Origin of the sequence: Marinobacterium lutimaris (assembly GCF_900108065.1) — a bacterium.
GTDB classification, from domain to species: domain Bacteria; phylum Pseudomonadota; class Gammaproteobacteria; order Pseudomonadales; family Balneatricaceae; genus Marinobacterium_D; species Marinobacterium_D lutimaris.
Window position 1 is genome coordinate 1,708,665 of the sequence record NZ_FNVQ01000001.1, and the last position, 110,034, is coordinate 1,818,698.

Genomic DNA, 110,034 nt, shown 5'->3' on the forward strand with positions numbered 1-110,034 from the left:
GCCGTCACTGACAGATGCCATGCGCTACGCGGGTGGCCTGTTTCTGCTGTACATGGCATTCAAGATCGCCACGGCCCCGGTGAATGACTCAGACCTTGAAGAGAAAAGCCCGGCAGCAGGCCTTGTCAGCGGTGCGCTGATCCAGATTCTGAACCCCAAGGCGTGGATCGTTTCGCTCTCCGGTGTCAGCCTCTATGTGACCAGCCAGCCACAGCTGGGCTATTATCTAAGCCTGTTTGTCGCCGTCTCGTTTATCTGTTGCTTCGCCGGTGTCAGCTGCTGGGCGCTGGCGGGTCACCTGATCGGCCAGCGACTCAGCCGTCCCCGCCTTCAGCGCCAGTTCAATCGCTTGATGGCGCTGCTGCTGGCGGCTGCCGTGATACTGATGCTGGTTGAGTAAGCGTGCTTTCAACGATGGTCTCAACGACGGCTTCAACAATGACTTCAAAGATAGCTTCAACGATGGCTTTACCGAAAATGAGATCACCCGAAAACCTCAGCCTGAAAAGCAGCCTGGTCTTGCCGGCGGTAGAGATGCGCCTGGCGGCGAACTCCTCGGCCTGTTACCGGGCGCACTCCCATGATGAGTTCTCTTTCGGCCTGATCGACCAGGGTGCTGCCCTGTATCAGAACAGGGAGCATCTCAACCGTATTGGCCGCGGCTCACTGGTGACCATCAACCCGGCCGACCTGCACGCCTGTAACCCGGATAAGGGACGCTGGTCCTACCGGATGCTGTTTGTGGATACCGAATGGATGGGCGGACTGCAGCGGGAACTCTCGCCCTGCTCGGCCGATTATCAGCCCTTTGCTGAGGTACTCGCCACCCGCCCTGAGATCGGCCGCGATTTTGACCGGCTCTACAAGCTGCTGGACGGAGCGGGCACGGCCCTAGAAACGGAAACCGAGCTGATAGGTTTTCTCGCCCCCTTCTTCTCCGGGCAGGACAGGGATACAACCCCAGCCAGCGAACCGCCAAAATCCCTGCATCGCGTCTGCGAACTACTGGCCGACAACCTCTCTGCCAACCTCTCTCTGGACGATCTCTGCCAGGAAGCGGCCTTGAACCGCTATCAGCTGATCAGGCTGTTCCGCAAGCATTACGGCCAGCCGCCACACGCCTATCAGATCGATCAGCGCATAAAAAAAGCGCGCGCCCTGCTCAGAGACAGGAACGCGCGCCTTGACGATGTCGCCTTGCAGCTGGGCTTTGCCGACCAGTCCCACTTTCACCGCCACTTCAAGCAACGGCTGGCGATGACGCCGGGGACTTACCAGTCGTTCTGGAACTGAGTCGGCCAGCCCGGCTGTAAAAGACTTAGCCTTCGCTCAGTTCGCCGCGCAAGGAGGCCTGCATCGACTGCCGCAGTTCCTCGCCCTCGATACCCAGGCCCAGCAGGTAGTGCAGCTTGGTGAACGCCGCTTCCAGCGTCATATCCGCGCCCGGCACCACGCCGATACGGTTCAGGGTGGCGCCGGTGGCGTAGGCACCCTGGCTCACCGCGCCCTGCTGACACTGGGTCAGGTTCAGGATGCAGACGCCACGCTTCGCCGCCACTTCCAGCGCACCGATCAATGCCGAGTCTGCATCCGGCGGGTTACCCACGCCGTAGGTCTGCAGCACCAGCGCCTTCACCGCAGAACTGTCTACCGCCGCCTCGATCAGGCTGGCCGGCATACCGGGGAACACGGTCAGCACGGTGACCGCCGCAGGATCGAACTCCGGGATCTGGAAACAGGGCCGACCCGGCGGCAACAGCAGATCCGGACGCAGATCGATGTTGATGCCCGCCTGCCCCAGCCAGGGCGCGTTGGGCGAATCAAACGCATCGAAACCGCTGGAGCGCACCTTCAGCGAGCGGTTGCCGCGCAGCAGACGACCGTTGAAGTAGACGCACACCTCGAAGATCTCGCGGCTGGCTGCCAGCATCAGCGAGGTCACCAGGTTGTCCAGCGCATCGTTGCGCAGCTGCGCCAGCGGGATCTGCGAACCGGTCAGGATCACCGGCTTATTGGTGCCTTCCAGCATGAACGACAGTGCCGAGGCGGTGTACGCGAGGGTGTCGGTGCCGTGCAGTACCACGAAGCCGTCGTAGGTTTTCCAGTTCTGCTCGATGGCCAGCGCGATCTCGCGCCAGTCGTTCGGTACCAGGTTGGCGCTGTCGATGAGCCGATCCAGTTCGATCAGGTCGTATTCCGGCAGTGCCGCCTCGCCCAGGCTTTCCAGCTGCGCCTGCACCCGGTCATGAAAACCGGGCTCGGGCACATACCCCTGCTCCGAGGGCACCATACCGATGGTGCCGCCGGTGTAGATCACAAGAACCCGTGCGTTCATGAGGCTACCGCCACCGGCGCCAGCATGGCACGCGGACTCAGCAGACGATCCAGCTCAGCCTCATCAAGCAGCCCTTCCGCCAGTACCAGTTCGCGCACGGTGGAGCCGGTGGTCAGCGCCTGGGTCGCGATACGGGTGGAGTTGGAGTAACCGATATGCGGCACCAACGCGGTGATGATACCGATGCTGTTGTCCACGTGGCGCGCGCACTGCTCCTCGTTGGCCTTGATGCCGCGGATGCAGCGGGAGTCCAGCATGGTGCAGGCGGAACCCAGCATCTTCATGGAGTTGAGGATGTTGTAAACGATCATCGGCTCCATGGCGTTGAGCTGCAGCTGGCCCGCTTCGGCCGCCAGGGTCACAGCGAGATCGCTGGCGATCACCTGGTAGGCGGTCTGGTTGACCGCTTCCGGGATCACCGGGTTGACCTTGCCCGGCATGATCGAGGAGCCCGGCTGCATCGGCGGCAGCAGGATTTCGGCAAAGCCGGTACGCGGACCGCTGGAGAGCAGGCGCAGGTCGTTGCACATCTTGCCGAGTTTCACGGCAAAGCGCTTAAGAATGCCGGAGAAGAGCACAAACGCGCCCATGTCCGAGGTCGCTTCCACCAGGTTGGTGGCGGACACGATCGGCCTGCCGGAGATCTCCGCCAGGTAGCCCACCGCCAGTGCCTGGTAGCGCGGGTGGGTGTTGATACCGGTACCGATGGCGGTACCGCCCAGATTGACCTCGCACAGCAGGCGGCTGGCCTCGTGCAGACGGTCGATATCTTCACCCAGGTTTACCGCAAAGGCTTCGAACTCCTGGCCGAGGGTCATCGGCACGGCGTCCTGCAGCTGGGTACGGCCCATCTTGACGATATCAGCGAATTCACGGCCCTTGGCTTCAAGCTGTCCTTTCAACTGGATGATCGCCTGCTCCAGCGGCTCGCAAGCAAACTGGATCGCCAGGCAGACCGCCGTCGGGTAAGCATCGTTGGTGGACTGGGAGCGGTTCACGTCGTCGTTCGGATGCAGATACTGGTACTCGCCCTTCTGATAGCCGAGCTTTTCCAGCGCCAGGTTGGCGATCACCTCGTTGGCGTTCATGTTGGTGGAGGTACCCGCCCCACCCTGAATCAGATCGACGACGAACTGATCGTGCAGCTTGCCGGCGATAATATCGTCGCAGGCAGCAATGATCGCATCCGCCTTGTGCGGCGCCAGCGAACCCAGGTCACGGTTGGCGCGGGCAGCGGCGGATTTCACCATCGCCAGTGCGCGGACGAACTGTGGGAAGTGGCTGATCGGCACACCGGTGATGGAGAAGTTGTCCAGAGCCCGCTGGGTCTGGATGCCGTACCAGGCGTCGGCCGGAACCGGCAGATCGCCGAGAAGATCATGCTCAATACGCGTTTTCATAAGCTTTATTTACCTGCGCAATAACACGTAGAAAAAGAGAGGCCCGGAACAGTCCGGGCCCTTGGAAGCTACGATGAGTTAGGTAGCCGTCCCGATCAGTTTGAAGCCAGACTCTCGCGGCCGGTCGCCTTCGCATTGCGCTGGCGCAGCTGCTCCAGGTCTTCCAGCTCGATCTCCCAGGCTTTCGCATCCAGGTCCATGTCGCTGAATTTATTGGCATCGAACACCGGCTGCTCGATCCCTTCCGCGATCTGCTGGTCAAAGTCGCGCAGCACACGCAAACCCGGCTTGAACAGACAGATCAGGGCAATCAGGTTGACCAGCGCCAGCAGACCCATGGTCACATCGGCAAAAGCGAACACGGTGCCCAGGTCAGTGGTCGCACCCCAGCACACCAGACCGATGATCGCGACCCGGAAGGCGTTGAACAGGTTCTGATTCTCGGTGCTAAAGAAGTTGATGCTGTTCTCGCCGAGGTAATAGTTGTAGAGCACGGTGCTAAAGCCGAACAGCACCAGCGCCACGCTGACAAAACTACGGCCCCAGTCGCCCACATGATCCGCCAGCGCAGACTGGGTCAGCGCCACGCCGCCCACATCGCTCACGGAAGCCGGGTCATAGATGCTGCTCAGCAGAATGATGAACGCAGTAGACGAGCAGATGATCAGCGTATCGATAAACACGGAGAACGCCTGCACCACACCCTGGTTGGCCGGGTGCGGTACGTAAGCCACAGCCGCCACGTTCGGCGCACTGCCAAGGCCCGCTTCGTTGGAGAACAGACCGCGCTTCACACCCATCATGATCGCCGCACCGATACCGCCGCCCACAGCCTGTTCCAGGCCGAACGCGCTTTTCACGATCAGGGTGATCACGTCAGGGATACGGTCGATATGCATGCCCAGCACGACAAAGGCGATCGCCAGGTAACCCACCGCCATCACCGGCACCAGAACCTCGGCGACACGGGCGATACGCTTGACGCCACCGAAGATGATCAGACCGACGATCATCGCCAGCGCGATACCGCTGTAGAACACCGGCACGCCGAAGGCATCGCCAACGGAAGTAGCCACCGCGTACGACTGCAGCGCGGTAAAGCCGAAACCAAAGGTAACCAACAGAAGAATGGAGTAGAGACCGCCCAGCCACTTGAACTTGCTGCCCATGCCACGGGTGATGTAGTGCGCCGGGCCGCCGCGATAGGTGCCGTCCGGCTCAGCCTGCTTGTAGGTCTGCGCCAGGGTGCATTCCAGGAAGCTGGTCGCCATGCCCATCATGCCGACAACCCACATCCAGAACACCGCACCGGGTCCGCCCAGGGTGATCGCCACAGCGACACCGGCAATATTACCGCCACCGACACGGCCGGCCACGGACAGGATCAGCGCCTGGAAAGAGCTCAGGTGACCGTGCTTGTCTTTCTTGAATGCCTGGCTGGCACCGAGGATGCGGAACATACGTCCGAAGTAGCGAAACTGCACAAAGCGGGATGCCAGCGTAAAACCGATGCCGACGATAATCAGCAGTGCGATAAGCACCTTGCCCCATAGAATGTCGTTGAGAAAATCCAACATGACAAAACTCCGTTATCTCTTGTTATGTCTGAAGCGCCTTGAGCCGGCCAGGACGCTCCGCGGGTTTGTTTCACAGCGGGTGATTTAAACAGCGGTGCGCCACTGATAGAATTTGACACTCTGGCTACACACTGACGCAGTTTGGCGCTAACGCAGCATCAAGTAGCACTATCGCAGTTCGATGCACTTCTTAAATAAACGCACCGCCCGTGCAGGTTGAATAATGACCAAGCCCGCCATGCATGAAGATCTGGCCCAGAACATCCGCCTGCTCTGCAGCTACTACAAATCGATTGCGGAAGTGTGCCGACGGCTGGATATCAACCGGCCTCAGTTCAACCGCTACCTGAGCGGCCAGTACAAACCTTCAGCCAATACCCTGCGTCGTCTGTGTGAGTTTTTTGGTGTCGAAACCCACGAGATACTGCTGCCGCACACACAGTTTGAAAGGCTGGTACAGCTGCGCCCGCAGGCTACCCTGGCGGAACCGGTAGTGAACGGCAGCGTCGCTGCGCATATGGAGCAGCTCTCGCGCTGTTCCAACCCGGATATCCAGCGCTACCTCGGCTATTACTTCGAGTACTACCTGTCGATGTCGACACCAGGAAAGCTGCTGCGCAACCTGGTTTGCCTGGAGGAACAGGACGGCCAGATAGTCTTCCAGCGCACCGAGCGGATGCGCACCAACGCCAATGAAGCACCCTGCCACAACCGCTACCAGGGCATAGTGCACCTGCTCACTGACCGGCTTTTTTTGGTGGATTACGAGACCCTGAACTGCCATGAAGTCACTCAGACCATCCTCTTTCCCAGCTTTCGCAATCGGGTGTCCAAGCTGACCGGGCTGAAGATGGGGGTGTCGGACAACAGCGAACGCATGCCCTGCTGCGCCAGGGTTGTGTACGAATATCTCGGCAAGGACATCAGACTGCGAAAGGCGCTGGCGATGTGCGGTCTATATGAAGCCGACTCAGCAGAGATCGACGGCTCGATACGCGAGGCCGTAAGAAACGAGATGGCGCCGGGCGAAACCTTGTTCAGAGCACGGCACTGATCGGCTCACAGCCTGTCCAACGCTGCTGAATTTCCATCCCGCGGGTCTGCCAGCAATGAGAATCAATGAATCATTGGCTTGCAGATGGCATAATCTTGCCCAGATTCTGAACTGAGCCCGAGGAAAAACAGGCTCCAGAGAACACCGCAACCGTCACAAGGAGTGTGATCCGATGCGCTACCCTTTTCGACTTTTTCTGAGCGCAGTGCTGCTTACAGGGCTGACTGGCTGCTCTCAGGAAGAGGAACTCACCAGTCTTAATGTCTCCGCTGCCGACTACGCCGGCCAGGGTATACGCGGCTATTCCGTAGTTGATCCCAATGATCCCAAGAACCGCGGCGGTGGCGAATCCCTTACCCCCTATTCCGCCGGCGGTATCACCTGCTGTTACCAGATTCCCAAGCAATGGCATGAAGGCCTGCAGGTGGATGTGGTCGTCACTTATCCACTGGAAGGCGACACAACCGATGAACGCTCAGAATCCCTGGCTAAACGGCAAGCGGAAGGCACCATGCAGCAGACTATCCGCGTCGATGTCCCAGAATACGAGACACCAGCCAAAGGCACTCTATGGGTCCAGTTCCTGCCCGATGAGAAGGCCAATGTGGTGGTCAGCAATTTTGATCCACCCCACGAGGATTTCCCTGGCGAGGTGAAGGGCTGGCCGGTGCCTTCAGATGAGTATCGCAGAAAACTAGTCGACCGGGAGCTAGCAGACATCGAGTCTCGCCTCGAAAGAAACCAAAAGAACCTAGCTGAGTTTAAGGACAGTCCAGGAAAGAGCCTAGAAAAATTCTGGGGAGTATTCACCAGAACAAGGTCAGAGAGAATTGAGGGCCTTTCCGGCCCGCAAGACCCAAAATTCAAGCCGCTTTTAGAGGAATATCTAACTAACTTCATCAAGCATGATCGGCAGCGAATCGAATTGCTTAGGGAGGTACGACCATGAGTTCAACACTAGCCTCGCCTCTTCAGCAACGTCACGCTAACCCGTCGGCAAAGAACGATTTCTTTTTACCCTCAGAAATAAGCGACTTGGACAGTTTTGAGGAGAGCAGAGAAATCAACTCTACACCGCTCTCCCCCTGCGATACCAATCTCTTCTTCGGTTTCTTTTTCGACGGCACCGGCAACAACTACGAAGACAGCATTAATCAAGGCGACCATAGCCAGAGTAATGTTGCCCGCCTTTATAGCGCCTACCCGGGACTCAGCGTACCGGGCATACTGCCGCCCCAAACAGATTGGCAAACCAACCTGTCTGACTACGATAACTTCTTCCGAATTTACATCCCTGGGGTCGGCACCCGCTTCACGCAGCTGGGAGACACGGGCGAAGGGTTCTGGGATGAAACGCTGGGCGGCGGCATGGCCCGCTGGGGCCAGGTGAGAATCCTCTGGGCATTGGCCCAGGCGATCAACGCGGTCAGCCGTTACTTTCTCAAGCAATCGGTCATCGACCACGAGACCGTTCGCAGGGCCAGTCTGGCTGGTGAGATGAACGCTCGGGCTTTGAAAGGCGATCCTTTCGTCCCCTTAACTGCGGCTAACTCGGCTGAGCAAATCTCCCTGTCCATCCCCAAAACTCTGGTTCGTTGGCTCAGAACCCTGCATACCGCTATAGCGCCTCATATGGCCGGCAGCGAGGGTGGCCTGCCACAAAATAAAGACCCCGGTATCGTCAAACGTATCTATATGTCGGCCTTTGGTTTCTCGAGGGGCGCTACCGAAGCCCGCGCCTTTGCCAACTGGCTGATCAAGCTCTGTGAGATCGATGCTCAGCTCACCGGCAGGAGCGGCGCCGGCCTGACACTGGCGGGCTTTCCGGTCACCTTCGATTACCTCGGGCTGTTCGACACGGTCGCATCGGTGGGTATCGCTAACCTGATTCCGATCGCCGATGGCCATGCTGCCTGGGGCGATGCAGAAACCTCGTTGGCGATTCCAGCCAACGTCTCACGTTGTCTGCATCTGGTGTCTGCTCATGAGAACCGCCGCTCCTTTCCACTCGATTCCATCTACAACGATCGCTCCATGCCCGGTAATGGTGAAGAGATCGTTTTCCCCGGCGTTCACTCCGATATCGGCGGCGGATATCGCCCCGGCTCTCAGGGGAAGGGTACCGACAATATCGGTCGGGATATGCTGTCCAAGATCCCACTGGCCGTCATGTACAGGGACGCCCGGTTGTCAGGCGTCCCTTTGAAGCTCGAGCTTGCACTGCCCGATGATCAGGATGCTTTCAAAATTTCGACACGAACAATTTCTGACTTCAATGCCTACCTGGATACCTGCCACCTCAAATCGGGGGATACGGGCACGCTAATGCGCGAGCACTGGCGCAAAGGTATAGAGTGGCGCCTGAACAACCACCGCAACGGCGGCGTTTCGATCCTGAGCAGCTATCAGCGCGCGCCGCAATACCAAAAAAACAACCTCGCCAGCTCCTACAACCAGTTCCGCGATGAACTGGAGCGCTTTGAAAACTGGCAGGCTCTGAAGCGTGCAGGCTTTTTCGAAAGAGCTGCCCTGCTCCTCAAGGACTACATGGTCATGGGGCCTGGATGGATCGTGAACCGCATCAATCAGTCACCATCCTTGTTGGACCCATCGGTAGTGGACGACTGGGAGCGCATCGAAGAGTTTTCCGACGAGCTGAGCACGCCTCCCGCTGCCGTTGAAACGATGATGGATGAGTATGTACACGACTCCATCGCAGGCTTCTTGATCAAGTGGCTGACGAGGGATGAGGTGATCACCTATCTCAATACCCTGGTAGCCAAAAAGACCATCATCGACAACAGCAGGTTTTGGCAGAGCCGCAACGGCGTCTATCTAAGCCCTGAAGAACGCGAGTTTGCGGAATACTATGAACGCACCGGACGCATTCCACCGATGGGCGAACTCGGTGGACGCGAGTCCTATCTCCTGGGTGGCGGTTATCTGCGCTTCCGCCGAGTATATGCGGGTGCCGACGATCAGATCCTTGCCCTGCTCTCGCCTGATGCTCACCGTGAAGACATACGGCTGGCTTTGATCCGATCAGCAGAAAGCGAGCTAAAAGCGGGCTAACGCTGCCAAACAAAAAGCCGGCGCAAAGAGCACTCAAGGCTCTCTGCGTCGGCTTTTCAGGTCCCGCTTTTGATCTCAGGAACGAATCAGAAAAAGATCGCGTAGATGATCAGCGCGTAGAGCGCATACTGAATCAGGTAGTACAGCGGTTTGTTATACGCTTTGATCCTTTTACCCAGGCTGCGCACCTTGTAGATACCGGCAAAAGCACGGTTCAGGCCACCGACCTTGTCGCCATCCACGTTTTTGGTGGCCGAGGCAGACATGACCAGGTTGGAAAAACCGGTGTTGATCCACTGCACCGGTGCAAAACTCACCGGGCGCACCACATCCAGAAACAGCACAATGCGGTTCTTGTCCGTGGTGTTCTCGGCATGGTGAATATAGGTTTCATCAAACATCACCGCTTCGCCGTTACGCCAGCTGTAGCGCTCGCCGTCCACCTCGATATAGCAACCATCCGATTCCGGTGTTTCCAGGCCCAGGTGGTAGCGTAGCGACCCGGCGTAGGGATCGCGGTGTTTTACCAGCCGCGCACCGGGCGGCAGCATCGCAAACATTGCGCCTTTCACCGAGGGGATCTGGTTCAGCAGTTCCAGGGTTTTCGGGCAGCTCTGGCGAGCAGAGTTCAGGTCTGAGCCGTACCATTTAAGGTAGTAGCGCTTCCAGCCGGTTTTAAAGAAGGAGTTGAAGCCGATATCGTCTAGATCGTCCGACGCCTTGATACTCGAGGCACTGTTCAGCGCCAGCGCCTCATCACGAATCATCTCCCAGTTGCTGGTGACCTTATCCAGCTCGGGAAACTCCCGCGGATCGATATAGGGCGTGTTGCGAATCTTGGAGAAAACATAAAACAGGCAGTTCAGCGGCGCCAGCAGGTTGGCGTGATCGGTGAGCTTGCGCTTGAACTGGGCGTGTTTTACCCGCCCACGGTTCTGCACGTAGATGGCACAGACAACAAAAATCAGGAAAACGTAAATACCCAAGAGTCGGGCCTCTTCAATGCAGCTTTATGTGAAGGCGCTAATTTACTGCATCTTGTGATCACGACCAACCCGAAGATCCACTCTCGACGGCCCGATTAGCCGTCAAGCTGCGCAACTTGTCGTTCCCCCTCTCGTCCCCCCAGGCATCCATCGATACCGCTCATAAGCGCTTTGAGGAAACTGACATGAATACCCAACAAAACAACGGTTACCATAAAACCCTATGGGACGCGAATGCCCCGGTTTAACGGAAAGCCACCAAGTAACAGGGAGAAGTGACAATGCCACACGTAGAGATCAAATATTTTCCCAGACACCTGAGCGACGAGGAGAAACAGGCGATCGCCGACGATATCTGCGCCCTGCTCAACAAACACCTGCAGGCATCCGATGACTCGATCTCGATCAACCTGGAGGAGGTGATGTCGGGGCGGTGGAAAATCGACGTCTACGAACCTCTCATCAAACCCAAGTGGGACAGCCTGGTGAAAAAGCCCTGCTATGAATACTGAGCCGATGCGCTGATCAGCCAGGTGCTCCGCAGCCATCGACACCAACAGCCTGGTTGCGTCCGCCGGCCTTGGCCCGGTAAAGACACTCGTCCGCTTTAACGATCAGTTCAGTGGAGGCGCTGTCATTGCCAGGGATGCAAACCGCGAAGCCCAGGCTGATCGTCAGGCGGCCGGAAACCTCTGAGCTCGCATGAGGGATATTCAGCTGTTCAATCGCCAGCCGAAGCGACTCCGCATACTGCGCAGCCTGATCAAAGTCGGTATTGGGCAGCAGGCAGATAAACTCCTCACCACCAAAGCGGGCCACAAAATCGCTACCACGGGCCGAGTATTGCTGCAGTTGCTGGGCGACCGATTGCAGACATTGATCGCCAATGACGTGACCATAGTGGTCGTTGAATGCCTTGAAATAATCGATATCGATCATAACAACAGCGAGTGGCAGAGTTTCACGCCGGCACCTTCTCCACTCGAGTTCAAAGCGCTCATCAAAGCTCCTGCGGTTAGCCACCCCGGTCAATGCATCATGCATCGCCAGTTTCCTTAGCTCTTCGTTCAGCGCATTTAACTGTTCATTCTGCTGCTGAATCAACGCGGCACTGGCTCGCTTTGCTTTCTCTGTCCGACGCTTGGAACGCTGCACTCGGTACATCAGGAAACAGGAAACCAGGCTGATAAGGATAAAGAAGATAAGACGCGTCAGGGCAAAGCGCTTCCAGTCTTTGTAGACCGCATCCAGATCCCGCCCTACCGCCAGAATAAGCGGCTCATCCAGGTAAAGGCCCGATGGCCGAATCGTACGCAGCGCCATAACCCTCTTCTCCCCCGTAGCGTAAACCGTTCCTGTCAGGAGATTGGTGTCGCGACCACTTTCAATATGACGGGTAAAAAACGAACCCGGCTGCGCCAGATTTTTGCCCCTTTGCCCCTCCTGCTCGGGGATCATAAGGAGCTGTTTGCCCTTTGAATGGGCCAGGGCAGACCACATGTCATCTGCATAATTGACCGATGCCAGCGTGGTACGGAAGCGGAGCGGGTCCACCGATGCCAGCACTACCCCATCGAACTCGCCGTTCTCATCAACGATACGTTTGGTCACCATAAATACATAGAGCCCGGTGACAGCCAACATCGGTTCACCGATATGCAGAGTGTCTGGCGATGGATCGTTTAGCGTGGTTTGAAAGTAGGCCCTGTGCTGATAGTTTTTATGCAGTAATTCGGGTTGGCTGGAGGCGATAACGGTGCCGTTACGGTCATAGACCGAGAGGTTACGAACATCGGTCAGCGCCTTGAGATACTCCTCCATCTCGTGGTTGGCATGAGCCATGGAGTCGTTGGCAGCGCGCCAGTCGGGAATGTTGTTTCGGACAATGTTGAGCACCCGGCTGATCGCGGCAAGCTGATCATTCAGATAGTTATCTACGATCTGGGTCTGGGCGGTCAGACGCTTGTATTCCTGTGCCTCAACGGATAATCGCCGCTCCACCACAGACCAGGACAAATAGCTGCCCAACACAACCAGACCGAGGAGTAGCTTCAGCCACTCAAGTCGGTAACGCTTTGAGGCCATCAAACTGCAGCGCCTATACATTCTGCTTTTATTTATAAGCAGATTCTAATTCCAGATATTGAAGATGAATAGGACTCACACTGTCTACAAAGATGAACAGTTTTCTCTCACTTCTAGAGCAGCGACAGAAACACTCATATTGCGGGGATTAAAGTGCTGCCGGGGCTGCAACAGTGCAATGTTGCCACGAGTATAAGAAAGCACGAATGTGGCAGGCGTTGAGTCGACGACAGGGCCGCTGCAATCAGGACACCATTGGCTAACGTTGGGGCAATCCCTTCGCACCTCCGTTATCTGGGCACGTTTGCCTGCTGGCAAGATAAGGTAGCTATGACCAATAAGGCCCCGCCTTCACCAACGCATGAGAAGGACCTGGCCTCGATTAGACGATCACCAAAGGCGATGGCTTAAGAGTGACAAAAAAGAGCAGCCGATTGGCTGCTCTATATATAGGAAACCCGGCGCTTATAAACCGGGATTGATCACTGCAGTGCGGCGGGCGCTCTTGGCCCTGGCACTCTTACTCCTGGTAATCGGGATCCAAACGCTCACCTTCCGCCGGGGTACCCAGTACCTTTTTCCAACCCAGCTTTTTCTCAATAGAGGCGATCATCATGCCGGCAATATCCTTCGCGGTAGCGGCTTCGATCCCTTCCAGACCCGGTGAGGAGTTAACCTCCAGCAACAGCGGTCCGTTTTTGGAACGGATAATATCCACGCCGGCGATATCCAGCCCCAACGCCTTGGCCGCGGTGATGGAGAGTTTACGCTCCTCCTTGGTGATCTTGACGATACTGGCGGTGCCACCCTGGTGGATATTGGCGCGGAACTCACCCGGTGCAGCGGTTCGCTGGATCGATGCCACCACCTTGCCGTCGATCACGAAGCAACGGATATCCTTGCCGTCGGCTTCCTTGATGAACTCCTGCACCAGCAGGTTTGCGCGCAGCGCCTTAAAGGCGTTGATCACACTCTCTGCAGCTTTCTTGGTTTCGGCCAGGACCACGCCACGTCCCTGGGTACCTTCCAACAGCTTCACGATCAGCGGCGCGCCACCGACCATCTCAATCAGGTCGTTGGTATCCATCGGCGAGTTGGCAAAGCCGGTGGTCGGGATATTGATGCCGCACTTGAGCATCAGCTGCAGCGAGAACAGCTTGTCACGGCTCTTGATCACCGAGTCAGAGGTGTTGGTGGTCAACACGCCCATGCTCTCGAACTGGCGCGCCAGCGCACAGCCGTAGAAGGTCACACTCGGCCGGATCCGCGTCACTACGGCGTCCAGATCGGTTAACACCCGGCCACCCCGGTAATGCGCTTCCGGGTTCTTGGCGTCGAGTTTCATGTAGCACTGCTTAATGTCGAGGAAGACCATCTCATGGCCACGCTCTTCACCGGCTTCAAGAATTCGCTGGTTGCTGTAGAGATCCGGGTTACTGGCCATCAGTGCGATCTTGAGGCCACTGCGCACGGTTTCACCCCGCGCATACAGCTTGTGCAGATCGTCACTGCTGCGCTCACCCATGCAGAAGCTGTTGGCCGGATCGATCAGGAAACGACCGTGCATCGCCTCACGACCCAGCAACATGCGATAACCCATGGAGTCACGGTTTGCCAGGGTCAGCTCGATCTCCCAACGCTGGTCGCCCAGCTCCATCGGTGTGGAGATGACGTAGCGGGTTTCGGATATACCGCTGGAGCTTTTTACCGAGCGCTTATCCACCACCGGGCGTTCGCAGCGGATCGAGGTCCGGCGGTTGTTCTGCAGCGGGTGCACCTCAAAGCTGACCCACAGCTCACCGTTGCGTCGGAAAGTCTGAATGTTAAATGCGTGGATAGAAGAGGTTTTCGCACCCGAGTCTATCCGCGCCTTGACCGCGGGCAGACCCAACTCAGAAAAAGAACACCACTCTTCACTACCGATAATTGCTTTCACGCTTACAAATCCTGCCAAGAATAATGCCCGGGTGCCGGGCTCAGAATGTCGCGCAGTCTATCCGGGAACTGCCGCCGCGAACATAGTTTTCAAGCAATGTTTTCGCCGCCGCAATTCCGGCCCTGCGAGGTCAGAGCCAAAGGCTGTAAAAGCGCTTAAATATCATTAATTTGTGACAGATTTTTGCGCGCCCTGAAAAAGCCTGACTCACACTCCACAGCTCAAGGGTAGAACGAAACAGGGCCGGAGCCGCACCCGCCTTCTTTTCGCGGACACAAACTCCGGCCCTGTCTTCAGGATGAATCCCCGAAATCGGCTATCAGAACCTTCTACCGATCAGTCGTCCCGGCGGTCCGACAGGACATTGCCGGTCATCGGGTCGACCCGCAGCTCTCGCTCCTCATTGTTTTTGTAGGCTTCAACTTCCCAGACACCATCGTCCATGGAGATCTCGGTGATCGGTGCGTAACCCTGAGACTCAATAGTGGTCACGATCTCTGCCAGGGGCAGCGAATCCGCAGGCGGCTTCTCGCTGGCTACCGCCGCCGAAACACCAAACAGAGATGCTGCGACCGCTGCAGTGGCAATCGTTAGATGACGAGTCTTCATGTGGCTCTCCTTTTCTCGCGGATGAAACAGATTTCTTTGCTGTTGTCCGCTGTGACAGCTTTACAGAACTCAGGTTTCATCACGCTGCACACGGAAGAGTTAACGATGTGCAAACCAGTCAAAGCTATTACTCGTAAGTAACACCCTCGTGCCTGAGCCAGCCACCGACATGACGTCCGCCCGGGTCATGATGGGTCCAGTGTACTACCCCGCCCTTATCGTTCCATTCGTACTCGCCGTAGAACCTGACCTGGTCCCCTTCCTTCAGGCCAGGGATGCGCGGCGCCAGATCGATATTGTGCGCGATCAGGATCGTCTGTCCCGTTGCCAGCTGCAGAATAAAGCGCTGATGCTGACTGCCCTTGGTATCATCCGGCAGCACCTTGATCACCCGACCTTCGCCCTCAACCTGGTAGTCGCTGAGCTGCTGTTCGAAGGCGCGGGTGAGTTGATCATCGCCGCCACTGGTTTGTTGGGTATAGGATTCAAACAGCCCCGGATTGCGGTCGAGATAACCGTAGGCCAGCGCACCGAACAGCAGAACGATCAGCAGTTTTTTCATGACACTTTATCTCCCTGTGCTTGCGAGACTGCTTATAAACGGATCAGGCGATACTGATCGGTTTGCCCTGCGATGCCAAGCACAAGATCCAACATGCTGCGCTATCTCCAGGCCAAGCTAATGCACCAGGCCCTTGAGTCTTAACTGCGCTTAGCCGACCATAGCGCCAGTCTTAACAGACCCGCACGCCACTGACTCAACCGGAAACCGCCTTTGACCATCAACCTGTCCTCAGACACCGGCAACGACAACAGCAGCGCGTCGCCGCATCCCTACCGGATGTCGACGCGTTACCTCTGGCTGTCGCTGGTGGCCGCACTGGTACCGCTGCTCTCGTTTGCGGCGCTGTATGACGGGTACTTTTCCCAGCTGGTCACTCGCATCACCGATGAGCGTCTTGCCACCCGCATGGCCGCGACAGAGAACGAGTTCAGCGTTTATCTGAAAGAGCGCCAGTATGAACTGGCGACCCTGGCGGATCAGTTCGACGATCCGCGCATTTTTACCCAGGGCGGTGCGGCCTATCTGCCGCGGGAACTACGCGATCTGCTGACGCTGCAGGCGGAGCATCAGACGCTCTACGGTATCGCCTTTTTCGATGCGCAACAGAACCTGGTCTGGACCTTCCCTGAAGATGCGCTCACCAACGAGCGCTACACCCGGATGCGCGATATGCCGGTGAGCCGGTTCGACAATGTGGAACTGATCGGCCCGGAACCACACAGCTGGAGCCGCCCGCCGGCGCTGCTGATGCGTGGTGACGTACAGACATCCACGCTGGAACAGGAGACGCGTTCGCCCTCGATTGCGCTGATCCTGCGCTTTAACACGCTGACAGCGATCCCGCGCACGCTGCAGGTCGGTGGCGTATTCAAGCCGCTGATCAGTGTACCTGACGGGCGCACCTACGATATCGTCGGCCAGCCGGTGGACAGCACCCAGAAGATCATCACCCGCTACCAGATGGCGCCGGGCTGGACCCTGCAACTGGTTCAGAACCAGGAGCTGGTAGAACCACCCAGTGCGCAGATGCGTTATTGGCTGATCCTGCTGGTGATCGGCACCGCTGCCGCGCTGCTGATCATCCATCTGGCGATCTCCCGTCGGCTCAAGCGTCAGGTCGATACGCTGGTGCACAGTGTTGAACAGGTCGCCGCCGGCGATCTGGAAAGCCCCATCGCCCAGGTTTCCAGCGACGAGATGAGCCGCCTGACCCAATCCATCGAGCGGATGCGCCATCAGCTCAAACAGGTGATCCGCTCAACGCTGGAGATCGAGCGTCAGGCATCCCTCGGCCAGGTCGCAGCTGGCCTCGCCCACGATATCCGCAACCCGCTGACCACCATGCATACCACGCTGCAGGCGCTGGTAAGGCGCGAGCCAAACCCGGAGCATCGGGAGATGCTGCTGATGCTCGATGAGGAGATCGACCGGGTGAACGATGTAATCGGCAACTTGCTCAACTTTGCCCGCCCCCGTGACCCTCAGAGGGAGTTGGTAGCCCTGCCGGAACTGTTCGACAGCCTGACTGCCCTGGTCAACGCCTCGGCACGGCGGCAGAATGTTTTCATCGATATCGACTGCCCCGAAGCTCTCAGCGTTTATGCGGATACCGGTCAGCTACGCCAGATCCTGATGAACCTGACCCTGAACGCTCTGCAGGCGATGCACGGTGGCGGCAGAATTACCTACTCCGCCCGGCAAACCGAAAACGAAACAACACTGTGCGTCAGGGATAACGGCCCCGGTATGCCCGAAGAGATACTCAGCCGCGCCACCGAGCCGTTCTTCACCACCAAAGAGACCGGAACCGGCCTGGGGCTGGCGATCTGCCAGACACTGGCAGTGCGCAACGGCGCGCAGCTGAGCATCGAAACCGCCATGGCAAACAGCGATAGCAGCAAAGAGATAACAGCCGGAACACGGGTGACCCTCAGATTCCCGCACTCTGATAATCAACCAACAATGACTGCAGATACCCCAACGCGTTCTGCCTCTAGGCTTTCAAACTCAAAGCACTCTACCCCAAAGCTCTTTACCTCCAATAATAAGGAACCACAGGCATGAGTACTGTCAGTGTGCTGGTGATCGACGACGAGCATAACCTGGTGCGCAGCATCCGTTTTGCCTTGCACGACCAGCAGATGACCGTGGTCGGCGCCCATACCGGCGCTGAGGGTTTGGCGATGGCCGAGACCACCCAGCCCGATGTGATTCTGCTCGATCTGGGACTGCCGGATATTTCCGGCCTGGAAGTGCTGACACAGCTGAAAGCGGCCCATCCGGAAGTGCCGGTGATCATGATCTCCGCCCACGGCGATACCCGCGCCGCGGTGAAAGCGGTGAAGGATGGCGCCATCGACTACCTTACCAAACCGTTCGATTGGGACGAGCTGGTACTGCAGATCCGTCGCTCCAGCGAGCACTCCCGCATGGCGCGCGAGCTCGCCTTTCTGCGCCGTCAGCAGAGCCATACCCGCAGGCTCGTCGGCTACAGCCAGCCCATGCAGCGACTGCACCAGATGATCGAACAGGTGGGCGGCAGCAGCGCCAAAACCTTGCTGATCACAGGCCCTTCCGGCACCGGCAAGGCGTTGATCGCCCGCAGCCTGCACGATATCCGCTTTAAGGACGGCCCCTTTATCGAGGTTAACTGTGCCGCCCTGCCGGAGCAGCTGATCGAGGCCGAGCTGTTCGGTGCTGAACGTGGCGCCTACACCGGCGCCAACCAGCGCCGCACCGGCCTTATTGGTTTGGCAGACGGCGGCACCCTGTTCCTGGATGAGATCGGTGAACTGCCGCTGCCGCTGCAGGCCAAACTGCTCAGTTTTCTGGAAAACCGCAGCTACCGCCCCATCGGCGGCTGTCGCGAACTTCAGGCCGAAGTGCTGGTGATCGCCGCCACCAACCGCGACCTTAAGGCCGAGGTCGATGCCGGCAGCTTCCGCTCTGATCTCTTCTTCCGCCTCAATGTGCTGCCGATTCAGGCGCCGCCACTGCACGAGCGCCGCGAGGATGTGGAGCTGCTGATCAAGTATTTCAGCGAGCTGTTCGCCACCCAGGAGGGCTGCGCCCAGCCGATCTGGAGCCCCGGCGTGATCAAGCGTCTGCAATTCTACGACTGGCCGGGCAACGTGCGTGAGCTGCGTAACCTGGTGGAGCGAATGACGATCCTTTACCCCGGTGAGGAGATTCAGCCGCACCTGCTGCCCGATGACTATCTCGGCACCGTGGAGCCGGAACAGCCGCCGGTGGATGATTACACCGACGCCGTTGAAGCCCGCGAACGGGAGCTGATTCTGGAAGCCCTGCGTGAAACCGGTGGACGCAAGGGCCAGGCCGCCGAGCGTCTCGGAATCTCGCGTCACGCACTGAAGCGCCGTATCCAGCGGCTTGGACTTGAGGGATAAGCCTTGAGGAATAAGCCTGCCGTGTTGCGTCGCTCTCTGATGACCTTGTCCATAGTGCTGGCACTGAGCGCCGTCACCGGCGTACGCCAGGCGCAGGCGGAACTGGCCATCGGCGCATCTGCAGAAGAAGCCGAAGTCACCGTGGGCTGCCTGTTTCCGCTCAACGGTCGCGGCGGGCTGTACGGCAAGGACAGTGCCGTAGGAATCAGACTGGCGTTTGAGTGGCTGGCTCAGCAGGAAAGCGACTACCCCAAGATGCGGGTGCTGATCGAGGACAGCCGCTCCAAGCCCTCCCGCGCCACCCGCCTGGTACGCGATTTTGTTCATAACGAAGGCGCTCGCTTTATCTGCGGCGTGGTGAACTCCTCCATCGCCTGGCAGGTATCCCAGGTTGCTCAGGCAGAGAAAGCGTTCTTTATCGGCACCGATCACGGCTCTTCCCGCCTCACCGACGGTGAGGTATCGCCCTACTATTTCCGCCTGAATAACAACAGCCGCCAGTCGATGGAAGCGGCTGCCGCCTATATCCGTGACCGCTTCAGCAACTCTCAGCGCCGCACACTGCGCATCTCCTACCTGGGGCCGGATTACGACTACGGTTACAGCATGCTCGCCGATCTGCGCCGTTCGCTCACCGATGTGGGCGTCCGCTATGAACTGGTCACCACGCTCTGGCCCAGACTTTACGAGCCCGATTACACCCCGCATATCCAGGCATTGATCGAGCAGCCCACGGACCTGATCGTCAACTCGCTCTGGGGCGGTGATCTGGTCGCCTTTATCCAGCAGGCCAATAAAACCGAGCTGTTTGATCACGCCCCCTTTGCCAACTTTGATACCGGCGGCAACTACGAGGTGCTCTCGGCGTTGGGCCAGGATATGCCCAATGGCCTGATCCTGGCGGCACGCCACCACAACAACTGGCCGGATACACCCTACAACCGCTGGTTCACGCGGCGCTTTTTCGAGCTGAGCGGGCGCTACCCCTCCTATGCGGCCGAAGGTGCCTACGCCGGCATTCTCGCCATTGCCGAAACCGCCCGCCAGGCAGGGCCGGATGCCAGCGACGAGATGATCCGCCAGACACTTGAACAGCTGAAGCTGAAGCTGCCGGAAGATCCAACGGGGTTCACTTCCTACATGGATGCCGAGACTCACCAGATCCAGCAGGTGATCTCCATCGGCGTCAGCGCCCCGGATACCAGCCTGCCTCCGGCAACCCACCTGCTGACCGACTGGAAATCCTACGCGCCTGACGCACTGAAGCAGCCCCGCTAGACAACCCCTGGCTGCTGCAGTGCGCTGTTCAGAGCCACCGCTCCAAACGTAAAAACCGAGCGGTATCCGCTCATCGCCCTCGCCCATTCCGAGCGGATACCGCTCACCGCTCCGCTCAAAAAAATTCGCCCCGCACTTAAGCCAATTTAAAACAATGACTTAGAACAATAACAAAACTTGGCATCCCGGTTGCTACAGAAGAGGAGCACGAAACCAAGCTGCGCGGTTAAACAGTTCATTAAAGAAATTGCGCGTAGCCACTAGCTAAGCACGACCCCAAAGGCCAAGAGCCCGAGTACGTACCCCAGTACCTACTACAAGAACAATGAGGCGACCCCAAATGCTTACACGTACATCAGCTACCTCAGCACCTCTACCCGGCGATGCCAGGCCATCCGGCAATCAGCCGCATTCTGAATTCCTTTCCCTGTTGATGACGGCCCAATCAGCGCGCCGCTCGACAGGTCGATCACCCAGCATCTAGCCCGAAGCCAAAGCTTCAAGCTGACATTCAGCCCCCAGGTGTTCGCACGCTGTTAGCCGGGGCGAACTCTGTTTGTGCGCCTTACATTGCGCACGACATGTAAACCTATACGACCGAACTGGAGTTGGTTATGACCACACTGAAAGACCCCTCTTTGCTGAAAAACCGCTGCCTGATCAATGGTGAGTGGGTTGAAGCCGCATCCAAGGAAACACTGCAGGTCACTAACCCTGCCAATGGCAGCGTTGTAGGCGAGATCCCCAAGCTGTCTCCTGAAGAGATCCCGGCGGTCATCGAGGCGTCCAAGGTTGCTCAGAAAGCCTGGGCTGCGCGCCCGGCCAAGGAGCGCTCTGCCCTGCTGCGCCGCTGGTTTGAGCTGCTCAACGAAAACGCTGATGACCTGGCGCTGATCATGACCTCCGAGCAGGGCAAGCCGCTGACCGAAGCCAAGGGTGAAATCGGTTACGCCGCCTCCTTCGTGGAGTGGTTCGCGGAAGAAGCCAAGCGCGTTTACGGCGACACCATCCCGGCGCCGCGTGCCGACCAGCGCCTCACCGTGCTGCGCCAGCCGATCGGCGTGACCGCTGCGATCACTCCGTGGAACTTCCCGGCGGCGATGATCACCCGTAAGGCCGCGCCTGCCCTGGCCGCCGGCTGCTCCATGATCGTCCGCCCCGCTGACCTGACTCCGCTGACCGCACTGGCACTGGGCGAACTGGCCCAGCGTGCCGGCATCCCGGCGGGCGTACTGCAGATCATTACCGGTTCTGCCAGCAAGCTCGGCAAGGTGCTGACCGACAGCGACGACGTCACCAAGCTCTCTTTCACCGGTTCCACCGAAGTGGGCCGCCTGCTGATGGCCCAGTGCGCACCGACCATCAAGAAGCTGTCGCTGGAACTGGGCGGCAACGCGCCGTTCATCGTGTTTGACGACGCCGACCTGGATAAGGCCGTTGAAGGCGCTATGGCGTCCAAATACCGCAACGCCGGCCAGACCTGCGTCTGCGCCAACCGCATCCTGGTTCAGCGCGGTGTTTACGATCAGTTTGCCGAAAAGCTGGCGGCACGCGTCAGCGCTCTGAAGATCGGCGACGGCACCGAAGAGGGCGTCGAAATCGGGCCGATGATCGAAGAGAAAGCGATCACCAAGGTTGAAGAGCATATCGAAGACGCCGTCTCCAAGGGCGCCACCCTGATCCAGGGCGGCGAGCGCCTCGGCGGCCTGTTCCTGAAGCCTGCGATCCTCACCGGTGTGACCACCGAAATGAAGGTTGCCCAGGAAGAGACCTTCGGCCCGCTGGCACCGCTTTTCGCCTTCGATACCGAAGAGGAAGCGCTGGCCATGGCCAACGACACCATCTTTGGCCTCGCCGCTTACTTCTACACCAATGACCACGGCCGCATGATCCGCGTCTCCGAAGGCCTGGACTACGGCATGGTCGGCCACAACACCGGCCTGATCTCCAACGAGGTCGCACCTTTCGGTGGCGTGAAGCAGTCCGGCCTCGGCCGCGAAGGCTCCAAGTACGGCATCGAGGAATACCTGGAACTCAAATACGTCTGCAGCGCGCTGTAAGGCAACAACCGATGGGCGCTACCCCGGCGCCCACACCTATTCTGCAGGAGGAAAACAAGATGACTGAAGGTATCAAGCCTTTCACTTTCGACACCCCGGGATCGATGCACATGGAATGGGGCAGTGCCCGTCGCCTTGGCGAACTGCTGGCGTCCCGTTTCGAACAGCGCAATCTGCTGATCGTTACCGACAAGTTTCTGCACGAAAACGGTCTCCTTGACCCGGCCAAGGAATCTCTGAAAGCCCAGGGTTTCACCGTCTCTGTCTTCGATGATGTGGTGGCCGATCCGCCCGAAGCGGTGCTGATGCAGTGTGTCGATCGCGCCAAGAGCGCCGGTGCGGATATCGTGCTGGGCCTGGGCGGCGGCTCATCCATGGATGTGGCCAAGCTGGTCGCCGTGATGCTGAAGTCCGAGCAGCCGCTGTCCGAGCTGTACGGTATCGGCAACGTCAAAGGCGAGCGCGCGCCGCTGATCCAGGTGCCGACCACCTCCGGTACCGGTTCAGAAGTCACCAACATCACCATCCTGACCACCGGCGAAACCACCAAGATGGGTGTGGTTGCGCAGCAGCTTTACGCTGACCTGGTGCTGCTGGATGGCGAACTGACCGTGGGTCTGCCGGCCGGCGCCACCGCCGCCACCGGTATCGATGCCATGGTTCACGCCATCGAGTCATACACCTCTGCGCACAAGAAAAACCCGCTGTCCGATGCGCTGGCCAAAGAAGCCCTGACGCTGCTGACCAACAACCTGATCACCGCCTGCACCGATGGCAGCAACCGCGCTGCCCGAGAAGCGATGCTGCTGGGTTCCAACCTGGCCGGTCAGGCGTTCTCCAACTCTCCGGTTGCAGCCGTTCACGCCCTGGCTTACCCGCTGGGCGGCCACTACCACCTGCCGCACGGCCTGACCAACGCGCTGATGCTGGGCCCTGTGCTGCGCTTCAACATGGCTGCAGCCGCACCGCTGTACGCGGAACTTGCCGATCACCTGCTGGGTAAATCCGATGCCGATGTAGCCACCCGCTCTGCCGCCTTCGTTGAACACATGCAGGACCTGATGAACCGCTCCGGCGCGCCGCAGCGTCTGCGTGACGTGGAAGTCACCGAAGAGAGCCTGCCGACTCTGGCCAAGGACGCCATGCTGCAGACCCGTCTGCTGCAGAACAACCCGGTGGAAGTCACCGAGGCCGACGCGCTCGCGCTGTACAAGGAAGCGTTCTAACAGCGTGTCGCAACGAGATCCGGCCCTCGGGGCCGGATCTCTTAAAACCAACCCTTACAACCCCTAACCTAATAATCAGAGACACAAACAATGCATAAACAACGTGTGGATGGCCAGGAAACCCCCTACTGGGGTGCCGGACCTTTTAAGATCCGTCTACCCTTTGTTCACTACCGCATCGAATGGCCAGATTACTTCCAGGGTCTGCTGATGTGCGCCGTCGATCTCGCGGCGATTCCGCTGATGACCGAACTGCTGGGCATGCCGTTTGAGGTAGCGCTGGCCGTGGTCATGATGAACGGTCTGCTGTACCTGACTCACCACCTGCTGGGCGACCCGGTTGTCCCCGGCTGGATTACGCCTGCGATTCCTCTGCTGATGGCCTACTGCGCCACCTTCCCGGAGGGCGAAGAGCGGATTTATGCGTTGATATCCTTCCAGCTATTACTCGGACTCTTCTCCATAGGGATAGGCGCCTCGGGTATGGCGCACCGCGTGGTTAGCGCCATACCCCAGGCGATCAAGTCCGGGGTTATCATCGGAGCCGGTATCGCCGCCGTTATCGCGGTGTTCAAGGTGGATGGTCGTTTCGACACCTACCCGATCACTATCTCCGTAGCTGTGGGCATTGCCTTCTACGTGATCTTTTCGCGCCACTTCGCGCGGATCAAGCACAGCAACCCGGTGCTCAGCCTGATCGGCAAACTGGGCGTGTTCCCGATCGTCGTACTGGCGATCATCATCGCACCGACCGTGGGCGAAACCTCCTGGCCGCAGATCGAGTGGGGTCTGTCATCACCGGACTTCATCACCCTGTGGAACGAATACACCGTATTCGGCCTCGGCTTCCCGCCGTTGGAGATGTTCCTGACTGCAATCCCGACCGTACTGGCGGCGTACATCGTACTGTTCGGTGACGTACTGCAGAGCCGCGCAATCCTCGAAGAAGCGGATCACGAACGCCCGGACGAGAAAGTGGATTACAGCCCGGACCGTGCTCACATGATCTTCGGTGCGCGTAACTCCATCATGTCCATCCTTGGCCCGGACGTAGTGATGTGCGGCCCGCTCTGGTCTGCGATGCACGTGGTTATCGTGGAGCGTTTTGCCCAGGGCAAGCGTGCCATGTACTCCATCATCGGCGGTGCCGGTTCTTTCCGCTGGGGTACCAACACCGGTCTGCTGTTCATGCCGATCGTTACCCTGGTGCAGCCGATCCTCGGCGTGGCGCTGGCTCTGACCCTGCTGATCCAGGGCTACGTATCCGTACGTATAGGCGTTATGGAAGCACGCTCCCAGCGTGACCTGGGTATCGCCGGTGTTGTTGCTGCCGTTCTGGCAACCCGTGGCGCCACCTGGGCCTTCGCCGTTGGCGTGGTGCTCTGCCTGCTGGTTTACGGCCGTGATTTCTTCAAGGGCGAAACCGACAAAACCTTCGTTAAGGATCAGAAGCAAGACACTCTCGTGAAGGATCAGGAAGCCGCCTGATCGCTTGCGCGCCGGCTTACCCTCTTGGTCGGCGCGCTTTTTTCCCCTGCCCCAGCGCTCACGCAGCGCCAGCTCCATAACAACCCACCCGGATTCTATGTAATCACCGGTAAAGGCCTGCCCCCTCTGCCCTGGCTACCACACCAGACAGCAGCCACTCTCTGCGCGCTCTCAAACGCCGCCAGCAACCGAACCTGTGCAGGCGCAGCGGAAGATCTGTCAGTCATGATGGAAAAATGTCAGTCTCTCCCTTGGCCCTATTCATTTGTCGGTGATTAGACAAAGCCAGACAGGATTCTGAGATCCTGATCCATACAGCCCGCAGACAGACCACAGACTGACCACAGAGAAAGTAAGGAGACAACCGTGAGCCGATTGAACGAGTTTGGCCAGCCCATCGGCGATGCGTTGCCGGACGGCTGGACACCGCCGCCGCTGCCATCGCGCATGACACTTGCAGGGCGTGTGGTAAAAATAGTGCCGATGGATGCCGAGGCCCACGGAGCGGCGCTTTACGAAGCATTCAAGCTGGATGAAACCGATGCGGGCTGGACCTATATGGCGAACGGACCCTACAGCTGCCTGGCGGATTTCATGACCTGGTTAAAGACAGCGGCTGTAGCAACGGATCCGATGCTGTTTAGCTTTCTCAATGCGCAAAGCGGACAGCCTGTCGGCTACGGCGCACTGATGCGGATAGACGCCAGGATGGCCTGCATCGAAGTGGGGAACCTGCGCATGTCGCCGCTGCAGCAGCGCACGCCAATGTCGACCGAGGCGATCCATCTGCTGGCCGACTACGCATTTAAGCTTGGTTACCGCCGCTTTGAATGGAAATGTGACTCGCTGAACGCCCCTTCCAGAACCGCGGCAGAGCGTCTGGGCTTCACCTATGAGGGCACCTTCCGCAACGCGATGCACTACAAGGGACGCTCCCGCGATACCGCCTGGTTCTCGATCACAGAAGATGAATGGCCCGCTATCCGCGAGGCCCAGCAAGCCTGGCTGGCCCCAGATAACTTCGATCAGAACGGCATTCAGAAGCAGCGCCTGGCCGAACTAATTCAACAGGCGCGTGGCTGAATTCTGAGCGATCTATAGCCGGCCCCTGCCTGAACCTGAAGGGCATACCGGCTTTAGAGGCGCCCCATGCCGTGGAACATGCCGCCAAACAGCATCGACAGCGCGCTAAAGATCAGGCTGAGAATGATAAAGGCGGGGATCGAAGCGATGGCGAACTTCACCATAAAGATCACCATGGAGATAAACGGCATCTTGATATCGACGACGGTGACTTCGCGGTTATCGTTGGACATAGGCTGTATCCTTTAGTGATGGGCAGAGTGAAGGGCAGAGTGAAGGGCAGAGTGATGGGCGATCGATAGCGTGTAACTGTCTTAAGCCTAACCAATCTCCGGCGTTCCCGCCTGACACCAAACCGCAAACTCCAGATAAAAGAAAACCCGACAGGCTCTCGCCTGTCAGGCTAAAACTGGCCAAGGCCAGTGCAAGCCCCCGGTGCTCACGCTGGGATAGCGAACCGGCTATTGTCGCAACCCGGGGGACCTCTACCCTTTCAATCCTGCCCCGCCTTTTTCCTGGCGGAGCCATTGACGCTCATTTACTCGGCGATCGCGCTCAAAATCTGCGACGTGTTGAAGTTCATCAGCTCGATGTAGGTCGGCGCCACACCGTCTGCCGCGGAAAGCGCTTCGGGATAAAGCTCCCCACCTGACTTGGCGCCAGTGGCATTGGCGATCTGCTCAACCAGGCGACCATCGTTGGAGCTTTCGATAAAGTAGACTTTAACGCCCTCTTCCTTGATCTGATCGATCAGGCGCGCCACCTCCCCTGCCGAGGCCTCTGTTTCGGTGGAAACACCCAGCGGTGACATAAACTGCACGCCGTATTCCGCTGTGTAGTAACCGAAGGCGTCATGGCTGGTCAGTACCTTACGCTCCTCTTGCGGCACGGCGTCGATTTTCGCCTTGATATCGGCATCCAGCGCCTGGATTTTCTGGCGGTAGGCATCCGCACTCTGATGGATCGCGGCTGCATCTTCCGGTGCGGCGGCAACCAGCGCCTGCTCGATATTATCGATCCATACCAGCACGTTGGCGGCACTGTTCCAGACATGGGGATCGATAATGGTTTCACCGTCCTCCTCGAAAGTATGGGTTGCGATACCGTCCGAGACGATCACCGGCGCCTGGGTGTTGCCGCTCGCCTCGGCCAGGCGCTCAAACCAGATCTCCAGATTCTCACCACTGAGGAAGGTCACATCCGCCTGCTTGAGAGCGCGGGCATTTTCCGGAGAGGGCTCGAAGTCATGCGGATCGCCATTGGCGGGCACCAGCGAGGTGACATTAACCTGATCGCCGCCCACGTTCTTCACCACATCCGCCAGCACCGTGAAGCTCGCCACAACATCCAGGGTATCGGCCTGAACCGGCATCGCGGCAGACAGGGTAAAAGCGGCGGGAACGGCAAGCGCCAGAAAACGATTTTTCATTACTTCAAACTCCACAGGGTTAGCCCGTCAGATGCGAGCGTTTTACAAAATGCCAAAGCGCGCCACAGGGGCTGAAAATCAGTGACAATGCATAAATGAGGCTGGCGGTCAGAATGATCGACGGACCGGAGGCGGTGCTCAGATGATAAGAGGCCAGCAGGCCGATCAGGCCCGAGAGCGAGGCGCAACCGGCCGCCACCGCGAACATACCCGGCAACGTGCGCGCCCAGAGCTGCGCAATCGCCGCCGGCAGCATCATCAACCCCACCGCCATTAGCGTGCCCAGCGCCTGAAAGCCGGCCACCAGGTTCAGTACCACCAACAGCAGGAAGATGATGTGATAAAAAGACCCCATACCTCCGACGGCACGCAGGAAACCAGGGTCAAAACACTCGGCGACCAGAGGCCGGTAGACCAGCGCCAGCATCAACAGCGAAAAGCATGAGATACCAGCCACCAGGTACACCGCCTGCGCGTTCACCGCGAGAATGGTGCCAAACAGTATATGCAGCAGATCCAGGTTGGAGCCGTGCAGCGAGACGATCAAAACACCCAGCGCCAGCGAGGTTAGATAAAAGCTGGCAAAACTGGCGTCCTCTTTCAGCTTGGTGGTGCGACTGACCAACCCAGCCAGCAGCGCCACACTGAGCCCGGCCACCAGCCCGCCGATGCCCATCGCCAGCAGCGATAATCCACCGGCCACCAGGAAACCGATCGCCGCACCGGGTAGCACCGCATGGCTCATGGCATCGCCCACCAATGACATACGCCTTAGCATCAACAGCACACCCACCGGGCCAGACCCCAGCCCCAGCGCCATGGACGCCACCAGCGCCCGGCGCATAAAGCCGTACTCCACAAAGGGCTCGACGACCGCCGTGTACAGCATCATTGGACCGCCTCCGGACGAGTACAAATATGAGCGGATTCATCCCAGGATTCCGCCATCGCCCGCGCGCGAACCAGATTAGTCTCGGTCAGCGTATGCGCCGTTGGCCCCCAGCCGATCAGCTCCCGCGCCAGTAGCAATGTATTGGGAAAGTAGGCCCGCACCTGATCAAAATCGTGCAGCACTGCGATCACCGTGCGCCCCTCACCGTGCCAGCGCACCACGATCTCCAGCAGATCCCGGGTGGTGCGCGCATCGATGGCGGTAAACGGCTCATCCAGCACAATCACCCGCGCATCCTGTAGCAGCAGGCGTGCAAACAGCACCCGCTGAAACTGGCCCGCCGAAAGCGCACCCACGGCACGACGTTCGAATCCTTCGAGTCCCACGGCGGCCAGCGCCTGCTGTGCCCGTTTGGCGATATCGCGCTTAACGCCACCGAAGGGGCCGATCTGACGCCAGGCCCCCAGGATCACCGCGTCCGCTACAGTGATCGGGAATTGCCGGTCGATCTCCGCGGCCTGAGGCAGATAACCCAGCTCCCGCACCGACAAACCACAGCGGCTTATCTGCCCCTCTACTGGCGTAAGCTCACCCATCAACGCCTTCAGCAGTGTCGATTTGCCGGCACCGTTAGGCCCGGTAATTGCCGTCAGACTACCAGGTTCAAAGGCGCCGGAAAGGTGATGCACCGCCGGATGACGGTCATAGGTCAGGGTGACGTTATCGAATTGTATGGGTGCGACGCTCATGGCATGGGCTCGAAAAGGTAGCTCTTAAAACTGGCTGGTAAAGTTGGCTGGTAAAGCTGTCCGGTAAAGAAAGTTTTCAAGCCAGAGAGACGGCCCAGCCGACAGCGATCCAGAGCACGGCGAGCAACAGCGTAATGCCGGCAAAGCGATGGATAACCGGCAAGGCAAACAATGAGGAGCTAAACGGATCGCGAGGTTTCAAGGAGAAAGGTTTCATTGAGGGATGTTCCAGGCAACGGCTCGATTTCTATAAATGTTACATTATAACGTTTCATAAAATAAAGAGAGCCAGGCGAAAGAATTTGAAAACCCTAAGCCAGCCGCGCGACCGAGAGATCTCAAAGCGAAACGGGATAAGGCGAAAGGAAGCCGCAAGCCCGGCATTTAACGCAGCACTCGGGGCCTGCCAAAGGGCCAGGCGGCATTGGAGCTAATAGGGTTTAGGACTAAGGGGCTTAGACCTCATTAAGCTTAGAGGTAAGAGCTTGGAGGTAAGAGTTTGGAGGGAAGAGGTCAGAGCAAGGCTCCCCATTTAGCGGAAAGCCCTGCCGCCAGGATCACTCAACGGCGAGACTCGCCTGCCGGGCTGGCTTTTCCGCTCCGATAAAGCGGTAAATACTTGCGCCCAGTATCGCTCCCACAATCGGGGCAAGCCAGAACAACCACAGCTGCGCCAGGGCCCAATCACCCACGTAGATCGCCACGCCGGTACTGCGCGCAGGATTGACCGAGGTATTGGTGACTGGGATCGATATCAGATGAATAAGTGTCAGACAAAGGCCGATAGCGATGGGGGCAAACCCGGCCGGCGCGCGGGCGTCGGTGGCGCCCATGATCACGATCAGGAACATCAGGGTCATCACCACTTCGCACACCAGGGCCGCCATCAGGCTGTACCCGCCCGGAGAGTGATCACCATAACCGTTGGAGGCGAAGCCCGAAGACAGCTCAAACCCCGGCTGCCCACTGGCGATAATATAAAGCACCGCACCCGCTACTATGCCGCCAAAAACCTGGGCAAGGATATAGGGCAACAATTCGCTGGCCGGAAAACGCCCACCGGCCCACAGCCCAATTGAGACAGCCGGATTAAGGTGACAACCGGAGATGTGGCCAATGGCGAACGCCATGGTCAGAACGGTCAAGCCAAAGGCCAGGGAAACTCCCAGCAGTCCAATGCCCATACCGGGAAAAGCCGAGGCCAGCACGGCACTGCCGCAACCGCCCAGAACCAGCCAGAAAGTGCCAAAAAACTCAGCGCCATACTTGTTCATGTCAACACTCCATTGTTGAGTCGCGGCGTCATTGCCTACACATGAAACACCCAATGCAGCATAGATCAGTTTTGTCTAAATGAAGGGGAAATCGTCTGCAGAGAAACCTGGCTCAATCAACGGTTTCTCCTTACCACCTTTTGAGAGCCCCCAAACAGAGACAGAAGCTTAGCCGTGCCAAGGCAAGCTTTATCGGCTGTATCATTATCGATACATCTGTATCAAAATCGAAACAGCTGACTTTCACGAAAAATATTTAAATATCATATACTTAGATAAAAATTACCCAGCGTATTCCTACGCGATCGTATCGCCCGCTTAACACTTAATCTCACGCCCTCCCTCGCTGAATCAAAAAACCTCACCAATTCAAAAGCCTGCGGGTACCGGCTTGCAAATTGCCTGTCGAACCGCGAACGGACTCGCCAACCCCTAATTGCCCGTTGTGCCTCGCAGCCAAGGATAGCGCCGCCAAACACAGGCCCAGCATTTGATCCCCGACACTGAAGTGCTTCTGGCGTTGTATTCGGTGCAGTGCTTCATAAGGAGTCCACATGAGACTGCTGAAAACGACCCTGATCGTCTCGGCGATACTCGCCACCCAGCAAAGCTACTCCGCCGTGCCCATTGATACAGAATCCTATCGCGATGCCGTAAGCCCGGCGGGTATTCTTGACCATATGTTGGAGCTCCAGACTATTGCCGATGCCAACGGCGGAACCCGAGAAGCATCTAGCCCTGGCTACCAGGCATCCCTGCTGTACGTGCAAGATCTGCTGGAGGGTGCCGGCTACGAGGTATGGATACAGGAGTTCGATTACCCTTACTTCGAAGAGCAGCAAGCTGCGGTACTGGAGCAGCTCTCACCTGATCCGTTCATCTACCCCTATTTTGGCTTAGACGGCTTTGCCACCATGAGCTACTCCGGCAGCGGAGACGTGACGGCTATAGCCGAAGCTGTCGATCTGCTTCTGCCGCCGGGCAGCGACGCCAACAGCTCAACCAGCGGCTGTGAACCCGAAGACTTCGCAGGTTTCTCCCCCGGCAATATCGCTGTTATCCAGCGCGGCAGCTGCAGCTTTCTGATCAAAGCACAAAACGCCACGGCGGCTGGCGCGACCGGCGTGATTATCTTTAACGAGGGCCAACCGGGACGAACCGATAACTTCCTTGGCACCCTCCAGGAACCCAGCATCGCAATACCGGTGGTGGGCGCTGCCTTCGATGCCGGTGTTGAACTTGCAGCGGGCGGTGTGGAAAGCCGCATCTTCGTCGATGCGATTTCCGAGAACCGGACCACTGCCAACCTGCTGGCGGATACCCCAGCCGGCCGCGATGATCGCCTGGTTGTGGCCGGTGCACACTTGGATTCGGTTTCCGAAGGCCCGGGTATAAACGACAACGGCAGCGGCTCCGGCATGATTCTGGAACTGGCGCTACAACTGGCCGCCATGGGTGAACCGGTCAACAAGGTGCGTTTCGCCTGGTGGGGCGCGGAAGAAGCGGGACTCCTGGGTGCCGAGCATTACGTCGCCAATCTGACCAAGCGCGAGATCAAGAATACCGCGCTGAATCTCAACTTCGATATGGTGGCATCACCCAACTTCGTCCGTTTTATCTATGATGGCGACGGCTCGGCCACCGGGATATCTGGCCCCAATGGCTCGGCCAATATCGAAAGAGTCTTCAAGGACTATTTCGACAGTCAGAGCTTAGCGAGCGAACCCACCGCCTTTGACGGTCGCTCCGACTACGGCCCCTTTATCGAGGTGGGCATCCCGGCCGGAGGTCTGTTCACCGGAGCGGAGGAACTGAAAACAGAGGAGCAGGAAGCGATCTATGGCGGCACCGCCGGCGAACAGCTGGACCCCTGCTACCACCTGGCCTGCGACACCTTCGACAACTATAGCTTTGAAGCGCTGGACCAGATGTCCGATGCGGCGGCGCACACGCTGTACACCTTCGCCATGACCACCTCTTCGGTCAACGGTACCGACAAGGCATCAGATAAAGCCACGAAGAAAACTATTGAGCTGGAATACCAGGGCAACAAGCTGAAACGCTAATCGCTAAAACTCAATAAAGATCAGGGGCGTCGCCGCTGGCGCCCCTGACTGCAGCGCTGTCCCTAAGCGATTAGCTTTCGGAGAGGCCAGCGTGGATAAGCGCAAGTTACTCAGACAGACTGTTCTGGAACTTCAACGCGCATTCACGGCAAACACACGCCTTGCCTCTTTTCTCGGCGGGGATCTGCGACAGCAGCTCTTGCGGGAATTTGATATCCGGATCGTTGCACCAGCAGGTGCGGGCGATATCTTTCTCACCCAGATTGACGCAGGCATTAGCAGTGCCGCACAGGGGGCAAACCAGTGGATCAGGTGTTTCGGTGATCATATCTACCCTCGGAATACCTGCGACTGCCTGCTACCGATCCCCGGTTCAATGATCGATTGCTTAGCAGCCCTTAAACAAAAAAGGAGGCGCCTTGGCACCTCCCTCTAGGATCCCATCCTGGAACCCTGTCTAACCCACAATCAGCCGCGATTACATCTCGACGTTGTGGTAGACCTGCTGCACGTCGTCCAGATCGTTCAGGATCGCCATAAACTTCTCGAACAGCGCCACATCATCGCCTTCCAGCGTGGTGTAGCTCATCGGGATAAACTGGATCTCATCGACGTCGAAGTCGATCTCACCGAAGCGCTCGATCAGCGCGGTCTTGGCCTTGAAGTATTCGGTGTTCGGCGCGAAAACGGTAATTTTGCCATCTTCGTTTTCGATATCGGTAACGTCCACGTCCCCTTCCATCAGCGCTTCAAGCACCGCTTCTTCATCATCGCCGGAGAAGACGAAAATGGCGCAGTGATCGAACATGTGGCTGACGCTGCCCTGAGTACCGATCTTACTCTTGGTCTTGGTAAACGCCTGGCGCACGTCGCCAAAAGTACGGTTAGGGTTATCGGTCAGACACTCGATGATCGCCATGCTGCCACCGGGGCCGTAACCTTCGTAACGCGCCGGAGAGTAATCTTCACCGCCACCACCCTTGGCCTTGTCGAGCGCCTTTTCGATAACGTGCGCAGGAACCTGCTCCTTCTTCGCACGATCGATCAGGCCGCGCAGCGCCAGGTTACCATCGGGGTCAGTACCGCCCGACTTGGCCGTGACATAGATTTCGCGCCCGTAACGGCTATAGAGCTTGGCCTTCATGTCCGAGGTTTTGGCCATCGACTCTTTGCGGTTCTGATACGCTCTGCCCATGCGGTGAATTCTCCGAAAATGATCTTAAAGGTGGCGATTCTACTGCGATCTGCACGATCTGAACACTGCGTATTTCAGTGGCGCAGCCACTTCCCTGCGGGAGGTCATGTTGGGCTTATGGCGGGAACCTGATGTGGCCTCTGACGCGATACAATTTTTACTGGCAGAAGGTTTTAATATAAAGCGCTTCAACCTTTTCTCGCGCCCAGGGCGTTCTGCGTAAAAACTTCAAAGAGGATTTGATGGAAGGATCGTTATAAAAGCAGTTGATCCGAATCTCTTCATCCAATCCTTCCCACCCGTAGTGCTCCTGCAAGCGCGCCAGGATCTTCTCCAGGGTCAGACCGTGCAAAGGGTTATTCGGTTGTTCTTGGCTCATGGATGCGTGTTCCTGCGGGCATTAATTCAAAGACATAGTTTACCAGAGAAGATGGTGACAAAGCCCCTGCACCGAATGACCCAGGCACTGCTTCCCCCCACAGCAAAGCCAGCGGATCGGTCTCCGTCATACCTCGGTGTAACGGCGTTCATTTTCTGTCAAGTATTGGCCAAAAGCACAACGCTGATACCAAAAGTCGCCTGAAACGAAAGCGCCATACAGACTGCACTCAAAATCACATACTGGGGCACCCTGTTCTTCAGGATGTACCAACCGATTGAGATCTGTGCAGCAGCCTGCAGCGCCGCCATCCCGATGAAGTGACGCAGCTCCCAAAGGCCGAACTCCCCATCAGGCTTATGGGATATATAGACCATATAGAAAGGAAATAAGCTAAAGGCGATAAACATGACAAGTATGCCCTTCTTACGCCATGAGGCCATTTCGGTAGAGAGAAATTCTTGCTTAATATTTTTCACCTATTAATTTTATAAGAATACAAAAAAATATAATTTAACACCATAATCGATTCTAAAAATATTACAAAAACCCCAAAAAACCATTAAATAATATCAAAATATCTTAATAAAAATAAATCAATAATTCTCAATGATTATTCAATTAGGTAATTGATATGAAACATTGCTATTACTAACTCTGATATACTTCCTCTGCTCGAGATTTTTTACTATCGCATCCAATTGCTTTTCTGATAATTTTTCAGTGAATAATGAATTAATCGTATTTGAGAGTGTTTTAATTTTTCGCGGTCTTGAAGATCCTCGCCCTGCGAGGTTCTTTACGATAGCACTAACCATATCATCCGCAGAAGTAGCCGTAGACATCCTCACGACCGGGATTTCCGCAAGATCATTCTCCCGTTGAATTTTTACGCCCTTCGACTTTAGATGTTTGATCAGCGTATCAAAGCCAGTGTCGCGAGAGATGATATGGAAATAAGCATTTTTGTCTTTAGCAGACAACTCTCCAACATAATAGGCAATATGAAAGTCGAGTGAATTTTTTCCAGTACCACCGATCTTAATGTACTTCCCTGCGTGACCTAACTCTTGCATCGCAGTAACCAAGTCGAATGGAATTTTCGTTTGGTTAGCACCGACAAAAACTAACACTTTAAAAGGGTGCTGTTTCAATATATCTAAATTAGATGGCTGAATATTTTCGAAATCAATTAAAATATAATTAGTGAGCAATTTAACGTTCCTTGTCATAGAAATAAAAATAAAACGTATTATTAAAAATAATTAATGACAATGAACTTTGCCTGTACTAGTTTGCATATGGCAGCACTTTCCTGGAGGAGAACTTTTACGACAACCTCCACCATGAGCCATCACCGTGCTACTCGCGAACAACAAAGTTAACATAAGAATTAAAATTTTCATTATTTTTAACCAGCCTATGTTTTATTGAATTCTATACAGTAACGCCCCAAAACCAACATCATTTTATTGATTAAATGTTTGTTACCGTTTTTACGACATAATCCAGATTTTCTTCGCCACTCACCTCGAGTAAGCAATAATCCTGTTGCTCTATCGAGTCAATATAGACCAATTCTAGATAGGGGCTCCAGACTCATCACTGAGTCTTTGGTATTAAATACCTCGATCCTATGCGACATCGATTACTGCAAACCTGAATTATCTGTCCGTCAAGGCTCGTTACCCCCCTGCCCATACCTCTCCCCTATCTCCTGCGCTGCGCTCTGCAGCGCGGCCAGATGACGCTCTGCAAACCGTGCCTCAGTCATGTAGTCACGTACACAGATCAGGCTGATACAACCGAGCAGTTGCGAGCCGTTAAGGACCGGTACGGCGATCACGCTGAGGCCATCGTCCGGTTTGGTTTCACCGGTGTAACCGGGTTGGCGGGTACCGTAGCCCTGCTGGCGGATCTGTTCGATCATGCGGTCGATCCCCTCGTCGGTGATATCGCAGGGCTGTTCCTTGCGGATCGTCTCAATCAGCTCTCGCCGTTCCGCTTCAGGACAATAAGCCAGATAGGTGCGTCCGCCTGCCGAATAGAGCATTTTCACCTTGATATTGAGGCGGCTTGGATAAAGGGAGATCGGGGTACTGGTGCGGGTGCTTTCGATATAACGCATACCTATCCCTTCACGCACGAACAGATCCGAAGGCCAGCGCACTTCGTCTACCAAACGCAGCATCACCGGCGTGGCCACATCGCATAGCCGCCAGACGTGAGGCGGGAGCTGGTAGTCTTTTTCCAGCGGCAGGAAGATATTGCAGCGGTAGAGGCCATCGGCGAGGCTTTTGCGGATCAGGCGCTGGTCCAGCAGCGTCAGCAGCAGACGCCGTACCGTGGATTTTGGCAGATCCGCCTCGCGGGCAAGCTGGCTCAGAGTCACTCCTCCCAGCCGATTGATCAGTTTAAGCAGCAGGATGCCGCGTTCCAGCGATCGGTTGGTTGATGAATCGGCCAAGGTTCAGTCACTCCAATAAAACGTTCAAGCTTATTACGGCGTAAAACGAATCCATGCTCTTCGCATGCTTTCGATCAAGTAAACACCGCTCTCATTATACTGCCGTCCAGGATATCAGCGTCGGCTATCTCGCCGTTGGTGCTGCTCCATGGAAATATCCAGAGCTCAGAGGTCATTAAATTGCTGATTTAGCAGTCGCACAGGTATAGCTCTGACGAGTTTTCTTGCCACATTGGAAACTGTCCCATGAGTGTATGCGCGACTGCTTCGAGATCTATGTGGCTGCTCATCAGCCATTAGATTTACGAGTGAGGATCGTATGCTTCACCATTGATGAAGCATAATCTTATGAATTATAAGAGTTTAATTTATCAATTGTGTGTGTTTCATATCCATAAAAGGTCTACATTGACGGGATGCTTCAGCAACTACAGGCGGGAGAGACTGTGAATCGATTTGAATCAACCGTTGGCGATGGGATGAAGCTTTCGGAACTGATCGCGGCGCTCAGCCATGCACTGGACATGACCGAGGGGCAACCTGCAGGACACTGTATGCGTTGCTGCTGGATCGGGATGCGCATCGCAGAGCAGATCTGCATGCCCGTTGAGCAGCGCTGGGAGCTCTACTACACCCTGCTGCTAAAGGATCTGGGTTGCAGCAGCAACGCTGCGCGTATCTGCGAGCTTTACCGAACCGACGATCTCACGTTCAAGCACGATTTCAAGCGTGTCGATGGCAGCTTGTCACAGGTGGTGCGTTTCGTACTGGGCCATACCGGACTGACAGCGGGAGTGGCGGAGCGCTTCCGCACGATTCTCACGATTATGCGCGATGGCGAGGAGCTCGCTAACGAGCTGATCCAGACCCGCTGCGAGCGTGGCGCAAGCATCGCACGCCAACTGCGCTTTCCGGAGGCGGTCGCCCAGGGTATCCACGCGCTGGACGAGCACTGGGACGGTAAGGGCAAACCTGAGCACCTTGCCGGTGAGCAGATCCCCCTCTATGCGCGGATTGCGCTGCTGGTGCAGGTGGTGGATGTCTTTCAGGTCGCCGATGGCGCTCAGGCCGCAATTGACGAAGTGAGTGCGCGCAAAGGGAGCTGGTTTGACCCGGAACTGGTTAAGGCGCTGCAGTCGTTTGCCGATGACGAGACGTTTTGGGCGGCATTGAGCAGCGAGGATCTGGCCCAGCGAGTATTGGCTCTTGAGCCAGCGCATGACGAGATATCCCTCGATGACGACTATATGGATCAGATCGCTGCGGCCTTTGGTCAGGTGGTGGACTCCAAGAGCCCCTATACCGCTGGCCACAGTGAACGCGTGGGACTCTACACCGACCTGATCAGTGAAGCGCTGGATATCGACCCGGTCCGTCGCCGCTGGCTCAAGCGCGGCGCTTTACTGCACGATATCGGCAAGCTTGGGGTCAGCAACTCGATTCTGGATAAGCCGGGTAAGCTGAATGATGAAGAGTGGGTGGCGATGCGCGACCACGCCCGTTTCACCGAGGAGATACTGTCGCGAATCAGCGCATTTTCAGAGCTGGCACGAGTATCGGCGGCACACCATGAACGGCTTGATGGAAAGGGCTATCCCAGGGGTGTCAGCGGTGATGAGATTAAGATGGAGACGCGCATTATAACCACCGCCGATATCTTCGATGCCATCACCGCGGACCGTCCCTATCGCGCTCCGATCCCGGTGCCCAGGGCGCTTGATATCATGCGAGCCGAGATCGGTACCGCGATAGACAGGCGCTGTTTCGAAGCGTTGGAGAGCGCGCTAAAACGGTTAAAAATGGACCAGGAGCTGCCAGTCGCTGCCAGTTGACCGGGGACCTATCGACGATCGACGGCTATTGCTCCGAAACCCAGTGCGCCAGCGGTATCCATCATCAGCAATGGCCATGTTTACGTTGTAATCCATCTAAAAAACCGCGTTTATTGCCAGGCGTAGTTATAAATTAGCTAGATAGGCGTCCGAGACTGAGGAAGTTCCATCAACCGCATAACGCGGCTACGGAAGGTACTCACGTATGCTCTCCGCACAGACAACAGAAAGGCGGCGGTTTAGCAAAGCTGTGAGCGATGCTCCCAAAGCTCTGAGTGCAGGGGGCGCCAAACTCATGCGCTCCCCTGCCTAATTATTTATCGAAGCTTTTAAAACGCGCCAAAGTCTGCAGCAGCAGTTTGAGTTTTAGCGCCAGCTTTTGAAGGTCGGCGGTGAAATCGTCGCTGTCCTGGAGCGCCAGCAGATCCTGCCCCAGCTCCTCAACATAAGGCTGGAAGCGCACCGCATCAGAGCTAAACCCGCTGCCGGGTTTCAGTACGGATTCAAACTGCGCCAGGTTTTCCTTGGCCAGCGCATCGAGCTGAGCATCTGCATCCAGGGCCTGCTGATAGGCGGCCTTAATGCTGTCACGCAGATGGTTGATAAGGTTTTGGCGATCAGAGTGGTTCATAGCTGTACATCCAGTAGATTTTGCCAGGCTTACCCGCTCCTTTCCGGGCCAGTCTCCATTAGGGATACCGCATAACCAGGCGTTGAGGCGGCGCATGATAACGCGGGTCTGCTTTCGCTACTACGCACGGTTTTGGATGTTGCTATTTTGCGGACATAAAAAGCCGCCGGCTCACGCTAAGTTTTGACGGCATACAAAGTAGGTCACGTGAGCGGCGGGGGTACAAAAACTCAGATGGGTAAAGGGGAATGCGGTGACTCCCCTTCAGCTGCAAAAGCAGTTACTGCATCAGAACTTGTAGTTCAGATGGATGCGGGTGTAGAGCAGATCGTCGTTATCGACGGCATCGCGGTCGAAATCCATGTAAGAGGTACGGAAGCGGCCACTCAGCCCTTCAACTCCCTGAAACTGGTACTCCACATCAAAGCCGGCCTCATAACCGCCATCCAGATCCTTACGGCTGTTGATTCTGCCCTCTTCGCTCTGCTTCCAGCCGGAGTAGATCAGCTTGGTTTTAAGACCCGGCACACCGAAACCGTAACCGACACTCAGGGAGGTGGTATCTAGGCCAGCGAAGATCTCGTCGATAAAGCCGGATTTATAGCTGCGGAACATCGGCACATGGCCCAATGAGCCCGGGAAGTTGGCCTCATCATCCACCGAGGTGTAACCCAGTTGCAGCTCGACTCCGCCAACGGTGGTCTTGGCGTTTACACCCCAGTAACCGGTATCCGGCAGGTTTTCATAGTCGGCGGTAAGCACCTTGGCACCGAGCACCCAGCTGGAGTTAGGCACCTTGTAGGTCAGGCCGAGGAAACCGGTGTCGTAGGGATCCGCGGTTACAACCGCAGCGGGGGGATCACCCGCCGGTGTGTCGTTCTCGTTGGAGAGCCACTGGGCTTCGATATTCAGACCAGCGAGGCTGCTGTTGTTCAGGTAGAACGAGTAGATAGCATCGTCATAGTCCTTATCTTCCTCGGTTACCGCGCCGTTGGAATCGTCGCCATAGCGCATGTTCCAGCGATCCACGTAGATCGCCTTCAATACGGTATCCGGCAGGTCGCGATTTTCGACCACCAGTGCATCGAAGGAGTCCTGCATGGCGAACTCGCCGCTGTTCATCAGTAGCGGGCTGACGATCTTCTGGCGGCCGATACGCAGGCTGGTTGCAGTTAATTCCTTGTCGAAAGCATATTCCAGATAGGCCAGTCGCAGATCGGTGGAGTCGATGGAGACACGGCTGTCATCCTCACCACCGGCCACGGTCAGCCCCTTGTCTTCATCATGGATGTTCCAGTCCCAGCCGGACTGCAGCCCTACTACCGCCTTAAAGCCGTGAAAGCTGCCGGTGGCGTAATTCAGGTTAAGTGCGGAACCGAGGGTATGGGAGTTATTCAGTGCCCCCGCTTCGCCCCGGGCATCGGAAGCAGAGCCCTCGACATAGACGTTGCGGATTTCACCGCTGACCTTACCGCCGGTAAGCGCTTCGCGGAAGGAATCCGCCTGTACGTTGGTACCCATGGCTGCCAGCACAGCGCTGGTCGCCAGGAGATCACGGCCAAGTTTCATACCGAGTTTCATAGTTAGGACCTTTTTAAATCTTATTGTTATTGAGAGCGTCGACTCTCTGCTTTGGCATTTAAAACCGCTGAGAAGCTAACCGGCAGGTAAAACCTCGATATCTGCCGGCGCTGAACCCGATGTGCGGATCAGCAGAATCAATAGATATCCAGATCTTCAGCCAGTACGACTTCGCCGTCGTACAGCGCCTTCACTTCTGTGAGTGTGTTTTCGCGCGGTGCGCTGTAGCTCAGCACATGGGTCAGCACCAGCAGTCCCGGCTTGGCTTCGTTGGCAACGCGGGCCAGCATGTCGGTTTTGGTGTGGGCAGCGGCGTGGTACTTCTGCCAGTTCTCCGGCAGTTTTTCCCAACCCTCTTCACAGATCACTTCATGCACCAGGATATCGGCGCCCTTGGCCATCTCGACCAGCTTTTCGCTGTAGCTGGTATCACCGGAGATCACGATGGTTTTGTCCGGGGTGGTGATGCGATAGCCAAAGGCCGGGGTGATATCGCCATGGGGTACTTCAAAGGCTTCGACGGTGACGTCGCCATCTTTTACGGTCCAGCCGCCCTGGTCGTATTCATGGGTTTTGTACTGGTAACCGGTGGGATCCTTGACCGGGTTGAGACCGGTGGTGCGCAACTCGATATCGCGCTTGGTCATCAGGTAGTAGCCATCGGTCATCTCGTTCAGGCCAGTGGGGCCCCAGACGCTGATGTTGCCCTCGGTGCGACGCCACCAGTAGGTAGAAGCCAGTTCCGGGTAGTCTAGAATATGATCGCTATGCAAGTGGGTGATAAACAGGCGCTTGATCTTAGTGGGGTAAAGGGCGTCGATCCCCTTTTTCTGTGCAGCGGTAATCGCGCTGCGGACCATTCCCGGACCCACGTCGAAAACATAGGCTTCGCCGTTATAGATCACGGCGGTGGAGGGGCCGGAGTGGTCGGCATCCGGTACCGGTGTGCCGGTGCCCAGCATCACCACCTGGGTTTCTGCCTGTGCAGAGACAGCAGAAAGACCGAACAGGCCGGCAAAGGCCAGACCCGCGAACAACTTCTTGGGGTTCATCATCATCGTATCTCCAGATAATTATTTTTTTAAGGAGCAGCGAACTTCAAAACGCTTTCAGTAACGCTCTTCATCAGGCAAGCGCAAAGGCGCTAACCACAGCCTGAATGCTCAGGCAGAGCAGAAGAAAAGAAAGAGTCGGAAACTCAAAATCCGCGGTATGAGCGAGGGGCAAAGCGGCTGTGTGCTGGGTAGGGTTCATTGTGAAGCTCGCTGATTATTATTGTTTTGCTGCATCGATGAGTGCGTCATCTGATGGTTAAAAGTTAAGCGAGATCAGCACCTGGGAAAACTGGTTTTCGGTGTGTGTGCCACCTGTTGGCACAGCCTTAAAATAAGAGCCGGTGGGTCGTGACACCACGTCCACAAAAAAGGCAGAGACGCGCTTTTATCAGCTCGTTCTCTGCCTTTTCGGTTGTGTTTGGCGGTGCTGAAAAGCCGGTCCTCAGGCCGCCGGCGTCGGATTCAGCAGACGTACCTCGCGCTGCGGGAACGGAATCTCGATCCCTTCCGCTTTCAGCGCATTAAACAGCGACAGGTTCACCTTGTAGAGCAGTTCGTAGTAACGCTCGGTGGGAATCCAGGCGCGGATGCCGATGGTGATACCGCTGTCGGCGAACTTCTCGATACCTACCTGGGGCGTCGGGTCCTGACAGAGCTCTTCGCTGTACTCAGCCAGCGCCCGGTTCAGTGCCGCTATAGCACGCTCAGGCTTGGCGCTGTAGGCGATATCGATGCTCAGCTCCGCCAGCATATGCTGGTGGGAGTTCTGGATGATCTCACCGATGATGTGCTTGTTGGGGATGGAGATCTCGACGCCATCCTCGTTGGTCACCATCGTATGCGACAGGTGCACCTCTTTCACGAGGCCAGTAACGCCCTGTACGCTGATGGTATCGCCGACCACAAAGGGCCGTGTCAGCACAATGGTCAGACCCGCGCTGTAGTTGGAGAGCAGCCCCTGCACCGCCAAACCGGCGCCGAGACCGACGGCACCGATCATGGCCACCAGCGGTGTCACACTGATCCCCAGTTTGCCCAGCGCGACGATCGCCACCATCGCCACCAGGATCACCTTGACGCAGCTGGCGATAAACCGGCTAAGGGTGATATCCAGGTTGTGGCGCTGGGTCAGCGCGAACACCATGCCAGAGATCTTGCCCGCCACCCAAAGGCCGACGAGCATGATCAGAATCGCGCCGACGATGTGGAAACTGTAGTTAACGAAAAATTCCACGACGATGCCGTAGATCTCCTGGAACTGTGCCAGTTCTTGGGTCACCTGCTCTTCCATTGTCTCTTTCCTAGTGGGTTCGGCCCGGTTGCGGCGTATCGGCGCCCGCTGCGCGACGCAGTCGGCGGGATACGGCATCAACCAGTATATTCAGTAGTGCAGTAGCGAGTATCAACAGGAACGCCCGATCATAACGTATCTCTTCGAATGCCGAGTCAATATAGAAACCCAGGGTGGCGATACCGAGAATCCCCATAATGGCGCTTTCTCTCAGGATCACCTCCCAGCGATAGAAAAGAAAGGCCAGCATCGCCGGAAAGCGGCGCGGGGTTTCCAGGTAGGCGTAACGTTTAAGGCCGCGGGGATCATCGGGCCGCCCCAGGCGGCTGCGACATTCCGCATCGCTGGCGTTGGCCACCAGAAATGCGATCAGGCCGCCGTTGTGCAGCGCCAGCGCCAACACCGCCGGCAGTCCGGAAGGGCCGAACAGCAGCAGAAACACAAAGGCGAGAATCATCTCCGGCATCGAGCGTAGCACCAGCAGCAGGAAACGCCCGGGCCAGCGTATCACCGGCCCGGCCAGTGCCTGGCTGGCAAAGGGATAGGTGAACAGCACGACGATAGCGGTCAACACCAGCGCCAACTGGGTCAGCAGTAGTGTCTGCACGATACCGGGCCAGACCTGGCTACTGAACATGCCGGCATACCAGTCAGCCGCCTCGCTCCACTGCCCCGCCAGTAACGCGGTGGGCCAGATATCCTGGCTGATAAATTGCCAGAGGTAACCGCCGTTACTGAAACCGATGGTCTCCGGCAGCAGCCAGATAGCGGCCAGAATATAGAGCGGTATCAACCTGGGCCGCAGCCAGAAACGGATCGTCGCGATCAGCAGGATAAACGCCCAGAGCAGCGCCCCCGCTTCCGAATAGTCGCCCTGCTTGAACGCGGTTTCCAGATGAAAACCGAGCGTCGGCAGACCGATAAAACCGAGGATCGCGCTGGAGCGCAGCGCGCACTCGAAGCGGTAACGGGTATAACTGGTCAGCGCCGGCCAGGACTGGGGAATCAGTGTGTAGGCATAACGCTTGATGCCCCGTGCACCGGATCCCAGGGTCGCTGCGGGCGCTCGGTCCTGCTGCTCAAAGATCTCGGTAAACACCTTGGCGAACACGCCGGTAAAGGGCACCAGGATCGCCAGCAAGCCGGTGGTAGCACTAAGCCCGTAGACCTGCATAAAAATCAGGCCCCAGAACAGCTCATGCACCGAACGGATCGAGGCGCAGAAGATCCGCACCGCACGCCAGTGGAACAGCATCGCCAGGGCCAGCCCCAGCGGCACCGCCATCGCCACGGCCAGCAGCGCAAAGGCGATGGTCTGCCCTACTGCCTGCAACAGGATCTGCCAGCCGTCCCAATACGGCATCACCAAGCCACGGCCGATACGGCCCAGCTCCATCCAGGGATCCACCGAGTAAACTTCGATATCGGCCCAGGGCAGCGCCAGCAACGCCAGCACAATCAACAGCCCGCAGACGGCGTTCAGCGCCCGTGCAGAAGAGTTGCCTCTGGGTTTAAACAGTTGAGAGATCATGAACCGGAGATCGCCCACTCGCCGGCGGGGGCCGGTTCCGCCGGAGGTTCGGGCGTTGGATCCTGCTGATAGAAGCTGTCGAGTTTGGCCTCGTTCAGGCTCGCAGCCGGCGCATCACAAACGATGCGACCGTCCACAACGATGACCAGACGGTCGAAGTGCTCAAGCGCCAGCTGACGGTTGTGCAGGCTAACCACGGCGGTCTCATGTTGATCGAGTAGATGTTCCAGCAGCAGTTTTGCCTGTAGCGGATCCACCGCGGAGACCGGTTCGTCACCGAGGAAAATCGACTGCCTGCGGTACAACGCCCGACCGATGGCGACGCGCTGACGTTGACCGCCGGAAAGCCGGTCGACCGATTGCCAGAGTTTATCGCTAAGGCCCAAGGTTTCGGCCAGCTTTTCAATCTCGGCACGGTGTTGTGCCAACGGACGCACCAGGTTCCAGAGCGCCGGCAGAGTGGCGACCCGGTCCAGCGCACCCATAAAAATGTTCTGGTAGGTCGACAGCAGATCCACCAGACCGGTCTGCTGCGGCTGCAGCGCGACCTGGCCCGGCTGCTGCTGATACAGCAGGTTCAACAGGCTGGTCTTGCCGGCGCCGGACGGGCCGATCAAGGCGATCTTCTCACCCGAGCGGACCTCCAGATCGATACCATGCAGTATGGGGTTCCGACCCAGCGTCAGCGACTCGTTCGCCAGCCGAAACACCATTTTGCCTTCGGTTTTACTCTTGGTTTGGAACGCGCTCATCGTCAGTCCAGCAGGCCGATCGCCTTGGCGGTTTCCTCGATGGGCACGTAGTCGTCGTTGGATGCCGGCACAAAGCTTTCGCGCGGGAAGCTGGCCAGCAGATCGGGATCGTCCATGCCCAACAGCGCCTCACGTACCTTGTCCTTGAAGCCATCACCAAAGCGCTCGTTCACATCACCGCGGATAGTCCACTGGTAATCGGGGTAGGTCGGCGTGGTCCAGATCACCTTAACCTTGTCGGCGTCGATGGTGCCGTTCTCGGTTTCACTTTCCCAGACCGCGAAGTTCACGGCACCGATCTCGTAGGCACCGGACTGCACCTGGGCGATGGTACGGCTGTGATCGCCGGAGAAGCCTACGCGGGAGAAGATCTCTTCGGGCGCTGCACCAAACTGCTCTCGCAGGTAGAACTCAGGCATCAAACGGCCAGAGGTAGATCCCTTGGAACCGAAGGTAAAGGTCTTGCCCTTGATCTCGTCGCTCAGCTCATCACCGGCTTCCAGGCCGGTGGAGGTGTTGGCAATGATGTAGGACTTGAAGAACTGGTCCTCGTAACCCTGAGCCAGCGCTTCGGAACCGGGCACCAGTTTGCGCGCCTGCACACCCGACAGACCGCCAAACCAGGCCAGCTGCACCTGATCGTTACGGAAGGCGGTAATCGCCGCGGCGTAGGATTTAACCGGGATGTACTGAACATCCACGTCCAGCTGCTCGGACAGGTAATCCGCGACCTTGCCGAAACGCTCCTGCAAGCGGGACTCGTCCTCATCGGGGATGGCGGTAAACACGAAGGTATCTGCCTGGGCCAGTGCCGGTAGCAGAGCGATTGCAACGGAAAGTTTGCGAAGCAGTGACTTAGCTTTAGACATGGTTATTCCTTGTCAGTCCTTAAAAACTCAAGATTCCCTGGCAGCAAGGTATTCACGTACCTCTTTGCGGCTGCCCATAAATTCGATACGCCCCTTACGATTACGCAGCTGGTAGTCATACATAGGATCGTAGTAATCCACCAGCAGCGCCAGGATCCAGTCCCAGTGCATTTCGGGATCGCCCTGACGGTGCCTGACCAGCGCACGCTGCATCAGCTCAGCAGCCTCACTGTAACGTACGCCACCCAGACGTTTGCGCACCCGGTAGAGTGACTGGGTCAGATCTTCAGCAAAGGCTTCAAAACCCGCCTCTTCACCCAATACCCGCTGCCACTGCGCCAGTTTATCGAGGATGTAGTTATGAAAACTGTGCTCGACACGCTCTTCCAGTGACACTTCCATAACGATCAGCGGGCTGGTTTCCATGGCATGCTGCAAGATTGGCGGCAGTGCGCAGCGCCCTACCAGACGCCCCTCGTCTTCCAGCAGGATCGGTGCGCCGCCCTGCACTGCAGCGCTATGCCTGGTCTTGAGCAGAGCGATTGCCAGGGCGTTTTCGAAATTCAGCTGGGTCGGCTGACCGCCTGGCAGGCGTCCAAAGCTGGAACCGCGGTGATGGGCCAGCCCTTCCAGATCCACGCCAAAGGTGAAGGCGTTGACCATATCGGTCTTGTTGCAGCCGGTTTTACCCGCCAGCAGCAGTTTCGGCTGATGCTCACAGATCTGCTCGAACTCGCGCAGCAGGTACTGGCGCATCGCCTTGTAGCCGCCGCTGATGCGCGGGTAATCGGTGCCCGCTTCATGCATCCACTGCTGGCAGGTCTGGCTGCGCAGCCCGCCGCGCCAGCAGTAGAGATAGCCTTGGGGATTACGCTCGGCGAAATCGACCCAGGCGGATACACGCTCATCTTTAACCTCGCCACAGACCAGGCTATGGCCGAGTTCGATCGCCGCCTGCTGACCATGATGCTTGTAACAGGTGCCGACCTGGGCGCGCTCATCGTTGGTCATCAGCGGCAGACTGACGCTGGTCGGGAAGGCACCCTTCTCGAACTCTACCGGCGCACGGGTATCGATCAGCGGGATATCGTTGAGGAAGATCTCAAGGAACTCTCCGGTGTCCGGGCGATGGCTCACACGCATACCTCTTTATCGACAATCGCGCCTTCGACAAAGACGCGCTGGGCACCTGAGGCGGGCCGTAACTCGCCGATGCAGGTGTTATATACCCCCTGCTCCGCCAGCAGCGCTTCCAGCGCCTCGGTGTTGGCAGGATCGACGGCGATCAGCAGGCCACCGCTAGTCTGCGGATCACACAACAGATGCCGCGCAGCCTCAGCCATATCGGCAAGTTTATGGCCGTAGCTGTCCAGGTTACGTAGCGTGCCGCCCGGGATGCAGCCCTGGGCCAGGTAATCCAGCGCTTCGGGAATCACCGGCACCGCTTGCGCATCGATACGCGCATCAACACCGCTGCCCTCGCACACCTCAACCAGGTGGCCCATCAGACCAAAGCCGGTGACATCGGTGATAGCGTTGACGCCTTCCAGGCGGGAAACCTCGGCGCCGATACGGTTCATCTGACACATGATATCCCGCGCCAGGAAGGCGTGTTCATCGCGAAGCTTCTTCTGCTTCTGCGCTGTGGTCAGGATACCGATCCCCAGCGGCTTGGTGAGATAGAGCTTATCGCCGGGCTTGGCGGAGTCATTCTGCTTAAGATGCTCACGGGTGGTAAGTCCGGTGACCGCAAGACCGAAGATCGGCTCCGGCGCATCAATGCTGTGCCCGCCCGCCAGCGGGATTCCCGCATCGGCACAGGCCTGACGGCCACCGTCGACCACCTGCTGCGCCACTTCAGGTCCCAGCTTATCAATCGGCCAGCCAAGAATCGCAATCGCCATCAGCGGTCTGCCGCCCATGGCGTAGATATCGCTGATAGCATTGGTCGCCGCAATACGGCCGAAATCGAACGGATCGTCGACGATCGGCATAAAGAAGTCCGTCGTACTCAACACCACCTGACCATCCCCCAGATCGTAGGCCGCCGCGTCGTCCTTGCTGGAGTTGCCTACCAGCAGGTTGGGCGAATCCGGCAGCGATAGCTGAGACTCAAGAATACGGTCCAGAACCTTGGGAGAGATCTTGCAGCCGCAGCCAGCACCGTGGCTGTATTCAGTGAGGCGGACGGGTGTGTCAGACATGCTTGGACTCCGGGATAAATCGGGAGGTGAATAATACGAACTAGCGCCGCATTTGTCAGTGTAAACCCATGAGGTAAAGAGGTTAAACGTCGATAACTCTCAATCTAACTCTCAATCCGATCGCTTTAACTGTTACGTAAAGGCAGGGGTGTAAACAAAGAGTTCTGTTTCTGCGCAGAACCCGGCGCTGTTTATAGCGACTAAACTGAACCCGATTGTTCAACTCTACCCGCTGAAGGAGAACACCTTGGCTATCAAAATCGTCACCATCTGCGGCAGCGTACGCCCCGGCAACTACACCGCCAAAGCCCTGGCCGTTGCGCTGGATGAACTGAAGAAATATCCGGAGGTCGAGGTAAGCGCGATCCACCTCGAAGAGCTCGACCTGCCGTTGCCCGGCATGGAAGCGCGCAAACCGGAAGCGATCGAAGAGTTTCAGGCCACCGTCAAAGGCGCCACCGGTGTTATTCTCGCCTCACCCGAATACCACGGCGGCATCAGCAGCCCAATGAAGCTGGCCATCGACAACCTGGGCTTTCCCAGCGTTTTGGCCGACAAACCGGTCTCGATCCTCGGCGTCGCCGCCGGCGTGATCGGCGCGATCAAGTCCACCGAACAGCTGCGCGGCATCTGCTCCCACGTGGGCGCCCTGCCACTGCCGATGGTGGTATCGGTCGCCAAGGTACAGCAGGTGTTCGATGAGGACGGCAACTGCCTGGATGAGAACATGGAAAACCTGATCCGCAGCTCCGCCCGCAACCTGATCGAGTTTCTCAAGGATACGGTCTGTGCCAAGGTCAGCCTTGAAGAGATCCTGCGTGAGCAGGGAGAGGCGCACTGATCATTCAGCTCCCGTTGCAGTGAGCGCGCTGAACAGCTCTGCATAAAGAGGTTTAAGCGCGCTCCAACTGAACCCCGCTACAGACGGCGCCTCCAGTGCGCCGTTTTTCAGTGCCTCGGCCTGCCGCTCAATCAGGTCTGCCGCCAACCCTGCCTCTCGTTCTATATCGTCGCCACAGTCCGGATACAGGTATTCCTCACTGAACAGCTCCGGGTAGGCCTGGCGTGCCGGTAACGCCGGTATACAGCCCTGAGCCAGCGCCTCAAGCACCGACAGGCCCTGGAACTCATGGGTTGCTGTTGAGAGGAAGATATCGCCGCCACTGAGCCAGCTCAGATAAGCTTCACGGCTCTCGGCATAGCCGCACTGGTCAAGCCGGTGGCTGAACTCCCGGGCGATGGTATCGAACTCTTTTGGGCTGTTACGAAAACGCTCGCCGAGGATACAGAGACGGAAATCGGTACCCCTGGATTCCAGCGCACGCAAAATCGCTAGCAGCCGATCCGGCCCCTTATCGAACTCCCATCTCGCGGCCCAGACTATCCGGATCGGATCATCCTGCGCTGGGCATCCGCTCCTCTGTGGCCAGGTCTCGTTCTCTATGGCCCGTTTATCAAAGGCGCTGTCCGGCAAAGGTACAGGCACCACGCTGGAGCGAGCCTCGATCTGCTCGATCAGCCCCGGCGGTACCTGGTCCGGGAGTTTAGCAAGTAGTTTCCGAGCGCCTTCCAACAGGGTGTCGCGGTTGAACCGGGAGTTAAATACCAGCCGATCCCCACATAGAGCGTTATAGATATTCAGCAGTTGAGGTTCGACACTGCGGAATTCGCGCCCGGACTCGGGATAGGCGAACTGGTTCTCGTGGAAGTATACGAGTGTGGGTATCTGCCCCAACGATGGCACGAAGCCGCGCAGGCTGCTCAGGTCCACCATGGAGGTGGCCACCACCAGATCGTAGGGCTGGCTCAATACTTCTCGCTCTGAAAACGCCCAACTCAGGCTGTTACCGCGTATACGCCAGCTGAAATAGCGTGCCGGCAGCGCCAGCTCGGTCCATTGGTGTTCGGGGAAACAGGCCACAAGCCCCTTGCGCCAGGCGCGGTGGCTGGCGGCATCATAGGCGGATAAAACAAGAATACGCATTGATAAAGCTAAAGCCGTTGAGAGGGTTAAACACCCAAAGGTTAAACACCAAAGCTGACAAGGCTGACACGGGCGCCGATAAATTCCACCCCTTCAGCCTCAAGTGCTTCGCGCTGACGCTGGTAGGCGGGGCTATCTTTCGGGAAAGAGAGCTCGCCCCTGGCATTGAGCACCCGAAACCAGGGCAGCGTGCTGCCTGCGGGCAGGCGTTTGAGCACGGTGCCGACATAGCGCGCATGACGCGGCGCGCCCGCCAGCGCCGCCACCTGGCCGTAGGTGGCTACCTTCCCTTTCGGAATAGCGGCAACCACCTGCCAGATACGTTCATTAAGATTATCCTGCTCCATCAATTAACAAACCGCCTGCTCAGCCGCCATTACGAAAACTGCCGCCGTTAGCCAGGCAGGCCTGTTTTACGGCACTGGGCTCGGTCATGTTATGCACGTAGGTAGTCTGGCTGCCCACGGAGCTGGTCATCGAACAGCTCGGCGCATTGCGATCGCAGGATTCGATCACCCTGTTTCCACCCTGCTGGCACTGCTGCCGCATCTGCTGAAAACGGCTCGAGCTGTTGATGTTGTATTCGATACAGATGAAATTGCCCGGATCATAGCAGGCAAAGAAATTTCCGCTGCCGGAGCCACCGTCGCTGGAGCCTGAGGAGGCAGACGAGCGGCTAGCGGTTTGTGCCACAGGTTGAGCACTAGACTGGGCTGCGGATTGAGCAGCCTGTTGCTGACTTGCCTGGGGAGGCGGAGCAGTTCCCGTTTCCGCCGCATTGACCAGTTCCAGTGCGCGCACATAATGGGTCGCGCCCGTCCCCTGTTCGCTGATGTACTCGTAGAGTTTTCTCTGCGCTGCTTCGGATTGCCCGGTCTGCAGCAGCGCCTCGCCATAGAAAAACTTCAGCGAAGGATCGGACTGAACCGGCAAGGCCTCCAGTTTGGGAAAGATGTCCAGCGCCTTGGGGTAATCCTGCTGCTTCAGGTACTGCGACAGCTGCACCATGTATTTGTCGCGGCGCACGCTGGCAGGCAGCGCCTGCTCCATGGCGATCAGCTGCTGCCGGCGCGCTTCTTCCGCCTGTGCAGCGGCGACATTCTGTTCAAGCTGACGAATATGGGCTGCAAGCTCTGGAGACACAGCCTCCGCCGGAAGGTCCTTCACCAGCGCTTTGCAGAGCGCCAGTTGATTTTGGTTAAGGCACTCCTGCCTCTGTTGCTTGACTGACTCGGTCAGCGCTGTAATCAGCGGCATCGGCTGCTCAGTCTCGATCAGCTCGAACGTATCGAGGCGTCCGAGCGTCTCTTCCAGCGTCAGGCGCTTCACATCGATAACGGTGGTGTCGCCGCCAATGCTTTCATCATCGGAGAGGTCAAACGCTTTAAACTCGCCAATATCCGGCGTCATTATCTTTATAAACCGCTTCATAAAGAGATCGCGGTTCTCGTCCCAGTCTTCACCCATGCGCAACAGGTACACCTGGTTAGGTAGCAGTTCCAGCCGAACCCCCTTTTCAACCGGAATGCGGGCGATGGTTTTGCCGTCGAGCTCCAACCTGACCCGGGCAGCTCGACCATTAATCGCCACCGCTAAGCCCCCGGCGCGGGTCAGGTCGGGTACGAAATAGTAGGTAGAAACGAGATTCGGATTACTCGGTGCCAGTTTTTCAATCTGGGCCTGAGTCTGCGGCACCGACGGCGTAGACGCCATCTGCTGCGTCATATCCATATTGTTGGTCAGGCAGCCAGATAGCGCCGCGACAGAAAGTAAAACCACTCCCAGCTTTCGCATGAGCATCCCTGTATATATGAGCTGATATTAGGTCGCGCTCTCTACCGGGGGACTTCTCGCCCTGATGGCTCCCGACAGCAGTTAGTCGCAAATCACGATCATAAGTAGATTAAGGGCTCAGCGCAAAACCAGGGTGAACACGGCTTGAAAACGAAAATACGCCATCCGTTTGGTGATTCGGATGGCGTATTCAGCGGGAGTATGCGGCGTTATTTCAGGCTACGCAGCCAATCATTGGAGGGAACAAAGAACGCCGCACCAGAGACTGCGCGGGTGAACTCGAGAATACGGTCGGCACGGCCCTCTTCGTCACCCTGAACCATGCTTTTCAGCATCAGCTCAAAGTGCTCAGGCGTACGGCAGGTGCTGATAAATACCAGTCCCTTACGCGTTGAATCACCGTAAGGCATGCTGTGACGCAGGATCTCCATAGATTTGCCTTCGGCATCTTTTAGAGAGGTGCGTTTGGTATGGGCATGGGGTGACTTCTTGTCGCCGGGATACTCGACGTTCTCTTCCTTGGTACGGCCGTATGCATCCTCCTGCTCTTTAACTGGAATCTGGTTCCAGGCGTCCAGGTTATGCTCGTATACCTGCACGTGCAGATAGGTGCCGCCGGCAAACTCCGGGTCTTCGTCTCCGACCAGCGCCACCTCAAGACGATCATCGCCTTCGGGGTTTTCGGTGCCATCGACAAAGCCGGTCATATCACGCGCGTCCTTGTAACGGAAACCGTGGATCTCGCGCTCCAGCTTGGCAAGGCCGGCAAGCTTGTCGCCTATGCGGGAGGCCAGCTCAAGGCAGGCATCATAAGCTGCGGCACGCACGATAAACATAAGATCGACGGGGGTAGACGGAGCCACGCGCTGGCCGTTTTCCAACGCCGGGAACTGACGTAGCAGTTGTGGCCGCGCATGGGGGCTCACCTGATCCCAATAGGCAGAGCCGATACCCGCAACCAGGTGCAGCTCCTTGTCCGGCATCTCCGCGCGTACCTCTTCCAGCATTTGCGGCAGCTGGGCCAGCACCTGGCGGATCTTCTGCTCGTTACCCGGACTCTGGATAGCGTTGAAGCTCAGAAACAGAGCATCTCGACTGGCTTCAGCGATGACGCCCGTTTGATAATCCCGATTCATCTATGCCTTCCTTAAACAGATACTGTCGAACTGGTGATTGAGTCTCACCAGCCGTTTATCAAGTGCTAAGGAGTATAACAGCAAGAAAAGTACGGCGAACCCGAAAGGCCCGCCGAACACTGCTTAGATCAAACCAGGCTGGATCCAAGAGGGTTAGATCCCCGGAGGTTAGATCCAGAGATGCTAGATCAAAGGATGACTGCAGCGATCCAGCCAAAGATCAGCAGAGGCAGGTTGTAGTGCAGAAAAGTCGGCACCACGGTATCCCAGATATGGTTGTGCTGACCATCCACGTTGAGGCCAGCGGTCGGGCCCAGGGTGGAATCCGACGCGGGTGAACCCGCATCTCCCAGCGCACCGGCGGTCCCCACCAGCGCGACCACCGCCATCGGCGAGAAACCAAGCTGAATCGCCAGCGGCACAAAGATCACGGCAATAATCGGCACGGTGGAAAAGGAGGAACCGATGCCCATGGTGATCAGCAGACCAACAATCAACATCGCCAACGCGGCCAGCGCCCGGCTACCATCAACCAGAGCCGCTGCGGTCTTAACCAGCGAATTGATATCGCCACTATCACGCAAGACCTGGGCGAAACCGGCTGCAGCGATCATGATAAAGCCCACCATCGCCATCATCTTCATCCCTTCGACAAAGGCATCGTCGCCCTCCTCCCACTTCAGCACGCCAGAGAGGGAGAAGATCAGAAAACCGATCATGCCGCCAAAGACCATGGACTCGGTCAGCAGTTGCACGACAAATGCCGCCGCCAGCGCGATCACCGCTACGATCAACGTTTTCGCGGAATAGCCCGCGCCGGTGCTTTCGGTGCGCTCGATGCGGCTCAGATCATAGTCGCGCTTACCGCGATAGCTGATAAACACCGCCACCAGCAGCCCCAGGACCATACCGATGGCTGGGATCGCCATCGCAGACAACGGGCTGATGCCGTCGGTTTCCATGCCACTGCGCTGGATGCTGCTGAGCAGAATTTCATTCAGGTAGATCGAGCCAAAACCTACCGGCAGCAACATGTAGGGGGTCACCAGGCCGAAGGTCAGCACACAGGCGATCAGGCGGCGGTCCATCTGCAAACGCGCCATTACAAACAGCAGCGGCGGCACCAGCAGCGGAATGAAAGCGATATGGATAGGTACGATATTCTGTGAACAGATCGCCGCAATCAGCAACACCGCGGTCACGCCATAACGCACCAGCCCCAGGTGACACGGATCTTCATCCTTACCAACAGCCGCAGCAAGCTTATCCGCCAGCATATGCGGAATACCCGACTTGGAGATTGCCACCGCAAACGCCCCCAGCATGGCGTAACTCAACGCGATCTGAGCGCCGCCACCGATACCGGTGTTGAACGAGTCGATCGTCTCTTTGATGCTGTGGTCGCTGATAGAACCGGCAAGCAGAGCCGAGGTGATCAGGGAGATCACTACGTTAACCCGCATCAGGCTCAACGTGATCATCACCAGCACACTCACCAGCACAGCGTTGAGCCTCAGACTGTCTGGTATCAGCGTGGAGTAAACTAGGAAGGCGGCAATGGCCGTAAAAATAGCGACGACACTCCAGGAGACGCCAGAATTGGCGGCGTCGCCGGAAGGCAGTGGGTGATTCATGGGTAACCTCAACAATTCAGAGGGCGCGTATTCTATAGACAACGGCCGCCCACTTCACCCGCCCTGAGAGTTAACCTGGATAAGATCCCCGCTGATCGCGCCAGTCCGCCATCGTCATCCGATAGACGCGCACGGGACGTTCGTGAAATACAGCGCGGGTGTAGTGTTCGAGTCCGGCTTTCTCCGCCACTCTCACGGACGCGAGATGCTCGGGTTCGATGATAACCACCACCGACGCGACCTGTTTTTCACTGAACGCATAAGCCAGCACGCCTTCGGCTGCTTCGGTAGCGTAACCCTGATGCCAGTATCTTTGCGCCAGCCGATAGCCGAGGCTTATCTCCTCGATACCGGCCACCTCTTCAGGCCCTATGCCACAGAAGCCGATCAGATCACCCGAGTGCTTATCCACCAGCCCCCAGGGCCCCAGTCCGTTAGTTGCGTAGCACTGCAGACACCAATCGATAAACTGTCGAGTGGCCGCTTCATCACAGACACCGCGAACCGAATACTGCATCACTTCGGGGTCACCCAGCATCTCGGTAAGGACTGGACAATCGTGCTGCGTCAGCGGCCTGACGCTCAGTCTTGCTGTTGCAAATAGTTCCACCTAACCATCCTTATTAACTTTACCGAATAAATGTCCCTAATAAATATCCCTATTAAATAGTCCTGTTAAATATCCAGAAAACCACCAGCGCCAGACCCGTATTTGAGCTCTGGCAAGGATGATAGAGTATGCGCGATTCGAGTGCATACAGACCGAAAAAAAAGCGGCGCCCTTTCGGAACGCCGCTTTACTCTCCTTACACAACACTAAGCCGTATAGAGTGTTGTTTTTCGCTTGCTGTTAATCCTTGGGGATCAACAGCTGAACACCCACTGCGGTGTTCGAAATCGGCGATACGTAGTTACGCATGCGCTCTTCGACTTCGCCTTCGATACAGCCGCGCATCGCCAGCCACATGGCGATCTCGACCATCTGGGCGCCGCCCTTTTCGACCAGCTCGACGTTGCTGTACTGGCAGATCGCTTCCGGATCGGAGACGATCTTGTCCATGCACCAGTTATCGAACTCTGCATTCAGGATACCGGCACGCGGGCCATCCAGCTGATGTGACAGACCGCCGGTACCCAACAGCACAACCTTGGAGTCCTTATCCCAGCAGCGGATCGCATCACCTATCGCCTTGCCAAACGCCAGGCTGCGTGAAGGTTTCGGCATCGGGTGACGTTCGCAGTTGATGGAAATCGGGATGACCTTGATGCCCTTGTAGGTGAAGTTCGGCCACAACAGAGTGAGCGGCACGGTAGCACCGTGGTCAACCTTGATATCCTGGCAAACAGTCGGATCAAAATCGTTTTCGATCAGGTGGTTGACGATGTGCCAGCTCAGTTCGGTTTCACCGGTTACCGGCGGAATCGGCTTGATACCCCAGCCTTCATCGGCGTTTTCATATTCCGGCGCGCAACCAATCGCGAAGGTCGGCTTCTTGTCGAGGAACATCTCCAGACCGTGGTCGTTGTAAAACAGCACGGCAATATCCGGCTTTTCTTCTTCCAGCCACTCGCGAATAGGCGGGTAGATGGCGAACAGGTCGCGGTAATACGGCTCGTTTTCGAGCCCTTTATCCATGGCAACGCCGATGGCCGGGATGTGTGCAGTGGTGATACCACCGATAATTTTAGCCATTGTTCTTCCCCCTGCCCTGGCTGTCGAGATACGCCTGGAACTCTTCTGTTGTGCGACCGGACATCATTCCGCCGATCACCTGCATGTTCCAGCCGAAGATGCCTGCGAACTTGGCCAGGTAGTAGATGCTGCCACCGAGTTCGAGCATGCGGTTGATATCCTGGTCACGGACCGCCTGCTTCTGCTCTTCGCTCAACTTGTATTTTGTCATGTAGGCTTCCGGATCATCACGGAACGCCTGACGGTTCTCCTCATGGTTGAAGGAGTAACACATCTTGTTGAAGTAGAAGCCTTTGGTGGCCATTTCGCCATCGAAGTGCACGGTGCCTTCGATGTCCTTCATCTTATAGTTAGTCATTGTCGAACCCTCGTGTCGTCACGGGTGCATCGGCAAAACGCGCCGACAACCGAAAGCGATGTTGGGGTGCTTCGGTTGTCGGCGCGGTTACGCCCGGATGCGCGATGGCCTTAAGACCAGTAGAGCTTCATCGGGTTATCGATCAGCAGTTTCTGCTGCAGCTCTTCGGTAACGGCGATCTGCGGAATAACATCCACCAGTTTGCCGTCATCCGGTGTGTGGGATTTCATGTTCGGGTGCGGCCAGTCGGTACCCCAGAGGCAGCGGTCCGGGAACTGCTCGACCAGGGTCTTCATGAACGGCACCACGTCACTGTAATCCGGCGGAGTCTGAGTCAGACGCTCAGGGCAGGTGGTTTTCACCCATACCTTGTCGTTGCTCTTCATGAAGTCGACAAAACGCTGGAAGTCCGGGTGATCGACACCCTTGGTCACGTCTGGACGGCCCATGTGGTCAACCACGATAGTGGTGTCGAGCTCGTTCAGGAACGGGATCAGATCTTCCAGGTCCGGCGCTTCGAAGTAGACAACGATGTGCCAGCCCAGCGGCTTGATCTTCTCGGCGATCGACAGGAACACCTCTTTCGGGGTGGTGTCGACCAGGCGCTTGACGAAGTTGAAACGCACGGCGCGAACGCCGGCCTTATCCATCGCTTCCAGCTCTTCCACGGTGATCGCCGGATCAACCACGGCCACGCCGCGCGCCAGTTCACCGGCGGTTTCCAGGGCATCAACCAGCGCCGCGTTATCGGTGCCGTGGCAGGAAGCCTGCACGATCACATTGCGGGAGAAGCCCAGGTAGTCACGCAGGCCGAACAGCTGCTCTTTGGATGCGTCACAGGGGGTGTACTTACGCTTCGGGTGGTACGGAAACTTGTCCGCCGGGCCGAAGACGTGGCAGTGAGCATCAACCGCACCGGCAGGCGCCTTGAACTCAGGCTTGCTCGGATTGGCGTGGAACGGGAGGTAATCAGGATCCATCATCTTGCAGCACCTGCTATCAATTCTGTTGTGTAAAGACTTCGCCATCGAACAGCTTGCGCGCTGTTCTCAGGATAGCCGCTTGCGCGACCTCCCCGGCGTCGTCCATATCGAGTATCACGGTCATTTCGCCGATCGGGTGTTCCACGGACAACGTCTTGCGGTGGCCTTCGGGAATCACGGCGATATCCGCTGCCGGGGCACCTTTGAGCACGGCGGCCGTCGCCACGCTGACCGCGCCGAGCACACCGATAGAGGCATGGCAGCGATGCGGAATAAAGGTACGGGTAGACAGGGCGCCGCCCTCGGTTGCCTTGCTGACCATGGTCATCTTCGGCACCGACTTCTCTTTGACGTCACCCAGGTTCATCAGCGGACCCGCCTGCAGACGAATCGACTCAAGTTTGGCACGCAGCTCTTCGTTCGCTTCCAGCGCTTCACGGCTTTCAGTGCCAGTAATACCCATATCTTCGGCGCGCATCACGACTACCGGCATGCCGTTGTCGATCATCGTCACCTCAACGCCGTCGATCACATCGACCGCATTACCGGTGGGCAGCAGCGCTCCGCAGCTTGAGCCTGCGGTATCTTCGAAGGTGATAGGCACCGGCGCCGATGAGCCAGGTACGCCATCAATTTTGGCGTCGCCTTCGTAGCTCACCTTGCCGCCGGGCGTGCTGACTCGCGCGGTGGCAATCTGGCCGGTGTTTTCCATGAAGATGCGCACTTCGGTCTCACCATCCTGAGCCTCAACCAACCCACGCTCGATAGCGAAGGGGCCGACACCGGCGAGGATGTTGCCGCAGTTCTGCGCATCGGTAACGATCGGCTGATCGACGAACACCTGCAGGAACAGGTAGCTCACATCGGCGTCGTCACGCTCGGAGGGTTTGACTACCGCGACCTTGGAGGTCAGCGGATCGGCACCGCCGAGGCCATCGATCTGGCGCGGGTCGGGCGAACCCATGACCCGCAGCAGGAAGGCGTCGCGCTCGGCCGTATCGGTCGGCATGTCGGATGCCAGGAAGTACCCCCCTTTAGAGGTACCGCCACGCATCCACATGCAGCGTACGCCATCAGACATACTTCAGGCCCTTCTCTTTCAGGCGCGGGCGCATGTCGTAGATATCCAGGCCCAGTTCGCCGTTGGCCAGACGCACGCGCTTGGCTTCTTCGAGTTCCATGCGCTTGCGTGCTTTTTCGAGCACTTCAGCTGCGTGTTCGCGGCGTACGACAACAACACCATCATCGTCAGCGACAACAACGTCACCGGCGTTGACCAGCTCGTCGGCGCAGACCAGCGGTACGTTCACGGAACCCACGGTTTCCTTGATGGTACCTTCAGCGAAGACCGCCTTGGACCATACCGGGAAGTTCATCTGGCGCAGGTCCTTGGTGTCACGCACGCCGCCATCGATCACCAGGCCGACAACGCCACGTGCCTGGGCGGAGGTCGCCAGCAGGTCACCAAAGAAACCGTGCACTGACGGAGAGGTCGGTGCGAATACCAGCATGTCCCCTTTCTGGCACTGCTCGATCGCCACGTGCATCATCCAGTTGTCGCCGGCAGCGCCGGAGATGGTGATGGCAGAACCGGCAACCGCCACGTCCTGCTGGATCGGACGCATGTAGTGCGCCAGCAGACCAACACGGCCCTGGGCTTCATGGATGGTGGCAACGCCACACTCGGCCAGGCCATCGATCACTGCCTGATCCGCACGTTCAATCTTCTGAACTACAACTGTCTCTTTCATGGGAACTCCTAGATTCGATACCGGGATCAGACTTTCAGACGGCTGAAGACACGACGAGTGTTGTGCTCGAAGATGTCCGCCTTCTGCTCAGCGCTCAGGACGGTGTTGCCATCGATGTAGCGCTTGGTGTCATCAAAGTAGTGACCGGTTTCCGGATCGATACCGCGTACAGCGCCGATCATTTCGGAGGCGAACAGGATGTTCTTGGTCGGGATGATATCGAGCAGCAGATCGATACCGCGCTGGTGGTAAACACAGGTGTCGAAGTAAACATTATTCAGTACGCGCTCAGCCAGATCGAAGCCCTGATCCTGAGCCAGACCACGGAAACGACCCCAGTGGTAAGGAACAGCGCCACCGCCGTGCGGGATGATGATCTTCAGTTCCGGGAAGTCCTTGAATACGTCGGACATCATCAGCTGCTGGAAGCCGGTGGTATCAGCACCCAGGTAGTGAGAACCGGTGGTGTGGAAGCAGTCATTGCAGGAAGCGCTGACGTGAACCATAGCCGGGATATCGTACTCGACCATTTTTTCGTAGATCGGGTAGAAGGAACGATCAGCCAGGGAAGAACCGTTCCAGTGACCGCCACTCGGGTCCGGGTTCAGGTTGATGCCGATGAAGCCCATCTGCTCGACGGTACGGATGATTTCCGGAACAGATTTGGCCGGATCAACGCCCGGAGACTGCGGCAACTGAGCTACAGGTACGAAGTTGTTCGGGAACAGGTCGCAAACGCGACGGATCAGGTCATTCTGGTGCTCGGTCCAGAACTGGCTGGTGTGCTCGTTACCGACGTGGTGGCCCATCCAGCTGGCACGGGGAGAGAAGATAGTCAGATCGGTACCGCGCTCCTGCTGCAGCTTGAGCTGGTTGTTCACGATCGATTCGCGGATCTCGTCATCGCTGATAACGATGCTTCCCTTCTCGCCGACGAAAGAGGGGTCTTTGGCAACCGCTTCCTTCTGTTTCTCGCGATACTCACCCACCTGTGGCGGTGTTGTTGTGTAGTGGCCATGGCAGTCGATTATCATGTCAAAACTCTCTTGTTCTGCTCACGCGCAAATCACGCGGAAAGTTTGTTTTCGCAGTTATCGACGCCAACCCACCCTGCTAAAAACCGCTCTAGAGCAGCTGTCAGAGCGACAAAACGCCCGGCGCCGACATTACACATGCGACCAGTATTGATGCCCGAGATACAAACTGGCTATTTCATTTTGGCCGAATAGCTATTAGATTTTGATATAGCACTAACAAAAACAGGTATTCTGGAAGCTGTTATGGACCTGACTATCCCCAACCTCAGACACCTTCGCGTGTTTCTCGAAGTCGCCGCCTGCAAGAGCATCAGCCAGGCAGCACCGAGGGTCTTTCTATCTCAGCCCGCAATCACCCAGGCTATCGCCAAACTGGAACAGCTGCTGCAGGCAGAGCTGTTCGAGCGCCACTCCGACGGCATGTACCCCACCGCCGCCGGCAGCGTCTGGCATAACCGTATCCGTCGCTGTCTCGACTATATCGAACAGGGCGCCATGGAAGCGCTGAAGAACCGTTCCAGCCGCAGCCATAGCGCTCAGACCAGCCTGCTGCCGATGCTGACGACCACCCAGCTAAAAGCGCTGGTTGCCGTCAGCGAGGCTGAGAACTTCAGTATAGCCAGTCGCAATCTGGGCGTGTCCCAATCATCGCTGCACCGCGCCGCCCGCGAGCTGGAGCAGCTGCTTGAGGTGCCGCTATTCGAGAAAACCAGCACCGGCATCAACACCACCAAGGCGGCCAAGGCGCTGGCAAGGGCCACCAAACTGGGGTTCTCGGAGATCAATCAGGGCTACTACGAGATCAGCGCCCTGCAGTCGCGAGAGGTCGGCAAGATCGTGCTCGGCAGTATGCCGCTGGCACGTACCTCCATCCTGCCAACGGTGATAACCGACTTCGCCAAGGAGCACCCGCACGTCGGCATCAATATAGTCGATGCCCCCTATACCGACCTGCTCAACCACCTGCGTCATGGCGACCTGGACTTCCTGATCGGAGCCCTGCGTTTTCCGCCGCCCACCGACGACATTATCCAGGAGGAACTGATCGCTCCACCGCTGGCGGTAGTGGGCCGACGTGGCCATCCACTGGAGTATGCGCGCACGCTGGACCTGGAAACCCTGGCCACCTATCCCTGGGTTGTTCCCCGCGCCGGCGCACCCACTCGCGTTTTCTTTGATACGTTGTTTACCGACCACGGAATTCCGACGCCCAAGGGTTTGGTGGAGACCAGTTCGCAAATACTTATCCGCGAACTGCTGCTTGGCAGCGATCGACTGACCCTCATCTCCAGCCATCAGATCGAACATGAACGCGCCCTCGGACTGCTCCGCGTGATCCCCTTTGCGCTGAGCCATACGCGCCGCCCCATCGGCATTACCATGCGCCGTAACTGGCAGGCCACCCCCACCCAGAAAGCCTTCCTCGACATGTTGCGCAATGCTGCACAGCAATATGACGACCTATAAGGGTTGCGCATCCCAAATTGCTTTTTTTGAATACCATTTATACTTATTCAATTATCCAATATCCCTGCGACGGTGCTACATTGAATTCACCAAAGCGAATAGGTCTGTACTCTGGGCTAAGCTATTAACGCAGAAAAATCAGCCAGATTATCAGGCTGAAGCCCGTAAGACCTTGAATTGCAGGGTGTCTGGAGAAAGCAACTCCGCCATCCCCTATAAGTATTAGAGAATGAACCCGCTTAGGAGATAATCAGATGAGACTTTGTGTCGCAGGCGCTTCCGGCGCGTTCGGTATGAAACACATGGATGCCATCGCCGCTATCGAAGGCGCTGAAGTGACTTCAGTTGTTGGCACCAAAGAAGACGTGATCCGTGCATTCGCTGAAGAGCGCGGCGTTGGCCACTACTGCACAGACCTGGCTGAAGCCCTGGCCCGCGACGACGTCGACGGCGTTATCCTGGCGACTCCGACCCAGATGCACGCCTCCCAGGCGATCCAGTGCCTGGAAGCCGGCAAGCACGTCATGGTTGAGATCCCGATGGCGGACAACATCGAAGACGCTCGCAAGCTGGTTGAAGTGCAGCAGCGCACCGGTCTGGTTGCGATGGCTGGCCACACCCGCCGCTTCAACCCGAGCCACCAGTGGATCCACAACAAGATCATGGCTGGCGAGCTGAAAGTTCAGCAGATGGACGTTCAGACCTACTTCTTCCGCCGTACCAACACCAACGCCAAGGGTCAGGCCCGCTCCTGGACCGACCACCTGCTGTGGCACCACGCTTGCCACACCGTTGACCTGTTCCAGTACCAGACCGGTGAAACCGCTGAGAAAGTCCAGGCTCTGGAAGGCCCGCATCACCCGGACCTGGGTATCGCCATGGATATGAGCATCGGCATGAAAGTACCGGGCGGCGCGATCTGCACCCTGTCCCTGTCCTTCAACAACGATGGTCCTTTCGGCACCTTCTTCCGTTACATCTGTGACAAGGGCACCTACATCGCCCGTTACGATGACCTGGTAGACGGTAACGAAAACCCGGTTGATCTGACTGGCGTTGCAGTTTCCAACAACGGTATCGAGCTGCAGGACCGCGAATTTATCGCGGCGGTAACCGAAGGCCGTGAACCGAATTCCAGCGTAGCTCAGTGCCTGCCAGCAATGGAAACACTGAACCGCCTGGAACAGTGCCTGGCCGAAGGCTAAGCACGTTCTTTGACCGGCTCCTCCCCCCGGGGCCGGTTAATTCCCGTTACACCCTGCAGCAAATGAGGTCCGCACTGATGACTACGACTCTGGATCAGAAGTTCTCCAACCCCGGCATCGGCCTGGGCTGCATGAACCTCTCCCACGCCTACGGCACGCCGGTGGCGGAAGACGAAGCGATCAATGCGCTGCATGCCGCGTTCGATATGGGCTACCGCCATTTCGATACCGCCACCCTGTACGGCGGCGGCAAGAACGAAACCCTGGTGGGCAAGGCACTGAAACAGAAGCGCCAGTCATTTTTCCTGGCCAGCAAGTGCGGCATGGAAATCAGCCAGGAAACCGGCAAGAAAGAGATCAACGGACGCCCGGAAACCATCAAGCGCCAGTGTGAAGCCAGTCTGCGTCGTCTGCAGACTGAAACCATCGACCTCTACTACCTTCACCGCCTCGACCCCAATGTGGCCATTGAAGAGAGCGTAGGCGCACTGTCCGATCTGGTACGCGAAGGCAAGATCGGCGCTATCGGCCTGTCCGAAGTGTCCGCCGCTACACTCGCACGCGCGCAGCAGGAACACCCCATCGCCGCGCTGCAAACCGAATACTCACTCTGGTCCCGCAACCCTGAGATTGCGGTACTTGAGCACTGCCGTAAGACCGGCACCGCATTTGTCGCTTTCAGCCCGCTGGCACGCGGCTTTTTGACCAACACCCTGCGTGACGTCAGCACGCTGGAAGCCAAGGATATCCGCAACAACATGCCGCGTTTCAATGCGGACAACTATGCGGAAAACCTGAAATTGCTCGACGAATACACCCAGATCGCCGAAGCCACAGGCTGCACCCCGGCCCAGCTGGCACTGGCCTGGGTTCAGGCACAGGGCGATTTCATCGTACCGATTCCCGGCACCCGCTTCGCTTCCCACATGGAAGAGAACCTGGCCGCCGACGAGGTTTCGCTGGACCCCAGAACGCTGGAGCGTCTTAACGCGCTGATCAACCAGAGCACCGTTCACGGCCCGCGTTACAGCGAAGCCCAGCAGAAAGAGATCGATACGGAACAGTTTTAATGAAAAGCCAAAGGGTCTGTAACCAGGCCCTCGCTGTACCCCAACAACATCCTAACTAAACGATAACAACCATAATAATAACAATAACTTGGAAAGGCATAACAAGACACGAGGCGAAACCTATGAAAACAATTATGAAGACGGCCGCGCTCTCCGCTGCAATTGCAGCCTCCAGCTTTGGAACCACCCAGGCGATGGCTGCCGATTACACTCTGCGTTTTGCACACTTTTTCCCGGCCGTTGCTGATGTCAGCAAGGACGTGTTCCAGGAGTGGGCGAAAACCGTAGAAGAAGAGTCCAATGGCCGTATCGCCGTAGAGATGTATCCTTCCTCCACCCTGGCCAAGCCGCCGGCGCTGTATGACTCCACTGTCAACGGCATCGCTGACATGGCTGCAACCGTGCAGGGCTACACCGCCAACCGTTTCCCGCTGACCCAGATCGTCGAACTGCCGGGTGTTGTTAAAACCGCAGAGCAAGGCTCATGCGTCATCCAGAGCCTGTTCGACGAAGGCCTGATCGCCGACGAATACAAGGACACCAAGCCGCTGTTCCTGTTCACCCACGGCCAGGGCCACTTCCACCTCAAGGACACCGTGGTTGAGAAGCCGTCTGACCTGGCCGGCAAGCGCATCCGCCGCCCGACCTCCGTGGTCGCTAACCTGCTTGAAGAACTGGAAGCTCAGCCGGTCGGCATGCCTGCGCCCGAGTCTTACCAGTCCATGCAGCGCGGTGTTATCGATGGCGTCGCCCTGCCCTGGGAAGGCATGAAGTCCTTCCGCCTGAACGAACTGGCCAACACCCACACCGAAATCGGTGGTCTGTACAGCCTTTCCTTCGTGGTGACCATGAACACCCGTGTCTACAACTCTATGCCGGATGACCTGAAAAAGGTGATCGACGACAACTCCGGCATGAAGTGGGCAGAGAAGACCGGCCTGGTATTCGACGCACTGGACGAAGCTGGACGTAAAGACGCCGTAGACGCAGGTCACACCATCGTCACCATCGAAGGCGGCGGTGAGAACCCGGACTGGAAACCGGTGCTTGATGCAGCGACCGAGTCCTACCTGAGTGAGCTGGAAGAAAAGGGACTGCCCGCTCGTGACGTGTACGCACGGACCATGGAACTGGCAACTAGCTGCCAGTAACACGAACGGAGTAACCCATGAAACAGATTACGCGCCTGGTCGACGCTGTTGCATTCTGGATGCAACAGCTTAGCGGAGTGCTAATCGTTGCGATGATGGTGACGGTCCTTCTGGACGTCACCACACGCTTCGTCTTCAAAGTGACCGACGGTGGTATCGATCTCACCTTTATCGGCGGTATCGAGATCATCAAGTACGGCCTGCTGTTTACCATTCTGTTCGCGCTGCCTTACTGCGTGGACCGCTCCCAGGTGGTTGTCGACCTGTTCACCGAGCGTCTGAGTGACCGTAAAAAGTCGTTCCTTGAGGGGATCTACTTTCTCGGCTACACCCTGCTCGGCGCCGGTATGACAATCCGCTTCTATGAAGCTGTGCACGGGGCGGTCATGAGTGGTACCACCACCCAGGACCTGCTGATCCCGATGAATTACATCTACGCACTTACGATGTTTGCTACTGGCATGCTGGCGATTCGCGCCCTGCTGGTCGCCAAGCAACGTCTTTGTACAGCAATGGGGTTTAGCGCATGAGTTCTGCCACTATCGGTTTGATCTGCATCTGTCTGATGCTGGTCATGATGGCGCTGCGGGCACCTATTGCCTTGTCCATGGCAGCCATCGGTTTCGTCGGTTTCTCCTGGATCATCGCGTTTGATCCGGCGATGGCCATTCTTGAGAACGGCCCGTTTGAAACCCTCTCCAACTACAGCTTCAGCCCCATCCCGATGTTTATCATGATGGGTGTGTTCGCCTCACGAGCGAAGATGTCTGACCAGCTATTCTCCGGGGCCAGGGCGCTGTTCGGCGCCTGGCGCGGCGGTATTTCGCTGGCGGCGATTCTCTCCTGCGGCATCTTCTCAGCGATCTCCGGATCCTCCGTCGCGACTGCGGCGAGCATGTCTCGCGTGGCACTGCCGGAGATGAAGAAGCACGGCTATGCCGACTCCCTGGCCACCGGCACCCTGGCTGCCGGCGGTACGCTCGGCATCATGATTCCGCCGTCTATCGCACTGCTGCTGTACGCCCTGATCACCGAGCAGTCAGTGGGCGATATGTTCATCGCCGGTATGATTCCGGGTATTCTCGGCCTGGTACTTTACTGTGTAACCATCAGCGTCCTGGTCAAGTTCAAACCGGAACTGGCGACACCGGGTGAAGCGACTACCCTGCGCGAAAAGCTGATTGGTCTTAAGGGTCTGATCCCGTTCACTGCCGTGTTCGCAATCATCATCGGCGGTATCTACACCGGCCTGTTTACACCGACCGAAGCGGCCGCCATCGGCGCCTTCGCTACCCTGGTCGTTGCCGTCTGGCGCGGCATGAACTTCGAAGAGTTCCGCGAATCTCTGCAGGAAACCATGATCACATCGGCAATGATCTTCTTCATGATCATCGGTGCCGAGGTGTTCGGTTACTTCCTCAGCGTGTCGCGCATCTCCTTCGAGCTGGTAAGCTTCGTCGACAGCCTGAACCTGACACCGTTCATGATCCTGATCTGCGTACTGATCCTGTTCATGCTGCTTGGCTGTGTCATGGACAGTATCGCCATGCTGCTGCTGACCGTACCGGTGGTTTACCCGCTGGTTGAAGCAGCCGGTTTTGATCCGATCTGGTTCGGTATCGTTGCAGTTATCACCGTGGAACTTGGCCTGATAACGCCCCCGGTGGGGATGAACGTGTTCGTGATAAAAGCGTTCGCGCCCGATATCTCTATCGGTTCGATCTACAAGGGTGTTATGCCCTTCGTAATCTCCGATATCGTGCGCCTGGCGCTGATCATCGCCTTCCCGGCACTGGCGCTCGGTCTGCTATAACGTAGATCAGACCCAGCTGACCCAAGGCCGGGAGGCCTCCCCTCCTCCCGGCCTTCTTATCTGGAGAGGCATATGAAAGCAGAGTCTCTCGGCAAAGCCGTATCCGGCAGCATCTCCAACTTCGCGCTCTACAGCGAAGCCCAGTCTGCGGACGATCCGGAATTTATCCATATCGAGGATATTCCCAGCCGCGCCCGCCTGTTTGACTGGACCATCAATATTCACACCCATCCGCGCATGTACCAGCTGGTCTATGTTCGTACCGGCCAGGTTCGCATCCATATCGACGGCGAAGAGCGTAAAGAACCGGCCCCCTGCATCATCACCATTCCGCCCTCAGTGGTGCATGGCTTTGAGTTTGGCCGTGAAACCACCAACGGCGCCGTCATTACCGTCTCGCAACTGGTGATCATGGATGAGCAGTTCCAGCGCGATTTCCCGTTTGTCGAAGAGATGCTGCGCACACCGCAGATCGTGCCTCTAGGCCAGCACCCCGGTGATACCGAGTTTATCGGCCAACTGATCACACAGATGGAAGAGGAGTACCACGAGCGCCGTACCGGCAAAAAGCAGATGTTCGAATGGCTGCTCTACTCACTGATGCTCAAGGTTGGACGCCGCATCCAGGCCAGCCGCCGTGCCCGCGACGAAGGCCACTACGAGCGCCTGTACAGACTGCTGACCCAGCTCGTCGAGCACCACTACCGCGAGCACAAACCGGCCACCTTCTACTCCGAGGAACTGCATACCACCACCACCTCGCTAAACCGGGCCTGTACCGCCGTGGCCGGCAAATGCCTCACCGAACTGCTGCACGACCGCCTGACCCTGGAGGCACAACGGATGCTGATCTACTCCTCAGTGCCGGTCTCATTGATCGCCTATGACCTGGGCTTCAACGATCCGGCGTATTTCTCCCGCTTCTTCAAGCGACGCACAGGCATGGCGCCGATAACCTTCAGAGAGATGCGGGACAGAGACGAATAACCGACAGCAGCGCCAGATAGCGTTTTTCACTGAGTTCGTTATGATAGCGGCACACTCGCCGGTATCGATTTAACACCATGAAAAACATACGCTTTTATCTTTTCCTGATGGCAATGCCACTCATTACCACCGCTGCGATTTACTGGCTGAGCCAAACCACCAGGGTCGATAACGGCGCCACATTCCTGCTCACTTCTCTGCCCTATTTCTTCTTTATCTACTTTTACGGCCTGTTCGACTGGAGCCCGTTCGCCTGGGCCGAGCGTATCCGAGAGAAGCACGGAAAATCCGCCTGCGAATTTTTCAAAAAGGCCGGCTTCGCCTCCATAGGCGTCAGCGCATTTCTCTACCTGGGGTCCGATCAGATATTCCAGAGCCTGGGCTTCACCCGTGTCGATGTAGACCGCACCAGCCACACCCAGACGCCCTACTACTATCAGCGCGACCCATCGGAAAAGGCCAAAGCTGAACAAGAGGAAAAAGAGCGCAAAATGTGGGAAGAACTCAATGCAGCGCTGGAGAAGCGCTTTGCCGAAGAGGATGCCGAACAGGCAAAAGAATCCGGCCTCTCTGAAGAACAGTAGGCATCCACTTTACTGCCAGCCTAACTAGAAGCGTTTTGGAAAGTTGTGAAGGCACAAACAAAAACAGCGGGTCGCTTTCGCTAACCCGCTGTCTTTGTAAAGAATTTGGTAGGACTAAGCAGACTCGAACTGCTGACCCCCACCATGTCAAGACCGTGGAATATCAGCACTAAGCTATTGATAGCATTGAAGAATAACGCTTATTCACGGGTGTAAAAATGCGCCATTTCCGCTCGTTATAGATCAAATACTTAGCTGCGCCAGCAATACTGTATATTGCTAACGAATCTTCCGGTCGAGCACCTCATTACGAGTGAGGCGCTCGATTCGCCATTCCGCTTTGCTGATCAGCGACTTGCGGAAGCGATGCGTCCTAAATCTTTTCTGATGGTTGGCTGCAAGCGCCTGATATGGCTAGATAGCAGGTGGCCTTTTAGGACACTATTTTATTAATTATCGAGGCAGGTCATGCGCCCACCTATATATTCAGCAACACCAACGACATGGGTCGATGCCCAAATGGCGATTCATCCGTCAGATGCCGTGAACAGTGCCCTCTTTCTTGGCGCGATGCTCAAGATAGCTGCCGACTGGCCAGACAAGTCGGTAGTGGAGAATCTGATGATGAATCAACTCAATCTGTACTTCGTCGCCAATACTATGGATCTTGGCGGAATCCCTGTAGAAAACGACCTGGTTGAGGCTATGCTCAGCGCCATCTCATGAGCAAATGCCCACACCTAGATGAACCACGATTCATAGCCCTGGTCGATAAAATGGTCGAGCGGTACGAACAGAAGCGTGCTGCGGGTGAGGATCGGATCGAAATGAGACTTCAGGCAGGCGCCGGCGAGGCTTACAGCAGCTGGCCGGCGATGTATCTGGAGGAGATTTTAACGGCGAAGGGATATCGGGTGAATGTCCGGAGCTGGACCGGCGCTGGGTTTACTTCTGAGATTGAGGTCGAGACGGAGTAGGTGCCCTACTCTTGAGGATCGATCGGCAGGTAGTTTGCAAACTCAATGGCGTTGATCTGGTCGATCGCGTCCACAGCCGCCAGATCTACATCGGCCAGGGCGCGCATGGCGGCCTGTTTGGCGGCAAAACGGATGCGGTATTCAGCCCCCACGGCAGCCGCCACCGCTTTGCCTTCGGCCAGGGTTAGGGTGTGCGGGTCGTTGTTGATATCGAACAGGGTCACTGTTGTTGCGCCGTCGAACTCCTGCAGCTGGACCTCGCCATTGATCGCCATGGCGGAGTCAAAACCTCCATTCCAGATAGTACCATCAGCCAGCGTGACCGGTTCGCGGTAGCTGATTTCAGCATCATATCGAACAGTTGATTGCTGACGAGATAGAACCCGCTCAGGCGTCAGTGCAACAGGATCTGGAGCAACTTGAGTCCACGGTCCGTCAGGCCAGTTTTCAGGATGCGCCTTCGGTATTGATGCACCAAGGTGTTTTGTAATTTCTCTGTGTGTACCGGCAAACGTGCCGTTTGTGTATTTCATTCAATGTTCTCGTTATTCATTTGGGAAAGTAGATGTTGGCAACGTAAAGGAATCCGTATAACGAGCAACGCCAATAGTCAGCCTGAAATCGTCTACCCAGCCTGAATAAAAACTAGTAGGGCCACTCGTTGGCGTATCTATTGATCCTATAGAAAATTGAGCCGATACGTCATTTAGTGTGGAGTTTGCCCCTCCTTGAACCCCGTCTAATGTGCCATTAATAAAGCAACGGAGTACTCCAGACTCTCGTGTAACAGCGACATGTTGAAAAGCTGTTGTTGACAGCGTACCTGATGAGGATACTGTATAGATGGTAGTAGTACCTCCGCGCAAAACAGCCTCAAGCTGTCCTACTGTATTTATGCGCAGCTGTAACGCAATTGCCGAAGATGAAGAGTCACTCTGTCTTGAAGCTATTACCCTATATGTTCCGATCACGGCACTGGGCTTAATCCAGCACTCAATAGTAAAATCACTAGTGCCGATATTATAAGCACTTGATGCGCTACTAAGGACATTAGAAGCTCCATCGAAGTACCCAGAAGCTCCTCCGAATTTACTTTCATCGGTGTCTATCTGCGCGGAGCCAATCGCCACCCACGATCCGCCGATTTCATCGGCGAACATAGTGCTTGTATTAGCCCCATCCATATGAAGAAGCGCAGCAACGTTCGCAAAGTATGGATCCCCGCTACCATCACCGCCACCGCCAGCTAAACCTGCCGCTGCCCGTGCCATGTTATGAAACATTAACTCCAGCCCCCGCAGTCGAACCCAACGACCTCGTCGCCGTCGTGTGTGAACTCCAGATAGTGCGTCGCCTTCAGCTCAGGGGTGGTGCCGTTTGACCAGTGCCCAAGCCCCGTGTAACCCAATGCGTAGGTGTCGCCACCGATGACCTTGTACGACACAGATTGCCCAGCGCCCAAATCAGTAAGGTCCAGCGTCGTGTTCGCCGCTAGCGTTAGTTTCTGTTTCCCGCCTGTACCTCGGTCAAGAGTCGCACCTGAAGCAGCATTAATGGTCTCCGCGAACTCAGTGATAGTGCCATCGACCAGCGTTCCTCCAGATGTTGTCATTAGCCCTGACACATCGGGAATGCTGTCCAGCGTCGAAGCGGTGACAACAAGCCTCATGATGTCGCCCACTTCCCAATCAAGCGCGATCGTTCCGTCGACGCCCCGGGTGACCGTGCCATCATAGGCCCAGTCGATAAGCTCAGCTCTAGTCATCACGACTTTGCCGTTAACCGTTTCTTCACGGCACACAAGAAAACGATAAAAATCACCAGAGGCAAGCGCATCTGGTGCCGTGCCGACAGAGATGGCTGAATCTGCTGCCAGCACGGGCGCCGTTATAAGCGTCGAATAAAAATCCATTCCATACTTACGCGCCATTTACATAACCCCCTGTTGAGCCTGCCGGCAAAATTTCAGTGCGAATACCGTTCTCGTCATATTTACCACCCGCGTTAATTCCAGTCGGGTCGTAAATGATGTACCCCTTATCCGCTGTCGCGCACATCGTTCTTTCTTCACCTGAGTTGTTGCAGATGGTGATGCACTCGTTGCAGGCTTTTGCTGCGGCAGATGCATCTGTGTCGCAGGAGCTGGCGGTAATACAGCCATTCATCACGGTGTATTCGGTGAGGTCATCAGCCTCCCAAGCGTCACCGATAGTAGTGGGCGCTTCGACCACCTGGCAGTAATCCTCGGTCGATGCGCCGCACGCAATCTTTGATACATTTCGCGCCTGGTCAACCGGAGTTCCGTTTACTAACTGGTGCACGATTATTCCTACATCTCCAGCGCCTTCAGGAATTCCACTGGTAATGGTGTAGCCGTTATATGTAAAAGTATTGCTGCCAACGGTGTACGGGTACGCATCCGCCGCCGTCAGTTCGATGGTTTCATGCAGGGTCGCGGCCGGTACTGAGGGCGCATACACCAGGTTTGCGGAGAAGTAATAACCCTGTTCCCACGTCTCATCGACATACTCGTTTTTACACGTCTCGATCTGGGTAAACCCCGCCGGGCTGAAGTTAATCGCCGCACCGTTCGGATCACTGCAAAGATGCCACTCCTCATCCGCACACAGTCCGCCGCCCATGTCCGTTGGAGCATCGCCTTCGATGCTCTGGCATTCCTTTTCGAAAGGGGATTCGGTGCCGTCGAGGTCGCCTGAGCAGCAGTCCTTATACTGCTCTTCGTCGGCTGCACCACCGATCTGCAGGTACAGGCCGTCAATGCCGCCGCGGTTACGAATCAGGCGAAGTAGGCCGCGGATCTCTGGGTCGTCTTTTGCCATGCGCTGGATAGCTTTTTTGATGCGCGCGTCAGCGAGTGCCATTTAAAATCCGTTCACCAGGGTGATGTTGTTGATTTCCAGCGGGAGATCACAGGAGGTCGTAGCGATCGCCGGCATCAGTTCGTCGGTATAGTCGGGCGGTATCTCAGCGACGTTGATATCGAACGCCCTGACCTCGCTGTCTGGGTTGTATTCGGCTGTGCTGATCAGTTCGATATTGGCCTCGGGGTACCCGGGTGCCACCGGCGCTGCCCAGTTTTCAGCAGGGGCTGCCACGCCGGTATCCATGTAGCTGATCGCCATCCTGATATTCGTGCGGCGGATGCCGTCGCCGATGGTGTATTCAACCCCGGTGCACTGGCCGGTCGAGTCGACGATGCGGTTGTCGTGCCGGATGATGTTGCCGAGGTCCACGGGGATAATGCTGTGCACCGTGGCGCCGACTTCGCTCTGCCGGTGCGCCTCGATCAGCTGTTTTTTGCCGATCCGGTAGGCAGCCTCGAAAGCCCTGGCGAGATCGGTGCGGCGGTTATCGGCTGCAGACTGGTAGGCGGCCTGGCTGGCGGCGGCGTCGAATTTGCCGAGCTCTCTGTACTCATCTTCCCAGAGCGCTTGATCGTACTCGGTATCGATGGAGTAGTTGGCCTCGCTGCCGTCGATTACCTTGCCGTAGGCATCCACCGACTGAGGCGCGGTGATGATGATCTTATAAGACTCGGTCACCGGCTGAGCCACGCGGCGCACGATGCTGGACTTGAAGCCCTGGCACCAGGTATCGGCAGAGGTCATCAGGTTGTCGAAGACAAACCCACCATTGCCCGCGCGCTCCAGCGGATAGATAGAGAAGCTGACCGTCTCCCACGGGTCGAACGACTGGGCCTTGTCTATCATCAGATCGCGGCGGAATGCCTTGTAGTCGATGATGTCACGGGGGCCAAACTGGGTAGAGAATTGCCCGGTCACCAGGTTGCGCTCTTTGTAGACGTCAACCTCGCTGGAGAAGGTGCGCAGCAGTGAGTAGCGATAATCCAGGTTGATCGTAACGCGGTTGATGACGGTGCTGCGGGTCTGGAATTCCGTTGTTGGGTCTTCGTAGGCCACCTCAGCGTTTGTCAGGGTGAGGTCTACCGGCTTGCCAGCAACCCCCCAGGTGTAGAACCGAAGATTGCCGGCACGGTCGTAGCCGATGGAACCGGGCACGGTCTTCATCACTTCGGTGACGTACTCGCGGCCGGTGGCGTCTTCGACTTGGGTGGCCGGGCTGTAGATGCCTCCGGTCAGCGCCAGGATCTGGCCGCCATCTTCGTCGCCCAGCTGCTCGTCACGCAGATTGGTGCAGGTGAAATCTATGCCGCGCTTGGTGCGGTTGTGGCGGGCAGTCTCAATCCAGCCGGTGAATAGCGGGAACACCTCTGAGGCGGCATCGCGCGGATCGGCGTGCGTCGTGATGAGGATCTTTTTGCCATGGAACGCCGGGATATTGATTATCGATTCGATCTCACGAAAAACGAAAATTCGCGCCGTGGCGTTCTGATCCTCGTTATATGACGCGGAGACGTTCATCTCGGTATCGCTGGAGTAGTCGATACCGTTGATCCAGACGTAGGCGGCGGGCGGTTTCGGCGGCTGTTGGCCAGCAGTCACCACGCGCTGCTGGAATGTGATCAGATCGGCGGCGGGCTCGATCTCGCCTACCGACTGTTCGAACACGATCAGATCTTCGGCGGGCTCCACTTCACGGAACTTCACGTTCTGGTTGAACTGGATCAGGTCGGCTTCTGGGCTGATAATTCCCAGCTCGCCAGCAACAGCGCCGACGCCGATTACGCCTGAGCCGATCATGCCGCAAGCGCCACTGCTTCAGGCTTACGCAGACGCAGCTCGACCGATACGCCGGCAGACGTTACCGCATTAGTCACACGAACGTGAATCGGGATCGCATTGGATACGCCAGACAAAGGCGCTACTCCCAAGCTCAACGGCGCGCCAGCGGCAGCGCCATCCAAGCCGCCCGCCGTCAGCGCGGTTTTGATCTCCGTAGCCTCGTGGCCGCTGCCAGGGGTACTATCGACAATGGAAAGATTGACGTTGCCGCCGCCCAGCATGACCAGCTTATAAGCGCCGTTATCAGCTGGATCACGCTCGACATCGGCGAAGTAGAACACGTAATCGAGCGATCCCTCCGAGTGATCGGAGTAATGCACGGTCGACAGCACCCCGCTGAACACCTGGGTGCAGGCGGCATCGGTGTAGAGCTTAAAGGCCATTATTCGTTCTCCAATTCACCAAGCGACTCGACGGCGTTTGTGTAGGCGCTATCGACAACCTCATGCTCACTCATCGCCACCCAGTAATCGTCAGGGCATTTGGCGCCCATGATTCGCGTCTTCGCTGGCAGGAAACATCCGCACCCGATAGGCCACGGCTTGCACGTCATGGTGAATTTCACGTACTTCTTGCACTCGTTTGTCTGGCACACCTTGAGACGCGCCTGCTGAATCAGCGACTCTTCAGGCGTGAGTTTGATCAGGCTCACTTGAGCAAAAGCTCCCACGGGAGGTTTCCGAAAAGGTATCCGGTTGCAAATATCAGCCCGACTGACGCCATCATGAAGAAGCGCCAGGCCGGAAGTTTGGTGGTCATAATTCGCACCTCTCTCATGAACTTGCTAAAATTCAAGGACGTTCTCCTCATAGTTTAGGTATGGGGATGGAATGAGAAGCCCTCGGAGTCTGCCAACTCCGGGGGTTTCGTTTTTTGGGCATTAAAAAACCCGCTCAGCGGCGGGTTTCTTCACGAATTTTGGGCACAAAAAAACCCGCTTTAGGCGGGCTTCTCGTAGCGTTTACACGCATGTATTTCAGACTTACCACAATTAATAACCTTTAGTCTCAAACCGCGTCAACTTCTATTTCCCGGCGCGTGACCTAAGAGCCTGATGCAGCACGGGAAAGCATGTCGGCGAGTGTTGATGCTTGATCGAGCGGAGCAGTCACTGTTGCACTGGCAGTGTTTGCGCCATCTTTCGCAGTGATTACGAATGAGCCAAGGCTTTTAGCGCCAGCCGCACCACCAATCAACCCTTCATTTAACTTGGTGATCGACTCGTTCAACGTGATCAGTGAGTCATTGAGGATGTTTTGTGAATCCAGCATCAACTGCTGGTTTTCGCTGGATTTTGCCTCTTCCAGGTACTGGCGCATGGCGCCCATGTCGAACTCATCGGCGAGCCCGCGGCGGGCGAAGTCCTGAAACATGGTTTCCATGCGGCCCAGGTATTCGTTCGCCTGATCGGTGTTGCCGGCGTCCATGCTGTTTTGATACATGCGGGCGGCCTGCTGGAAGCCATCATTCATCTGGCGATCGCCGTAACCCAGAACCTTGTCACGGTTACCGCTGCCATCTACCGCGGCGTTGTAGCCAAGCTGGGTTTCCGTGAGTTGTTTCAGCTGTTCGTTGTAGCGCTTTGTCTCTTCAGCCAGCAGGCGCTTTTTCTCGGCCTCGGTGATCTGGGCGGCGTTGATCTCGTCGATCTGTTTTTTATGTTTCTGTTGTGCGGCGGCGGTTTCGTCGTACTCAGCGATCAGCTTTTGGTATGCCTCAGAATTAGCCTCAGGAGCGCTGGCAATGCTGTCGATATAGTTCTGACCGTCAGGTGTTGATGACGATGTTTTACCAGCATCAATACCCGCAAGTACGCTCGACTTCATATTGTTCGGCAGGTTCAGCAATGTCTGAACAGTTTCATCCAGCTTTGCATCGTACTTCTCTAACTCGGCAATTTCCTTTTCGAGCCTCAATGCATCATGGAAAGCAGTTAGGTCGACGTCAAAACCGAGCGTGCCGGCGATAGCAACCTGGCGTTTTTTAAATTCAGCATCAAACAGCTGAATCTCTTTAAACCCAATTTTAATATCGTTTACATATCGCAAAACTTCGCCAGCGCCTTTAATAACCGCCGCGAAGATGTTTACCATACCAATCGCAACACTCTGGGCTACAGCATCCATGCCACCGGCTTGCTGGATAACCTTTTCAATGTACTTGAGCACCTCATCCAGCGGCCCAGCCATATAAACGGTCAGCTTCTCGCCAAAGGCGCCGAACAGGTAATCGATGTTGGTGCGGGTATCGTTATAGGATTCAACGATGGCTGCCTGCTGCCGGGTGATCGCTGCGCCGAGTGAATCAAACTTGGCAGCGGCCGCATCCAGATCGCTGGCCAGGGTGTTAACCAGCGCAACGCCTTCAGAGTCGAACAACTTCATGGCCAGGCGCACACGATCGCCCTGGTTCTCTACCGCTTTCATCGCCTCTGCGATGGCGTAGAACTGTTGGTCCGGCGACATTCTTGCCAGGTCGGCAGCGGATAAACCGAGCTCTTTAATCGCGTCCTTGGCTTCGCCCGTTCCCTGGGCGGCTTCTGCCACGCGGCGCGTCATGCGCTGCAATGCCATGTCGGTGGTGCCCATGGCTACACCGCTCAATTCACCCTGGTACCGGAGCTGCTGCAGTGCCTGGGTAGTGACGCCCAGCTTGTCAGATGTTTTGGCCAGGCTGTCGATCACTGCGGCGTTGTCGTTCACCATGCCCAGCAGATACACCGAGGTACCCGCGGCTGCAGCACCTACCGCCGTGATGCCGATGGCAACACCTTTGGCGGTGCCTTCCATGACATCGCCCCAGCCGTTCGCCTTCTTGCGCGTTTTATCGAGCTCCGCGACGAGCTCAGCACTGTTCGCACCCAGGGTGACAACCAGGGAGGCGATGGTGGAGGTAGATGCCATGGGTGATTACCTGTTGTTGCGCTTGCGCTGCTCTTCCAGCTTGCGCTGGATATAGGCGGTTTTTTTCTGAGGGGTATCGCAGGTGCTGAACTCGATCTTGTTGCGATAGCTTTGATCGTTCTTCAACCGGTCGAGCGCCATAAACTCAGTGATATCTTCATCACTGTATTCCTGCTCAATCTGCCACACGGGTTTGCAGTGCCGGTCCGCCAGCGACACCAGGTACATGCGCAGCGGCCGGCTGATCAGTTTTTTGCGGCGGCGTCGATATCGATCAGCGGGTTCAGGCTGATGGCTGCCTGGTAGATGCGGTTCATGTCCGTCTGGTTGGCGTTTTCCAGCAGCGGCAGGTCTTCATCGGTAAAGACCTGCTCCAGGGTTTCCGGGTCAACCACGCTGACACGCACGGCAACGGCACGCAGAGAGGCAGTCGCTTTGTACTCCTCTTTGTTTTTCAGCGCTTCCGACTCTTTCAGCCGCTCCTTAGAGAGCAGCTTATCGAACTGGTCGCGCTGGCCGCTGGTCCACTGAACAACGGTGACGGTTTCGCCGTCCAGCAGTTCGCCGGCGTTTACGGTGTCGGTTTTCCGGGGTTTCTGGCAGTTGGCCAGCATGCGCTCACGCAGGGATTTCGCCATGGTTGCTTGTGTCCTTCGGGGTCTTGATGGGAAGTGAACAGAGCTTCAGCAGTCGATCAGCCGACAGCAGGCCGGCGCTTACGCCCCGGTCAGCGGCTCAAACGCGGGAATCTCCAGAGTTTTAGTTTTCATGCGCATCTCCAGCGTTGCCTTCATGTCGGCATCGACCTCGACGTTTTCAGACGGGGTGATTGGGTCGCGCTTAAAACCAACAGTCCACTGCTGTGCATATCCGTTTGGCCACATCCAGGTGAACACCCGGTCAGTAACATCATCGAATGCAGTTTTTGCCTCGGCGATCGCATCTGCGCTGGCTTTGACGAAGTAGGTCAGCGAGGCCTCGCCGGTGCGCAGGATGCCAAATCCAACGCCTTCGACGCCGCCTTTAAGAACGCTACGGTCTTTTTCGTTGCGGGTCTGCGCCGGCGGCGTAAAGCCATCGTGCTGCTCAAACTCGATGTCTTCAGTGCCCGCTTCGTTGCGGATGAAGAAGCGGGAGCCTTCTGTCGGGATAATTTCATCAGGCACGGCTGTATCTCCTGTTTTGCGTTAATAGCCACGGATGGCGTAATCAAGGGCGTATCGGTAGAGGTTGGATTCATCCTCATGCAGAGGAATATCGTTGAAGCAGTTGCCGTAGCCTTTCATCGCCTCGATGATGGCTTTGCGAATGTTGTATGCGGTCTGTTCGTTTTTGGCCCAGGCGTTGATGGTAATCACCCGGCGGGCATAGCCGGTGTAACCATCGCGCAGCGTGTTGATCGGCTGGCTGGTTGGCTGAAAGTAGGTGATCGCCGGCAGGTTGCCACGCTCTTTCAAAGTGCCTGCGTAGATATTCGCGCTGCTGACAAGCGCCAGCACACCGGCGTCTGCGCGAAGCCGGTCTTTGACGCCGCTCATGCTCATTTCTTGGTCCTGCTCTGTCGCTTGATGGCGCGCTTGATGGCTTTGGCGAGCTCTGCCTTAAACGTCACCAGCACACGGTCGTAGTTCAGCAGCAGTGCCGGCCTCAAGAATGGGTCCGCTTGCTGCTTACTGGTGCCGTATTCCTGAGCAATCGCCGCGTGAATAACATGGCTCAGCTTGCGGCGACTCTTTGAGCCATCACCCGCGGTTTCGGTGACGCTTTTCTTGGTAGCGCCTACGTGGATATCGACAGCCCTGCTGCGGCCGCGCCGCGGCTTACTGGAGCTGATGACAATGGCCTGGCGAAGATCGCCGCTATCTTCACCGGCGCCGATGGCCGCCGATATCTGAACCGGCTCCATGGCCTTGCGACCAGCGGAGCGAAGCGTTTTAACGCCGGTCTCAGCGCCCAGGCTAATCAGTTGCTTTTCCAGGTCATCCAGGCCGCTTACATAGAGCCGTTTATTGGCCATCCGGCGTGATCTCTTCGCAGAGGCAGATCAGAGACTCGCGCTTTCCATCAGGATCAATGGGCGTCGCTTTCAACTGGAAATAGCGATCACCGTGCTTGATCCGCATGGCGGAGTGGATGAACGGGCCGATCTTGTACCGAATACGCACGTTGATAGGAGAGGTGACGGCCACATGATCATTCGCCCAACGTTCGCGGCCGGTGGTCTGCCGGACCTCGGCCCATACGGTCAGCGGCGAACCATTAACGACAACATCCTCCCAGCTATCGGTATCCGGGTAGCCGTTATCGGATTCACCGCCTGCCAACTGCTGGAACGTCACTCGGGTGTTAAGTGGACCTGCGCGCATACGCCCTCCGTTTATCCGATACGGTGGATTTTGTAAGGATCGAGCAGCGCATGAACGCCCATCGGCAGTTCGCTGGAGATCGTACCGATCACCACGGATTCACGGTTGGCATACAGGTGCCCGATGATCAGCAGCAGCGCACAGCGCACATCTGGTGGTAGATCTTCATCGGCGTAGCCCACGGTAGCGGTGATGGTAACGCTTTCCGGCTCATCGATGGTGTCGGGCCACTCGGTACCCCACTGCGGCGCCAGCGTTGGGTACAGCGGGCGAGTATCCAGGCGCAGTGGTGGAGCATTGAGGGTTTGCGTCTCCCCTTCCGGATCAACGTATTCGACGCTATCGACCGACTGAACCGGCGTCCATGGCAGTTCGACGGTGTTGCTGAGTCCCTTAATCGACTTTGGGAAGCAGCTGGCCAGGGTGGTGACGTAAAGCGTGCTGGCCGGGAAACCGTCGAGCACCAGGGTTTCGGTGCGGTCCACAAACGACCGCCCGGTCATATTCTCGGCTGTCTTGTACGCCGCCGCGATCAGCGCATCAAAGAGCGCATCTTCCTCAGCGAAGGTTTCGGCCCGGCAGTGAAGCCGAGCTTCAGCCTTGGTGATCATTTGTCACCGTCGCCCGATGCTTTGTCGCCGCCCTGCTCTGGAAGCTTCCCACCCTTCTTGGCTACTTTCAGATGCTCGATAGCGACTTCAGCACAGCGGTCGCTGACTTCTTGAACACCCTTCTCAATTTCGATGACGTTGTTTCCGCCTTCGGCAAACTTGAACGATTTTTCAACAGTAATGATTGGCATGGTCTAAATCTCCAAATCAGATAGATAAGCGGCTGAGGCCGAAGCCCCAGCCATTCACCGGTTAAACGCTCAGGGTAAGCACCTTGATCGCATTGGAGTCAGTGACCATGCCGCCAACGCGCTTGGTGGTGTAGAAACCCACGTTCGGCTTGTTGGTGTACGGATCGCGCAGCACGCGGGTACCGATACGGTCAACAATGGTGTAGCCGCGATTGTAGTTACCGAAGGTCATGGCGTTGGCGTCAGCTGCAACGGCCGGCACGTCTTCGTTCTCTGCAATGCCATATCCCAGCAGAGTAGACGGCTGATCCAGCTGCAGGCCCGGCTGCCAGATATAGGCGCCGTTGCCATCCTTCAAGGTACGAACCTTGCCAACGGTCAGCTGGGGCATCATGAACCGAGCACCCCGACGGTAACCGGCTTTCAGGCTATAGATCAGATTAATCAGATCGTCAGCATCGAAGTCCCCAGCCACACCGGAGTGCACCTTCTGGATTTCACCAAAGGTGCGGGTTGCATCCGGGTTGGTGGACAGGGTGTATGCCAGAATACCCTTCGGCTTGTTGGTGCCGTTGCCTGACATGAATGCAGCACCTTCCTGCTGAGCGAACTCATAGGCGACTTCGTCAGTCAGCCACGCTTCAGCATCGAAGAACATGTCGTCGAGGCTGGTCTGGGTTGCCTGCGGGTTGGCGTAGATTTCACCCATAAAGGCGACGATCTGCGCCAGGGTCGGGGTACCGGTCGCGGAGCGGGCTGCGGTTTCACCGACCCAGCCTGACGCGGCGCCACCCAGGTTAACCAGTTTCTTGTAGTCGCTGGTGGAGATGCTGATCTGGTTGCACAACTGACGCATCGGCGACATGTCGCGCTCGACTTCGATCAGGGTGCGGTCCAGCTCTTCCGGCACGGCATAGCCACCATCTGCATCGGTACCGATGCTGAGCGCCTTCTGTTCCAGTTCGCGCAGACCGTCCTCAGTGCCTTTACGGATGAAGGTACCGAAAGCAGCTTTGTGTTCGACGACTTCCTTGCTCTTGGCACCGGTTACACCAGGGCGCTTCAGAGCGGCTAATTCATCCTCGAGCTGTTTCTTGTAGGTTTCGTACTCAGACAGCTTTTCGTTCAGGGAGTCGACGGTGCCGGCCAGCTTGGACTTTTCAGCCTCAATGCCTTCCAGGCGTTTGTCGTTTTTGGATTTGAACTCGTCGAACTTTTTGCCGAACTCTTCAGCAACCTGTTCGATATCTTTCAATTCAACAGCCATGATGGTGTCCTCGCGTTAGATGCGGTTAATCAGTGATTTCAGGGATTGCAGTGCTTTCTCTTGCTCCGCATCTCGCGGCGCTATTGCGGCGTAACCCTTGGCCATAAAGGCCTGGGCTTGCGCCTTGCTGAACCCTACCTCTCGCAGGGTTCGCTCAACGTCGGATGGGCGCGGCGTCTCGCCACGCTCCAGCGCACTTTTGACGTTGGAGATTCGAGCTTCATCGTTGGATGGGAAGGTGACCAGGGAGACCTCCCAGAGGTCGATATCTTTAAGCAGCCAGGCGTCTTTGGCGCTGTCGTACTCCGAGTCGTTGATCATGTAGCCAATGGAAAGGCCCCCAAGGCTGCCAGCCTTCATGTGAGCATGGGCGCGTTTCGCCAGAGGGTCGTCATCAATGAGCAGCAGACCTTTGACATAGAGGCCGTGTTCATCCTCTTTCATCTCGGTGTAGACGCCGATTGGCTCCTGCATGTTGTGTTGCCACAGCAGCGCAGGGAGTCGGCCTTTTTCACTCCAGCTGTCCAGCGTGTTCTTAAATGCGCCGCGAACGACGATGTCGTCGTGACTGTCTTTGTTACCGAAGACGGATCCATAGCCTTCGAACTCACCATTTTCGCTGACGGCCTTGATGGTCAGCGGGACGTCAAGACGCTTAGTTGCCAGCATTGGTGCTCTCCGGTTTTGTGGTCATGTTCGTTGGAGTCAGGTAAATGTCGCCGCCTGCCCGCGGATTGAGGTCTTCCATGTCGCGGCACTCGTTGGGGCTGAGAATGCCCCACTGAATCCCGCGTCCGTACGATTCGTAGCGGGTCTTTTGGTCACCACGAAGCAGCGCCCCGGCGTTGAATTTCGCGTAATGGGTTGCCCTGTCTTTTGGCTCAAGCAGGCCAATGCGAACCCGGTGTTCAATGCGCGTCAGATAAGGCACCAGCGAGTAGCTCACAAAGCTCATGGACTGGTGCTCAATGTTGCTGAAGGTGGCCCGGTCAAGGTTGGCGATCATGTGCGGCGGCACGCGGTAGATGGCGCAGATCTCGTCACGCTGGTATTTGCGTGTTTCCAGGAACTGGCTGTCTTCCTGGTTGAGCGCGATCGGCTTCCAGTCCAGCCCCATTTCCAGAATCATCGGCTTGTGTGCGTTGGTCAGCCCGGTCTGGTTATCGTTGAACTGCTCTTTCAGGCGCTCGAAGGCTTTGTCTTCAAGCTTTTGCTCAGTCTGCAGAACACCACTTGTTACCGCTCCGTTCTTGAACAGGCGTGCGCCGTGCTCTTCGGTAGCCAGGCCCAGGGCGATTGCCTGCCGTGCATAAGCCACCGGGTTCAGCCCGGTCAGCCCGTCGAGTGTCAGTGTGCGGACGTGCCATATCTTTTCCTGAGAGAACGTGTCGGTTGTACCGTCACGAAAGGTGACCTGGTAACTGACGGACCAGTCATCGTTCAGCTTCGGCTTTACGGCGCCAGGATCGATAGGCAACAGCTCTTTAACCTTGCCCATGACGGTGACTTTGTAGGCGTAGAAATTGCCGCGCAGGCCAAGGCATGCGATCACGAGCTCCCAGAATTCCTGGGATGTCATGTACCCGTTCGGCGCGATGGCAAGAAGCTCGTACAGGGGATGATCGACCGCAGGGCGGCGCATATCGCCGGCGTCGCTCATCAGCTTGCATGGCAGCATGCCGACTGACTCTGAAAGCACCCTGATACAGGCGAACACAGTCACAAGCTGCATCGCTGACTGCGGTGTTACCCGGCGTCCGGTGAACGATTCCGCACCGACGCCCAGGTAGGCAGCCAGCTTTTCGGGCGTGTCGATGACGTCAGACTTTCGCCCGAATAGCTTGTTGAATATGCCCATTAAAGCGTCCTGATTCCGTGTTCGGCGATGTGGTCGGAGAGGGATGGATCTGTCGGGGCATCGCTGTTGATTGCCCTGCCCAGCGCCATGAGGATCGCGACGATGCCGTCGATCTTGTTCTCGTTGCGCTCTTTTCGGGGATAGATGTTTTCTTTCGCGTCGGTCTTGGCGACCACGTTGCTGGCCATCCAGGTGAGCACTGGATCTTCCGAGTGCACGAAGCGCTTGCCGGTAATGGCGGCTTCCATCTCCCGCATTGGCGGGCTCATGTTCTGAACGGTGTTGCGGTACTCGACTATCTCGGCGCCGTCCTTCATCAACTGGTGCGCCAGCTGGGTGGCACGCCATGGATCGTATGGCACTTCGATAATCTGGAACAAGCTGGCGAGGTCTTTGACCTCTTCGCGGATCTGATCGAAATCGATCTCCTCGCCATCGGTGATGGTGAGGTGTCCGCTGTTCTGCCAGGTCTCATAAGCAGCCCGGTTATTCCCGGCACGCTCGATGGCACCTTCCGGCAGATAGTGCCGACAGAAGACAATCCACTTGTCCTTCCCGGTTTCCGTTTGGTCTCGGAATAGCAGCGCCACATCGGCAATGTCGGTTTTACTCGCCAGATCTATCGCGGCCCAGCACTCGCGCCCAACGAACTGATCGAGCGTCAGGCTTCCATCACCGCAGCTATGCCAGTCGGCCATGTTGAGCCAAGCCGTTCGCGCGCTGACCCAGACGTTCAGGTGTTTGGTCAGGAATGCGTTGGTTCGACTCGGATACCGGATGGCATCGCGCTGCTGCTTCAGCAGGAATTCATCGAATACCGAAACGCCGTAGTTCGGGTTTGCCTTCCGGAGTATCGACGGATCTTGCCAGTCATCGTCAGGGTCGATGGTGTAGATGATGGCGAACAGTTCATCGTTCGGCATCACACCGTCGAGCATCTGCTGCGCCTGGCGCCGCTTGTCGTAACAAGGCCCGGCCAGGTTAAACCCGGCAGTGGTGATGATGAACATCAGACCCTGCTCACGGGCGCCCATGCCGGTCAGCATGGTGTCGTATTGCTCGGGCGTATCGTGTTCGTGGTATTCGTCAATCAGCGCACAACTTGGAGAACTACCGTCGCCCGGGTTACCGATCAGCGGCTCAAAGCGCGATCCATCGGCAGGGCTGCTGATGTTCTTCGCCATGATCTCGATGCCGGCCGCCTGGCGTAACGCCGGTGTTTTCTCGAGCATCAGCTTGGCGGGCCTGAACACCTCCCAGGCTTGTTTCTCGGTGGTGGCTCCGCAGTACACCTCAGCGCCGTATTCACCATCAGCGCAGAACATGTAGTTGCCAACCACCGCGGCTATCACGGACTTGCCGTTCTTTCGCGGGATCTCGCAGTAGGCTTCAGTGAACCGGCGCAGGCCTGACTTCTTCCTGAGCCAACCAAACACGCAACTGAAGATGAACAGCTGCCAGGGTTCGAGCTTTATCCGTTCCTGCTTCTGCGCCCACTTGCCTTTTGTGTGCGGGAGAAGCTGACCAAATACAGCCACCTTCTCGGCTGCATCCTTGTCGAACCGGTACGGGTAGTTCTTCGCCTTCGACTTCTTCAGGTCATCGATGTGACGCTGGCAAGCCTGCCTTACTTCCTTACAGGCCAGGATTCGGCCAGCCACCACATCACGGGCGTACTTGTTTGCCGCATTGACGTTTGGGTAGCTGGCCATCGCATCTCACTTATCCCTTCTTTTTCCCAAGCAGCGCGGCAAATGGGTTTTCTTCTTCGGCACCGGGAACAGCAAGTCGCGCACGACTGGCCGGATCCAGCCCGAGCGCTGAACCGAACATCGCCATTTGTTTGAGCGACTCGTTGATCACCGTCGCAGCGGGGTTCTTTACTGGCCCCCCGGTAGCGCCTTCAACAACCGGGCCTTCTTTCGCGTAGTGCTCTTCCGCATCACGCCAGCGACTGTAAGCTGAACAAAAGGCCTCCAGATTATGGAGATCCGTGGCCGTCAAAATCTTTGAGCCGACCAGCCACTCAGCCAGGTGTTCCCATGCTTCGGCGCCTCTTTCGCTCAACCAGCAGGGAGCAACCGGAACTTTCTTGAGAGCATCCACTTTGGGCTCATCCTTGTTCGTGGAACGCTTGCCGGCGTTGCCCTGCAGCAGCTTGAGCTCCGTCGGTTTTGGCTTTCTTCCGCGTGTCATAGATGAGAACCATTCGCGCCGGATTTAATTTTCAATTTCGCGGCGATAAAAATTCGACTTGGGCGGCGGTGTCCGAGCTCACAACTCTCAGAGATTTACCCCGCCCCTCCCCTATGCACCAGGGTGGTGCTTATCGGACGGCTTGGCCTTTGTCCGCCCCACTTTCACACCGCGGTCGATCATGGCCTTCACTTTCGTCCAGTTCGGATCGAGCCCGGTCAGCCTGGCGGTGATGATCACGCCGTATATGTACCACCTCAACCACCAGGAGATGCGCACCTCAAGAACCAGCTTGCTTGCGGCCATGGGCTGCTTCCTTCTGGGTCTTGGCGTCGTGGCACGGCTTGCAGATCGCCTCCAGGTTGTGGTCGTCGTCGGTGCCGCCTGATTGTTTGTTGATGATGTGGTCAACATGAACCGCGGGGGTTGTTCTGCCTGCTCGCTTGCACGGCTGGCACAGCCACCTGTCCCGCTTCATGATCGCGTCTCGCTTGCGGCGCCAAGGACGGCCTCCACGGCCTGAACCTTTACGACTGGCGAACGGCTTATGCAGGTGTTCGTGCTCTTCGCAGTAGCCGTGTGCGGCGGTTGTCTTGCCTGAGCATGCTGGCGCTCGGCACGGGCGTGGTGGTTTACTCGGCATTACCCCACTCCTTAACGCTCACTCGGTCAGCATTGCACTCTTGGAAGAACTGCTCGGCAGCGGCGATGTACTCTCCATACGTGGGCCGAGGTCTGGTAACGGTAGCGGATCCGTCCAGATTCTCGGGACTGGTTCCCGTCGAACCTGAGGCACGGTCTCTGAACCGAAACAGCCGGAGAGCAGCAGACTGAGGAATAGGAGTGTTGAGGCAGTCGTTATCCGACCTGGCCGCTGCCAACTGTTCAGCGAGCGCATCGGCTTCCTGCTCAATCCATTGGCGATCGCGAGCGGTCGCAGCCAGCATCTGATCTGTCTGATCATACCGCGCGCGCTCCTCTCGGATAGTGTTGCTCAGATGGGTGATTGCCTGGTTGGCCTGATTAAGGTCAGACGACAAGCTCACAGCTTTGTAGACAAAGAACCCGAGCCCAACAACAAGCGCAACAAAGATCGTTGTGATCGCAGTTCGGGCAGACACTACTCTGCGTCCATCTCGTTCGGATCAAGGCCCGCGTCATACATCTCAGCGCGGCGGGCATCTTCCCGGCGCTTGTAGTACCAGGTCATGAATGTGGTGATGCCAGCGAACAACACACCGAAAGCGCCGGCGTTATCGTTGAGCGCCTGAAGAAACCAGTCGCCTACAACCAAGGTACCTGACGCGAGATACGCAATGATCGCCCAGACCTTGGTGGCGATGGGCTCGATGTAACGGTCCAGATCCACCACTGGCTCCTTAGATTTTCGTGTTCGCATCATTCAGACCCGACAAGCACAGTTCGCGCTCTTCAGCGCGACGCTTCACCAGCCCTGGCAGTTTGATCCCCTTCGCATAGACCCAACGTGTCAGCTCGTTGCATGCGCCCCGATGATCTCCGGCATTCAGTTTCCGCAGCAAGGTGCTGCTTTTAAAAGCACCAGTGCCGACGTTGTAGGCAAAGGATGTATATGCCGCTTGTTCCTCATGCGATAGCGGGACAGCAACGCTGTTGCTTACCGCTAAACCAAACCGTATCGCTTCATCCAGCAGCAACGCATCGCATCGTTCAGGAGTCGTGGTATCGCCAATTTCTACCCCGTAGGTATAACCGAAGCAGATGGTAGGAACGCCAACAGGGTCTAAATACGCAACAGTGCGCATCCCCTCGAAGCTGGCTAATGCCGACAACACCAATGCCAGCCATGTCTTTTTGCTTGGACTGGTCATGATGAGCCTGTAATTGAAGATGGCACTCTCGCAGAGCCCGCGCCCAATCCACCGCTGTTGATGGCAGTTTCAAGAGTCATTCGTTTAGATGGCTGCGGGGATTCCTCGCACTTACGTTCATCAACAGAACAAAGTGGTCAAGGGTCAGTACAACATGCTGCACACATCCCCTTATCGCCGACTGAAAATGGCACGCATGCATGAGGTTTCAGGCAACAAAAAACCCCGCCGAGGCGAGGTTCTTTGGTTTGCGGTCACTAAGACCAAGATAACTGCAATGTAGCTTTCCCCCCGGAGATAATCAAGGGGTTTGCTGTATAAATTTACATGCTGTTCAAAAGTACAGTATTAACAGCTTCACCCCATCGCCAGAGCACCGGCGTTAAGCTCAGTTTTAATCGCCTCATAATCATCCAGCGCCAGGAGTTCGAGAGCGACGATCTCGCGCGCCTTGGTCAAGCGACCCTCGTAGGCCTTCAGCGTCAAGCCGAAGTGCGCAGCGATCTGTGGCTGGGTCCAGTCGCGATAATATTCGTTGGCCAGAATGGCTACGGTATAGCGATCGGGCACCTTTCCTTTCGCCAGTACAAATTGAAAACCGGAGCAACGAACACAGCAGTGATCATCATGAGCTACGCCGCGGCAGTCAGGACAAACGCTCGGGCGGCCAAACATGAAAATCGCCCGCTCGAACAGCGCATGCTGCTCACGAACAAAGAGGCTTTCATAGATCGCCTTATCGTTTGAGCGATCCATACCCGAACGCTCAGGAAGAAAGCCTTTGTGATCACGCCACACCTGGATTGAATTCGGCTGGTGCCAGCCTGCAGGATCCGGCCCCTGCCTGACCCAACCGACATAAACCTCGACCAGCTTATTGATCCGTGCTCGCAGTGATTCTTCGATCGCCATACTTCCTCCCCGTCCGCCTTAGGAATACTGATCAAGCACCCATTCATCCCAATCAAAATCGCATTCGTCATCGGTCCGACAGCACTCCACAACCTGCCCGCACTCAGGGCAGCAAGGCTCAAGAACCAAAACTTTTGTACCGGGCGGGAATCGCTTCGCATCGAGCGTAAGGATGTCCAAAAAGTCACCATCCATATCGCCCTCGCAGTACGTTCGCCACTGTGGCCGCATTTGGTCCGCGTTTTCACCGGCATAAAGGTCCGGCCTCATTTCGGCTTGCATCGTCTGGCTATGGCTCATCAGAACATCCTCAATCAATCTTGCTGCCAAGGTGCAGAGTTGATGACCTCAGCTTGCGGTTTTCCGACTCCAGTTCACTGTTCCGGCGGTCAAGGCTGTGCGCCAGTCGGGCTAGAATGTCGTTCGCCTGGTCTTCAGGGATCGGGTCGCCGTTCGGCATCTGCCACCCGAGCGCATTACAGGCCGCGCAGGTGTACTCATGGACGGCACCCTGCCCGACGCCACCATTGCAGCTGGTGCAGGGCTTCAGCCCCGGGTGTTTGATCACCAGGTCCGGCCCCACCTTCTTAGCGACTCGCGACATCGTTCAACCTCCGTTCCCGGGTGCCAAACAGCGCCAGCATGGCGGCATCGCGTTGATCCTCGTTACTGCGTCCGGTCCAGCCGGTGATACGGTTGAATAGAGCCGCGTCCTTCTTTGTCTGCTTTGCGTAACCACCCAAGGGCTTAATTGCCACGTAATCAGCGCCAGCTTGCTTCAAATAGGCCACAACCAGACGGCCAAGGCACTTCACGCGGCCGACATCCTGGCTGATCTTTTCGCGGATCTTCTGCTTCTGGACGGGGGTTAGTGGCTTTTTACCGAAATTCTTTGGGAACGTGGGCTTCGCCAGTTCAACGTCTTCAACAACGAACTTTGCGCCAGCCTCCACGTACTGATCGATCAGCGTCATCAACTCGAACAAATGCAACGCCTTCATATCGACAAGCTTGGCGCCATTGGCGATACCTACACCGCACTTCTCCTGGTCCGGATCAATCCCGATGGTCAGCATCCAGGGCGAACCTCTCTCACTTTGTAAACCGAGCATATTTCCTTCTTCGTGAACACCCGCAGCTCCGTCCAGTCCTCACCGTCACCCATATCAAGCTGTGCGCCTGCAAGATTCGGGCGCCAGCTGTTCGAAACCTTCATCGCCAAAAAGCGGAGTTCACGCTCCCAGTCCAACCAATGGAAAGTTTCAACCTCACAACGGTTCCGAACCTCCAACATCAACCGCGCCTTACTTGCCAACGTCGGCGTTAACACTACTACTAGGCGGTACTGATCCACGTTGGTGAATAGGTGCTGGCGCGTATCCATCGAGTGTGAGAAACGAGCGTAGCGCCACGCTTCTTTCCACTGTTCACGGGGTGACAACATCAGTCATACCCTCCAGCTCTTTCAGAATAACTTGCCCCGCTGCAGCGATATCAGCCTGCGACGACTCAGAAAGGTTCGTTGCCATCTCATGCAGCTGGCGCACCGGTATATGCAGGACCTCGCGGCACGTCGCCAGGTGATCAGTCAGCGCGCTGTGTTCCTCTGCATTCGCGAGGATCATCGCCAGTGTCATCGCGTTGTGTCGTTGCCGCTCAGTAATCAGTTCAGTTCTTTCCATTAGCCCGTTCCTCTCGTCGTATTCGACGCATACGCTCGCCGATATCCTTCTTCAGCGCCTCTGACTTGCCCTTTGCCCAACGTTCCATCCCATCCGGTGATCGCTTAAGCAGCGCCCTCGCTAAGCAATCACGACGATGACTCTCCTCGGCATCAAGACTGGCCACCACGTCACCCTCTACCAAAGATCGAATCAAAAGGATGCGCTGGCGCTTCTTTAAGCCTGGTCAGCTCAACAAGCGCATCAAGCCGTCGCTGATTGCATGGGGCGCAGATGTAGGCGATTCCCTTTCGAAGGGTTGCGTCACGAATCTCACCCATCGACTTGCGGCAAACCGTACACTTAATCTCTTTAGCCATCTCAATCACCCCAGCTCGTATCGTGAATATCCATCAACGCAGCAGACACTTGCCGGCGTGCTTCCCGTCGATCGACTGCTGGCGCAGCAGACCCGGCTGGCGGCGGCATTACACCGGTGTATCCGGTTGCATGGCGCTTCAGGTGGCGAATCAGCTTGTGCTCCCACTGAGACTGGGTGTGGGCTACCGCCTCGCCGTTCCAGTAGCTGCGAAACTCACCCAGGATCTCGTCCGCCTGGTCTGTCTCGATCTTGCTCAACACAACGCCAGCTGCCTGAGCTCGCTCGTAAAACCCGTCGCGCGGCACCCATTCGAAATGCATCTCGAAGCGTTCACGGCTATCCGACGCTTTCGGGAACGGCACCACAGCGCCAGCACTGCTCGGTTGGTCAAACAGGGCCTGCTCGTGATCAGGGAGTTGATCAGTGGGGATGTGATCAGGGTCGAACGCGCCAGCTGCGTCATGCTCGCCGGCGTCGTCGGGTTCAATGACTGATTCACTGATAGGTTCTGTGACTGGTTCTGGGGTCAGATCTTGACCGGGTCCCGGGCAGATGTTGACCGGGTGGGGGGCAGATTCTGACCGGGTAGGCTTTGAATTCTGACCGGGTTTATTCTTGACCGGGTCAGATTTTGACCGGGTCAGATTTGAGCTCTTACCCTTCGCGATAGTCAGCACATAACGGTTGCTGCTGCGTCCATCGTTGCGCTCTTTAATCTTGATAAAGCCATCATCAGCCAGCGCCTTGATATGAGACTTCACCGTGCTGCGGCCCATTTCGCACTGATCGGCCACATGTTGGTAAGAAGGCCAGCATTCGCCGTGATCGTTCGCGTTATCTGCCAGCTTGATCAATACCAGCTTACGGCCTGGGTTGCCGATGCGTGCCTGCAGCGCATCAACCATTAACTGCATACTCACCGGAACACCTCCGCACCGTGCCCGTAATGGCCGTTCCAAGTCGCCTTCATAGGCAACTCACCAGCCGTGTACATTTCAAAAAGACGCACAGCGCCAGCCTTCAACAGAACCGGGTAGCGGCTCTCCTGCTCTTCTTCGGTAATAGGGTGTCTGAAGTGACGGGTACGCTCCGCCACAAAACGATCCCGAAAGCGGCTATTCACGCGCCAGCCGAAGCCATCACGCCGGATCCAGCCTTTATCCGCCAGGTAGTTCTGGATCTTCTGGCAGTTCACGCCATTGAGTGATCGGGCAAAGTCCACGATCTTCATACCTTCCGCGAAGTAATCGCGCAGATGGGCGTTCTCAGCGCTCAGGCGGTCATGTTCAAGCGCCAGCTGTTCTCGCTGCTCAACCGCATCGGCCCAGGCGCGGGCGGCAGCAGCGGGGTTATTAAAGTCCGGCAGCTGCGGGCGGGATGCCTGCTCTTCGAGCTCCTGCCAGCGGTCAACGAGGCGGGCTGTAAATTCGGGCGAAAGCTGAGCGACGATAACGTGACTGTCACGCTTCCCTACGCTATAAACCGTGCCAGGGCGGCCGCCGGTACCCTTTTCCTCAGTCTGAGTAAAAGTGATCACGCCCCTCGCCCGCAGCGAATCCATCGTCCGCTTAACGTTGTCGTGACGAGAACCAAGCAACTCCGCTATCTCTCGGCTGCTCATCGTCAGGTGGGTGTTGTTCAGGTGCTGTATCTGGTTCATACTTACCTCAGCTCCAGCGTGAGTTATTGAAGCCCCGGTTGCCGCCAAGCATATGCCGGGGCTTCGTCGTTTCTGGGGTATCGATTACTTACCGCCCATGACGCGCACCTCCCTTACCTGGTTAATGCTCTCTGGTCTTAAGTTGGCTTCCGCCTTCACCCAGAAAGCCCCAGTGAAGGGGCTGAATAGGGCCGGTTACTCTTCTTCCGGCGATACGCTATCCGGTATCAGGTAGCCACCGGGTTCGCCCCGGGGTGCAGCTGCTGTCTGGTGGCTCAAACAGCAGCGCTATGTACGGCCTACCTCCTCACCTCCAGCTCACGACTGCAAATCGGATTACCGGCGAACCGGCACGGCCTCTCTGGGTTGTATTCGGTGTTACGCTGTTTTTATCTCGCGCTTACGCGCCCACTTGCAGGCAGTATTCAAAATTCCGAGCCCTTGAAACGTCTTATCTCCTGCCCTTCGGCGTTCCATCTTTCGGTGCTTGCGCTGGTTCTGCTTATCGTTCGCGTGAATCATCTTTCTCTCCCGTCTCAGCAACTGACTCAGAACACTCCGCGCGGCTCCTTTCTGCCTGCCCAGGCTCCGCATTTACCTGGGTGCTTAATGCCCTGATCACTTACCCCTCCGTTGTCGCCACCGGTGGAGGGAATCCGGCATATGAACGGGCGCTACCCCGCGGCTTGACGTTTATTCACCATCCACGCGCAACTGCACAGGGAGAGTCAGACCTGTTGCTAACGCTTCCGAACCGAACGCCCACGTGACGCCTCACCGCTCACTCGCTGTAAAATCGAGAACCTGCCGGCAGCGGCGCGCCTTCTCCTGCGCACCCTGGTGCGGCGAATACTTGCTGCCGTTTCGGCGCTGCCGGGTAAAGCGCTGCTGCCCGCCGCCGTAATACGGTAGGCTGAGAGAAACCCCGGGGATCTGCGCCAGTGCCGCCGCTACCGCCAAACCAATTCGACCTTTCATCGCCTATCCTCTTGCTGAATAAAAAGCCCCAGTACCAAGCACCAGGGAACTGCTTGGGCTTACTCGCCGTGAACGCCTGCAAACCGCGCCAGCGCATTCGCTGACGCCTCCATCATCGAAGCAGCCACCTTCCCGCCGCGCTGGCGCATAACCTCAGCGCCCTGACGGTTAAACGCGATCATGTCGTGAATATTCCGGGGCGGGGTCGGCTGATTAGTCAGTTCTCGCAGCTGATCCAGCGCCAGCTGCAACTGTTCCTGGTCGGAATCAATCACCGGTAACGGGTGCGCCAGCTCATCCACGCTCACTACCTCAAGATCGTCAGCAGCGAAGCCACCAATCGCCTCACCGGGCTCCGCGTCATCCGCACGTTCTTCAGTGGTTACAACGACATCGCGCAGGCCGGCCATCGCTGAAACCGTCTCGGTAAGCAGTAGCGGGGTTTCCTGTACCGGCTCGGTGCCGGATACCCAGGCTTCAAGGGTCGGCTCGTAATCGGCATCAGAGTGATCGATGGCGGGCTCACTGGTCGGTGCGACCTTGGCCTTGGGTCCGGCGCTAGCCGCGGTAAAATCAGCCGCCAGGTCGGCAGGTGTCTTAGATGCGCCAGCAGCAGCTGGAGCAGCCCGGCTCATACCCACCTGATCAGACGATGTATGGATCGATGCCTTATCGGCTGCAGCCAGCTGCTGACCGCCCGTTGCAGTCACATACCAGTTGGCCACCCCACCGATGAACGCGTTCTTGTTCGCCAGGCCTTTCTGGCGCAGCGACTTCAGCGTCCCGCCCAACGCCTGCAGCGTCGTGTGAGTCTGCTGTTTCTGGAAAAGATGCTGCGCTTCACACGGGCCGTGCTCTTCCAGCAGCTTCAGGGTCTGGGTTTGCGTAGCGTTCAGGTCGATCATCGTGCACCTACTGTATAAATTCACATGGACCTCAGCCGACTAAAAAAAACGGCTACCAGCGGCAATACTGGTAACCGTGGTCAGGCGGCGTTCCCTTTTGAACCGTTTTGAGAGGTGACCTTAGGCTCGGCGTCGATGATCTCTTTGAGTTGGTATTGACGCAGCAGCGGGATTTCTTCCGGCCACTGGCGTACCGCCTCATAGGTAATCCCTAGGGCTTTGGCCAATTCAGAGATGCCACCAAAATGTTCGATTGCTTCGGAGCGTGTCATGTCGTCCTCCAGTCACTATGCGGAGATTCAAGCATGCTTGAACTTAAAATACAAGCATGCTTCACAAGCGCACTTGTATATTCAGCCCATGAATACAGTTGATAGAATCCAAGAGCTCCTAACTCATCACGGCATACCAAAGCGCGGTATGCGGCGTGCGCTCGAGCGCACATGCGGGATCAGCTATCAGGCAGTGAGCCAGTGGTTTTCGGGCGAGACTACAAACATCAAAAACGAACACTTGGCGGCGATCGCCAAGGAGTACGGAAGCTCACTAGACTGGTTAATATCAGGCGTCGGTCCGATGATTACGGGCAAAGAATCTTCGAGCTTATTCCAGGTAGCTGAAGGCCACACCCAATTCGATGTAGAACCAACTTCTGAATGGATGACAGTAAGGGTGCCCGTCATGGATCAGGCATTTTCGGCTGGCCAGGGAGCAGCCGCTGAGCGCATTGAGGATTTCGTAGACGGCTATGAAGCCATCGACCAGGAGACCCTGGACCGCCTTCAGATACTTCCTGGCTGCGCAAGGGTGATAAAAATTAGAGGCGACTCGATGTGGCCAACGTTCTTCGACGGCGACAAAGTCATCGCTGACACAAATAGCGTCAAACTGATCAACCAGGGCGTGTTTGCTTTCGAGTTTGACGGCGACCTCAAGGTGAAACGCTTCTTTAAGCGCATCGACGGCAGCTGGCTGGTATCGAGTGATAACAAAGACGATCCGAGTTATCCAGACGAGGTTATAGCGCCGCACAATGCTATGCAGTTGCGAATAATTGCGCAGATCAAAGAACTGAGGTCGCGAGCCATATAAACCAAAGGAGTCAGGGATGGGCTTTCTCGTTTTTATCGCCGTTTTGTTGGGTATCGTTTTTCTGATCAGGCGCAGCTCAGCCCCTGGGCCTGGCGAAGTGCGGGAACAGTCAGGCTTCGTTACCGGAATGGGGATCGGGGCCATCGTTTTAGGAGTTATAGCGATAGCAACCGGCTGGGTTCCTTTTTTGGGCGTCGTAGCATTACCCATCGCTGGCTTTGGTATCGTAGTAGCACTGATTGGGCTGCTGGCTGGGATTAGGACTTCTTCCGTTGGAATGCCTGTTGCGGGCGTCATCCTTTGCGCGCTTCCGCTCGCGTGGCAGGGAATGTTCTTTGGGGCGATAACATCCAACGCCTACGATGATTACACGAAGCGGGCTGCAGCTTCGGCTCAAGCATCCACTGAAACCCCAGCAAAACAAGAACTCCCAAACAAGCAGAGCTACATCAACAACAGCCTTGAGCTCTACGGAATCTCATCATCCTATTACAACGCCAGTTCTGGCCTCCGAGTTCCAGGGGTCGACTTTAAAATCCGCAACAACGGCGACCACTCGCTAGATCGCGTCGAGGTCACATTCTACTTTCTCGACTCGGCCGGCCAGGTCGTGTTTGAAAAGAGCTACAACCCCGTTTTAGTTACGACCTATGGCAACGAGCCGCCATTGAAACCTGGCTATATCTGGCAGCAACAGACTGGAAAGTTTTACCGTGCTGACGGGGTTCCCAGCGAATGGGAAGAAGGCCTCGTCCGCACTGCAATAACGGATATCGAGTATTCAGAATGAAGGGGTTAGCCGAAGAGTTGCTTCTCCCCCTACTCCGGCCGATCTGCAGAATCATCGGGCATAAATGGAAGTACCAGTGCACCAATGAGCATGGAAAGGTTTTCAGGTGCTATCGCTGTAATCGGGTATGGACGACCGGAGACGGCGTTATCAGATAACCCCAATAGGCGCAGGATGCAGTCGTGCCGACAAGGAGAGCAAAACCATGAAGAAAGCCCTATCCGCCGCAATCATCGCGGCCTCACTCCTCGCAGCCACTCAGGCGCACGCCCTTCGAATAGACAAGCCGGGCGGCGGCTCAGTCCTGATCGATGCAGGCGACTCAATTACCAAGGTCCGCAATACCCTCGGGCGCCCTACCGCATGGGATACTGCCAAGGTCTGCAAAAGCCCTACCCGGTCGTCCTGTCGTGGCGATAAAGCCTGGGGGACTCGCTACCAGTACCAGGCCAACGGTCGCACCTACATCATCGATGAATACGACGGCATCGTTACCCAGGTTGAAGTCCTGAGATAACCCCTTTTCGCCCTCATCGAACCCGCCGAACTGGCGGGTTTTTTATTGCCTGCATAAATTTATACAAGCTTACTTGCATATCAAGTTAAAGCATGCTTTCATTAATTCAAGCTTACTTGAACTTTGAGGCATGCGGAGATGATCACAGAAACCAAAAACGGCTATGCCGCAGCAGGCTGGGAAGCTAGCCCAGGGAAGCTCTCAAACGGGCTGAACCTGACCAAAGCTGGCGCCATGGTCATGCTGATGACGTTCTGCGGATTCACCGCTAAAGAGATCGCCAAAGCTCGCGGGTGCAGCCCTAAAGCCATCAAGCAGATCAAAGCCGACGTCTACTTCAAAACCGGTACCGATAAAGCCATCAAGGCGATCAACAAGCTGCTCGATGAAGGCGCGCTACACCGCCTGCCGGTGATACTGCTCGCCGCGCTACTCGGCAGCGTCAGCATCACGTCGGCCAACGACCTCGACCACGATATCGAACGCCAGGGCCGCACACGCCGCACGACTCAACGGACCAAAACAGGCCGTCGCAACCGCTCTGCGGGCGCCAGCCTGGACCGCATGTTCTCGGACCTGGATTTCTGGCTCAGCGGTACCGCGGGTGACGTCTACACCTACGCCGATATGCGAGGTGCCGCATGAAGCCTGAAGAATTCACCCTGCTCGACGGCGTAGCCGTGCTGCTGCCCTACTTCGGCCTGATCACTGGGGTGCTACTCCTGGCCATGCTGCTGGCGCCCATCGTCGCCGGCCTGCAAGCCTGGCACAACGGCGAAAACGTCCGTGAGGCCGTCCGCATCTTCGTCCACGTCGAAATCTACCCGCTGCCGGGCATGACCAGCACCACCGGCCAAAAGCCAGCCAAGCGCCAGCACAGGAGCGCCAGCTAATGGGACGCGAACACGAACAGCGCCACCGCGTGCAAGTGCACCCCAAAGAGAACGGCTGCACCCGCTACCTGGTCACGCTCGGCGTCAACCACGCGTGGATCTACGGATACACCTCCGGCCACATAGTGCGCGATCCAGATGGAGTGCAGATCCATGAGGCCCCTATCGATAACTACCCCGCCGCAGAACTGGTAGCGGTCGGGCATCTGGAGGCGATGCGATGAGCGATCTCCCCCCCCCTTGCAGCGGACGCGCCAGCGCCAAAACCCCGCGGCATGGCAGCAGCAAAAGCCAAAGCACGGGAAATGGCCGCCCATGGCGCCAAGCCCTGGGACTGCCCTTATAAGGCTCAAGCCTGGCGATCTGTCTGGCTGAGTGAACTGGAACGCGCTCAACAGCTGAGTTTGATATAGGAATCGATGATGCTCTTCTTCAAAAACGCCACCTGGTACCGCTTCACACCCGATACCGACTTCAGCGCCGATAAGCTTGAACAGGCTCTGTCCGCCAAGCCCTTCACCCCGTGCAGCCGTCACGAACAGAAGCGCACTGGCTGGACCTCACCGACTCACGGCCTGACCGAAAGCCCTGTCTTCGCCAGCACCGGTTACCTGCTCATCTGCTTGCAGGTGGAAGAACGAATCCTGCCGGGCTCAGTGGTACGCGATGCCCTCAACGAGAAGGTCGAACAGATCGAGCACGACGAGGAGCGCAAGGTTTTCCGGAAGGAACGCGCCCAGCTTAAAGAGGAAGTGACCTTTGAGCTGCTGCCCCGAGCGTTTACCCGCCGCAAGCCGACCTGGGCACTGATCAGCGCTGAACACGGCTTTATCGTGGTCGACGCCAACAGAATGGCCAAGGCCGAGGCATTGCTGAGCGAACTGCGCGAAGCCCTGGGATCGCTCCGGGTACGCCTGCCGGAAGTCCAACGCTCACCAGGCGCCACTCTCTCGAGCTGGATCATCGACGGCAGCGACATCCCTACGCCGTTCCAGCTGGAACAGGAGTGCGAACTGCACGACACCCTCGCCGAGGATGCCGGCGTGATCAAGGTAAAGGGCCAAGACCTCACCAGCAACGAGATCCGCGCCCACATCGAGGGCGGAATGGAAGTCACCAAACTGGCCCTGTGCTGGGAGCAGCAACTGCGCTTCATCCTCAAAGACGATCTCACCCTTGCCCGCCTCAAACTGACCGACAAATACCGCGACCAGCAGGAAGAGCAATCACCCGAGGAAGAACTGGCCGCCCTGGATGCCGATGTGACCCAACTTGGCCTCGAATTCACACGCCTGATCCCGCAGCTGCTGGAGGCGTTTGGTGGGGAGATGGAGCGATGAAATTCTCAATGAACGGCTTTCGCCGCCAGCTTTCCGGCGATGTAGAGAAGCTTCGCGAGTACGTCGTCGATGCAATCAATGGCGAGGTCACTGATCAAGAAGACTTTGCCGACGCCATTAACGACGTTATCTGCAAGGTAAACGGCCTCAACTGCGTCTTTGTGAAAGATGACCCCGACTTCACGGATATGGGCGATATCGAAATTGACGTTGTTGATTTCGATGGCGAGATAGCCCGATGAACCGCCCTCTCAAGCCTGAGGAACTGCTCGAGTCGCCACCTCCCGAACGTTGCCGGGATACCAGTGACCTATTCAGCAGCTGCCCAACCTGCAACGACGGAATCTGCACCAGCGGGTGCACCAAAGGAAAAGCAGGCGCCGAAAATGAGCGCCAGCGGGAGGACGAATCATGATCCCAGCAAGTGCATACAACCAAGAGCGCAGCACTCGCAACGACCGCGCCATCAAGAACAACGCAGCCGCTATCGAGACGGATCTTAAAGCGTTTGACCTATCCGGTACCGAGATTGCCAGCAAGTACGGCATATCCGAAGGGAGAATCGCCAAGCTTGCTGACGCCCTAGGCATCAACATGGTCGAGCGCAGCAGTGAGCTGCGCAGACGGCGTAAGGCCAAGCAAGCCGCAGAAGATGACGCCAAGGTTCTCAGCGACCTAAAGCGCACCAAGAAGCCCGTGCACGTTATCGCGCAACACCGTGGCGTATCAGCCAACCGTGTCACTGCTGTGGCAAAGCGGCACGGCATCAATCTTAACGAGCGCAAGCAGGCGTCAGGCGAGCCAAAACCCGCCGAGAAGCTAACCGGTGCCCGCTACTGGCTGAGCAGGCCTTTCACTGCAAGTAATGGAGATGCGGCATGACCTCAGCAATTATCGGCATAAACCCGAAAACAAAGCACTGCGAAGTCGCTGGTGTTGACAACGAAGACACCCGAAACGAATGCGCAAAGCACGGATACATCACGGTTCTCGTGGCGCTTGATGTCGCCCGCGAGTCTTTCGGAAAAGAGATACCGGATATATATGCGCTCTTTGAAGGAGGTGCAGCATGAATACCATACTCGACGGACACGTAGGCGACGAGCAGGAGCATGTAGGCGGCAACTGTTCGGAAACTCCGAAGGGTTCGCTAGCAGTTGGCACCCGTGTCACCAGCCTTGAGCGCAACCGCACCGGCGTGATTGAAGGTCTGTGCGAGTACAAACCCGGGTGTTACCTGGTGAAGCCTGAAGCACCTACCGAAACCGAGGTGGCGTATCAGTCCCGCTGGATCTGCGCGTTTGACCAGGTGGAGATAGTTAGCGAGGTAGCGGCATGACCACGAACCACGAAGCAGCAATATACCTCGCCCTGGACGCCCTCCAGTTCGCTGACCGCATCAGCCCCGAATGGGATGCAGAGCGCCAGCTGAAGCACCTGCGTGAGCAGATCGGTATGGCGCGGAAGCATTTGGAAGGACCGTCGGCCGAGCAGCTGAAAGAGATCCAGGCCAAAGCCGTGATGGAGTTTGCCGGCGTTCCTGTCGGAGCCTTTGAGGCGAACTTCATTGAAACGCCTCACCTGACCATCGCTGAGCTTTATCAGTATGCACGCCACCACGTCCGCGACCACTACGGATATGAAGCTAAGTCGCTTGCCGATGAAATGGGCGAAGACTTTGCGCGGGAGTGCATGGGTAAGGAGGACGGCCAGTGAACGCAATCAACAACCACTTTGCCACCCAGTACGGCCTCCCTCTCAACGAGTACGACGACTATATCAACGTTGATCTGTTTGCCGGTGGCGGTGGCGCCAGCACTGGTCTGGAAATGGGGCTGGAGCGTCCGGTGCATATCGCCATCAACCACAACCCGGCAGCGATCAGCATGCACCAGGCGAACCACCCGGGATGCCTGCATCTGGAAACGGATGTTTGGGATGTTGACCCGGCAGAGGTGCTGGCTGGCCGCAAGATCGGCTGGTTTCACGCCTCACCGGACTGCACCCACCACAGCCAGGCCGCTGGCGGACAGCCGCGTAAAACCGAGATCCGCAACCTGTCGTGGGTCGTGACCAAATGGGCCGGCAAAACGCGCCCGCTCGTTATGAGCTTGGAGAACGTCAAGCAGATCCGCCAGTGGGGACCGCTGATCGCTAAACGCTGCAAGAAAACTGGTCGCGTGATGAAGCTGGATGGCTCAGTCGCAGATCCCGGCGAACGTGTGCCACGTAACGAGCAGTACCTGGTGCCGGATAAGAAGCGCCGGGGCAAAACGTGGCGCCGATTTCTTCGGACCCTGCAGCGGTTGGGCTACGACGTTGACCACCAACTGCTAAAGGCTTGCGACTACGGAGCACCCACCAGCCGTGAGCGCCTGTTTATGGTTTGCCGTTCCGATGATCAGCCCATCGAATGGCCGGAAGTCTCTCACGCAGCGAAGCCGAAAAAGGGCCAGAAGCCCTATCGCACTGCCGCTGAATGTATCGACTGGAGTATCCCGGGCCAAAGCATATTCAGCCGCAAGCGCTCTCTTGCTGACGCAACGATGCGCCGGATCGCTAAGGGCATTAAGCGAGAGGTGATCGACCGTGCCGAGCCGTTCCTTGTGCCTATCGCCAATTGGTCGCAGGAAACCGTTCACCCGGTAGATCAGCCGCTGAACACGATCACAGCCTGGCCGAAGGGTGGATCTTTTGCGGTGGCTAATGCAGCAGTCGTTCCCGTAACCCATCAGGGCAGCGATCGCATGCACAGCCTGAGCGACCCAATGCGAACCATAACAGCCGCCAGCCGTGGAGAATTGGCGCTGGCATCTGCCAGCCTGGTGAAATTCCGCTTCAACTCTGCAGGTGGACCGATAGATGAACCGCTGCCGACCATAACCAGTGGAGGAAATTGTAAGCGCCCAGCCGGTGCCGCTCATGCCATGGGCGTGGCAACTGCCTTTCTCGCTCAAGCGAATGGCGGATTCAACACCACGCACAGCAAGCCGCTCGATGGCCCGATGACAACAATCACCAACACCGGCAGTCAGCAGCAGCTTGTCGCCGCTCACCTGCTCCACCTTCGTGGAAACTGTGACGCCCGGGCGGTAGACGATCCGTTGCAGACCATCAGCGCCCGCGGCCAGCATCATGCACACGTTACAGCATTCCTCTCTCGCCAGTTCGGCGCCAGCGTCGGCCAAGCTGCAGATGAGCCGGCGCCGACAATCACGGCAGGCGGTGGCGGGAAAACCTCACTGGTTGAGCTAAAGCTGTCGCCTGAAGCGGAGGAAGGCGCCCTGCGCTGTGCGGCGTTCCTGATGCGTTACTACAGCGAAGGCGGGCAATGGGGAGAACTGGACGAGCCTCTGGATACGGTAACCACCAAAGACCGCTTGGCGCTGGTCACCGTGTGGATCAAAGGCGATCCCTACGTGATCGTTGATATCTGCCTGCGCATGCTCCAGCCCCACGAGCTGTACGCCGCTCAGGGTTTCCCGAGCAACTACATCATCACCCACGGCCACGACGGGCGGAAGTTCACCAAGTCCGAGCAGGTCCATATGTGCGGCAACTCAGTGAGCCCGCCGCCAATGGCCGCTATCGCCCGGGCAAACAACCCGTACCGAGTCGAACTAAAACAGGAAGTAGCAGCATGAAGGTTGAATCAACCACCGTCCGCAAACTGATGATCACGGAGATAGAAGCACTCGACCCTATCAGCGTGATCATCGAGAACCACGAACCCGGAAAGGGAAAGATCATCATCGAGTGCTATGGCGATGCCTGGTCGAGCTACTGGGGAGCAATGAGCGGTCAGAGTATTGAGCAGTTTTTCTTGCGGTGTGATGAACACTACCTCGCCAACAAGCTCAGCGCTATTAGCTCCACCATGGTGGCAGACACTGATGAGATCAGAAAGCGCATCAAAGCTGACATCGTAAAGATGCGGCGCCAAGGCGAGTTATCCAAAGAAGAAGCCGATCACTTTTACCGGCGCGCCGAAGATATTGAGATCGATAACAGCTACTGCAACGATCATTCCTTGGTTGAAGCTATTTGGGGCGAGGAGTGGTTTAGAGATCTCCATGAAGTACCCAACCCGAAATACGAATACCTGTGCCGAATAATCCGCACCGTTCAGATCGCTATACGTGAGACAGAAAGGGTGGCTGCATGACAGCGACACACTGGGACTGGCAGCGAGCCTGCCGAGAGATGAATCAGAGGCCCAGCGCCAGCAAGACCAACCAGGTGCAGTCCCAGCGCTGCCCCTATCCAGAATGCAACTGCCCTTTAGATATCGCGGACCCTAAGTTTTGTGCGCGTGGGCTGAAGCGGTGAGGAGGAAGGTATGAGCAAGATCTACTACAAGATGACGCTGGCACCCGCCGAAGAAGGCATGACCATTACGACCAAGAAGTTCGTTTCGATTCATGAGACGCCCTGCTTTCACTACTGCGTTCTGGAGCGCGACAGGGGATTCGCTGAACTGGTCATCAATGGCAAGCAGTACTCAGGAACGCCACTAACGCGCCTGAAAAAATGCCACATCAGGGTATTCCGCATCGACAAGGTGAACAGCCGCATCGCCTTCCCTACCGAACAGAAGGCCTATGAGCACCTGCTGTTCCTGAAGCGCAAGCACATAGCCAACATGAAGCGGGATATGGCACTGGTCACCGCTTTTCTGGAGGAGTCCGAAGGCAAGCAGCTGGATGACTTTGAAAAGAATGACTGGGGCTGGCCGTATGCACCTGGCACTCAGGATCTCGTTCACCAGCACTACGCATTCGATTGAGCGGAGGCCAGATGAGCAACGTAACCATGCATGTGAAGCTACCACCCACGCAAGCCGGAAAACTACTCCAGAAGAGCATGAAGCTCGAGAAGAAAGTGGCTGAACTGACCGACGAGATTGAGCGGCTTAAGCAGGAGTGTAACCGGCTTAAGGCCCGCGAGGATGCCATGTGTGATCTGCAATACGCCGAGGGAGCAAAGCGCGGTTTTGTATGGGGGCAGCATGACGATAATGCCGCGCTAGCCGCTTGTGTCGATGGTCGCATCCCGGAGGCCACCAGGCAGCTTAAAGTGCTGCGCGCCAGCGCTGAGGAGGTGAAGTCGTGAGCTGTGAATACGTCCAGAAATACTACAGCGTGCCAGCCTGCATCGGCCGGCGCGTTGAAGTCAGTGGCCGCCCCGGCGTTATTGCCCAGGACTGCGGTCACTACATCGGCGTGAATTTCGATACCGACAAGCCTGGTCAGATCAGTCCCTGCCACCCCACCTGGAAAGTTGAATATCTGGGTATTGGCAAGGTGCGGAAGATGACGCGAAGCCAGCAGCGCTACAAGCGATACCTCGAATACGGCGACTGCTTTGAAAACTTCCTCGACTTCTGCCGTTGGGATGCTGAGCCTGAGCATTCATGGAACAGGGGGTGAGCAATGGCTTTATCTGACGATTACATCGAATCCCTCTTCCAGGGCACGAACTTTGGCGAGCAAGTGAACGGAAGCATCGCAGAGAAGCGCAAGCTGCTCAGTAAGTCGCTACGAAACCAGCTGGATGGATATTGGTCTGGCCGCACTATCTACCAAATTATGGTGACTGGCGGGTTTCTACATGATGCGAAGTCGAGCGAAAAGAAGCGCCTCACCCAGCTTGGCGAGGCATTCCTGCAGGAGAGTCTGCCATGCAGCTAAACGAACACACAAAGCTGATCCTCGGCATGCCGAACTTCAAGTGCGCACCGATCGCTCACCGCCTGGTCAAGCTCGGGCATGAGATACCGCCGCGCTCAGAAGACGAACAGGCCTACGTCATCAACTGGATGCTGGAGCTGTACGAGCAGTACGGTAAAGGATGGAGCGAGCATGCAGAAAGAGTGCTTGCTGGGGAGGTGGAGTCGTGAACGAACTAATCGCACTTCTCGTTGAAGCTGATAAGCAGCTGCATGAACTGCAAATACTGGATCGCAACGGTACCGACGCTGATGAAGATGAGTACAGCAACGGCTACCGGGCGGGATTTGCCGAAGGCCAACAAAAAGGCATTAAGGAAGCGATGAAGCTGGTAGCTAGCCGTCTTGAGAAGACGCTTTGAGGCCGAAGAGTAACGCCACCCAGGCACCGGGCGGCAAGTGATCCCGATTAATGAACACCAGATAGAGGCGGAAACGAAATGGCAGAGTTAAGACCGACGACATGCAAAAACTGCGGATCACCGCGCCTTGCGCCCATGGATCGCGGCACATGTAGCTGCATGGGCGGACTCGCCGATGTCACGCCTGAGCAGTTTATTGCCCGGGCAAAATCATGGGGTGGGTTTGTGGTTTATAGCCCGGAACGCGACCGGTTTGTTGCGGCCAGTATCGATGAATTGCCCGAATATTTCCCGGGCGGCAAGTAGAAGAGGAAGCCGATATGGATAACCGAGTTTTTAACGTGAATGGCTCTGGCGATGAAATGCTAAAAGCCGCGCTATCCCTGGCATTTAAACAGGAAGGCGAGCGAACAACCTGCAAATCATGGATGCAGACCAAAAAACACGGACTCGTTCTTTTGTGGTGCGCTGGTGAAGGTGACAGCGATCTGCCGGTACCGCTTGATAGTGAGTCTGTATTCCCGCTCGTGAGGCAGTGGCTTGACGGTGAGTTCGCCCAGGATGTTGAGCCAAGCGAGTGGTGCGACGACATGGACCATGATGGGGATAACTCGAATGGTTGGCAGGTTTACTGTGAAGCCTGGGGGCATGTTGCAGACAACCATTATGCGATCTGCGGAATCAAGCCGGCTTACATGTGGCATGGCAAGTAGAAGAGGATTACCACCATGGCTGAGAAGTTGATGCCGCTGCACAAGTGGCGGAAAGAACGGTTCACCACCCCGCCGGCTGCAGCCACGGCAAGGCGCTGGGCCGAGAATGGCGACATTCCGGCTAAACTGATCTGCGGGAAGTGGTACGTGAAAGTTGAGCAGGAGCTACTGGAAACCGGTGACGATCTGGTTGATCAGGTATTGAAGGCGGGTTGATATGGCAGCGAGAAAGCGGAGTCGTCAGAAGCGCGACCTGGAAGCCAATCTCTATGAGACTGGCGGCTACTACCGGTACAAGCACCCACAGACCGGGAAGTTTCACGGCATGGGTAAAGACAAGTCAGCGGCCAACGCGGCCGCTCGCAAGCTCAACGCCATGCTGCTGAAGCCGAACGATCATGTCAGTCGCGTGATGGCAACGGATGCCGTTCTATTCTCCGTACTGGTTACCAGGTATCGCAACGAGTACCTGCCGACCAAGAAGCTGAAGCAAACCACGATGGACGAAACCGGCTACCGACTCAACCGACTAAACAAGGATCTCGGTCACCTGCAGGTCTGCGACATGTCGATTCGCCAGCTGGCTGAGTACCTGGACGACTCTTTCAAAAACAACGCCTACACCAAACACCGCGGCCTGCTGTCCGATATCTTCAAATTCGGGATCACCAAGGGCCTGGCCGAAAGCAATCTGGCAGAAGAGACCTTGGCCAAAGCCGCTGATGAAAAAGAGCGTCTGCCGCTCAGCAAGAAATGGTTCGACCAGATCTACGCCAACGCCGATGAGTGGCTGCAGGTTGCCATGGACTTCGCCTTGATTTCTCTGCAGCGCCGATCCGATGTGTGCGCAGCGCGGTTTGAGGATATCGAGGGAGGTTACTTAAAGCTGGTGCAGCAGAAGACAGAGAAATTCGGCGTGCGTGCCCACCTGCGTATCGAGATCGGCCCGTCGCTGGAAAAGGTGTTCAAGCGAAGCCGTGCGTCTGGTATCGCCAGCCCGTACATCATTCACCGCCGGCCAAAGCGGATCCGTGAAAGCAAAGACACGACGCACTGGAGCCAGGTGCGGCCGGAGATATTCAGCAAGGAGTTCGCCAAGGCCCGAGATAAGGTGCCGGAGATCGCCAAGCTACCAGCAGCCAAACGCCCTACTGTTCACGAAATCAGAGCGCTAGGTGGTCACCTGTATCTTGAGGCAGGGTTTAGCGAGGAGTATGTGCAGACCCTGATGGGTCACAGCACTGCAGCGATGACAGCGGACTACACAGACCGGCACCTGGAGTGGACGACATGCGGTGCCGGACTGAAAATCTGACCGTCTCCACACCACTGTATTTTGCTAAAATTTTGCTAATTTTTTGCAGAAACAAAAACAGCCACCGGATTCATCATCGCAAGTGGCTGTTTTTGCTAAAGAATTTGGTAGGACTAAGCAGACTCGAACTGCTGACCCCCACCATGTCAAGGTGGTGCTCTAACCAACTGAGCTATAGTCCTAGATGCTTGGGCTGTGTTCTGCCTCAAACGTGGTGCGTATTATATATATCGATTCGCCGCGCGCAACCCTTTTTTTGAAGATTTTTTTATTTAGTTTTCAACGCGTTAGAATTCTGTTCACAACTTGATCAGACGCCCAGGGCAGCCTCACACGAAGCCGCTGCGAAGAGGGCGGCGGCCTCTTCTGCCAACAGGGGCTTGCTCAGCAAAAAGCCCTGTGTCAGATCACAGCCTGCATCCTGCAGGAAACGCAGCTGCACTTCATCATCTACGCCTTCTGCGACTACCTTCATCTGCAAACTCCTGGCGACGGCAAGCATGGCGTAGATGATCTCTTCATCACTGCGGTTCTTGCCGATGCCGATCACAAAGCTGCGATCTATTTTCAGGTAGTCCGCCTGCAGCTGCTTCAGGTAGCTGAGTGATGAATAACCGGTACCGAAATCGTCGATAGAGACCAGAATCCCCGCCACCTCAAGCGCTGAGAGATTGGTACGTACCATCGGCGATTTACTCATAAGGGTGGTTTCGGTGATCTCCACGATAATGCGATGGGTGCCGATGCCGTGGCGTGCCAGCGTCGCCAGCAGGCGGCCGGCGATATCATCGCGGGCCAGCTGCACGGCGGAGATGTTCAGGCTTAGATAACGTACATCAAGCCCCGCCCTGTCCCACTTTGCCAGCTGGGCGATCACTGTATCCATCTGCCAGGCGCCAAGTTCGACAATCATGCCACTCTCTTCCGCCACAGAGATAAACTCTGCCGGCGATACCCATTCACCGGCCTCATTCTGCCAGCGCATCAACACCTCGGCACCCAGCGGTTTGCGGGTACGGGTATCGAAGATCGGCTGATACCTGACCGAGAGCTGATCGCCATTTTCCACCGCGACCCTGAGACCCTGCTCCAGGTCCACACGGCGCTGCATCAGGTAATCCATCTGCTGGTCAAAAAACCGGTACAGGTTGCGGCCGTCGTGCTTGGCCTTGTACATGGCCAGATCCGCCTGGCGCAGCAGAGTCGCGGGCTCGGTCTCTCCAGACTGCCCCAATGCGATCCCCACACTGGCGGTCAGCTGAAAACGGGAGCCGTTCAGATCAACAGGCCTCGCCAGCACTTTGATCAGCCGCGCAGCCAGTTCCTCAAGACCATGCTTACTGACCGACTGGCTCACGACCAGCGCAAACTCATCACCGCCAAGGCGCGCCAGCAGCACATCGGCGCTGATGGCGTTGACGAGGCGTTTGACGGTAATGACGAGCAGCTTATCCCCTTCTAGATGGCCGAGGGTATCGTTAACCGTTTTGAAGTTATCGAGATCGAGATATAACAGACCAACGTCGGAACCGCTTTGCGCGGACAGTATCTCGCCCAGCGACTCCATCAGCTTACGGCGGTTAGGCAACTCGGTAAGCTGATCGTGGAACGCGAGAAATAGCTCGCGCTGCTCCGCTTCCCGCCGCGCTGTCACGTCTTCATGCACGGCCACGTAATGACTGATCAAACCCTGCTCATCGGTAATCGGCGTAATGGTCTGATCCACGATCAAACGCCTGCCATCCCGTGTCAGGTTTACCACTTCGCCACGCCAGACCGCTCCTGAGCTAATGGTTTCCCAGAGGGTACGGAAGAAAAAACGGTTGTGCTCGCCGGAGTTGAGAATCGAGGGACGCAGCCCCTGCACCTGCTCCTGGCGGTAACCGGAGAGACGGGTAAACGCCTCGTTAACCCACTCAATAAAACCGTTACGGTCTGTGATAATCACCGCATTGGCAGTGGTGCTGATCGCAGTCCCCAGCAGTTGCAGACGATCTGCCATTTTTGCCTGCCTGCGCGCCATTCCCCAGAGCAACGTGGTAACCGCGCAGATAATCAGCACGATGCCCGCTACCAGCCAGGACAGTCGCTCAGTTAATTTGCGCCAGGACGCCAGCCCCTCCGTCATATCGTATTTAAGCGAGATAACCACCGGAAACATCGACGTGGAACGGAAGGTTTCAAGGTACTCGCGCCCGTCTTCAATACGGGTGAACGCACCCCACTCCTTTTCGGACAGTCTCGAAACGAAAGGCTCTGCGCCACTATGTGAAATACCGGGCAGGTCGTCACTGTTCCGCGAGGCGACCAGAAGCACCCCATCGTAGCGATACAGAGCCACGCTAGCAGGCAGGCTCTCGATCAGGGGGCGGAACTGCTCACGCACCGAATCCGGGTTCCAGATCGCCACCAACCAGGCGACAGGCTCTCGCTTCTCATTTAGTAGCGGTAGACACACCGGCAATTGATAGATACCGGATGAGGCCAAAGGGGACGTCAGGCTGCGACCACTGATAGGGCGTCCAAATAATATTGGCAGACCGGCGTACTGTTCAGACAGGCAACTGACACCGCTTATCTGCGCACCTGTCGAGTCCGGCACCGAGCTTGCCAGTACCAGGCCTGCTGGCGTCACTACAGCAAGCTCGCGCAGCTGCGGACTCATATCGATCAACCCGGCAAGCCGACGCGTCAGCTCCAATGGCCTGAACAGCATCTCCGGCTCATAGCCCAGCTGCACGCGCAGTGAATTGAGGCGCCCCTGGATATCCTGGATGCTGCGCACGGTTCCGCCTTCCAGCGAGTGAGCCAGAACCTCTGTGGTTTCCGAGATGCTGC

Annotated in this window: 129 protein-coding genes, 1 tRNA gene and 1 pseudogene (2 of these 131 running past the window's edge); 49 read left to right on the top strand and 82 right to left on the bottom strand. The window is 57.0% G+C overall.

Annotated elements, in window-relative coordinates:
* Positions 1–400, top strand: partial view of a LysE family translocator gene (locus C4S72_RS07910; RefSeq protein ID WP_104002476.1) — the 3' portion only. It extends 200 nt beyond the left edge of the window; 400 of the gene's 600 nt are visible here — the last part of the coding sequence; its start codon lies beyond the left edge, outside the window; it ends in the stop codon at positions 398–400.
* Between the two features lie 77 nt (positions 401–477).
* Positions 478–1,293, top strand: a complete 816-nt coding sequence (locus C4S72_RS07915; protein ID WP_104002477.1) for a helix-turn-helix transcriptional regulator — start codon at positions 478–480, stop codon at positions 1,291–1,293.
* A gap of 25 nt (positions 1,294–1,318) precedes the next feature.
* On the opposite strand, the gene ansA is transcribed toward C4S72_RS07915, so the two are convergent.
* The 3 genes from ansA to C4S72_RS07930 form a co-directional block, all read right to left on the bottom strand.
* On the bottom strand, positions 1,319–2,335 hold the full coding sequence (gene ansA, locus C4S72_RS07920; protein WP_104002478.1) for an asparaginase: 1,017 nt from the start codon (positions 2,333–2,335) through the stop codon (positions 1,319–1,321).
* The gene (locus C4S72_RS07925) at positions 2,332–3,735 is read right to left on the bottom strand and encodes an aspartate ammonia-lyase (protein WP_104002479.1); all 1,404 of its coding nucleotides are present in this window, start codon (positions 3,733–3,735) and stop codon (positions 2,332–2,334) included. The genes ansA and C4S72_RS07925 overlap by 4 nt, the downstream gene beginning before the upstream one ends.
* A gap of 95 nt (positions 3,736–3,830) precedes the next feature.
* Complete coding sequence (locus tag C4S72_RS07930) at positions 3,831–5,312, bottom strand: alanine/glycine:cation symporter family protein (protein ID WP_104002480.1); 1,482 nt, start codon at positions 5,310–5,312, stop codon at positions 3,831–3,833.
* Between the two features lie 223 nt (positions 5,313–5,535).
* On the opposite strand from C4S72_RS07930, the gene C4S72_RS07935 reads away from it, so the two are divergent.
* From C4S72_RS07935 to C4S72_RS07945, 3 genes are all read left to right on the top strand, one after another.
* Positions 5,536–6,366 (top strand): helix-turn-helix domain-containing protein, encoded by an 831-nt coding sequence (locus C4S72_RS07935; RefSeq protein WP_327332571.1) that lies wholly within the window; start codon positions 5,536–5,538, stop codon positions 6,364–6,366.
* A 172-nt stretch (positions 6,367–6,538) separates the two neighbouring features.
* A complete protein-coding gene (locus tag C4S72_RS07940) occupies positions 6,539–7,315 on the top strand; it encodes a DUF3304 domain-containing protein (protein WP_104002481.1) in 777 nt (258 codons plus the stop codon).
* Positions 7,312–9,438 (top strand): T6SS phospholipase effector Tle1-like catalytic domain-containing protein, encoded by a 2,127-nt coding sequence (locus C4S72_RS07945; protein ID WP_104002482.1) that lies wholly within the window; start codon positions 7,312–7,314, stop codon positions 9,436–9,438. Before C4S72_RS07940 ends, C4S72_RS07945 begins: the two co-directional genes overlap by 4 nt.
* Positions 9,439–9,524: 86 nt before the next feature.
* Here C4S72_RS07945 and C4S72_RS07950 read toward each other — a convergent pair whose 3' ends face one another.
* Positions 9,525–10,424 (bottom strand): aspartyl/asparaginyl beta-hydroxylase domain-containing protein, encoded by a 900-nt coding sequence (locus C4S72_RS07950; RefSeq protein ID WP_104002483.1) that lies wholly within the window; start codon positions 10,422–10,424, stop codon positions 9,525–9,527.
* A gap of 281 nt (positions 10,425–10,705) precedes the next feature.
* Here C4S72_RS07950 and pptA point away from each other — a divergent pair, with 281 nt between their 5' ends.
* Positions 10,706–10,936: a tautomerase PptA gene (gene pptA / locus C4S72_RS07955; RefSeq protein WP_104002484.1), complete on the top strand. Its 231-nt coding sequence runs from the start codon at positions 10,706–10,708 to the stop codon at positions 10,934–10,936.
* Between the two features lie 13 nt (positions 10,937–10,949).
* On the opposite strand, the gene C4S72_RS07960 is transcribed toward pptA, so the two are convergent.
* From C4S72_RS07960 to C4S72_RS07975, 5 genes and pseudogenes are all read right to left on the bottom strand, one after another.
* Entirely contained in the window at positions 10,950–12,509 is a 1,560-nt protein-coding gene (locus tag C4S72_RS07960) for a sensor domain-containing diguanylate cyclase (RefSeq protein ID WP_160115471.1), read from the bottom strand.
* Between the two features lie 520 nt (positions 12,510–13,029).
* A complete protein-coding gene (gene rimK / locus C4S72_RS07965) occupies positions 13,030–13,980 on the bottom strand; it encodes a 30S ribosomal protein S6--L-glutamate ligase (protein ID WP_456085544.1) in 951 nt (316 codons plus the stop codon).
* 66 nt (positions 13,981–14,046) lie between these two features.
* A pseudogene (locus C4S72_RS25905) lies at positions 14,047–14,445 on the bottom strand (ATP-dependent zinc protease family protein); the annotation flags it as partial.
* 336 nt (positions 14,446–14,781) lie between these two features.
* Positions 14,782–15,054, bottom strand: a complete 273-nt coding sequence (locus C4S72_RS07970) for a PepSY domain-containing protein (protein ID WP_104002487.1) — start codon at positions 15,052–15,054, stop codon at positions 14,782–14,784.
* A gap of 127 nt (positions 15,055–15,181) precedes the next feature.
* Positions 15,182–15,616 carry a DUF3465 domain-containing protein gene (locus tag C4S72_RS07975; protein ID WP_104002488.1) on the bottom strand — a complete coding sequence of 145 codons (435 nt, stop codon included), beginning with the start codon at positions 15,614–15,616 and terminating at the stop codon, positions 15,182–15,184.
* 213 nt (positions 15,617–15,829) lie between these two features.
* Here C4S72_RS07975 and C4S72_RS07980 point away from each other — a divergent pair, with 213 nt between their 5' ends.
* From C4S72_RS07980 to C4S72_RS08010, 7 genes are all read left to right on the top strand, one after another.
* Positions 15,830–17,683 (top strand): sensor histidine kinase, encoded by a 1,854-nt coding sequence (locus tag C4S72_RS07980; protein ID WP_104002489.1) that lies wholly within the window; start codon positions 15,830–15,832, stop codon positions 17,681–17,683.
* Entirely contained in the window at positions 17,680–19,026 is a 1,347-nt protein-coding gene (locus C4S72_RS07985; protein WP_104002490.1) for a sigma-54-dependent transcriptional regulator, read from the top strand. Before C4S72_RS07980 ends, C4S72_RS07985 begins: the two co-directional genes overlap by 4 nt.
* A gap of 21 nt (positions 19,027–19,047) precedes the next feature.
* Positions 19,048–20,304 carry an ABC transporter substrate-binding protein gene (locus C4S72_RS07990; RefSeq protein ID WP_235009071.1) on the top strand — a complete coding sequence of 419 codons (1,257 nt, stop codon included), beginning with the start codon at positions 19,048–19,050 and terminating at the stop codon, positions 20,302–20,304.
* A 614-nt stretch (positions 20,305–20,918) separates the two neighbouring features.
* On the top strand, positions 20,919–22,364 hold the full coding sequence (locus C4S72_RS07995) for an NAD-dependent succinate-semialdehyde dehydrogenase (protein ID WP_104002492.1): 1,446 nt from the start codon (positions 20,919–20,921) through the stop codon (positions 22,362–22,364).
* Positions 22,365–22,435: 71 nt separating this feature from the next.
* Positions 22,436–23,590, top strand: coding sequence for an iron-containing alcohol dehydrogenase (locus C4S72_RS08000; RefSeq protein ID WP_407657700.1), 1,155 nt, complete (start codon positions 22,436–22,438; stop codon positions 23,588–23,590).
* 90 nt (positions 23,591–23,680) lie between these two features.
* Positions 23,681–25,078, top strand: coding sequence for a hypothetical protein (locus C4S72_RS08005; RefSeq protein ID WP_104002493.1), 1,398 nt, complete (start codon positions 23,681–23,683; stop codon positions 25,076–25,078).
* 366 nt (positions 25,079–25,444) lie between these two features.
* Positions 25,445–26,161, top strand: coding sequence for a GNAT family N-acetyltransferase (locus C4S72_RS08010; protein ID WP_200826694.1), 717 nt, complete (start codon positions 25,445–25,447; stop codon positions 26,159–26,161).
* A 53-nt stretch (positions 26,162–26,214) separates the two neighbouring features.
* On the opposite strand, the gene C4S72_RS08015 is transcribed toward C4S72_RS08010, so the two are convergent.
* The 6 genes from C4S72_RS08015 to aqpZ form a co-directional block, all read right to left on the bottom strand.
* Positions 26,215–26,394 carry a hypothetical protein gene (locus tag C4S72_RS08015; RefSeq protein WP_200826695.1) on the bottom strand — a complete coding sequence of 60 codons (180 nt, stop codon included), beginning with the start codon at positions 26,392–26,394 and terminating at the stop codon, positions 26,215–26,217.
* 305 nt (positions 26,395–26,699) lie between these two features.
* A complete protein-coding gene (locus C4S72_RS08020) occupies positions 26,700–27,590 on the bottom strand; it encodes a metal ABC transporter solute-binding protein, Zn/Mn family (protein WP_104002495.1) in 891 nt (296 codons plus the stop codon).
* 19 nt (positions 27,591–27,609) lie between these two features.
* Positions 27,610–28,482, bottom strand: coding sequence for a metal ABC transporter permease (locus tag C4S72_RS08025; protein WP_104002496.1), 873 nt, complete (start codon positions 28,480–28,482; stop codon positions 27,610–27,612).
* Positions 28,479–29,231 (bottom strand): metal ABC transporter ATP-binding protein, encoded by a 753-nt coding sequence (locus tag C4S72_RS08030; protein WP_104002497.1) that lies wholly within the window; start codon positions 29,229–29,231, stop codon positions 28,479–28,481. Before C4S72_RS08030 ends, C4S72_RS08025 begins: the two co-directional genes overlap by 4 nt.
* Before the next feature lie 76 nt (positions 29,232–29,307).
* Complete coding sequence (locus C4S72_RS25910; RefSeq protein WP_200826696.1) at positions 29,308–29,448, bottom strand: hypothetical protein; 141 nt, start codon at positions 29,446–29,448, stop codon at positions 29,308–29,310.
* A 340-nt stretch (positions 29,449–29,788) separates the two neighbouring features.
* Positions 29,789–30,505 carry an aquaporin Z gene (gene aqpZ, locus C4S72_RS08035; RefSeq protein WP_104002498.1) on the bottom strand — a complete coding sequence of 239 codons (717 nt, stop codon included), beginning with the start codon at positions 30,503–30,505 and terminating at the stop codon, positions 29,789–29,791.
* A gap of 554 nt (positions 30,506–31,059) precedes the next feature.
* On the opposite strand from aqpZ, the gene C4S72_RS08040 reads away from it, so the two are divergent.
* Positions 31,060–32,571, top strand: coding sequence for a M28 family metallopeptidase (locus tag C4S72_RS08040; RefSeq protein WP_235009072.1), 1,512 nt, complete (start codon positions 31,060–31,062; stop codon positions 32,569–32,571).
* 106 nt (positions 32,572–32,677) lie between these two features.
* Here C4S72_RS08040 and C4S72_RS08045 read toward each other — a convergent pair whose 3' ends face one another.
* The 6 genes from C4S72_RS08045 to C4S72_RS08070 form a co-directional block, all read right to left on the bottom strand.
* Entirely contained in the window at positions 32,678–32,899 is a 222-nt protein-coding gene (locus C4S72_RS08045; protein WP_104002499.1) for a cysteine-rich CWC family protein, read from the bottom strand.
* A 150-nt stretch (positions 32,900–33,049) separates the two neighbouring features.
* Positions 33,050–33,766, bottom strand: coding sequence for a YebC/PmpR family DNA-binding transcriptional regulator (locus C4S72_RS08050; protein WP_104002500.1), 717 nt, complete (start codon positions 33,764–33,766; stop codon positions 33,050–33,052).
* A 157-nt stretch (positions 33,767–33,923) separates the two neighbouring features.
* The gene (locus C4S72_RS08055; protein ID WP_104002501.1) at positions 33,924–34,145 is read right to left on the bottom strand and encodes a VF530 family protein; all 222 of its coding nucleotides are present in this window, start codon (positions 34,143–34,145) and stop codon (positions 33,924–33,926) included.
* A gap of 158 nt (positions 34,146–34,303) precedes the next feature.
* A complete protein-coding gene (locus C4S72_RS08060; protein WP_146071878.1) occupies positions 34,304–34,624 on the bottom strand; it encodes a hypothetical protein in 321 nt (106 codons plus the stop codon).
* Positions 34,625–34,762: 138 nt separating this feature from the next.
* Entirely contained in the window at positions 34,763–35,359 is a 597-nt protein-coding gene (locus C4S72_RS08065) for a PIN domain-containing protein (RefSeq protein ID WP_104002503.1), read from the bottom strand.
* A 461-nt stretch (positions 35,360–35,820) separates the two neighbouring features.
* Positions 35,821–36,612 carry an IclR family transcriptional regulator domain-containing protein gene (locus C4S72_RS08070; protein WP_104002504.1) on the bottom strand — a complete coding sequence of 264 codons (792 nt, stop codon included), beginning with the start codon at positions 36,610–36,612 and terminating at the stop codon, positions 35,821–35,823.
* 446 nt (positions 36,613–37,058) lie between these two features.
* Here C4S72_RS08070 and C4S72_RS08075 point away from each other — a divergent pair, with 446 nt between their 5' ends.
* Positions 37,059–38,444: an HD-GYP domain-containing protein gene (locus tag C4S72_RS08075; protein ID WP_327332574.1), complete on the top strand. Its 1,386-nt coding sequence runs from the start codon at positions 37,059–37,061 to the stop codon at positions 38,442–38,444.
* A gap of 313 nt (positions 38,445–38,757) precedes the next feature.
* Here C4S72_RS08075 and C4S72_RS08080 read toward each other — a convergent pair whose 3' ends face one another.
* From C4S72_RS08080 to selD, 9 genes are all read right to left on the bottom strand, one after another.
* Positions 38,758–39,075, bottom strand: a complete 318-nt coding sequence (locus C4S72_RS08080; RefSeq protein WP_104002506.1) for a prephenate dehydrogenase — start codon at positions 39,073–39,075, stop codon at positions 38,758–38,760.
* Between the two features lie 288 nt (positions 39,076–39,363).
* Positions 39,364–40,656: an OprD family outer membrane porin gene (locus tag C4S72_RS08085; RefSeq protein ID WP_104002507.1), complete on the bottom strand. Its 1,293-nt coding sequence runs from the start codon at positions 40,654–40,656 to the stop codon at positions 39,364–39,366.
* Positions 40,657–40,793: 137 nt separating this feature from the next.
* Entirely contained in the window at positions 40,794–41,714 is a 921-nt protein-coding gene (locus C4S72_RS08090) for an MBL fold metallo-hydrolase (RefSeq protein WP_104002508.1), read from the bottom strand.
* Positions 41,715–42,153: 439 nt separating this feature from the next.
* Entirely contained in the window at positions 42,154–43,002 is an 849-nt protein-coding gene (locus C4S72_RS08095) for a mechanosensitive ion channel family protein (protein ID WP_104002509.1), read from the bottom strand.
* A 10-nt stretch (positions 43,003–43,012) separates the two neighbouring features.
* The gene (locus C4S72_RS08100) at positions 43,013–44,533 is read right to left on the bottom strand and encodes a PhnE/PtxC family ABC transporter permease (RefSeq protein ID WP_235009073.1); all 1,521 of its coding nucleotides are present in this window, start codon (positions 44,531–44,533) and stop codon (positions 43,013–43,015) included.
* Positions 44,530–45,285 carry an ATP-binding cassette domain-containing protein gene (locus tag C4S72_RS08105; RefSeq protein WP_235009074.1) on the bottom strand — a complete coding sequence of 252 codons (756 nt, stop codon included), beginning with the start codon at positions 45,283–45,285 and terminating at the stop codon, positions 44,530–44,532. The genes C4S72_RS08100 and C4S72_RS08105 overlap by 4 nt, the downstream gene beginning before the upstream one ends.
* Positions 45,286–45,287: 2 nt before the next feature.
* Positions 45,288–46,154: a putative selenate ABC transporter substrate-binding protein gene (locus C4S72_RS08110; RefSeq protein WP_104002510.1), complete on the bottom strand. Its 867-nt coding sequence runs from the start codon at positions 46,152–46,154 to the stop codon at positions 45,288–45,290.
* Between the two features lie 27 nt (positions 46,155–46,181).
* Entirely contained in the window at positions 46,182–47,291 is a 1,110-nt protein-coding gene (gene mnmH, locus C4S72_RS08115) for a tRNA 2-selenouridine(34) synthase MnmH (RefSeq protein ID WP_235009075.1), read from the bottom strand.
* The gene (gene selD, locus C4S72_RS08120) at positions 47,288–48,358 is read right to left on the bottom strand and encodes a selenide, water dikinase SelD (RefSeq protein ID WP_104002512.1); all 1,071 of its coding nucleotides are present in this window, start codon (positions 48,356–48,358) and stop codon (positions 47,288–47,290) included. The genes mnmH and selD overlap by 4 nt, the downstream gene beginning before the upstream one ends.
* A gap of 247 nt (positions 48,359–48,605) precedes the next feature.
* Here selD and C4S72_RS08125 point away from each other — a divergent pair, with 247 nt between their 5' ends.
* Positions 48,606–49,199: an NADPH-dependent FMN reductase gene (locus tag C4S72_RS08125; RefSeq protein ID WP_104002513.1), complete on the top strand. Its 594-nt coding sequence runs from the start codon at positions 48,606–48,608 to the stop codon at positions 49,197–49,199.
* Here the strand turns inward: C4S72_RS08125 and C4S72_RS08130 are convergent, their stop codons facing one another.
* The 12 genes from C4S72_RS08130 to C4S72_RS08185 form a co-directional block, all read right to left on the bottom strand.
* Positions 49,200–50,342, bottom strand: a complete 1,143-nt coding sequence (locus C4S72_RS08130; RefSeq protein ID WP_104002514.1) for a tRNA-queuosine alpha-mannosyltransferase domain-containing protein — start codon at positions 50,340–50,342, stop codon at positions 49,200–49,202.
* A gap of 41 nt (positions 50,343–50,383) precedes the next feature.
* Positions 50,384–50,689 (bottom strand): MGMT family protein, encoded by a 306-nt coding sequence (locus tag C4S72_RS08135; protein WP_200826697.1) that lies wholly within the window; start codon positions 50,687–50,689, stop codon positions 50,384–50,386.
* Positions 50,690–50,708: 19 nt separating this feature from the next.
* Positions 50,709–52,136 carry a hypothetical protein gene (locus C4S72_RS08140; protein WP_104002516.1) on the bottom strand — a complete coding sequence of 476 codons (1,428 nt, stop codon included), beginning with the start codon at positions 52,134–52,136 and terminating at the stop codon, positions 50,709–50,711.
* Positions 52,137–52,345: 209 nt separating this feature from the next.
* Positions 52,346–53,272 (bottom strand): Dyp-type peroxidase, encoded by a 927-nt coding sequence (locus tag C4S72_RS08145; protein ID WP_104002517.1) that lies wholly within the window; start codon positions 53,270–53,272, stop codon positions 52,346–52,348.
* A gap of 188 nt (positions 53,273–53,460) precedes the next feature.
* Positions 53,461–54,906: a Na+/H+ antiporter family protein gene (locus C4S72_RS08150; protein WP_104002518.1), complete on the bottom strand. Its 1,446-nt coding sequence runs from the start codon at positions 54,904–54,906 to the stop codon at positions 53,461–53,463.
* A 70-nt stretch (positions 54,907–54,976) separates the two neighbouring features.
* Entirely contained in the window at positions 54,977–55,516 is a 540-nt protein-coding gene (locus C4S72_RS08155; protein ID WP_104002519.1) for a GNAT family N-acetyltransferase, read from the bottom strand.
* A gap of 240 nt (positions 55,517–55,756) precedes the next feature.
* A complete protein-coding gene (locus C4S72_RS08160) occupies positions 55,757–56,599 on the bottom strand; it encodes a class III extradiol dioxygenase family protein (RefSeq protein ID WP_104002520.1) in 843 nt (280 codons plus the stop codon).
* Complete coding sequence (locus tag C4S72_RS08165) at positions 56,592–56,957, bottom strand: protocatechuate 3,4-dioxygenase (RefSeq protein WP_104002521.1); 366 nt, start codon at positions 56,955–56,957, stop codon at positions 56,592–56,594. Before C4S72_RS08165 ends, C4S72_RS08160 begins: the two co-directional genes overlap by 8 nt.
* Before the next feature lie 110 nt (positions 56,958–57,067).
* Positions 57,068–57,940 carry an amidohydrolase family protein gene (locus tag C4S72_RS08170; RefSeq protein WP_200826698.1) on the bottom strand — a complete coding sequence of 291 codons (873 nt, stop codon included), beginning with the start codon at positions 57,938–57,940 and terminating at the stop codon, positions 57,068–57,070.
* 16 nt (positions 57,941–57,956) lie between these two features.
* Positions 57,957–59,021: a 4-oxalomesaconate tautomerase gene (locus C4S72_RS08175; RefSeq protein WP_104002522.1), complete on the bottom strand. Its 1,065-nt coding sequence runs from the start codon at positions 59,019–59,021 to the stop codon at positions 57,957–57,959.
* Complete coding sequence (locus C4S72_RS08180) at positions 59,014–59,691, bottom strand: 4-carboxy-4-hydroxy-2-oxoadipate aldolase/oxaloacetate decarboxylase (RefSeq protein ID WP_104002523.1); 678 nt, start codon at positions 59,689–59,691, stop codon at positions 59,014–59,016. The genes C4S72_RS08175 and C4S72_RS08180 overlap by 8 nt, the downstream gene beginning before the upstream one ends.
* 26 nt (positions 59,692–59,717) lie before the next feature.
* Positions 59,718–60,725 (bottom strand): amidohydrolase family protein, encoded by a 1,008-nt coding sequence (locus C4S72_RS08185; RefSeq protein WP_104002524.1) that lies wholly within the window; start codon positions 60,723–60,725, stop codon positions 59,718–59,720.
* A 246-nt stretch (positions 60,726–60,971) separates the two neighbouring features.
* Here C4S72_RS08185 and C4S72_RS08190 point away from each other — a divergent pair, with 246 nt between their 5' ends.
* From C4S72_RS08190 to C4S72_RS08230, 9 genes are all read left to right on the top strand, one after another.
* On the top strand, positions 60,972–62,195 hold the full coding sequence (locus C4S72_RS08190; protein ID WP_104002525.1) for a LysR family transcriptional regulator: 1,224 nt from the start codon (positions 60,972–60,974) through the stop codon (positions 62,193–62,195).
* A gap of 254 nt (positions 62,196–62,449) precedes the next feature.
* Positions 62,450–63,400, top strand: coding sequence for a Gfo/Idh/MocA family oxidoreductase (locus tag C4S72_RS08195; RefSeq protein WP_104002526.1), 951 nt, complete (start codon positions 62,450–62,452; stop codon positions 63,398–63,400).
* A gap of 77 nt (positions 63,401–63,477) precedes the next feature.
* The gene (locus C4S72_RS08200) at positions 63,478–64,470 is read left to right on the top strand and encodes an aldo/keto reductase (protein WP_235009076.1); all 993 of its coding nucleotides are present in this window, start codon (positions 63,478–63,480) and stop codon (positions 64,468–64,470) included.
* Between the two features lie 122 nt (positions 64,471–64,592).
* Positions 64,593–65,621: a TRAP transporter substrate-binding protein gene (locus C4S72_RS08205; protein ID WP_104002527.1), complete on the top strand. Its 1,029-nt coding sequence runs from the start codon at positions 64,593–64,595 to the stop codon at positions 65,619–65,621.
* A gap of 17 nt (positions 65,622–65,638) precedes the next feature.
* Complete coding sequence (locus C4S72_RS08210; protein ID WP_200826699.1) at positions 65,639–66,151, top strand: TRAP transporter small permease; 513 nt, start codon at positions 65,639–65,641, stop codon at positions 66,149–66,151.
* The gene (locus C4S72_RS08215) at positions 66,148–67,434 is read left to right on the top strand and encodes a TRAP transporter large permease (RefSeq protein ID WP_104002528.1); all 1,287 of its coding nucleotides are present in this window, start codon (positions 66,148–66,150) and stop codon (positions 67,432–67,434) included. Before C4S72_RS08210 ends, C4S72_RS08215 begins: the two co-directional genes overlap by 4 nt.
* Positions 67,435–67,506: 72 nt before the next feature.
* Entirely contained in the window at positions 67,507–68,421 is a 915-nt protein-coding gene (locus C4S72_RS08220) for a helix-turn-helix domain-containing protein (RefSeq protein WP_104002529.1), read from the top strand.
* Between the two features lie 77 nt (positions 68,422–68,498).
* On the top strand, positions 68,499–69,005 hold the full coding sequence (locus C4S72_RS08225; RefSeq protein WP_104002530.1) for a hypothetical protein: 507 nt from the start codon (positions 68,499–68,501) through the stop codon (positions 69,003–69,005).
* Positions 69,006–69,524: 519 nt separating this feature from the next.
* Positions 69,525–69,731, top strand: a complete 207-nt coding sequence (locus tag C4S72_RS08230; RefSeq protein WP_104002531.1) for a hypothetical protein — start codon at positions 69,525–69,527, stop codon at positions 69,729–69,731.
* 256 nt (positions 69,732–69,987) lie between these two features.
* On the opposite strand, the gene C4S72_RS25630 is transcribed toward C4S72_RS08230, so the two are convergent.
* The 38 genes from C4S72_RS25630 to C4S72_RS08430 form a co-directional block, all read right to left on the bottom strand.
* Entirely contained in the window at positions 69,988–70,515 is a 528-nt protein-coding gene (locus C4S72_RS25630; protein WP_146071879.1) for a hypothetical protein, read from the bottom strand.
* Positions 70,516–70,527: 12 nt separating this feature from the next.
* A complete protein-coding gene (locus tag C4S72_RS08245; RefSeq protein WP_104002534.1) occupies positions 70,528–71,265 on the bottom strand; it encodes a LamG domain-containing protein in 738 nt (245 codons plus the stop codon).
* Complete coding sequence (locus tag C4S72_RS08250; RefSeq protein ID WP_104002535.1) at positions 71,265–71,912, bottom strand: hypothetical protein; 648 nt, start codon at positions 71,910–71,912, stop codon at positions 71,265–71,267. The genes C4S72_RS08245 and C4S72_RS08250 overlap by 1 nt, the downstream gene beginning before the upstream one ends.
* Positions 71,902–72,864, bottom strand: coding sequence for a hypothetical protein (locus tag C4S72_RS08255; RefSeq protein ID WP_104002536.1), 963 nt, complete (start codon positions 72,862–72,864; stop codon positions 71,902–71,904). Before C4S72_RS08255 ends, C4S72_RS08250 begins: the two co-directional genes overlap by 11 nt.
* Positions 72,865–74,664, bottom strand: a complete 1,800-nt coding sequence (locus tag C4S72_RS08260; RefSeq protein WP_104002537.1) for a hypothetical protein — start codon at positions 74,662–74,664, stop codon at positions 72,865–72,867.
* Positions 74,661–75,089 (bottom strand): hypothetical protein, encoded by a 429-nt coding sequence (locus C4S72_RS08265; RefSeq protein ID WP_104002538.1) that lies wholly within the window; start codon positions 75,087–75,089, stop codon positions 74,661–74,663. The genes C4S72_RS08260 and C4S72_RS08265 overlap by 4 nt, the downstream gene beginning before the upstream one ends.
* The gene (locus C4S72_RS08270; protein ID WP_104002539.1) at positions 75,089–75,358 is read right to left on the bottom strand and encodes a hypothetical protein; all 270 of its coding nucleotides are present in this window, start codon (positions 75,356–75,358) and stop codon (positions 75,089–75,091) included. Before C4S72_RS08270 ends, C4S72_RS08265 begins: the two co-directional genes overlap by 1 nt.
* 391 nt (positions 75,359–75,749) lie before the next feature.
* Positions 75,750–77,609: a hypothetical protein gene (locus tag C4S72_RS08275; RefSeq protein ID WP_104002540.1), complete on the bottom strand. Its 1,860-nt coding sequence runs from the start codon at positions 77,607–77,609 to the stop codon at positions 75,750–75,752.
* A 6-nt stretch (positions 77,610–77,615) separates the two neighbouring features.
* On the bottom strand, positions 77,616–77,837 hold the full coding sequence (locus tag C4S72_RS08280) for a hypothetical protein (protein WP_104002541.1): 222 nt from the start codon (positions 77,835–77,837) through the stop codon (positions 77,616–77,618).
* 17 nt (positions 77,838–77,854) lie between these two features.
* On the bottom strand, positions 77,855–78,247 hold the full coding sequence (locus C4S72_RS08285) for a hypothetical protein (protein WP_104002542.1): 393 nt from the start codon (positions 78,245–78,247) through the stop codon (positions 77,855–77,857).
* 78 nt (positions 78,248–78,325) lie between these two features.
* Complete coding sequence (locus C4S72_RS08290; RefSeq protein WP_104002543.1) at positions 78,326–78,775, bottom strand: hypothetical protein; 450 nt, start codon at positions 78,773–78,775, stop codon at positions 78,326–78,328.
* A 21-nt stretch (positions 78,776–78,796) separates the two neighbouring features.
* Positions 78,797–79,153, bottom strand: coding sequence for a tail completion protein gp17 (gene gp17, locus C4S72_RS08295; RefSeq protein ID WP_104002544.1), 357 nt, complete (start codon positions 79,151–79,153; stop codon positions 78,797–78,799).
* The gene (locus tag C4S72_RS08300) at positions 79,150–79,626 is read right to left on the bottom strand and encodes an HK97-gp10 family putative phage morphogenesis protein (protein WP_104002545.1); all 477 of its coding nucleotides are present in this window, start codon (positions 79,624–79,626) and stop codon (positions 79,150–79,152) included. The genes gp17 and C4S72_RS08300 overlap by 4 nt, the downstream gene beginning before the upstream one ends.
* A complete protein-coding gene (locus C4S72_RS08305) occupies positions 79,616–79,975 on the bottom strand; it encodes a phage head closure protein (protein WP_104002546.1) in 360 nt (119 codons plus the stop codon). Before C4S72_RS08305 ends, C4S72_RS08300 begins: the two co-directional genes overlap by 11 nt.
* A gap of 11 nt (positions 79,976–79,986) precedes the next feature.
* Positions 79,987–80,586: a head-tail connector protein gene (locus tag C4S72_RS08310; RefSeq protein WP_104002547.1), complete on the bottom strand. Its 600-nt coding sequence runs from the start codon at positions 80,584–80,586 to the stop codon at positions 79,987–79,989.
* On the bottom strand, positions 80,583–80,777 hold the full coding sequence (locus C4S72_RS08315; RefSeq protein ID WP_104002548.1) for a hypothetical protein: 195 nt from the start codon (positions 80,775–80,777) through the stop codon (positions 80,583–80,585). The genes C4S72_RS08310 and C4S72_RS08315 overlap by 4 nt, the downstream gene beginning before the upstream one ends.
* Positions 80,778–80,838: 61 nt before the next feature.
* Positions 80,839–82,044, bottom strand: coding sequence for a phage major capsid protein (locus tag C4S72_RS08320; protein ID WP_104002549.1), 1,206 nt, complete (start codon positions 82,042–82,044; stop codon positions 80,839–80,841).
* Positions 82,045–82,059: 15 nt separating this feature from the next.
* Complete coding sequence (locus tag C4S72_RS08325) at positions 82,060–82,713, bottom strand: HK97 family phage prohead protease (RefSeq protein WP_104002550.1); 654 nt, start codon at positions 82,711–82,713, stop codon at positions 82,060–82,062.
* On the bottom strand, positions 82,700–83,902 hold the full coding sequence (locus C4S72_RS08330) for a phage portal protein (protein WP_104002551.1): 1,203 nt from the start codon (positions 83,900–83,902) through the stop codon (positions 82,700–82,702). The genes C4S72_RS08325 and C4S72_RS08330 overlap by 14 nt, the downstream gene beginning before the upstream one ends.
* Positions 83,902–85,614, bottom strand: a complete 1,713-nt coding sequence (locus C4S72_RS08335) for a terminase large subunit (protein ID WP_104002552.1) — start codon at positions 85,612–85,614, stop codon at positions 83,902–83,904. The genes C4S72_RS08330 and C4S72_RS08335 overlap by 1 nt, the downstream gene beginning before the upstream one ends.
* 10 nt (positions 85,615–85,624) lie before the next feature.
* Positions 85,625–86,098, bottom strand: coding sequence for a phage terminase small subunit P27 family (locus tag C4S72_RS08340; RefSeq protein WP_104002553.1), 474 nt, complete (start codon positions 86,096–86,098; stop codon positions 85,625–85,627).
* 111 nt (positions 86,099–86,209) lie between these two features.
* On the bottom strand, positions 86,210–86,404 hold the full coding sequence (locus tag C4S72_RS08345; RefSeq protein ID WP_104002554.1) for a hypothetical protein: 195 nt from the start codon (positions 86,402–86,404) through the stop codon (positions 86,210–86,212).
* Positions 86,379–86,741, bottom strand: coding sequence for an HNH endonuclease (locus C4S72_RS26170; RefSeq protein ID WP_104002555.1), 363 nt, complete (start codon positions 86,739–86,741; stop codon positions 86,379–86,381). Before C4S72_RS26170 ends, C4S72_RS08345 begins: the two co-directional genes overlap by 26 nt.
* Entirely contained in the window at positions 86,731–87,219 is a 489-nt protein-coding gene (locus C4S72_RS08355) for a hypothetical protein (RefSeq protein ID WP_104002556.1), read from the bottom strand. Before C4S72_RS08355 ends, C4S72_RS26170 begins: the two co-directional genes overlap by 11 nt.
* Entirely contained in the window at positions 87,219–87,467 is a 249-nt protein-coding gene (locus C4S72_RS08360; protein ID WP_160115472.1) for a phage holin family protein, read from the bottom strand. The genes C4S72_RS08355 and C4S72_RS08360 overlap by 1 nt, the downstream gene beginning before the upstream one ends.
* A gap of 10 nt (positions 87,468–87,477) precedes the next feature.
* Positions 87,478–87,948 carry a lysozyme gene (locus tag C4S72_RS08365; protein ID WP_104002558.1) on the bottom strand — a complete coding sequence of 157 codons (471 nt, stop codon included), beginning with the start codon at positions 87,946–87,948 and terminating at the stop codon, positions 87,478–87,480.
* A gap of 357 nt (positions 87,949–88,305) precedes the next feature.
* Positions 88,306–88,860 carry a hypothetical protein gene (locus C4S72_RS08375; RefSeq protein WP_104002560.1) on the bottom strand — a complete coding sequence of 185 codons (555 nt, stop codon included), beginning with the start codon at positions 88,858–88,860 and terminating at the stop codon, positions 88,306–88,308.
* A gap of 18 nt (positions 88,861–88,878) precedes the next feature.
* Positions 88,879–89,160 (bottom strand): hypothetical protein, encoded by a 282-nt coding sequence (locus C4S72_RS08380; protein WP_104002561.1) that lies wholly within the window; start codon positions 89,158–89,160, stop codon positions 88,879–88,881.
* 10 nt (positions 89,161–89,170) lie between these two features.
* Positions 89,171–89,464: a hypothetical protein gene (locus C4S72_RS08385; RefSeq protein WP_104002562.1), complete on the bottom strand. Its 294-nt coding sequence runs from the start codon at positions 89,462–89,464 to the stop codon at positions 89,171–89,173.
* Positions 89,448–89,936, bottom strand: coding sequence for a hypothetical protein (locus C4S72_RS08390; RefSeq protein WP_104002563.1), 489 nt, complete (start codon positions 89,934–89,936; stop codon positions 89,448–89,450). The genes C4S72_RS08385 and C4S72_RS08390 overlap by 17 nt, the downstream gene beginning before the upstream one ends.
* Complete coding sequence (locus C4S72_RS08395; protein ID WP_104002564.1) at positions 89,930–90,304, bottom strand: hypothetical protein; 375 nt, start codon at positions 90,302–90,304, stop codon at positions 89,930–89,932. Before C4S72_RS08395 ends, C4S72_RS08390 begins: the two co-directional genes overlap by 7 nt.
* A complete protein-coding gene (locus tag C4S72_RS08400) occupies positions 90,288–90,542 on the bottom strand; it encodes a hypothetical protein (protein ID WP_104002565.1) in 255 nt (84 codons plus the stop codon). The genes C4S72_RS08395 and C4S72_RS08400 overlap by 17 nt, the downstream gene beginning before the upstream one ends.
* A 170-nt stretch (positions 90,543–90,712) precedes the next feature.
* The gene (locus tag C4S72_RS25635) at positions 90,713–90,901 is read right to left on the bottom strand and encodes a hypothetical protein (RefSeq protein ID WP_146071880.1); all 189 of its coding nucleotides are present in this window, start codon (positions 90,899–90,901) and stop codon (positions 90,713–90,715) included.
* Between the two features lies 1 nt (position 90,902).
* Positions 90,903–91,817 (bottom strand): DnaT-like ssDNA-binding domain-containing protein, encoded by a 915-nt coding sequence (locus tag C4S72_RS08405; protein WP_235009115.1) that lies wholly within the window; start codon positions 91,815–91,817, stop codon positions 90,903–90,905.
* A gap of 2 nt (positions 91,818–91,819) precedes the next feature.
* Positions 91,820–92,563, bottom strand: a complete 744-nt coding sequence (locus C4S72_RS08410; protein WP_104002567.1) for a Rha family transcriptional regulator — start codon at positions 92,561–92,563, stop codon at positions 91,820–91,822.
* A gap of 774 nt (positions 92,564–93,337) precedes the next feature.
* A complete protein-coding gene (locus tag C4S72_RS08420) occupies positions 93,338–93,541 on the bottom strand; it encodes a hypothetical protein (protein WP_104002569.1) in 204 nt (67 codons plus the stop codon).
* A 59-nt stretch (positions 93,542–93,600) separates the two neighbouring features.
* Positions 93,601–94,446 (bottom strand): hypothetical protein, encoded by an 846-nt coding sequence (locus C4S72_RS08425; protein ID WP_104002570.1) that lies wholly within the window; start codon positions 94,444–94,446, stop codon positions 93,601–93,603.
* 80 nt (positions 94,447–94,526) lie between these two features.
* Positions 94,527–94,718, bottom strand: coding sequence for a Cro/CI family transcriptional regulator (locus tag C4S72_RS08430; RefSeq protein ID WP_104002571.1), 192 nt, complete (start codon positions 94,716–94,718; stop codon positions 94,527–94,529).
* Here C4S72_RS08430 and C4S72_RS08435 point away from each other — a divergent pair.
* The 24 genes from C4S72_RS08435 to C4S72_RS08545 all read left to right on the top strand — a co-directional run bounded on the left by C4S72_RS08435 (position 94,717) and on the right by C4S72_RS08545 (position 107,196).
* Positions 94,717–95,538 (top strand): LexA family transcriptional regulator, encoded by an 822-nt coding sequence (locus C4S72_RS08435; protein ID WP_160115473.1) that lies wholly within the window; start codon positions 94,717–94,719, stop codon positions 95,536–95,538. The genes C4S72_RS08430 and C4S72_RS08435 overlap by 2 nt on opposite strands.
* Before the next feature lie 16 nt (positions 95,539–95,554).
* Entirely contained in the window at positions 95,555–96,328 is a 774-nt protein-coding gene (locus tag C4S72_RS08440; protein WP_104002573.1) for a hypothetical protein, read from the top strand.
* A 205-nt stretch (positions 96,329–96,533) separates the two neighbouring features.
* On the top strand, positions 96,534–96,845 hold the full coding sequence (locus tag C4S72_RS08445; RefSeq protein ID WP_104002574.1) for a hypothetical protein: 312 nt from the start codon (positions 96,534–96,536) through the stop codon (positions 96,843–96,845).
* Positions 96,846–96,983: 138 nt separating this feature from the next.
* Positions 96,984–97,490, top strand: a complete 507-nt coding sequence (locus C4S72_RS08450; protein WP_104002575.1) for a helix-turn-helix transcriptional regulator — start codon at positions 96,984–96,986, stop codon at positions 97,488–97,490.
* Positions 97,487–97,738, top strand: a complete 252-nt coding sequence (locus tag C4S72_RS08455) for a hypothetical protein (RefSeq protein ID WP_104002576.1) — start codon at positions 97,487–97,489, stop codon at positions 97,736–97,738. Before C4S72_RS08450 ends, C4S72_RS08455 begins: the two co-directional genes overlap by 4 nt.
* Before the next feature lie 29 nt (positions 97,739–97,767).
* Positions 97,768–97,962 (top strand): hypothetical protein, encoded by a 195-nt coding sequence (locus C4S72_RS08460; RefSeq protein WP_146071881.1) that lies wholly within the window; start codon positions 97,768–97,770, stop codon positions 97,960–97,962.
* Positions 97,963–98,160: 198 nt separating this feature from the next.
* The gene (locus C4S72_RS08465) at positions 98,161–99,078 is read left to right on the top strand and encodes a recombination-associated protein RdgC (protein ID WP_104002578.1); all 918 of its coding nucleotides are present in this window, start codon (positions 98,161–98,163) and stop codon (positions 99,076–99,078) included.
* Complete coding sequence (locus C4S72_RS08470; RefSeq protein ID WP_104002579.1) at positions 99,075–99,320, top strand: hypothetical protein; 246 nt, start codon at positions 99,075–99,077, stop codon at positions 99,318–99,320. Before C4S72_RS08465 ends, C4S72_RS08470 begins: the two co-directional genes overlap by 4 nt.
* Positions 99,321–99,489: 169 nt before the next feature.
* The gene (locus C4S72_RS08475; RefSeq protein ID WP_104002580.1) at positions 99,490–99,960 is read left to right on the top strand and encodes a hypothetical protein; all 471 of its coding nucleotides are present in this window, start codon (positions 99,490–99,492) and stop codon (positions 99,958–99,960) included.
* Positions 99,957–100,151: a hypothetical protein gene (locus C4S72_RS08480; RefSeq protein WP_104002581.1), complete on the top strand. Its 195-nt coding sequence runs from the start codon at positions 99,957–99,959 to the stop codon at positions 100,149–100,151. The genes C4S72_RS08475 and C4S72_RS08480 overlap by 4 nt, the downstream gene beginning before the upstream one ends.
* Entirely contained in the window at positions 100,148–100,417 is a 270-nt protein-coding gene (locus C4S72_RS08485; RefSeq protein ID WP_104002582.1) for a hypothetical protein, read from the top strand. Before C4S72_RS08480 ends, C4S72_RS08485 begins: the two co-directional genes overlap by 4 nt.
* Positions 100,414–100,794, top strand: a complete 381-nt coding sequence (locus C4S72_RS08490; protein WP_104002583.1) for a hypothetical protein — start codon at positions 100,414–100,416, stop codon at positions 100,792–100,794. The genes C4S72_RS08485 and C4S72_RS08490 overlap by 4 nt, the downstream gene beginning before the upstream one ends.
* A complete protein-coding gene (locus tag C4S72_RS08495) occupies positions 100,791–102,722 on the top strand; it encodes a DNA cytosine methyltransferase (protein ID WP_104002584.1) in 1,932 nt (643 codons plus the stop codon). Before C4S72_RS08490 ends, C4S72_RS08495 begins: the two co-directional genes overlap by 4 nt.
* The gene (locus tag C4S72_RS08500; protein ID WP_104002585.1) at positions 102,719–103,243 is read left to right on the top strand and encodes a hypothetical protein; all 525 of its coding nucleotides are present in this window, start codon (positions 102,719–102,721) and stop codon (positions 103,241–103,243) included. The genes C4S72_RS08495 and C4S72_RS08500 overlap by 4 nt, the downstream gene beginning before the upstream one ends.
* Before the next feature lie 174 nt (positions 103,244–103,417).
* The gene (locus C4S72_RS08505; RefSeq protein ID WP_104002586.1) at positions 103,418–103,864 is read left to right on the top strand and encodes a hypothetical protein; all 447 of its coding nucleotides are present in this window, start codon (positions 103,418–103,420) and stop codon (positions 103,862–103,864) included.
* A gap of 11 nt (positions 103,865–103,875) precedes the next feature.
* Entirely contained in the window at positions 103,876–104,190 is a 315-nt protein-coding gene (locus tag C4S72_RS08510; RefSeq protein WP_104002587.1) for a hypothetical protein, read from the top strand.
* Complete coding sequence (locus C4S72_RS08515; protein ID WP_104002588.1) at positions 104,187–104,507, top strand: hypothetical protein; 321 nt, start codon at positions 104,187–104,189, stop codon at positions 104,505–104,507. The genes C4S72_RS08510 and C4S72_RS08515 overlap by 4 nt, the downstream gene beginning before the upstream one ends.
* Positions 104,508–104,510: 3 nt before the next feature.
* Positions 104,511–104,768, top strand: coding sequence for a hypothetical protein (locus C4S72_RS08520; RefSeq protein WP_104002589.1), 258 nt, complete (start codon positions 104,511–104,513; stop codon positions 104,766–104,768).
* A complete protein-coding gene (locus tag C4S72_RS08525; RefSeq protein WP_104002590.1) occupies positions 104,759–104,977 on the top strand; it encodes a hypothetical protein in 219 nt (72 codons plus the stop codon). Before C4S72_RS08520 ends, C4S72_RS08525 begins: the two co-directional genes overlap by 10 nt.
* Positions 104,974–105,168, top strand: coding sequence for a hypothetical protein (locus C4S72_RS08530; protein WP_104002591.1), 195 nt, complete (start codon positions 104,974–104,976; stop codon positions 105,166–105,168). The genes C4S72_RS08525 and C4S72_RS08530 overlap by 4 nt, the downstream gene beginning before the upstream one ends.
* Positions 105,169–105,327: 159 nt before the next feature.
* Positions 105,328–105,474 carry a hypothetical protein gene (locus tag C4S72_RS25765; RefSeq protein ID WP_160115474.1) on the top strand — a complete coding sequence of 49 codons (147 nt, stop codon included), beginning with the start codon at positions 105,328–105,330 and terminating at the stop codon, positions 105,472–105,474.
* A gap of 14 nt (positions 105,475–105,488) precedes the next feature.
* Positions 105,489–105,881: a hypothetical protein gene (locus C4S72_RS08535; RefSeq protein WP_104002592.1), complete on the top strand. Its 393-nt coding sequence runs from the start codon at positions 105,489–105,491 to the stop codon at positions 105,879–105,881.
* Between the two features lie 15 nt (positions 105,882–105,896).
* Positions 105,897–106,097 carry an excisionase gene (locus C4S72_RS08540; protein WP_104002593.1) on the top strand — a complete coding sequence of 67 codons (201 nt, stop codon included), beginning with the start codon at positions 105,897–105,899 and terminating at the stop codon, positions 106,095–106,097.
* Position 106,098: 1 nt separating this feature from the next.
* Complete coding sequence (locus C4S72_RS08545) at positions 106,099–107,196, top strand: phage integrase Arm DNA-binding domain-containing protein (RefSeq protein WP_104002594.1); 1,098 nt, start codon at positions 106,099–106,101, stop codon at positions 107,194–107,196.
* A gap of 105 nt (positions 107,197–107,301) precedes the next feature.
* Here C4S72_RS08545 and C4S72_RS08550 read toward each other — a convergent pair.
* A tRNA-Val gene (locus C4S72_RS08550) sits at positions 107,302–107,378 on the bottom strand.
* Between the two features lie 128 nt (positions 107,379–107,506).
* Positions 107,507–110,034, bottom strand: the 3' portion of a protein-coding gene (locus tag C4S72_RS08555) for a bifunctional diguanylate cyclase/phosphodiesterase (protein WP_104002595.1). It continues 109 nt past the right edge of the window; 2,528 of the gene's 2,637 nt are visible here — the last part of the coding sequence; the start codon falls outside the window, past its right edge — the gene reads right to left on this strand; it ends in the stop codon at positions 107,507–107,509.

What these genes read in the sequence shown, in the direction of transcription:
- C4S72_RS08525 (WP_104002590.1), top strand. Translation starts at nt 104,759, where the DNA reads ATGCAGCTAAACGAACACACAAAGCTGATCCTCGGCATGCCGAACTTC.
- C4S72_RS08330 (WP_104002551.1), bottom strand. Translation starts at nt 83,902, where the DNA reads ATGGGCATATTCAACAAGCTATTCGGGCGAAAGTCTGACGTCATCGAC.
- C4S72_RS08375 (WP_104002560.1), bottom strand. Translation starts at nt 88,860, where the DNA reads ATGGCGATCGAAGAATCACTGCGAGCACGGATCAATAAGCTGGTCGAG.
- C4S72_RS25635 (WP_146071880.1), bottom strand. Translation starts at nt 90,901, where the DNA reads ATGGCTAAAGAGATTAAGTGTACGGTTTGCCGCAAGTCGATGGGTGAG.
- C4S72_RS08410 (WP_104002567.1), bottom strand. Translation starts at nt 92,563, where the DNA reads ATGAACCAGATACAGCACCTGAACAACACCCACCTGACGATGAGCAGC.
- C4S72_RS07940 (WP_104002481.1), top strand. Translation starts at nt 6,539, where the DNA reads ATGCGCTACCCTTTTCGACTTTTTCTGAGCGCAGTGCTGCTTACAGGG.
- C4S72_RS08545 (WP_104002594.1), top strand. Translation starts at nt 106,099, where the DNA reads ATGGCAGCGAGAAAGCGGAGTCGTCAGAAGCGCGACCTGGAAGCCAAT.
- C4S72_RS08140 (WP_104002516.1), bottom strand. Translation starts at nt 52,136, where the DNA reads ATGCGAAAGCTGGGAGTGGTTTTACTTTCTGTCGCGGCGCTATCTGGC.
- C4S72_RS08105 (WP_235009074.1), bottom strand. Translation starts at nt 45,285, where the DNA reads ATGAGCGCGTTCCAAACCAAGAGTAAAACCGAAGGCAAAATGGTGTTT.
- C4S72_RS08475 (WP_104002580.1), top strand. Translation starts at nt 99,490, where the DNA reads ATGATCCCAGCAAGTGCATACAACCAAGAGCGCAGCACTCGCAACGAC.
- C4S72_RS08520 (WP_104002589.1), top strand. Translation starts at nt 104,511, where the DNA reads ATGGCTTTATCTGACGATTACATCGAATCCCTCTTCCAGGGCACGAAC.
- ansA (WP_104002478.1), bottom strand. Translation starts at nt 2,335, where the DNA reads ATGAACGCACGGGTTCTTGTGATCTACACCGGCGGCACCATCGGTATG.
- C4S72_RS08055 (WP_104002501.1), bottom strand. Translation starts at nt 34,145, where the DNA reads ATGAGCCAAGAACAACCGAATAACCCTTTGCACGGTCTGACCCTGGAG.
- C4S72_RS08335 (WP_104002552.1), bottom strand. Translation starts at nt 85,614, where the DNA reads ATGGCCAGCTACCCAAACGTCAATGCGGCAAACAAGTACGCCCGTGAT.
- C4S72_RS08490 (WP_104002583.1), top strand. Translation starts at nt 100,414, where the DNA reads ATGACCACGAACCACGAAGCAGCAATATACCTCGCCCTGGACGCCCTC.
- C4S72_RS08500 (WP_104002585.1), top strand. Translation starts at nt 102,719, where the DNA reads ATGAAGGTTGAATCAACCACCGTCCGCAAACTGATGATCACGGAGATA.
- C4S72_RS08450 (WP_104002575.1), top strand. Translation starts at nt 96,984, where the DNA reads ATGATCACAGAAACCAAAAACGGCTATGCCGCAGCAGGCTGGGAAGCT.
- C4S72_RS08440 (WP_104002573.1), top strand. Translation starts at nt 95,555, where the DNA reads ATGGGCTTTCTCGTTTTTATCGCCGTTTTGTTGGGTATCGTTTTTCTG.
- C4S72_RS08200 (WP_235009076.1), top strand. Translation starts at nt 63,478, where the DNA reads ATGACTACGACTCTGGATCAGAAGTTCTCCAACCCCGGCATCGGCCTG.
- C4S72_RS08385 (WP_104002562.1), bottom strand. Translation starts at nt 89,464, where the DNA reads ATGTCGCGAGTCGCTAAGAAGGTGGGGCCGGACCTGGTGATCAAACAC.
- C4S72_RS08435 (WP_160115473.1), top strand. Translation starts at nt 94,717, where the DNA reads ATGTCGTCCTCCAGTCACTATGCGGAGATTCAAGCATGCTTGAACTTA.
- C4S72_RS07985 (WP_104002490.1), top strand. Translation starts at nt 17,680, where the DNA reads ATGAGTACTGTCAGTGTGCTGGTGATCGACGACGAGCATAACCTGGTG.
- C4S72_RS08310 (WP_104002547.1), bottom strand. Translation starts at nt 80,586, where the DNA reads ATGATCACCAAGGCTGAAGCTCGGCTTCACTGCCGGGCCGAAACCTTC.
- C4S72_RS08300 (WP_104002545.1), bottom strand. Translation starts at nt 79,626, where the DNA reads ATGGCCAATAAACGGCTCTATGTAAGCGGCCTGGATGACCTGGAAAAG.
- C4S72_RS08285 (WP_104002542.1), bottom strand. Translation starts at nt 78,247, where the DNA reads ATGGCGAAATCCCTGCGTGAGCGCATGCTGGCCAACTGCCAGAAACCC.
- C4S72_RS08145 (WP_104002517.1), bottom strand. Translation starts at nt 53,272, where the DNA reads ATGAATCGGGATTATCAAACGGGCGTCATCGCTGAAGCCAGTCGAGAT.
- C4S72_RS08470 (WP_104002579.1), top strand. Translation starts at nt 99,075, where the DNA reads ATGAAATTCTCAATGAACGGCTTTCGCCGCCAGCTTTCCGGCGATGTA.
- C4S72_RS08260 (WP_104002537.1), bottom strand. Translation starts at nt 74,664, where the DNA reads ATGATCGGCTCAGGCGTAATCGGCGTCGGCGCTGTTGCTGGCGAGCTG.
- C4S72_RS08395 (WP_104002564.1), bottom strand. Translation starts at nt 90,304, where the DNA reads ATGTTGTCACCCCGTGAACAGTGGAAAGAAGCGTGGCGCTACGCTCGT.
- C4S72_RS08215 (WP_104002528.1), top strand. Translation starts at nt 66,148, where the DNA reads ATGAGTTCTGCCACTATCGGTTTGATCTGCATCTGTCTGATGCTGGTC.
- C4S72_RS08050 (WP_104002500.1), bottom strand. Translation starts at nt 33,766, where the DNA reads ATGGGCAGAGCGTATCAGAACCGCAAAGAGTCGATGGCCAAAACCTCG.
- C4S72_RS07960 (WP_160115471.1), bottom strand. Translation starts at nt 12,509, where the DNA reads ATGGCCTCAAAGCGTTACCGACTTGAGTGGCTGAAGCTACTCCTCGGT.
- C4S72_RS08170 (WP_200826698.1), bottom strand. Translation starts at nt 57,940, where the DNA reads ATGATGGATCCTGATTACCTCCCGTTCCACGCCAATCCGAGCAAGCCT.
- C4S72_RS08090 (WP_104002508.1), bottom strand. Translation starts at nt 41,714, where the DNA reads ATGATGATGAACCCCAAGAAGTTGTTCGCGGGTCTGGCCTTTGCCGGC.
- C4S72_RS08230 (WP_104002531.1), top strand. Translation starts at nt 69,525, where the DNA reads ATGGCGATTCATCCGTCAGATGCCGTGAACAGTGCCCTCTTTCTTGGC.
- C4S72_RS25765 (WP_160115474.1), top strand. Translation starts at nt 105,328, where the DNA reads ATGGGCGGACTCGCCGATGTCACGCCTGAGCAGTTTATTGCCCGGGCA.
- C4S72_RS08430 (WP_104002571.1), bottom strand. Translation starts at nt 94,718, where the DNA reads ATGACACGCTCCGAAGCAATCGAACATTTTGGTGGCATCTCTGAATTG.
- C4S72_RS08160 (WP_104002520.1), bottom strand. Translation starts at nt 56,599, where the DNA reads ATGGCTAAAATTATCGGTGGTATCACCACTGCACACATCCCGGCCATC.
- C4S72_RS07995 (WP_104002492.1), top strand. Translation starts at nt 20,919, where the DNA reads ATGACCACACTGAAAGACCCCTCTTTGCTGAAAAACCGCTGCCTGATC.
- C4S72_RS08505 (WP_104002586.1), top strand. Translation starts at nt 103,418, where the DNA reads ATGAGCAAGATCTACTACAAGATGACGCTGGCACCCGCCGAAGAAGGC.
- gp17 (WP_104002544.1), bottom strand. Translation starts at nt 79,153, where the DNA reads ATGAGCATGAGCGGCGTCAAAGACCGGCTTCGCGCAGACGCCGGTGTG.
- C4S72_RS08485 (WP_104002582.1), top strand. Translation starts at nt 100,148, where the DNA reads ATGAATACCATACTCGACGGACACGTAGGCGACGAGCAGGAGCATGTA.
- C4S72_RS08100 (WP_235009073.1), bottom strand. Translation starts at nt 44,533, where the DNA reads ATGATCTCTCAACTGTTTAAACCCAGAGGCAACTCTTCTGCACGGGCG.
- C4S72_RS08250 (WP_104002535.1), bottom strand. Translation starts at nt 71,912, where the DNA reads ATGGCGCGTAAGTATGGAATGGATTTTTATTCGACGCTTATAACGGCG.
- C4S72_RS07930 (WP_104002480.1), bottom strand. Translation starts at nt 5,312, where the DNA reads ATGTTGGATTTTCTCAACGACATTCTATGGGGCAAGGTGCTTATCGCA.
- C4S72_RS07915 (WP_104002477.1), top strand. Translation starts at nt 478, where the DNA reads ATGAGATCACCCGAAAACCTCAGCCTGAAAAGCAGCCTGGTCTTGCCG.
- C4S72_RS08080 (WP_104002506.1), bottom strand. Translation starts at nt 39,075, where the DNA reads ATGAACCACTCTGATCGCCAAAACCTTATCAACCATCTGCGTGACAGC.
- C4S72_RS08365 (WP_104002558.1), bottom strand. Translation starts at nt 87,948, where the DNA reads ATGACCAGTCCAAGCAAAAAGACATGGCTGGCATTGGTGTTGTCGGCA.
- C4S72_RS08085 (WP_104002507.1), bottom strand. Translation starts at nt 40,656, where the DNA reads ATGAAACTCGGTATGAAACTTGGCCGTGATCTCCTGGCGACCAGCGCT.
- selD (WP_104002512.1), bottom strand. Translation starts at nt 48,358, where the DNA reads ATGTCTGACACACCCGTCCGCCTCACTGAATACAGCCACGGTGCTGGC.
- C4S72_RS08205 (WP_104002527.1), top strand. Translation starts at nt 64,593, where the DNA reads ATGAAAACAATTATGAAGACGGCCGCGCTCTCCGCTGCAATTGCAGCC.
- C4S72_RS26170 (WP_104002555.1), bottom strand. Translation starts at nt 86,741, where the DNA reads ATGCCGAGTAAACCACCACGCCCGTGCCGAGCGCCAGCATGCTCAGGC.
- C4S72_RS08305 (WP_104002546.1), bottom strand. Translation starts at nt 79,975, where the DNA reads ATGCGCGCAGGTCCACTTAACACCCGAGTGACGTTCCAGCAGTTGGCA.
- C4S72_RS08095 (WP_104002509.1), bottom strand. Translation starts at nt 43,002, where the DNA reads ATGGAAGAGCAGGTGACCCAAGAACTGGCACAGTTCCAGGAGATCTAC.
- C4S72_RS08535 (WP_104002592.1), top strand. Translation starts at nt 105,489, where the DNA reads ATGGATAACCGAGTTTTTAACGTGAATGGCTCTGGCGATGAAATGCTA.
- C4S72_RS08445 (WP_104002574.1), top strand. Translation starts at nt 96,534, where the DNA reads ATGAAGAAAGCCCTATCCGCCGCAATCATCGCGGCCTCACTCCTCGCA.
- C4S72_RS08180 (WP_104002523.1), bottom strand. Translation starts at nt 59,691, where the DNA reads ATGAAAGAGACAGTTGTAGTTCAGAAGATTGAACGTGCGGATCAGGCA.
- C4S72_RS08005 (WP_104002493.1), top strand. Translation starts at nt 23,681, where the DNA reads ATGCATAAACAACGTGTGGATGGCCAGGAAACCCCCTACTGGGGTGCC.
- C4S72_RS08225 (WP_104002530.1), top strand. Translation starts at nt 68,499, where the DNA reads ATGAAAAACATACGCTTTTATCTTTTCCTGATGGCAATGCCACTCATT.
- C4S72_RS08455 (WP_104002576.1), top strand. Translation starts at nt 97,487, where the DNA reads ATGAAGCCTGAAGAATTCACCCTGCTCGACGGCGTAGCCGTGCTGCTG.
- C4S72_RS08340 (WP_104002553.1), bottom strand. Translation starts at nt 86,098, where the DNA reads ATGACACGCGGAAGAAAGCCAAAACCGACGGAGCTCAAGCTGCTGCAG.
- C4S72_RS08480 (WP_104002581.1), top strand. Translation starts at nt 99,957, where the DNA reads ATGACCTCAGCAATTATCGGCATAAACCCGAAAACAAAGCACTGCGAA.
- C4S72_RS08275 (WP_104002540.1), bottom strand. Translation starts at nt 77,609, where the DNA reads ATGGCATCTACCTCCACCATCGCCTCCCTGGTTGTCACCCTGGGTGCG.
- C4S72_RS08150 (WP_104002518.1), bottom strand. Translation starts at nt 54,906, where the DNA reads ATGAATCACCCACTGCCTTCCGGCGACGCCGCCAATTCTGGCGTCTCC.
- C4S72_RS08040 (WP_235009072.1), top strand. Translation starts at nt 31,060, where the DNA reads ATGAGACTGCTGAAAACGACCCTGATCGTCTCGGCGATACTCGCCACC.
- C4S72_RS07945 (WP_104002482.1), top strand. Translation starts at nt 7,312, where the DNA reads ATGAGTTCAACACTAGCCTCGCCTCTTCAGCAACGTCACGCTAACCCG.
- C4S72_RS08020 (WP_104002495.1), bottom strand. Translation starts at nt 27,590, where the DNA reads ATGAAAAATCGTTTTCTGGCGCTTGCCGTTCCCGCCGCTTTTACCCTG.
- C4S72_RS08380 (WP_104002561.1), bottom strand. Translation starts at nt 89,160, where the DNA reads ATGAGCCATAGCCAGACGATGCAAGCCGAAATGAGGCCGGACCTTTAT.
- C4S72_RS08165 (WP_104002521.1), bottom strand. Translation starts at nt 56,957, where the DNA reads ATGACTAACTATAAGATGAAGGACATCGAAGGCACCGTGCACTTCGAT.
- C4S72_RS08110 (WP_104002510.1), bottom strand. Translation starts at nt 46,154, where the DNA reads ATGTCTAAAGCTAAGTCACTGCTTCGCAAACTTTCCGTTGCAATCGCT.
- pptA (WP_104002484.1), top strand. Translation starts at nt 10,706, where the DNA reads ATGCCACACGTAGAGATCAAATATTTTCCCAGACACCTGAGCGACGAG.
- C4S72_RS08030 (WP_104002497.1), bottom strand. Translation starts at nt 29,231, where the DNA reads ATGAGCGTCGCACCCATACAATTCGATAACGTCACCCTGACCTATGAC.
- C4S72_RS08045 (WP_104002499.1), bottom strand. Translation starts at nt 32,899, where the DNA reads ATGATCACCGAAACACCTGATCCACTGGTTTGCCCCCTGTGCGGCACT.
- C4S72_RS08130 (WP_104002514.1), bottom strand. Translation starts at nt 50,342, where the DNA reads ATGCGTATTCTTGTTTTATCCGCCTATGATGCCGCCAGCCACCGCGCC.
- C4S72_RS07975 (WP_104002488.1), bottom strand. Translation starts at nt 15,616, where the DNA reads ATGAAAAAACTGCTGATCGTTCTGCTGTTCGGTGCGCTGGCCTACGGT.
- C4S72_RS25630 (WP_146071879.1), bottom strand. Translation starts at nt 70,515, where the DNA reads ATGAAATACACAAACGGCACGTTTGCCGGTACACACAGAGAAATTACA.
- C4S72_RS08185 (WP_104002524.1), bottom strand. Translation starts at nt 60,725, where the DNA reads ATGATAATCGACTGCCATGGCCACTACACAACAACACCGCCACAGGTG.
- C4S72_RS08210 (WP_200826699.1), top strand. Translation starts at nt 65,639, where the DNA reads ATGAAACAGATTACGCGCCTGGTCGACGCTGTTGCATTCTGGATGCAA.
- C4S72_RS08265 (WP_104002538.1), bottom strand. Translation starts at nt 75,089, where the DNA reads ATGGCCTTTAAGCTCTACACCGATGCCGCCTGCACCCAGGTGTTCAGC.
- C4S72_RS08315 (WP_104002548.1), bottom strand. Translation starts at nt 80,777, where the DNA reads ATGCCAATCATTACTGTTGAAAAATCGTTCAAGTTTGCCGAAGGCGGA.
- C4S72_RS08320 (WP_104002549.1), bottom strand. Translation starts at nt 82,044, where the DNA reads ATGGCTGTTGAATTGAAAGATATCGAACAGGTTGCTGAAGAGTTCGGC.
- C4S72_RS08405 (WP_235009115.1), bottom strand. Translation starts at nt 91,817, where the DNA reads ATGCAGTTAATGGTTGATGCGCTGCAGGCACGCATCGGCAACCCAGGC.
- C4S72_RS08025 (WP_104002496.1), bottom strand. Translation starts at nt 28,482, where the DNA reads ATGATGCTGTACACGGCGGTCGTCGAGCCCTTTGTGGAGTACGGCTTT.
- aqpZ (WP_104002498.1), bottom strand. Translation starts at nt 30,505, where the DNA reads ATGAACAAGTATGGCGCTGAGTTTTTTGGCACTTTCTGGCTGGTTCTG.
- C4S72_RS08015 (WP_200826695.1), bottom strand. Translation starts at nt 26,394, where the DNA reads ATGTCCAACGATAACCGCGAAGTCACCGTCGTCGATATCAAGATGCCG.
- C4S72_RS08325 (WP_104002550.1), bottom strand. Translation starts at nt 82,713, where the DNA reads ATGCTGGCAACTAAGCGTCTTGACGTCCCGCTGACCATCAAGGCCGTC.
- C4S72_RS08420 (WP_104002569.1), bottom strand. Translation starts at nt 93,541, where the DNA reads ATGAAAGGTCGAATTGGTTTGGCGGTAGCGGCGGCACTGGCGCAGATC.
- C4S72_RS07935 (WP_327332571.1), top strand. Translation starts at nt 5,536, where the DNA reads ATGACCAAGCCCGCCATGCATGAAGATCTGGCCCAGAACATCCGCCTG.
- C4S72_RS08280 (WP_104002541.1), bottom strand. Translation starts at nt 77,837, where the DNA reads ATGTACCTGGTGTCGCTGGCGGACCGGCACTGCAAACCCGTGTGGCAG.
- C4S72_RS07970 (WP_104002487.1), bottom strand. Translation starts at nt 15,054, where the DNA reads ATGAAGACTCGTCATCTAACGATTGCCACTGCAGCGGTCGCAGCATCT.
- C4S72_RS08190 (WP_104002525.1), top strand. Translation starts at nt 60,972, where the DNA reads ATGGACCTGACTATCCCCAACCTCAGACACCTTCGCGTGTTTCTCGAA.
- C4S72_RS08390 (WP_104002563.1), bottom strand. Translation starts at nt 89,936, where the DNA reads ATGCTGACCATCGGGATTGATCCGGACCAGGAGAAGTGCGGTGTAGGT.
- C4S72_RS08135 (WP_200826697.1), bottom strand. Translation starts at nt 50,689, where the DNA reads ATGGAGCAGGATAATCTTAATGAACGTATCTGGCAGGTGGTTGCCGCT.
- C4S72_RS08465 (WP_104002578.1), top strand. Translation starts at nt 98,161, where the DNA reads ATGCTCTTCTTCAAAAACGCCACCTGGTACCGCTTCACACCCGATACC.
- C4S72_RS25910 (WP_200826696.1), bottom strand. Translation starts at nt 29,448, where the DNA reads ATGAAACCTTTCTCCTTGAAACCTCGCGATCCGTTTAGCTCCTCATTG.
- C4S72_RS08255 (WP_104002536.1), bottom strand. Translation starts at nt 72,864, where the DNA reads ATGGCACTCGCTGACGCGCGCATCAAAAAAGCTATCCAGCGCATGGCA.
- C4S72_RS08510 (WP_104002587.1), top strand. Translation starts at nt 103,876, where the DNA reads ATGAGCAACGTAACCATGCATGTGAAGCTACCACCCACGCAAGCCGGA.
- C4S72_RS08195 (WP_104002526.1), top strand. Translation starts at nt 62,450, where the DNA reads ATGAGACTTTGTGTCGCAGGCGCTTCCGGCGCGTTCGGTATGAAACAC.
- C4S72_RS08220 (WP_104002529.1), top strand. Translation starts at nt 67,507, where the DNA reads ATGAAAGCAGAGTCTCTCGGCAAAGCCGTATCCGGCAGCATCTCCAAC.
- C4S72_RS08245 (WP_104002534.1), bottom strand. Translation starts at nt 71,265, where the DNA reads ATGTTTCATAACATGGCACGGGCAGCGGCAGGTTTAGCTGGCGGTGGC.
- C4S72_RS08345 (WP_104002554.1), bottom strand. Translation starts at nt 86,404, where the DNA reads ATGGCCGCAAGCAAGCTGGTTCTTGAGGTGCGCATCTCCTGGTGGTTG.
- C4S72_RS08425 (WP_104002570.1), bottom strand. Translation starts at nt 94,446, where the DNA reads ATGATCGACCTGAACGCTACGCAAACCCAGACCCTGAAGCTGCTGGAA.
- C4S72_RS07925 (WP_104002479.1), bottom strand. Translation starts at nt 3,735, where the DNA reads ATGAAAACGCGTATTGAGCATGATCTTCTCGGCGATCTGCCGGTTCCG.
- C4S72_RS08540 (WP_104002593.1), top strand. Translation starts at nt 105,897, where the DNA reads ATGGCTGAGAAGTTGATGCCGCTGCACAAGTGGCGGAAAGAACGGTTC.
- C4S72_RS08400 (WP_104002565.1), bottom strand. Translation starts at nt 90,542, where the DNA reads ATGGAAAGAACTGAACTGATTACTGAGCGGCAACGACACAACGCGATG.
- C4S72_RS08175 (WP_104002522.1), bottom strand. Translation starts at nt 59,021, where the DNA reads ATGTCTGATGGCGTACGCTGCATGTGGATGCGTGGCGGTACCTCTAAA.